The sequence below is a fragment of the Pseudomonas sp. MF6776 genome, from assembly GCF_016613125.1.
Lineage (GTDB): Bacteria > Pseudomonadota > Gammaproteobacteria > Pseudomonadales > Pseudomonadaceae > Aquipseudomonas > Aquipseudomonas iridis.
This window is the reverse complement of record NZ_JAENSQ010000009.1, coordinates 115,343-230,685: the sequence shown is the minus strand read 5'-3', so window position 1 is coordinate 230,685 and position 115,343 is coordinate 115,343. Positions and strand designations below refer to the sequence as shown.

Sequence of the window (115,343 nt, the reverse complement as noted above, 5' to 3'; positions counted from 1 at the left end):
CAAAAAGTCTGTACAGGTTATACGCCTGAATGCGGCGAAATTTAAACCCGTAAATGTCACTCGAATGTCACGCAAAGGCGCAGAACAGAGGGGCTAGCAACACCGCGAACTATGTGGGAGCTGGCTTGCCAGCGATGTGGCCGGTACTTTCATTATCTTCATTGACTGACACACCGCTATCGCTGGCAAGCCAGCTCCCACAGGGTTTTATGGTGTGCCCAATACTGAGGTGAGCCCAACTGGCCGTCGAAGTCCCCCTCGCTGTCCCGCAATGCCCTCAAGTCTCTGGCGTCGCTGTCTTAAGGTGTGATCACAACAATAAGTGGGGCCACCCTTGAGGATCGTTATGCGGGCAATCCCGATCACTTTGCTGCTGGCGTTGGCCACGATGCTGCACGGATGCGGCGACGATGCCAAACCGGCGGTCACTTCCAGCATCGCCAGCAGCGCTACCCCGTCTGACCCGGCACTGGCGCAGATCTACGCCAACAGTTGCCAACTCTGTCACGCCAACCCGGCCGCCAATGCGCCGCTCACTGGCGACCGCAAAGCCTGGGCGCCGCGCATCCAGCAGGGCGCCGACACGCTGCTCGATCACGCCATCAACGGCTACAACAGCATGCCACCGATGGGCCAGTGCGTTGAGTGTTCGCAAGAGCAGTTCCTGCAATTGATCGGCTTCATGGCCGACCAGCCTCTTCCAGAATAAGGGTGCGCGCATGACGATGGATCTGACACGGCGTCAGTTGTTGCAACGGGCGAGCATTGTTGGCGCATTCAGTGCGTTGGCGAGCAACCCGGCATTGGGCCAATTGATGCGCGCGCCACGGCTGATCCCTTGGCGCAACTGGTCGGGCGCGCAGAGCTGCCTGCCGGCGGCGCGTCTGGCGCCGAAAAATCTGGATGAGCTGACGGCAGTGATTCGTCAGGCTCAAGGCACGATTCGTCCGGTCGGCTCGGCGCATTCGTTCAGCGCCCTGGTGCCCACCGACGGCACGCTGTTGTCGTTGAGCTACTTCACCGGGCTGCTCGATCACGACCCGAAAAACCTGCAGGCCGAATTCGCCGCCGGCACACCGATGTCGCGCATGGGCATGCCCCTCAAGGACGTTGGCCAAGCGCTGCAAAACATGGCCGATATCGACTATCAGACCCTCGCCGGCGCGATTGCCACTTCGACCCACGGCACCGGCAAAAACTTCCAGTCCTACTCGGCCCACGTCTGCGGCATGCAGTTGGTGACGGCTAGCGGCGAGGTGCTGGACTGTGACAGTCAGCGCCATCCTGAGGTGTTCAATGCCGCCCGCGTATCCCTCGGTGCACTTGGTGTGGCAACAAAAATTCGCCTGCAGAACCGCCCGGCCTATCGCCTGCGCGAACGCCAGTGGATCGCTAAAACCGAAGAGCTGCTGGAAGACCTCGACACCAATACCCGCGAAAATCAGCACTGGGAAATGCTCGTGGTCACCCATTCCGACTACGCCTTGTCCATCGCCCTCAATGAAACGGACGACCCGGCCACGCCGCCGATCAGTCCCGAAGAGGAGGGCGGCAACGAATTCGTCACCCTGATTGAAAAGATTGACAAGTACGCCAGCGATTTTCCCGAGCTGCGCCGTACTATGCTCAACAGCCTGCGGCATCTGGCGAGTTTCGATGACCGGGTCGGCGACTCGTTCGACATCTATGCCAACGTGCGCACCGTGCGCTTCAACGAGATGGAGTACTCGGTGCCTGCCGAACACGGCCCGGCCTGCCTGCGCGAGATTCTCAAGCTGATACATGACAAGGACCTGCGCACCTGGTTTCCCATCGAGTATCGCTACGTCAAGGCCGACGACATCCCGCTGAGCATGTTCGAGGGGCGCGACAGCTGTTCGATCTCGGTGCACCAGCATTACCAGATGGACCATCACAATCTGTTCGCCGCCGTCGAGCCCATCTTCTGGAAATACAACGGCCGCCCGCACTGGGGCAAGTTGCACACGCTCAACGCGAAAAACCTGCAACCGCTGTACCCGCGCTGGCGTGAGTTTGCCGAGGTGCGCCAGGCGCTTGATCCGAGCGCGCGGTTTCTCAATGCGCATTTGTCGTCGATTCTGGGGGTGAGCTGATGGCGGTCAATCGACGTAACTTTGTGCTTGGCACGTTGGGGGTCGGGGCTTTATTGGTGGGCGTCGGCGCGTGGTTGCGGCCGGGGGATCGCGGTGAGCCCTATAGCGACTATTTCCGGGCGCTGAATAAAGAACTGAGGGAAAAGGGGCCGATGCGCCCGGTGCTACTGATCGATCTGGATCGTCTCGATCACAACATCGACGTGGTCATGCAATCGGTCAAACGTGGCGGCAAGCAGTTGCGATTGGTGGAGAAGTCTCTGCCATCGCCAGGGTTGCTCAGCTATATCGCGCAACGTGCCGGCACGCAAAAACTGATGTCGTTTCATCAGCCGTTTCTCAATCACGATGCGGTGACGTTTGCGCAGTCGGATATCTTGCTCGGCAAACCGTTGCCGGTGCGTTCGGCCGAGCTGTTTTATCAGATCCACAAAGGCCCGTTTGATCCTGCCAGGCAGTTGCAATGGCTGCTCGACAGCCCTGAGCGTTTGCAGCAGTACCTGGCGCTGGCGCAGGGTTTGGGCACGCGGATGCGCATCAACATCGAGCTGGATGTGGGCCTGCATCGCGGCGGGGTCAGTGACGTGAGCGTGCTGGGGCATATGCTCGCGTTGATCAGTGCCAACCCGCAGCACCTGCAGTTTTCCGGGTTCATGGGTTACGACCCGTTCGTGGGCATGGGTGTGCCGGGGATTCTGGGCTCGCCCGAGGAATTGTTTGCCAGGGTCATGGTGATTTATCAGCGCTGCGTTGATTTCACCCGCCAGCAATTTCCGGGGTTGTGGCATGACGGTTTGTGCCTGAACACCGCTGGCAGCCCGAGCTATCGCATCCATGAAAAGGAAACCCTGAGCACGGAAGTTTCAGTCGGTACGGCAATGCTCAAGCCGACGCACTATGATCTCCCGTCCCTGGTCGATCATGTACCGGCCACTTACATTGCCACGCCCGTGCTGAAAAGCACCGGAGCGGTCAACATCCCGGCGCTGGACGACAAGTCGAAACTGTTCTCGTGGTGGGACCAGAATCAGCGACAGACCTTTTTCATCTACGGCGGCAACTGGATGGCCGAGTTCGAATCGCCGCAGGGACTGCAAAGCAACAGTGTTTACGGCCGCAGTTCGAATCAGGAAATGGTCAACGGCTCGGATGCGGTGGGCCTGAAGATCGAGGATCAAGTCTTCCTGCGCCCGACCCAGACCGAAGCCGTCCTCCTGCAATTCGGTGATTTGCTGGCGGTGCGTGGCGGCAAGATTGTTGACAGCTGGGCGGTTTATACCTGACCCCAACCCACCGTAAATCCCTGTGGGAGCGAGCCTGCTCGCGAAAGCGTCCTGTCAGTCACCCTCTAGTTGACTGGCACACCGTATTCGCGAGCAGGCTCGCTCCCACAGGTTTAGTGTCGTCTGTTAAATCTCGAGCAATTCTGTAATGAAGCTTTTATGACAAAAGTTCGGTAGCCCATCGCCTGTCCGGTCATGCCTATGTAACGCGCTTGAGGGCCCCAACGGGGCGCTTTTCACAAGCCGAGGCGGGACGCCGGGAGTGAGGCAGTGGGGACTATGGAACGCTACTCGAAAGTGGGCATGCAGGAACTCGATCAACGCCTGTCGAAGATCGTCGAAGCCGCGCGCAAGAAGCCGGTTTCGGTGTATCGCTACGGCGCGCCGTGGGTCTGGATCGTCTCGCAGGATGACTGGCAGGGCGCCTTGAAAGAGGTGTCCAGCTACATTCCGCCGGGCCATTCACTGGTTTTGCTGCGCCCACAGATCGAGGACTTGCTCGATACCCACCGCGACGTTCTGCACGACCTCAATGCCGAACCCGGCATGCTCATTCCCGCGCAAACGGTCATGCACATCCTGCTCCTGCAACTGCTGTATTCGGTGCCCAGCGAACAGCAGCTCTATGAACAGCTGAGTTACAACCTGCTGTTCCGCTGGTTCGTGGGCCTGGGCCTGAACCAGAAAGTCTGGAGTTTCAACGTCCTCAGTCGCGACATCGCCACGCTGCTCAACAACCCGCGTGCGGTGCAACTCATCCAGAAAATCATCGGCGAAGTGTTCTGCGGCGCCTTGCTGCAAATGCCCGAGTTCTCCTTGAACTTCGCGCTGTTGCACACCTGGCTCGGCAAACATGCCGGCGCCTCGATAGCCAATAACTGATGCAACAGGGCGTTTGAACGCCGACACGTCAACGCGAATGTCAGGGGGTAGTGTGGAACAGATTTTCACGTCACGGCTGGTGCTGTGGGGCTGGCTGCTGGTGGCGGCGGGCGTGCAGCCGGCGTTGGCCGAAGAGGCTGGCGAAAGTGCAGCGGCGCAGCGTCTGGTCGACGTCAACGAATACTTCGTGCGCGGCAATACGGTGCTCGATGCAAGGGCGATTGAAGAGGCGGTGTACCCGTTTCTCGGCCCGCAAAAAGCTCTGGCCGACATCGAAGGCGCGCGTGATGCGTTGCAGAAGGCCTATCAGGAACGCGGTTATCAATCGGTGTTCGTCGAGTTGCCGGAGCAAGCGGTAGCGGACGGCATCGTCTATCTGCAAGTCAGCGAAACCAGGGTCGGACGGGTGCGGGTGGTTGGCGCCAAACATTATTCGCCGCTGGACATCCGCGACGACGTGCCGGCGCTGAAGGAAGGCGAGGTGCCGGACTTCGCCAAGGTCCAGGGCGAACTGGCGCAACTGAACAAGACCCCGGGCCGCCAGGTCATGCCGCTGGTTCGCGAAGGTCAGCGCCCCGGCACCATGGACGTTGATTTGCAGGTCGAAGACCAGAACCCCTGGACCGCCAGCGTGGGTCTGAACAATGACTACAGCGCCGACACGGAAAAACTGCGCACCGTCACCAGCCTCGGTTACAACAACCTTTGGCAGCTCGGGCACAGCGTCAACCTGACGTTCTTCACTGCACCGCAAGAGACCGACAACGCCAAGGTCTGGTCAGGTTCCTACACCGCGCCACTCACTGATCGCTGGAGTGTGCAGTTCTCCGGTTACCAGTCCGACAGCAACGTCGCCACCATCGGCGGCAGTAATGTGTTGGGCAAGGGTCATTCCTATGGTGTGTCGGCCATTTACACGCTGCCGTCCAGCGGCAACTGGTCGAATTCGCTGTCGGCCGGCATCGACTTCAAAGACTTCGACGAGCGCCTGACCCTGTCCGGCGAAAGTGACAAGGTGCCGCTGCAGTACGCGCCATTCACCTTCGCCTACAACGGCTATCGCTACACCGAAAAAAGCCAGCTTGGCCTCGGCCTGAGTCTGGTCGCGGCCACGCGCAGCGTCTTCGGCTACGGCAGCGATGACGAAGACTTCGACTACAAACGCTACCGCGCCAAGCCGAGTTTCGCTGTGCTCAAGGGCGACACCAGTTACACCTGGACCTTCGACAGCGACTGGCAGAGCGCGAGCAAAGCCGCGTTTCAACTCGCCTCGGGGCCACTGATTTCCAACGAACAGTTCTCCGCCGGCGGTGCGACTTCGGTGCGTGGCTATCTGGCCGCCGAACGCACTGCCGATGACGGCTACCTGCTGAGCCAGGAACTGCGCACGCCATCGCTGGCCAGGTTCGCCGGCACGTGGATGCAGGACTGGCGTTTCTACGCCTTCGCCGAAGGCGCGCAACTCTACCTGCGCGACGAACTGCCGGATCAGGACGCCAATTACGCCCTGGCCAGCGTTGGCCTCGGCACCCGCGCCAGCCTGAGCAAATGGCTGTCCGGCAGCCTCGACTGGGGCTATCCGCTACTCGAAGGGCCGAACACCTCGAAACAGGAATCGCGCCTGCACTTCAACCTTCAAGCCACTTTCTAAAGGAGCACGTTCATGCAGCGCCTCATTCTTTCGTTGTTGATCTGCCTGGGCTTCGTGCTCCCGGCCACGGCTCAGGCCTGGTGGCAGGACGACTGGCATTACCGCAAACAGATCGCCGTCGACACCACGCCGCAAGGTGCGGCAATCAATCAGCCAATTGGCCGCACCGCGCTGCTGGTGCGTCTGCACACCGGCAACTTCACCTTCGACGGGGTGAAAGAAGATGGATCGGACCTGCGCTTTGTCTCGGCCGATGACAAAACCGTGCTCAACCACCAGATCGAAAGCTTCGATGCGCTGATGGGCATGGCGCTGATCTGGGTCGATGTGCCGAATGTCGAGGGCGGCCAGCGTCAGGACATCTGGATGTACTACGGCAACCAGAAAGCTCCGGCGACCGGCAACGGCCAATTGACGTTTGACCCCAATTACACGGCGCTTTATCACTTCGACGGCGCCACCGGCACCCCGGCCAAAGACACCACCGCTTACGGCAACACCGCGCAGAGCGCGACCGGCGCGGCGATTGACGGCGTAGTGGGGCGAGCGTTGCAGTTCAGCGGCCAACCACTGTTGCTGCCGGCCAGCCCTTCGTTGCAACACAACGCTGGCAGCGCATTCACCTTCAGTGCCTGGCTGCGACTGGACCAGGCCACTGGCGAGCAATTGATTCTGGCCCGCCGTGAAGGCGCCAACAGCCTGTTGATTGGCGCCAACCAAGGCGTGCCGTTTGTGGAAATCGACGGCCAGCGCGCCGTCGCCACTCAGCCGCTGAATCCGGGCCAATGGCAACACGTTGCACTCACCGCTGAAGGCGCCAAAGTCACGCTGTTCATCAACGGTCGCGAAGGGGCGACATTGGCGTTGGCGATGCCGGCGTTCAACTCGGTCATGGCCGTGGGGGCGGATCTGCTAGAAGGTCCTTTCCAGCCGTTCGTGGGTGCGATCGATGAGCTGCGCCTGTCGAAAGTCGCGCGTCCGGCGCCGTTGTTGCTGGCCGACGCAACGTCGCAAGGTGCCGAGTCGAAACTGGTGGCTTACGGCGTCGATGAAGAGCAGTCCGGTTACGGTTTCGGCAGCCTTGGTTTTCTGCTCAACGCGGTGCCGGTGGACGCCTGGGTAATCATCGCCGTGCTGGTGCTGATGATGTTCCAGTCGTGGATCATCATGCTGCGCAAGAACCGCACTCTGGGACGTGTCAGCAAAGCCAACGAGGATTTCCGCGAGCAGTTCGCCAAGGTCGGCACGCGTCTTGAAATGTTCGCCGACGACACCCAGCTCGCCCAGCGCTTGCAGCATTCGTCGCTTTGGCGTTTGTATCTGGTGGCGGTGAAAGAGATTCGCACCCGCCGCGAGCAGGGCGCCGATACGTCTTCGGTTTCTGCCGCGACCATCGAAGCCATTCGCTGTTCGATGGACGGCGTGCGCACCCGCGAGAATCAAGCCCTCAGCTCAAAACTCTCGACCCTGTCCAACGCCATTGCCGGCGGCCCGTACATCGGTCTGCTCGGCACCGTGCTGGGGATCATGGTGGTGTTTCTCGGCACCGCGATGGCCGGTGACGTCAACATCAACGCCATCGCCCCGGGCATGGCCGCAGCCTTGCTCGCCACCGCCATGGGCCTGTTCGTCGCGATCCCGGCGCTGTTTGGCTACAACCGCCTGATCACCCGCAACAAGGAAGTCAGCGCCGACATGCGCGTGTTCGTCGACGAGTTCATCACCCGTCTGGCGGAGATGCATGGCGAGAGCCAGTTCAGTGAGTCGGCGCATCAGCGCGGCCATCACGCCAACACTTCCGTAATGGCCTGAGGAGCACTGACATGGCGTCCGTAAATGCCTCCCACGACGATGATGAAGATGCAGCGGTGGACAGCATCAACATCACTCCGCTGGTCGATGTGCTGATGGTGGTGCTGGTGATGTTCATCCTCACCGCCACCGCGCAGGTCTCCGGCATCCAGATCAACTTGCCCAAGGCCAGCGCTTCGGTGTCGCTGTCGGAGGCCAAGACCAAGGCGATTTCGGTCAACGATGGCGGCCAGGTGTTCCTCGATGCCTACCCGGTGACACTGGCCGAGCTGGAGGAACGCTTGCGCATCGAGAAGGCGCAGAACCCGGATTTTCCGGTGATTGTGCGCGGCGACGCGACGGTGCAGTACCAAAAGGTCATCGAGGTGCTGGATCTGTTGCGCCGGCTCGAACTGTCCCAGGTCGGTCTCGTGACCGGCAAACCGAGTCAGGGCTGAGACATGACCGCACAACTGCCCATCGAGCCGCTGCCCGTGAAAAAGTCGCCGCTGCGTTTTGTGAAGTGGGGCGCCGGGCTGCTGCTCGGCGCGCTCGCCGCGTATCTGCTGTGGCAGTGGGCCAACGACATGAGCGGTATCCGCCGCGAAGCGCCGAAGGTGCCGACGATCATTCCGTTGCCGCCACCACCGCCACCGCCGCCGGAGAAACCACCCGAACCAGAAACCCCGGTGGAAGAAAAACTCGTCGAGCCCGAGCCAACGCCTGAGCCCGAAGAGGTCAAGCCTGAAGAAGAGGCGCCGCCATCGCCGGCGGACGATCTGGCCAACCCGATGCAAATGGACGGCGATGCGCAGTCCGGCAACGACGCTTTCAACATCGGCGCCGGCAAGGGTGGCGGCATGGCGGGTGCCGGGGGCGGACGCCTGGGGACGGGCACGTACAGCCAGTTTCTGGCGTTCACGTTTCAGAAGCTGCTGCGCGAGAACCCAGACCTGCGCAACCTCGCGTTCACCTTGCAGGCTGATGTCTGGCTGAGCAGCGTCGGTGAAATCACCCGGGTCGAGCTGATCAAGTCCAGCGGTAATCCTGAAATAGACACCCAGGTTTTAGCGGCGCTGCGCAATGCGCCGCACTTAAGCGAACGGCCACCGGCCTCCATGACTTTGCCCGTGCGCCTGTCCCTGCAAGGGCGGCGCCCGGGTTAACCGAATCCTTACAGTTTTGCCAAAAGGAGTTGTGTGCAGATGATTTCCAACGTGAATCGATTGTCCCTGGCGGTCGGCATGGTCATCGCGACCCTGGTCGGTCAGGCCGTGGCAGCGCCTGCGCCCTCGGAGAACGCCACGATCAATCTGATCCGCTTGCTGGTCGAGCAGGGCATTCTGAAACAGGACAAGGCCGACGCGCTGATCGCTCAGGCGCAAAATGAAGCCGCACAAGCCAGGCAGGCTGCGGCCTCCACGGCGGTCGCAGCCGGGCCGGTTGCAGCGCCGGGCGACGTGCGTGTGCAATACGTGCCTGCGGCGGTGCGTGACCAGATTCGTGATCAGGTCAAAGCCGAAGTCATGGCCACCGCCAAACAGGAAAACTGGGCTACGCCCAACACTTTCCCGGAGTGGGCCTCGCGCATCAGCTTCGACGGCGACATTCGTCTTCGTGACGAATCGCGTTACTACTCAGGCAACAACAGCAACGAAATCGTCGACTTTGCCAAACTCAACAACAATGGCCCGTACGACGTGAACCCCAACAGCAGCACCAGCCTGCCGCCGTTGCTCAACACCCGCGAAGATCGCGAAAACCAGTTCCGCATCCGCGCACGCCTTGGCATGAAAGCGGTGATATCGCCGGAATGGACCGCGGGTATCCGCATTGGCACCGGCTCCGACAACAATCCGGTGTCGACCACGCAAAACCTCGGCGGCGGCTTCGCGAAAAAGGATATCTGGCTCGATCAGGGTTACCTGAACTGGAAGCCGACAGAAGAGCTGACCCTGACCGGTGGCCGCTTCGCCAACCCATTCATGTCCACCGACATGCTTTATTCAAACGACCTCAACTTCGATGGCGTGGCTGCGATTTTCGACCACAAGCTCAACCACGATTGGGGCGTGTTCGGTACCGTCGGTGCGTTCCCGGTGGATTACACCAACGACACCAGCAGCAGCAACGGTTTCGACAAGGAAGAGAGCGACAACAAATGGCTGTACGGCGCGCAGCTTGGCGCCAAGTGGGCGATCAACAGCAACAACCGTTTGAAGGGTGCGTTGGCTTACTACCGCTTCGACGATATCCAGGGCCAGCGTTCCAGCCCCTGCGAACCCTGGGCCGGCGCACCCGGTTGCGACAGCGACGGCAGCCGCGCGGCGTTCATGCAGAAGGGCAACAGCGTGTTCCTGCTACGTGACATCACGCCTGACCCGGCCAACCCGACGACCACGGCGCAACCGCAGTTTGTCGGCCTGGCCTCCGAGTTCAACCTGCTCGACTTGAACCTGGTGTGGGACGCCGATTTGCCGGCAGATTTCAAGTTGCGCAGCCAGGGCAACTACATCCACAACCTCAGTTATGACGAAGGCGACATGCGCAAGCGTTCGGCCGGACAGATCGTCAACAACCTCGACAGCAACGGCGAGATCGAAAGCGGCGCCAATGCCTGGATGGTGCAATTCACTCTCGGCAATGAACTGGACCTGAAAAAGCAGGGCGACTGGAACCTCTTCGCCGGCTACAAGTACATCCAGCCGGATGCCTTGCCGGACGGCTTCAACGATTCGTCATTCCACCTCGGTGGTACCAATGCCAAAGGGTATTTCCTCGGCGGCAACTACGGTCTGGCGAAGAACGTCTCGGCGACCGGTCGCTGGATGAGCACCGAGGCGGTGTATGGCGCGCCGTTCGACATCGACGTCTTGCAGCTTGAGATCAACACGCGCTTCTAAGGCGCCGGGAGAGGGTTATGCGTACGCGATTTTTGTGGCTGGGGCTTGGGATGTTGATCGCCACAGGTGCCAGTGCCGAAGGCATGGAAGAACGCTTGCGCACGCAATTGCGCAGCACCACCCAGCAACTCCAGGCCCTGCAAAGTCAGCAGGCCCAGGCCAGCGCCGCACAATTGGCGGCGCAGAACGAGGTGAAGGCCGCGCAGGCGCAAATCAAGCAATTGACCGCTGAACTGGCCAAGACCAAAAGCCTTGCCGACCAGTTAGTCGGGCAGCAGCAGAGCCTGCACAGCCAGGCGCAGGCGCAAGTGGCTGCCAGCAACGAGCAGACCGGCAAGTTCAAAAAGGCCTATGACGAGTTGCTTGTCATGGCCCGTGCCAAAGAAGCAGAACGGTCTAAGCTTCAAGCGCAATTGACTGAACGTGACACACAAGTGCAGCAATGTTCAGCCAAGAATCAGCAGATGTACGGCGTCGCCAAACAGATCCTCACGGCCTACGAAAACATCGATGTCGCCGAGGTGATGAAGATCCGCCAGCCCTTCGCGGGCAGCGCACGGGTCAAGTTCGAAGAACTGGCCCAAGGGTTTGGCGATGACCTCTACAAGACTCAATTCGACGCGCCGCAAGCCGCGCTCTCGCACTGATTAAAAAGCCTGATAAACAAGGAAGAAACAATGACTCAATTGATCAGCCACGTTTCCCCGCAATCGTTGACCGACGTCCTGCAAGCCGCCGGTTATCGCGTCAATCAGACTGAACAGAACGGCATCGTCCAGTTGCTCAGCGCCAGCCAGGGCATTGGTTACGCCGTGCGTTTCGGCAACCCTGCGGTGGAGCAGGGCAGTTACGTCGATTTCACGTTCAGTTGTGCGCTGCGCGTGCAGGGTGAGTTGCCGCAAGGTGTGGCCGAGCAGTGGAATGCCACCCGGCGCTTTGCGCGGTTGTCGTTGCAGGGCGAGTTTCTGGTGATGGAAATGGACGTGGTACTGGCCGCCGGCGTGAGCAACGACCACCTGCGTGGCAACCTCGAATTGTGGGATCGCCTGCTGCAGGAGTTCATCGTCTATCTGCGTGATTTCGCCCAGAGCGGTGCAACGGCTCAGACCGCCAAAATGGCCGTTGCAGAGCAAGAGGAAGTCGCGCTGTGAAAAAACCAGCCATGGTGATCGGCGCGGGAGCTGTAGCGCTGTTGGTGGTGGCCGTGGCGCTGGTGGTGCGATCGGGCAATGACCCGGTCGCCGCCCAGCAATCGTCGTCGGTGGCGGCGGTTGCTACGGGGCCGGCGGTGGCTCGGTTGGGCAGTCAGCAGGTCACACCGGCGGAATTGCAGGCGTTGCTGGCAACCGTTCCACCCGCGACCCGTGAGCAACTGCGCGGCAATCGCGAAGCGCTGGAGCGTTTGATCCGCGCACGCCTGGCCGAGAAAGCGGTGCTGGAACAGGCCGACGCGCAGGGTTGGGCGCAGCGTCCGGACGTCGCGCAACAGACCCGAGCGGCGACCGAGCAAATCGTCTTCCGCGATTATCTGCGTTCGGTCAGCGAGGTGCCGGCCGACTACCCGAGTACGGCCGAGCTGCAAAAGGCTTATGACGAAGGCAAGGCGAATTGGCAGACCCCGGCGTTGTATCGGGTCAGCCAGATTTTCCTCGGGGTGAATGATCCGCAGAACCTTGATGCGGTGCGCAAGCAGGCTGCGGAACTGAGCAAAAAGGCGCAGGCCACGCCGGGGGATTTTGCGGCGCTGGCGACCCAGTATTCGCAGGATCGCGTGACGGCCGAACGTGGCGGCGACACTGGTTTGCAACCATTGCAGCAACTGGTGCCGGAGGTGCGTGGCGCGGTGGCGCGGCTCAAGGTCGGCGCAGTGTCTGACCCTGTGCAAAGTGCGGCCGGTTTCCATGTGATCAAGCTCACCGAGCAGCAACCGGCGCGCACCGCGACGCTGGATGAACTGCGCGACCAGCTGACTCAGGCGTTGCGTGCCCAGCGCCAGGAGCAGATTGCCCAGGCTTATCTGGAGGGGATGCTCAACACCGCGACGCTGAGTATCGATGGTGCCGAACTCAAGAAAGTCCTTGAGGAAAAACAGTAATCCAGGTTCAACACTGAACTCTTGTGGGAGCTGGCAAGCCAGTTCCCACAGGGTTCTCCATCGGGTTCAGAATGTTTTCAAAGTGCTGGAAGCCATCAAACAACAAAGATCGACAGGGAGTCATCGATGTCATTCACCGAACCCGCAGGACGACAGGGCAGCGCCGAATTTCGCTGGGCGCAGGACGGCAGCGAACCCTGGCTGGCAAACGCCGCGAGCATCGACACCGACGTCGCTCAGTACTTTCTGGTCAGCGCCCGCTGCGGTTGCTTCATGCAGGCCGCGCGCAGCCTCAACGTGCGCTCGACCTTGCTGCGCAAACAATTGGCGCAGCTTGAGCAGGAACTCCAGCACACCTTGTTCAGTTTTCAGGCCAGTGTGCTGAGCCTGACCCGTGAAGGCCAGCAGTTGCAGGCAAAACTGACCGCCCTGGCCCACGAACGCAAACTGCCGGTGGTCGAGCAGCCGCTGATTCGCCTCGCCGTCGCCGAGTCGATCCTGCACGATATTCTCGGCCGCGACCTGATCGCGCTGTTGCGCCGCAACGCCAGTGTGCGCCTTGAGATCATCGCGCTCGACAGTGAACTGTCCTTGCGCGCGGTCAGCGCCGACGTCGTTCTGTGGCTTGCTCCCGGAGACTCACCCAGCCCCGGTCCGTCCTTCGCCACCCATCAACCGCAACGGCTGGCGTGTCTGGACTATCTGCCGCACATCGCCAAACGCTATTCGCGTGTCACTGCACGCCCGGACAGTCCCGACGACCTCGCTGATTTCATGTTGGTGCAATGGCAGCACGACCGTCAGTTCGACAGCTTTCGTCCGTGGAACGAGTTGGTGGAACAGCGTCTGGCCGGGGTAGTGCAGATGCAGTCCTACGAACTGATGCTAGAGATGATCCGTTGCAGCGCGTGCATCGGATTGCTGCCCATGTATATGAGTCGCTATGACCGTGGGCTGGTGGCGCTGCCGGGCTTATTTGAGCAGCCGATGCAACTGAATGCCTGGCTGGCCGTGAATGCCGACTCGCAGAATGTCAGCGAAGTGCAAACCCTGATCGAACTCATCCACCACACCTTCAATGAGCGCCAGGAATGGTTCCAGCCCTGAACCAAACCCCATGCATCCCCCATTCCCCCTGTGGGAGCTAGCAGGCTAGCTCCCACCGTTTGATATTCGCCAGACGCAATCGCACTGGTTTAGAGTGGCCAGCCACACATCGATCCAGGAAGGATCTGCCATGCCTGACCACGACCCCGCCATTCACCTCGAGCGTTTCAACGAATCCCACGTCGAGGGTGTCACCGCGCTGTACAACGATGCCGCCGTCGCCCGGCAGGTGTTGCAGATGCCGTTTCAGTCCGCCGAGGTGTGGCGCCAGCGGATACAAGCCGATAACGAGCGGGCGGTGAAACTGGTGGCGCTACATCAGGGTGTAGTGATCGGTCACTTGGGCCTGGTGCATTTTTCGCGGATTCGCCGCAGCCACGCCGGCAGCTTCGGCATGGGTGTCGCGACCGCGTGGCAAGGCAAGGGCGTTGGTTCGACGTTGTTGGCGGCAGCGCTGGATGTGGCCGACAACTGGATGAATCTGCACCGCGTCGAGCTGTCGGTGTACGCCGACAACGAGGCGGCCATCGGTCTCTACCGCAAGTTCGGTTTCGAGACCGAAGGCCTGTTCCGTGATTACGCGGTACGCGACGGGCAATGGGTCGACACCCTGAGCATGGCCCGCCTGCGCAATCGTCCGAAAACCTGACTCAGTCGCCCAGCGCGAACGCCACCGCCGACTGCGCATGCAGCTCGGTGGTGTCGAGCAGGGGCAGGGCGCTGTGTTCGGGTTTGATCAGCATGCCGATTTCCGTGCAGCCCAGAATGATTGCCTGGGCGCCGCGAGCGGTCAGGGATTCGATCACCTGCTGGTAGATCTTGCGCGACGCCTCGCTGATCACGCCGACGCAGAGTTCGTCGTAGATGATCCGGTGCACTTCTTTGCGCTCAGCGTCGTCCGGCACCACGACCGTCAAGCCTTGGGCGATCAAGCGCTGCTTGAGAAAGTCCTGCTCCATGGTGAACGCCGTGCCCAACAGCCCGACCGTACGCGCCTCGATCTTCAACGCCGCTTGCGCCGCGGGTTCGGCAATGTGCAAAAACGGAATGCTGATTGCCGCCTGAATCTGTTCGGCGACCTTGTGCATGGTGTTGGTACACAGCACCACACATTCGGCGCCGCCCGCTTCGAGCCTGCGTGCGGCGTCCACCAGGATCGCTGCCGCATCGTCCCAACGCCCGGCATGCTGGGCCTGTTCGACCGGGCCGAAGTCGACGCTGTACATCAGCATCTGAGCCGACCGCAGCGGGCCGAGCTGATCGCGGACTTGCTGATTGATGAGGCGATAGTATTCGGCGCTGGACTCCCAGCTCATGCCGCCGATCAGACCGATGGTGCGCATTCGATTTCCCCGGGCAGATGCCCAGACGAAAGGCCGGGCCGGAGCCGAGTGTCCATTTGTTCACCGGCGTGCGCCAGCGTAAATCAACTGTACCGATCATCCAGATGCAAAGTGTTTCGGTGGTCGCTTTCGAGGTTAAACGTACGCCGGTGCTTCGATCTGTCACTATCAGGTATTGCAGGCTCCTCAGAGGAATGTACCCATGAACGACGTACAACAACTGGGCGAAATGCTTCGTCACTATGCCGAGAGTGAGTCGCACAAGAAGCAACTGTTCGAAACGCAGTCGCAGGTATGGGCGACACGGATTACCGAATTGTTCGGGCAGATTCAGCAATGGCTTGAACCGGTGAAGGCACCGAGTTTGCTTGAGGTCAGCCGTGAGGCGTATGTCGCGTTCGGCCCGAGCACACCGGTCGAGACTTCAACCTTCAAGACCGAGAAACTGACCATTGTGATTGCCGGCAAACCGGTGGAGTTCGTGCCCGATGTGATGGGCAGTTCGGGACAGATTTCGTTGGCGGTGATGGGTTTGACAGCGGCGCGCTACGGCAGTATTTCGCTGGTGGGCCTGCCGGACGGGGAGTGGCAGTGGCGCAAGACCAACGGCCTGAAAGACCCGGATACCTTTGTGTTTGATGCAGACTTCCTGGCGTTGCAGTTGCAGAGCCTGATTCCTCGAGACCGCGGCTGAGCCCCCAAGGAAACACGCATTCCCCCTGCAGGAGCTGCCGCAGGTTGCGATCTTTTGATCTTTTTTTTAAACGCAAGATCAAAAGATCGCAGCCTGCGGCAGCTCCTACAGGAGGTTACATATCCAGGTTGACCCAACCCGGCTTCGCCACCTCCGGCGCCACCGCTTTCACGGCCTTGCCCGTCGCCAGCTCAACCCTTCGCGCCACCTCCGGGTCATCGGCAAACGGCACCATGCTCGCCTCATCCAGACTGTCTGCGGTTTCACGGCGCAAGCAGTACTCCACCGCCAGCCACAGAAACACCACGCCCAACCCATTCAAGAAAAATTCGAACATGACCCGGCTCCCTGCCTCAGGCGATCTGCGCTTCACGGTGTGCCAGTGCCACGTCCGCGACCCGCACGGTGCGCCAGATGTTGTAAGCCATCAGCAGCATCCCGGTCAGGAAGAACACCCCACCAGCAAAGCGCACGATGAACCCCGGATGGCTGGCCTGCAGCGCCTCGACAAATGAATAGGTCAGCGTGCCGTCCTCATTGATCGCCCGCCACATCAGGCCCTGGGTGATGCCGTTCACCCACATCGAAGCGATATAAAGCACCGTGCCGATGGTCGCCAGCCAGAAGTGCAGGTTGATCAGCGGCGTGCTGTACATCTGCTCGCGGCCAAACACTTTGGGCACCATGTGATACGTCGCTCCGAAGGTGATCATCGCCACCCAGCCGAGTGCCCCGGCGTGAACGTGGCCGATGGTCCAGTCGGTGTAATGGGAGAGGGCGTTGACGGTCTTGATCGCCATCATCGGACCTTCAAAGGTCGACATCCCGTAGAACGCCAGCGACAGCACCAGAAAGCGCAGGATCGGGTCGGTACGCAACTTATGCCAGGCGCCCGAGAGCGTCATCATCCCGTTGATCATCCCGCCCCAGCTCGGCGCCAGCAGGATCAGCGACATCGCCATGCCCAGCGACTGCGCCCAGTCCGGCAGCGCGGTGTAGTGCAAGTGGTGCGGGCCGGCCCAGATGTACAGGGTGATCAGCGCCCAGAAATGCACGATCGACAACCGGTACGAATACACCGGCCGATTGACCTGTTTAGGTACGAAGTAATACATCATCCCGAGGAAGCCTGTGGTCAGGAAGAAACCCACCGCATTGTGCCCGTACCACCACTGCACCATGGCATCGGTCGCGCCGGAATACACCGGATAGGATTTGAACCAGTCGACCGGAATCGCCAGGTGGTTGACCACGTGCAGCATGGCGATCACCACGATGAACGCGCCAAAGAACCAGTTGCCGACGTAGATGTGTTTGGTCTTGCGCTGCACCACAGTGGTGAAGAACACCACGGCATAGGCAACCCAGACCACGGCCATCCACACCGCACCGGAGAATTCGATCTCGGCGTATTCCTTGGTGGTGGTGTAGCCCAGCGGCAGGGTGATCAACATGATCACGATCACCGATTGCCAGCCCCAGAACGTGAACGCGGCGAGCTTGTCCGAATACAGCCGCACCTGACAGGTACGCTGCACAGCATAGTAACTGGCAGCGAATTGCGCGCTGCCGGCGAACCCGAAAATCACCAGGCTGGTGTGCAACGGTCGCAAGCGGCCGAAGGTGGTCCACGGCACGTCCAGATTCATCTCTGGCCATACCAGTTGCGAGGCGATCCATACCCCCATCGCCATGCCCACGACACCCCAGAAAACAGTCGCGATGACGAATTGGCGGACGACCTTGTAGTTATAAGCCTGTCCGATTGTTGCTGTGCTCATGGTCAGTTCATCCACGGTTGCAAAGTCTTGCCAGGCCACCCGGTCTGGCATGGGTTGCACTGTAGAAACCCCACCGGAAACAAAACAGGCTCAGGAATCTTTCATTTATGCGGATCAGATTGAAGTGCTGCCTGCGGCCATCTGACGCGCCCTGATACGGTTTTTATCCGTTCAGGTGAATCTGTAACGCGCTGCGCCGCTCCGTCATAGTGCTGTTACGAAAACTGGGGGAGTCGCTGCATGTATCAATACGACGATTACGACCGCGCACTGGTGTTCGAGCGCGTTGCGCAGTTTCGCGATCAGGTCGAACGCTTCATGGCCGGGGAATTGAGTGAAGAGGAGTTCCTGCCGCTGCGTCTGCAAAACGGTCTGTACCTGCAAAAGCACGCTTACATGCTGCGTGTGGCGATTCCCTACGGCACCCTCAGCGCCGCGCAAATGCGCACGCTGGCGAGCATCGCGGCTGACTATGATCGTGGTTACGGACACTTCACCACGCGGCAAAACATGCAGTTCAACTGGATCGAACTGGCTGAGGTACCGGATATTCTCGAACGCCTGGCGCAAGTCAACATGCATGCGATCCAGACCTCCGGCAACTGCGTGCGCAACATCACCACCGAAGCCTTCGCCGGGGTCGCGGCAGATGAGTTGATCGACCCGCGCCCCCTGGCGGAAATTCTCCGGCAATGGTCGACGATCAACCCGGAATTTCTCTTCCTGCCGCGCAAGTTCAAGATCGCCATCTGCTCGGCGAAGCAGGATCGCGCGGCGATCATGATGCACGACATCGGCCTGTATCTTTACCCTGGGCGCGATGGGCAAATGCTTTTGCGAGTGATCGTTGGAGGCGGGCTGGGACGCACGCCGATCCTCGGTTTGCAGATCCGTGACGGCTTGCCGTGGCAGCACTTGCTGTCCTACGTCGAGGCGGTGCTGCGGGTTTACAACCGCCATGGCCGGCGCGACAACAAGTACAAGGCGCGGATCAAGATTCTGGTCAAGGCACTGGGCATCGAAGCTTTCGCCAAAGAAGTCGAAGAAGAATGGCAGCACCTCAAGGACGGCCCGGCGCAGTTGACCGAGGCCGAATATCAGCGGGTTGCCAGTGCTTTCGTGCCACCGACGTATCACACGCTGCCCGACACCGATCTGGATCACGGCACGCGGCTGGCCGAAAACCCGGCGTTTGCCCGCTGGGTCGCGCGCAACGTGCAACCGCACAAAGTGGCGGGTTACACCAGCGTAGTCTTGTCGACCAAACCCGGTCAGGCCGCGCCGCCGGGGGACGTGACGCAGTTGCAGATGCTGGAGGTCGCCGATTGGGCGGAGCGCTTCGGTTTCGGCGAGATCCGCATCGCCCATGAGCAAAACATCGTCCTGCCCGATGTGCCGAAAGCCGATCTGTATGCGCTGTGGCAACTGGCGTGCGAGTTAAATCTGGGGACGGCCAACGTCGGCTTGCTGACTGACATCATTGCCTGCCCGGGCGGGGATTTCTGCGCACTGGCCAACGCCAAATCGATCCCGATCACCCAGGCGATTCAGGCGCGTTTCGACAATCTCGACTACCTGCACGATCTGGGTGACATCAGCCTGAACATCTCTGGCTGCATGAATGCCTGCGGCCATCACCACATCGGCAATATCGGCATCCTCGGCGTCGACAAGAACGGCAGCGAGTGGTACCAGATCACCCTCGGCGGCGCGCAGGGCAAGCACAGCGCGCTGGGCAAGGTCATCGGCCCGTCGTTCAGCGCAGCAGAGGTGCCGCAGGTGATTGAGCGGATCATCGGCACTTTTGTGCGTTATCGCGAGAGTGAGGAATTGTTTGTCGACACTTTGGCGCGGATCGGACTGGAGCCGTTCAAGGAGCGTGTGTATCCCAAAGCTCTGGAGGTGTCGGCATGAACAATCTGCTGCGGTTGCACGAGGGCGTGGCGCAAATAGTCACGGACGATCCGTGGACGCTGGTCCGCGATCCTGTGTTGGCTAGTGCTTCAGGATTGCTGATTCTGCCTTTGATTCATTGGCTGGAACGGCCTTCGACCCACGCCGTGTGGCTCGGCCCGGATGATGACGTCGAAAGCCTCGTGCCCTGGCTGGCGTCACTGCCACTGATTGCGCTGGACTTTCCGAGTTTTCGTGACGGTCGCGCCTACAGCCAGGCCTATCTGTTGCGCAGCCGTTTCGGCTGGACTGGAGAATTGCGCGCGATTGGCGACGTGTTGCGTGATCAGCTCAGCCATATGCGCCAGTGCGGGTTCGACAGTTTTGCCGTGCGAGAAGACAAATCGGCTGAGGATGCGCTGAAGGGGTTGGCAGGGATGAGCGTGCTGTATGGCCGCTCAGTCATCGAGCCGCGCCCGTTGTTTCGTAGACGCTAATGAATCAAAAGATCGCAGCCTTCGGCAGCTCCTGCATGGGAATGCAGCTCTTGTAGGAGCTGCCGAAGGCTACGATCTTTTGATCTTGGCCATACCGGGGAAACCCCTAGAACCCTGGCTCATTCGGGATTTTTCCTTGGGTCGATGGTGGCCTTTTGGTAGAGTCGCCGTCGCCAGCGGGTTTTCGGCTGGACGGTAGAATCGAAGAAGGGAGTCTGATCAGTGAGTCCGGGCAAGAAAATCCTGGGCCTCACCGCGTTGCTTTTGATGCTGACGCTGTGGGCCAGTTACTTTTATGTATTCAATCAAAACCGCGACGGCCAACTTGGCGGTGTCGGCGAAAGCACCGCGTGGTGTGGGACGCCACCGTCCACTGAAGCGGCGCTGCTGGGCAAGGATCAACTGACCTTGCGCGTCACCAATAACCTGCGTGGCGAGTTCATGCTCAGCGGTTCACTGGTGGTCTCCGAACGCACATTCAACCGCTACGATCTGGGCCGCAACGAACTGCGTCTGCGTCTGGAACCGTTGCAGTGGTCCTACGGCGCGACGCCGATCTTCCTTGAGCAGGTCAAGGTCCAGCCCCTGAGTCGCAACCTCTCAGCCACCAACAAAAGCGCATTTGCCGAACTTGAACCGCGTCCGATTGGCGTGCAGGGGCAGGTCACCGAATTCCCGTTCGACACCTACCGTTACGGCTACAAACCGGTGCTGTATTACGTCAAAGGCAGCGAGCGCATCGACCTGCGCTTCAAGAACATCACCACGCTGATGGAGATGTCCAACACCTTCACGCCGATCCAGAAGTACAACCGCGTCGACTACATCAACGAGAAAACCTCGCTGATCCGCGACGAAGACTACAAGGCCTACGGCCCGCACGAATGCGCATTCAGCGTTGAGCGCAAGGGCTCGTTCAAAGCCGTGGTGCTGTTGTTTCTGCTGGTGCTGTGTCTGCCGCTGTTGCTGGTGTTCTATCGCGAAGAGCCGGGGATCGACTTCCTCGCCACGCTGGTAGGTGTTGCGCTGGTGCGGGTGCTGCTGATCGGGCCGGTGGAGGATTTCCGGTTGTACAACATCGACTTCCTGTTTGGCGCTGCGATTTTGCTGGTGGGCACGGTGTCGTTGTACAAGGCGATGCGCGCCAATACCCGGCGAGAGATAGCGTTGCGCAGTGGTGAAACCTCTTCCTGGTGACGGGCTGAGATCAAAAGCCCCTCACCCTGACCCTCCCGAAACGTCGGACCGACCGGTGGGAGAGGGGACTGACCGAGTAGTGCGACGATCCACCCCGACTTGAAAGACCGAGTCGACTATGGATTCACAGAGCATTGTTCTCGTCGGTGAATCTCCTGAGCATCCCCCAATCGGTCCCCTCTCCCTCGGGAGAGGGCTAGGGTGAGGGGACAACAATCTCCAGCCGGTCACTTCAGCGCCGGGTCACCCATGTAAATCCTCTTCCAACCCCGCAACAGCACCTGCACCCTTGATGCCTCGCCGCTTTGCACCGCGAGAGCCGCGCATTGCGGTCCAACGGTTTGTACCTTGGACGATCCCTCCAGAATCACGCTTTTTTTGTGGTCTCAAATCGCAATTGCTGCGGTTTTAGCTATACCTGTAACTCCCCCTCAAGCAATACATCCAGGCCTTCTGACAGGAGTTACAGCATGAAGCTAGCAGTAATGATGGGCACGCTGTGCATCGCCACCCTCGGCGTGGTGGGCTGCTCAAGCAAAACCGTCGCTCCCGATGAATATTCGGGGTTTCTAAAGGACTACAGTCAGCTGAAGGAGGCCAAGTCACCGTCCGGCGCCGAGGTGATGCGCTGGATGGACCCGAAACTCGACGTCAACAAATTCACCAGCGTTTACGTCGAGCCGAGCCAGCTCTATCCCAAACCACAAGCGACCGCCAAGGTCCCGCAACAAACTCTCAACGGCATTACCAGCTACTACGATCAGGCGCTCAAGCGTGAGCTCGGCAAGTCGTTGCCACTCGCCACCGGCCCTGGTCCTGGGGTGATTGTGGTGCGTCCGGCGATTACTGCTGTGAGCAGCAAGACCAAAGGCCTGCAGGTTTATGAAGTGATCCCGATTGCACTGGTGGCGGCGGCAGTGAGCACTGCCACGGGGATCCGCGATCAGGAAACTACCCTGGCCACTGAAGCAGTATTCATGGATGGCGGCACCAACAAGGTTGTCGCTCAGGTTGTGCGTAAAGGGACTGGCAAACCGCTGGAGAACGACTCGCAAGTAATGCAGGCCAATGACGTCAAAGCCGTGATCGATGGCTGGGCTTCGGATCTGCATCAGTCCCTTCTCAAGCTGAAAGCTGAAGCTAAATAATCGCGCACCCTGTGGAGCTGCCTGCGGCAGCTCCTACAGTGGGCAGCATCACTGCCCGACAAACCACCGAAAATACCGAATCGCGCGATCTCCCTGCATCACCTCGCGAATATCCCGTCCCCACGCATCCCGATCACCCTCATGCGCAGAATCACAGCGAAATTGTTTACCGAGCAGTAAGTGACGCAGACGCACTGTAGATATTTACACCCTGTCAGGTTTGACAGTTGTCGAGATTAGGGGAGGGGCGTTTGATGCTTGTGTACCGCGCAGCATTATTGGCGTGCGCGCAAATGAGCGAAGAGAGGTGGGTATGGCTACGGGGGTTGTGAAGTTTTTTAATGCAACGAAGGGTTTTGGCTTTATTCAACCAGATGACGGCAGCAAAGATGTATTCGTTCATGTTTCCGCGGTTCAGCAGGCCGGACTGGATAGCCTCAGCGTGGGTCAGAAAGTTTCATATGAAATAACAGTTGATAATCGCAGTGGCAAACAGGCCGCTGAAAATATCCAGGCAATCTGACTAGTCAAATGTAGGAGCTGCCGAAGGCTGCGATCTTTTGACTCTGATTGTTTAAAACAAGATCAAAAGATCGCAGCCTGCGGCAGCTCCTACAGTAGGTCGCGCTCACGGAGGACTGCTCAGGCCTTTTTGACTTGCTCGCGAATCCGCTCTTCCTGCTCCCGCAGCTCAGGCGTGAACTCTGCACCGAAATCCTCTGCCGAGAAGATCTGCCGAATCTCGATTTCAGAGTCACAGCCCGGCATCGGGTTGGGGCAGCGTTTGACCCATTCGATAGCTTCCTCTTTCGACTTCACGTCCCAGATCCAGTACCCGGCCACCCGTTCTTTGGTTTCGATGACGGGGCCGTCGGTCACTGTGCGTTTGTCACCCAAGCCCCTGAGCTGCGAAACGCTGCGCCTACAGGGGTTACGAGTTGTATGCAGTTTTCATTTCAGAACATGACAATTTCAGCGCGGGCATAGGTTGTCGAACAATTTCGTGGTTAACTTCGGCCCCTGCGTGATTTTCTAAAACAACGTTCAGAAGGACTCAAGTCATGGCTCAAGTCACCCTCAAAGGCAACCCGGTTCAAGTCAACGGCCAGTTGCCACAAGCCGGTTCCAAGGCGCCAGCCTTTTCCCTGGTTGCCGGCAATCTGTCCGACGTCACCCTGAAAGACTTCGCCGGCAAGCGCAAAGTGCTGAACATTTTCCCAAGCGTCGACACCCCGACCTGCGCTACCTCCGTGCGCAAGTTCAACGCCCAGGCCAACGACATCAGCAACACCGTGGTGCTGTGCATCTCGGCTGACCTGCCATTCGCCCAGGCGCGTTTTTGCGGTGCCGAAGGTCTGGAAAACGTCCAGAACCTGTCGACCCTGCGTGGCGCCGAGTTTATCGAGAACTACGGTGTTGCCATCGCCGACGGCCCGCTGAAAGGCCTGACCGCCCGTGCCGTGGTAGTACTGGACGAGAACGACAACGTCCTGCACAGCGAACTGGTCAAGGAAATCGCTGAAGAGCCGAACTACGACGCTGCTCTGGCGGTACTGAAGTAAACTGCGCAACAGCGCTTTTACAATTGTTAACGGCCTGGCCCTGTCCAGGCCGTTTTCATTTGTGTATCAGTGTTTTGACTCACACCTTGAAACGTAAGTTGAAGGTAAATTGCCGGTAAAGCTGCTTTGCTTAATTCCCGTCAGTGCTTATCGTTCAGCCTCCCGTAGAAGAAGCCCACGCGCCCAATGGTTAATCACTCCATGCAATCGTCTCCCCGCAACTCCCGTCGCTGGCTGTTCAGCCTGCTTGTCTTGTTGGTTATCGCCGTACTGTGCTGGAAATTCTGGCCCGCCGGTTCAGCCGACAAGGAGGGCGGCGAGAAGGCTGCAGCCGGACATGCCGGGCGTTCCGGGATGATGCGGCCGGGCTTCGGCGGCGGCACCGGGCCAATTCCTGTGCGCGTGGCGCCGGCGGTTACGGGTGACTTTCCGCTGTATTACAAAGCGCTCGGTACCGTCACTGCGCTCAACACCATTAACGTGCGCAGTCGAGTGGGTGGCGAATTGGTGAAAATCCATTTCGAGGAAGGCCAGATGGTCAAGGCGGGCGATTTACTTGCCGAGATCGACCCGCGCTCCTACCAGAACGCCTTGCTTCAGGCGCAAGGCACTTTGATGCAGAATCAGGCGCAACTGAAAAACGCACAGGTTGATGTCGAGCGCTATCGCGGTCTGTTCAAGGAAGACAGCATTGCCAAACAGACGCTGGACACCGCCGAAGCGCTGGTCGGCCAGTATCTGGGCACGGTCAAGACCAACCAGGCGGCTGTCAACGACGCGAAACTCAATCTCGAATTTACTAAAATCCGCGCTCCAATTGCCGGTCGTGTCGGTCTGCGTCAAGTGGACGTCGGCAACCTCGTTGCGGCCAACGACACCACGTTTCTGGCGGTGATCACCCAGACTCAACCGATCAGCGTCGCCTTCACCCTGCCGGAAAACAACCTCGAAACCGTGCTCGCCCGCTACCGCAGCGGCGCCAAGCTGCCGGCTGAAGCGTGGGATCGCGGCGACACCAAACTGCAAGCCACCGGTGTGCTGCAAAGCCTCGACAACCAGATCGATGTGGCCACCGGCACCCTGAAATTCAAGGCTCGTTACGATAACCGTGATCAGTCGCTGTTCCCCAATCAGTTCGTCAACGTGCACCTGCTGGCCGACACCCTGAAAAACGTCGTGTTGGCACCGTCCGCTGCGATTCAGTTCGGCACCAACGGCACTTTCGTCTACGCGCTGGATGGCGACAAGAAAGTCACGATCCGTCAGTTGAAGATCGGCGCCAGTGACGGTGAAAACACCGTTATCACTGAAGGCCTGGCCGCTGGCGACCGCGTAGTGCTGGAAGGCACCGACCGCCTCAAGGAAGGCAGCGAAGTGGAGGTGGTCAACGACAGCAGTCAAGTGCCGACCACACCGACCGAACACCTGCAAGGCAAGTCCGCCGCCACCCCGACTGATGCCGCTGTTACTGACAAGGCCAAGAAGGGCGCATGAACATTTCGCGGCTGTTCATCCTTCGTCCGGTAGCCACCACCCTGAGCATGCTGGCCATTGTGCTGGCCGGCCTGATCGCTTATCGCCTGCTGCCAGTGTCGGCGCTGCCGCAAGTCGATTACCCGACCATCCGCGTCATGACCCTGTATCCCGGCGCCAGCCCGGACGTGATGACCAGCGCCGTCACCGCGCCGCTTGAACGTCAATTCGGGCAGATGCCGGGCCTGACACAAATGGCCTCGACCAGCTCCGGCGGCGCCTCGGTGCTGACCCTGCGTTTCAGCCTCGACATCAACATGGATGTCGCCGAGCAACAGGTGCAAGCGGCAATCAACGCTGCGACCAATCTGTTACCGACCGACTTGCCGGCGCCGCCGGTGTACAACAAGGTCAACCCGGCGGACACCCCGGTGCTGACCCTGGCCATCACCTCGAAAACCATGCTGCTGCCCAAACTCAATGACCTGGTCGATACGCGCATGGCGCAGAAAATCGCCCAGATCAGTGGCGTTGGCATGGTCAGCATCGCGGGCGGTCAGCGTCAGGCCGTGCGGATCAAGGTCAACCCGGAGGCGTTGGCCGCCAATGGTCTGAACCTGTCGGACGTGCGCACCTTGATCGGTGCCTCGAACGTCAACCAGCCGAAAGGCAACTTCGACGGCCCGACCCGGGTGTCGATGCTCGATGCCAATGACCAACTGACGTCGCCCGAGGACTACGCCAACCTGATCCTCGCCTACAAGAACGGCGCGCCGTTGCGGCTCAAGGATGTCGCGGAAATTGTCGACGGCGCCGAGAACGAGCGCCTGGCCGCGTGGGCCAACCTGAATCAGGCTGTGCTGCTGAACATTCAGCGTCAACCGGGCGCTAACGTCATCGAGGTGGTCGACCGGATCAAAGCCTTGCTGCCAAGCATCACCGACAATTTGCCGGCCGGCCTCGAAGTCACTGTTCTCACCGATCGCACCCAAACCATTCGCGCTTCGGTCACCGACGTGCAGCACGAACTGCTGATCGCCATCGCGTTGGTGGTCATGGTGACGTTCCTGTTTCTGCGCCGTTTCAGCGCGACGATCATTCCTTCGGTGGCTGTGCCACTGTCGCTGATCGGTACGTTCGGCGTGATGTATCTCGCCGGATTCTCGGTCAATAACCTGACTCTGATGGCGCTGACCATCGCCACCGGTTTCGTGGTCGACGATGCGATCGTGATGCTGGAAAACATCTCGCGCTTCATCGAGGAGGGCGACAGCCCGATGCAGGCCGCGCTAAAAGGCGCGAAGCAGATCGGCTTCACCCTGATTTCCCTGACCCTGTCGCTGATAGCCGTGCTGATCCCGCTGCTGTTCATGGCAGACGTGGTCGGGCGGCTGTTCCGCGAGTTCGCCATCACCCTGGCGGTGGCGATCCTGATTTCCCTCGTAGTCTCGCTGACCCTGACGCCAATGATGTGCGCGCGTCTGCTCAAGCGCGAACCCGAGGAGCATGAGCAGGGCCGGTTCTACCGGGCCAGCGGCGCGTGTATCGACTGGATGATCGCCGAGTACGGTCGGATGCTGCGCTGGGTGCTCAAGCATCAGCCGCTGACGTTGCTGGTCGCCATCGGCACTCTGGCATTGACTGTTTTCCTCTATATGGTCGTGCCGAAGGGCTTCTTCCCGGTGCAGGATACCGGGGTGATTCAAGGTATTTCCGAAGCGCCGCAGTCGATTTCCTTCGCTGCCATGGGTGAGCGTCAACAGGCATTGGCCAAGGTCATTCTTGAAGACCCGGCAGTACAGAGCCTGTCGTCTTACATTGGCGTCGATGGCGATAACGCCACGCTCAACAGCGGTCGGTTGTTGATCAATCTCAAACCACACAGCGAGCGTGATCTCACCGCCACCGAAATCATCGCGCGCCTGCAACCGCAACTGGACAAACTGGTCGGCATTCGTCTGTACATGCAACCGGTGCAGGACCTGACCATCGAAGACCGCGTCAGCCGCACCCAGTACCAGTTCAGCATGTCCTCGCCAGACTCCGAGCTGTTGAGCCAATGGAGCGGCAGATTGGTTCAGGCCCTGGCGCAACGTCCGGAACTGACCGACGTCGCCAGTGACTTGCAGGACAAGGGCTTGCAGGTTTATCTGGTGATCGACCGTGATGCGGCGTCGCGCCTCGGTGTGTCGGTGGCGAACATCACCGATGCGCTGTACGACGCCTTCGGTCAGCGGCAGATCTCGACCATTTACACTCAGGCCAGCCAGTACCGCGTGGTGTTGCAGGCGCAGGCCGGGGAAAGGATCGGGCCGCAGGCGCTGGATCAGATTCACGTCAAGACCACTGACGGCGCGCAGGTGCGCCTGTCGAGTCTGGCCCATGTCGAGGAGCGCCAGGCGCAACTGGCGATCACCCACATCGGCCAGTTCCCGGCGGTGATGATGTCGTTCAACCTCGCGCCGGGCGTAGCGCTGGGGCATGCGGTGGACGTCATCGAACAGGTGCAGAAAGACATCGGCATGCCGGTCGGCGTGCAGACCCAGTTCCAGGGCGCGGCCGAAGCGTTCCAGGCATCGCTGTCGAGCACCTTGCTGCTGATTCTGGCGGCGGTGGTGACCATGTATATCGTGCTCGGCGTGCTGTACGAGAGCTATATCCACCCGATCACCATTCTCTCGACTCTGCCGTCAGCGGCGGTCGGCGCGTTGCTGGCATTGCTGCTCAGTGGCAACGACCTGGGCATGATCGCGATCATCGGCATCATCCTGCTGATCGGCATCGTCAAGAAGAATGCGATCATGATGATCGACTTCGCCCTCGACGCGGAACGCAATCAGGGCATGGCGCCGCAGGAGGCCATCTATCAAGCGGCACTGCTGCGTTTCCGACCGATCCTGATGACCACGCTGGCGGCGCTGTTCGGCGCCGTGCCATTGATGCTCGCCACCGGTTCCGGGGCTGAGCTGCGCCAACCGCTGGGTCTGGTGATGGTGGGTGGTTTGTTGGTGAGTCAGGTGCTGACGCTGTTCACCACACCGGTGATCTACCTGTATTTCGACCGTCTGGGCCGACGTTTTGGCAAAACCAATGCCGACACCGAAGAGGTGGCGGTATGAAGGCAGCTGCGAGCTTCCAGCCTCAAGCTGCAAGATACCTGGCTTTTAGCTTGACGCTTGAAGCCTGGGGCTCGGCGCTATGAATCTTTCTGGTCCTTTCATCAAGCGCCCGGTGGCAACCATGCTCCTGAGCCTGGCGATCATGCTGCTGGGCGGTGTCAGCTTCGGCTTGCTGCCAGTGTCTCCGCTGCCGCAAATGGACTTCCCGGTCATCGTTGTGCAGGCGAGCCTGCCCGGTGCCAGTCCGGAAGTCATGGCGTCCACCGTGGCGACGCCGCTGGAGCGTTCGTTCGGCGCCATTGCCGGCGTCAATACCATGAGCAGCCGTTCGAGTCAGGGGTCGACCCGGGTCATTCTGCAATTCGATCTCGACCGCGACATCAACGGCGCAGCGCGGGAAGTGCAGGCCGCGATCAATGCTTCGCGCAATCTGTTGCCGAGCGGGATGCGCAGCATGCCGACCTATAAAAAGGTCAACCCGTCGCAGGCACCGATCATGGTGCTGTCGCTGACCTCGGATGTGCTCGAAAAGGGCCAGCTCTACGATCTGGCGTCAACGATCCTCTCGCAGAGCCTGTCGCAGGTGCAGGGTGTCGGTGAGGTGCAGATCGGCGGTAGCTCGCTCCCGGCGGTGCGCATCGAACTCGAACCGCAAGCACTCAACCAGTACGGTGTAGCGCTGGACGATGTGCGTAAAACCATCGCCGATGCCAACGTGCGCCGGCCGAAAGGTTCGGTCGAGGACGGTCAGCGGCTGTGGCAGATCCAGGCCAACGATCAGTTGGAGAAAGCCAAGGATTACGAATCGCTGATCATCCACTACGCCGATGGTGCCGCGCTGCGCCTGAAGGATGTGGCCAAGGTCAGTGACGGTGTCGAAGACCGTTACAACAGTGGTTTCTTCAACGATGACGCGGCAGTCCTGCTGGTGATCAACCGCCAGGCCGGCGCCAACATCATCGAGACGGTCAACGAGATCAAGGCACAGTTGCCGGCGCTGCAGGCGGTGTTGCCGGCCAGCGTCAAGCTGAATCTGGCGATGGACCGCTCGCCAGTAATCAAGGCAACCCTGCACGAAGCCGAGATGACCCTACTGATCGCCGTGGCGCTGGTGATCCTGGTGGTGTTCCTGTTTCTGGGCAACTTCCGCGCCTCGCTGATTCCGACTTTGGCGGTGCCGGTGTCGTTGGTCGGCACGTTTGCGGTGATGTACCTCTATGGCTTCTCGCTGAACAACCTGTCGCTGATGGCGCTGATACTCGCCACCGGGTTGGTGGTGGACGATGCCATCGTGGTGCTGGAAAACATTTCCCGGCACATCGACGAAGGCGTCAAACCGATGCAGGCGGCGTATCTGGGCGCCAAGGAAGTCGGCTTTACCTTGCTGTCGATGAACGTGTCGCTGGTCGCGGTGTTCCTGTCGATCCTGTTCATGGGCGGGATTGTCGAGAGCCTGTTCCGCGAGTTTTCCATCACTCTGGCCGCGGCCATTGTGGTCTCGCTGGTGGTGTCCCTGACGTTGACGCCGATGCTCTGTGCGCGGTGGCTCAAGCCGCATACGCCGGGGCAGGAAAACCGCCTGCAACGCTGGAGTCGCAGAACCAACGACTGGATGGTCGCCAGGTACGCCACCAGCCTCGACTGGGTGTTGCGCCACCGTCGCCTGACGTTGCTCAGTCTGTTTGTTACCGTTGGCGTCAACGTCGCGCTGTACGTGGTGGTGCCGAAAACCTTCATGCCGCAGCAGGACACGGGTCAGTTGATTGGTTTCGTGCGCGGCGACGACGGTCTGTCGTTCAGTGTCATGCAGCCGAAAATGGAGATCTTCCGCCGCGCCGTACTCAAGGATGAAGCGGTAGAAAGTGTCGCCGGGTTCATCGGTGGCAGCAACGGCACCAACAACGCCTTCATGCTGGTGCGTCTGAAACCGATCAAGGATCGCCAGTTGTCGGCGCAGAAGGTTATCGAGCGCCTGCGCAAGGAAATGCCCAAGGTGCCCGGTGCGCAATTGATGCTGATGGCGGATCAGGATCTGCAATTTGGCGGTGGCCGCGAGCAAACCTCGTCGCAATATAGCTACATCCTGCAAAGCGGCGATCTCGGTGAACTGCGTAAGTGGTATCCGAAAGTGGTCGCCGCGCTGCGAGCCTTGCCGGAGTTGACGGCGATCGACGCCCGCGAAGGCAAGGGCGCGCAACAGGTGACGTTGATCGTCGACCGCGACCAGGCCAAACGCCTTGGCGTGGACATGGACATGGTCACTTCGGTGTTGAACAACGCCTATAGCCAGCGCCAGATTTCGACGATCTACGACAGCCTCAACCAGTATCAAGTGGTCATGGAGGTCAATCCGAAATACGCCCAGGACCCGGTGACGCTCAAGCAAGTACAGGTGATCACCGCTGACGGTGCGCGGGTGCCGCTGTCGACTTTTGCTCACTATGAAAACAGCCTCGAAGACGATCGCGTCAGCCACGAAGGCCAGTTCGCTTCCGAAGATATTTCCTTCGACATGGCCGAAGGCGTGACCGTGGAGCAGGGTAGTGCTGCTATCGAGCGGGCGATTGCCAAGGTCGGCTTGCCGGAAGATGTCATCGCGAAAATGGCCGGCACCGCCGATGCCTTTGCCGCGACCCAGAAGAGCCAGCCGTTCATGATTCTTGGCGCGCTGCTGGCGGTGTATCTGGTGCTGGGCGTGCTCTATGAAAGCTACATCCATCCGCTGACGATTCTGTCGACGCTGCCCTCGGCCGGCGTGGGCGCGTTGCTGTCGATCTATGCGCTGGGTGGTGAGTTCAGCCTGATCTCGTTGCTCGGATTGTTCCTGTTGATCGGCGTGGTGAAGAAGAATGCGATCCTGATGATCGACCTCGCATTGCAACTGGAACGGCATCAGGGCATGACTCCGCTGGAGTCGATCCGCAGCGCCTGTTTGCAACGACTGCGACCTATCCTGATGACCACGCTGGCGGCGATCCTCGGCGCCTTGCCGTTGCTGCTCAGCCGCGCCGAAGGTGCCGAAATGCGCCAGCCATTGGGTCTGACCATCATCGGCGGGCTGATTTTCAGCCAGGTGCTGACGCTTTACACCACGCCTGTGGTTTACCTCTATCTCGACAAGCTGCGCCATCGCTTCAACAAATGGCGTGGCGTGCGTACTGATGCCGCTCTGGAAACTCCGCTATGACTGACCGTTCGCTTTTCAATCTGGCCACTGCTCGCGGCTCGCGCCTGTTGAGCCTGTCATTGTGTGTGGCAATGCTCAGTGCCTGCGCCGTCGGCCCGGACTACCAGCGCCCACAGACAGCGGAAATCGCCCAATACAAGGAAGCCGAAGGCTGGCGCCAGGCCAACCCGAGCGATTCGCTGGCCCGCGGCGCGTGGTGGGAGCTGTACGGCGATCAGCAACTCAACGGTCTGATCGAGAAACTCAACAATGCCAACCAGACGGTCGCGCAATCGGAAGCCCAATACCGTCAGGCCCAGGCCTTGGTGCGCAGTGCGCGTGGAGCGTTTTACCCCAGTGTCGACCTGAGCGTCGGCAAGACACGCTCCAGTCAGGGCACCGGCAGCAGCAGTTCAAGCCTGAGCAGTTCCTCCAGCGGTATTCGTGATACCTACAACGCGCAATTGGGCGTCAGTTGGGAAGCCGATATCTGGGGCAAGCTGCGCCGCGGGCTTCAAGCCGATGAGGCCAGTGCCCAGGCGAGCTTCGCCGATCTGGCGGCGATGCGTTTGAGCCAGCAGTCGGAGTTGGTGCAGAACTATCTGCAACTGCGGGTGGTCGATCAGCAGAAGCGTTTGCTCGAAGCCACGGTTGCGGCGTATGAGCGTTCGCTGAAGATGACTCAGAACCAATACCGCGCGGGCGTTTCCGGGCGTGACGCGGTAGCGCAGGCGCAGACGCAGCTGAAAAGTACCCAGGCTGATCTGGTCGATCTGATCTGGCAGCGGGCGCAGTTTGAAAACGCCATTGCCGTGCTGACCGGGCAAGCGCCGGCAAACTTCGACATCGCCGAAACCCAGACCATTCCGAACCTGCCGCAGGTGCCGTTGAACCTGCCTTCGCAACTGCTTGAGCGCCGCCCGGATATCGCCTCGGCCGAGCGCTCGGTGATTGCAGCCAACGCCAACATCGGCGTAGCCAAAGCCGCGTATTACCCGGATCTGTCGCTGAGTCTGAGCGGTGGCTACAGCAGCAGTACGTCAAACGACCTGATCAGTCTGCCGAACCGCTTCTGGTCGGTGGGGCCGAAACTGAACTTGCCGCTGTTCGACGGCGGCATACGTTCGGCAGAGGTCGACCGCACTGAAGCGGTGTACGACCAGACGGTGGCCAAATACCGGCAGACGGTGCTCGACGGTTTCCGCGAGGTGGAAAACTATCTGGTCCAACTCAAGGTGTATGAGGACGAAGCGGCGGTGCGCCAGGAAGCGCTGGATGCTGCCCGGGATTCGCTGCGCCTCACGGAAAACCAGTACAAGGCCGGGCTGATTGCCTATATCGACGTGGTGGTGGTGCAAGCCACGGCGCTGAGTAACGAGCGCAATGTGCTGAATATCCTGCAGAGCCGGCTGATTGCCAGTGTGCAACTGATTGCTGCGTTGGGCGGTGGATGGGATGGGGACCTGCCCGCCGAATGACTGTGTAGGAGCTGCGGCACGCTGCGATCTTTTGATCCTGTTTTTTACAATCAGTATCAAAAGATCGTTCATCGTGGCCCGAGCCTTTGACAGCTCCTACAGTCAGGGCAAATCCTCTGGAGGCCTTTGGCTTAAAGGCTTCTGATGGCCGGGCCAGAGCCCGGCAGGAGGATCAAACAAGCGTTTCATCGGGTTGATGGCAAAATGGTTACTTTGTCAGTGCGTTCTTCTGCGCAATCAGTACAATCGCCGCATTTGCCCGACCGAGAATGGACGCAAGCCGGTATGGGTAGCCTCGAGAATCCGCATGCTCATCGGTAGTTATTCCTCCACTCTGGTTTTCATCTCGCTGTGTGTCGCGATTCTCGCTTCGTACACCGCGCTCGACCTCACTGGCCGCATCACCACCGCCAAGGGCCGTGCCGTGCATTTCTGGACTGCCGGTGGTGGTTTCGCCATGGGCATTGGCGTCTGGTCGATGCACTTCATCGGCATGCTCGCCTTCAAGCTACCGATCGAACTTGGCTACGATATCGCCCTCACGGCGCTGTCGCTGCTGATCGCAGTGCTGTCCTGTGGTTTTGCCTTGTGGCTGGTGAGTCAGCCGAAACTGCCAATTCTGCAATTGGCGTTTGGCGCGCTGATCATGGGCGCCGGCATCAGTGCCATGCATTACACCGGCATGGCGGCGATGCGCATGACCCCGGGAATCGACTACGATCCGACGCTGTTCAGTGCATCCCTGTTGATCGCGGTCGGTGCTTCTGCGACGGCGCTGTGGATCGCTTTTCGCCTGCGCCAGCATTCGCCCTATGTCCGTTTGATTCGCGCTGGCGCTGCAGTGATCATGGGCATCGCCATTGTCGGCATGCATTACACGGGTATGGCCGCCGCGCAGTTTCCGGACGGCAGTTTCTGCGGCGCGACGATCGATGGTCTGAAAGGCAATGGCCTCGACAGTCTCGTGCTGATCACCACGCTGGCGGTGCTTTCGATTGCATTGCTGACCTCCATACTCGACGCGCGTCTTGAAGCGCGCACCGCCGATCTGGCGCACTCCTTGACCGTGGCTAACCGCGAGCTCACGCAACTGGCGCTGCACGATACCCTGACCGGTCTGCCCAATCGCATGCTGCTGGATGACCGCATCAATCAGGCTATGAAAAAGGTCAATGAGCAGGGTGGCTTCTTTGCACTGATGTTCATTGATCTGGACGGCTTCAAACCGGTCAATGACGCTTTCGGCCATCACATGGGGGATCAACTGTTGCGTGAAGTTGGCGTGCGTCTGCGCGAAGATTTGCGCAGCCTCGACACGCTGGCGCGGATTGGCGGCGATGAATTCGTCTTGCTGGTGCGCCTGACCGAGCCTGACGACGCTTTGGGCCTGGCAGCACGCCAGGTCGGGCTGATCGCGCAGCCATTTTACGTGGCTGAACATGACTTGCAGATTTCCGCCAGCATCGGCATCGCCCTGTACCCTGGCAATGGCGAGAGTGCTCAGGAATTGCTGATGAACGCCGACGCAGCGATGTACCACGCCAAGGGTGGTGGCAAAAACGGCTACAGTTTCTTCGACGTATCGATGAATACCAATGCGCGCAAACAGCTGCAATTGCTGCAGGATTTGCGCGCAGCGCTGGAGCATGACCAGTTCAGCCTGCATTACCAACCCAAATTCGACGCCGCCAACGGTCGACCGGTCGGCGCCGAAGCGCTGCTACGCTGGCAGCACCCGATCCACGGCATGCTGATGCCAGACAAATTCATCGATCTGGCGGAGAAAACCGGGGTCATCATCCCGATCGGCGAATGGGTGCTCAACGAAGCCTGCCGACAGATGCGCGAGTGGTACGTGCTCGGCTACACCGACTGGCGCATCGCGGTGAACCTGTCGGCGTTGCAGTTCTGCCACGCGGGGCTGGTGCGCAGCGTTGCCAAGGCGCTGGCGACCCACCAGTTGCCGGCCAACAGCCTGACACTGGAAATCACCGAAACCACGGCGATGAGCGACGCCGATGCGAGCATGACGGTGTTGCAGGAGTTGTCGGACATGGGCGTCGATTTGTCCATTGATGACTTTGGCACCGGCTACTCGAGCCTGATGTACCTCAAACGCCTGCCGGCTAACGAGTTGAAGATCGACCGTGGATTTGTCCGCGATCTGGAGCATGACAGCGACGACGCTGCAATCGTTTCGGCGATTGTCGCGTTGGGCCAGGCGCTGGGTTTGCGCATCGTTGCTGAAGGTGTTGAAACGGATTCGCAGCAGGATTTCCTGACGCAACTGGGTTGCGATTCTTTGCAGGGGTATCTGCTGGGGCATCCGCTGCCGGCGGATCAGTTCATGCGTGACATTGCCCGGGGCGAGAAGCTGGCGGTGATATGACCCCACCCCCGGGTTCTTTCGGGTAAGCCCGGGCGCAACGCAGCCCATGCAAAACCGGCCAATGGCGGTTATTCTTCCCCGCGACGGTTACGTGTGCATTTGGGGGAAAGGCCAGCATGGATAAAGTCATTGTGATCACCGGTGGCGGGCGCGGAATTGGCGCCGCCACGGCGTTGTTGGCTGCCGAACACGGCTATCGGATCTGCATCAACTACCAGTCAGACGAACAGGCCGCGCACAGCGTGCTGGAGCAAGTCCGTGCGCTGGGCGCACAAGCCATCGCGGTGCGCGCCGACGTCAGCATCGAAGACGAAGTGATCGCACTGTTTCACCGGGTCGACAACGAGCTGGGCCGAGTGACCGCGCTGGTGAACAACGCCGGCACCGTCGGGCAAAAGTCGCGTGTCGATGAGATATCCGAATTCCGCATCCTCAAAATCATGAAAACCAACGTCCTGGCGCCGATCCTCTGTGCCAAGCACGCCATCCTGCGCATGTCGCCCAAACACGGCGGGCAGGGCGGCAGCATCGTCAATGTCTCGTCTGTGGCGGCGCGCCTCGGTTCGCCGAATGAATACGTTGACTACGCGGCCTCCAAAGGCGCGCTCGATACCTTCACCATTGGTTTGTCCAAGGAAGTGGCGGGCGAGGGGATTCGGGTCAACGCGGTGCGTCCGGGTTACATCTACACCGATTTCCACGCGCTGAGCGGCGATCCGGATCGGGTCAGCAAGCTGGAATCGGCAATCCCGATGGCCCGTGGTGGGCGCCCGGATGAGGTGGCGGAGGCGATTATCTGGTTGCTGTCGGACAAGGCTTCGTATGCGACCGGGACGTTTGTTGATTTGGGTGGTGGGCGATAACCAGCAAGATCAAAAGATCGCAGCCTGCGGCAGCTCCTACAGAGGAATTTGTGTTCCCCTGTAGGAGCTGCCGCAGGCTGCGATCTTTTGTTTTGTCTGGTCTGGCCTCATCGCTGGCAAGCCAGCTCCCCCAGTGATTTGTGTTGAACACGCAATTTGTGAGCGACATCGAATCCTGTGGGAGCTGGCTTGCCAGCGATAAGGCCAGTGCCATCAACCTCAAACTTTCAGAACGACCGCACAATCCGCCCCAGCGTCTCCATCGCCTTCTCCGAGTCCTCGGTCCACGGGCTGCCGTAATTCAAGCGAATACAGTTCCTGAACCGCTGCGTCGGCGAGAAGATCGGCCCCGGCGCGATGCTGATGCCTTGCGCCAGCGCCATCTGAAACAACTTCAACGAATCCATCTGCGGTGGCAATTCCAGCCATAAAAAGTAGCCGCCCGCCGGCTGACTGACCCGCGTCTGCGCCGGGAAGTACCGGGCAATCGCCGCCAGCATCGCGCTCTGCTGTTCTTCCAGCGCATAGCGCAATTTACGCAGGTGCCGGTCGTAGCCACCGTGTTGCAGGTAGTCGGCAATCGCCGCTTGCGCCGGCATTGAGGCGCACAGCGAGGTCATCAGTTTCAGCCGTTCGATTTTCTGCGCGTAGCGCCCAGCCGCGACCCAGCCGATGCGATAGCCGGGGGCCAGGCTCTTGGCGAACGAACCGCAATGCATCACCAGCCCTTCGGTATCGAAAGCCTTGGCCGGTTTTGGCGCCTGTTGGCCGTAATAGAGTTCGGCGTAGACGTCGTCTTCGATCAGCGGCACCTGATGGCGGCGCAGCAGTTCGACCAGTTCCTGTTTCTTGGCCTCGGGCATGGTCGCGCCCATCGGATTCTGGAAGCTGGTCATGCACCAGCAGGCCTTGATTGGATGGCGTTCCAGCGTCTGCGCGAGCACGCCGAGGTCGATACCGTCGCGCGGGTGCACGGGGATTTCCACGGCTTTGAGTTTCAGTCGTTCCAGCACTTGCAGGCTGGCGTAGAACGCCGGGGCTTCGATGGCCACCAGATCGCCGGGTTCGGTGACCGCTTGCAGGCACAGGTTCAGGGCTTCGAGGGCGCCGTTGGTGATCAGCAGTTCCTCCATCGGCAGCATCAAGCCGCCGACCATGTAACGCAGGGCGATCTGTCGACGCAGTTGCGGGTTGCCCGGCGACATGTCGGTGACGACCATGCGCGGGTCCATCTCCCGTGCGGCGCTGGCCAGTGACCGCGACAGCCGTTGCAACGGGAACAGCGTCGGGCTGGGAAATGCCGAGCCGAATGGCACGGTGCTTGGGTCCTTGATCGACTCCAGTACCGAGAACACCAGTTCGCTGACATCGACTTCGGTGGAATCGTTGACGTGGCTGCTGATCACCGGCTCCGAGAACGGGCTCGGTGCATGGGTATTGACGAAGTAACCGGAGCGGGGCCGGGCGCGAATCAGACCACGACGTTCGAGCAGGTAATAGGCTTGGAACACCGTGGACGGGCTGACGCCGTAAGTCTGGCTGGCGTAGCGCACCGATGGCACGCGCTGGCCGGGGCCCAGGACGCCGGAGCGGATCAGTTCTGCGATGTCTTCGGCGAATTTTTCGTAGCGTTTCATCGAGGGCCTTGGTGCTTGTTGGCTGTGTGGGGTGCCAGGCAACTGCCCCTCACCCTAGCCCTCTCCCAGAGGGAGAGGGGACTGACCGTGTTGAATGTTGAAAGTACGCGCTTCTCTGAACCCATAATCGACTCGGTCGCCCAGGTCGATGCATAGCGAATGACACCTCGGTCGGCCCCCTCTACCTCTGGGAGAGGGCTGGGGGTGAGGGCAGAGATTCTAACGACTCAGCGATTCATCGGCGCGACAAACCTGCTTTTCGCCACGCTATAAACCTCTGGCTCATCGCTGTCGGCAATCTTGAAACTCAAGGTCTGCGAGCTGCTGCTCGGCCGCTCCGTGGTCATCGCCACCGACACCGGTACATCGACAATCTCACCCGGCGCCAGGCTCAGTTCGGTTTTGCCTTGCAACTGGAAGCCCTCACCGTCGACCAGGCTCAAACGGTAATCCTGGCGTTGCTGGGTCTTGTTGATGACTTTGAGGCTGTAGATGTTTTCGATCTGACCTTGACCGTTTTCGCGGAACAATCCGCGATCCTTGGTCACGTCCAGCGACACCATCGGCCGCTCCACCAAGGCCAATGCCAGTGCGCCGATCATCACCAGCAGCACCGCCACGTAACCGACCAGCCGTGGCCGCAGCAGATGTGTTTTGCCGCCCTGCAATTCGCGCTCCGAACTGTAGCGGATCAAGCCGCGCGGGTAGTTCATTTTGTCCATGATCGAATCACAGGCGTCGATGCACGCCGCGCAACCGATGCACTCCATCTGCAGACCATCACGAATGTCGATACCGGTCGGGCACACCTGCACGCACAACTGGCAGTCGATGCAATCGCCCAGCCCGGCCTCGAGCGGTTTTACATCACGTTTGCGCGGGCCACGGTTTTCGCCGCGGGCCACGTCGTAGGAAATAGCCAGGGTGTCCTTGTCGAACATCACACTCTGGAACCGCGCATACGGGCACATGTGCATGCACACGGCTTCGCGCAGCCAGCCGGCATTGATGTACGTCGCGGCGGTGAAAAACAGCACCCAGAACAGGCTGACCCCGCCGATTTGCAGGGTCAGCAGCTCTTCGGCCAGCGGCCGGATCGGCGTGAAGTAACCGACAAAGGTCAGGCCGGTGAGCACGCTGATCGCCAGCCACAGGGTGTGCTTGGCCGCGCGGCGCGCCAGTTTGTTCAAGCCCCAGGGCGCGGCTTGCAGTTTGATTCGTTGGTTGCGCTCGCCCTCGGTGATCTTCTCGCACCACATGAAGATCCACGTCCACGAACTCTGCGGGCAGGTGTAACCACACCAGACGCGCCCGGCGAACACGGTGATGGCGAAGAGGCCGAACGCGGCGATGATCAACAGGGCCGAGAGCAGGATGAAATCCTGTGGCCAGAAGGTCGCGCCGAAGATATGGAATTTGCTTTCCGCGAGGTCCCACAACACAGCCTGACGACCACCCCAGTTCAACCACACCGTGCCAAAGAACAGCAAAAACAGAAACCCCGCGCCGCTCATGCGCAGCGTGCGGAACAGGCCGGTGAAACTGCGGGTATGAATCTGGTTGTCGCTGGACTTGGCCGTCGCCTTCATTGGGCGTGCGGGCACCTTTTTTATATGAGGAGCTATGGTGGGGGTTGCTTCTACGGTTCGGACGGGGATTTGTTCGCTCATGGTCATTCGCTCATCAGCCTCCATCAGGCCGATGAACTATGAGCGTCGATCTGTTTGCATAACAGACTCAGCTAATTCAATAAAAACCGTATCAGATGAACTTTGATGCAGCGCCTGCGACAACTTGAAGCAGCCCGCAGGCCAAGGCGCAAACGCCTGAAGCAGACGTTTGCGCGAAGTGTTGACCAAGGTCAATCAAATCACCGAATCACTCGTATCGGCCTTCAAATGCTTACGCCCGTCCTTGACGCCTGCAACGGTCAAGGCGTCGGCCTCTACTTCGGTGATGTAGACGCGCCGCGCTTCGATTTCTACGAATGACATGGCTTTTTCGCTATCTGTCTTGACCTCAAGGGTGTCGCAGATGCGAATTTCCTCGCCATTTTCAACGGTGAAAAAACACACTTTTGAGTCGGGATTGGTTTCATCGATTCGAACGGTCATGAGGCGGTCCTTTTTTCACGGGTATCTGAAAGGTTAGGGCACAGGACTCGCAGATCGTTCTGCGCAACTGATTAATGGTCGCCGCTGTCCATCGCTTATATAGCCATAACAAGGACTGCACGATGAACGCGTGGTGGGAAGAGGTGCTGGAAACGCTGCAAGCGGAATTCGCCGACATCGGTGATGCGTCGCAACTGACGCGCATTACCGTGCGCCTGCTGGTGGCGGCGATCCTTGGCGGGATTCTCGGTTTCGAGCGCGAGCAAAAGGGCAAGGCTGCGGGCGTGCGAACGCACATGCTGGTGGCGCTGGGTGCGGCAATGTTTGTGCTGGTGCCGCAGACCTCGGGTGCAGAGTCCGACGCGATGAGCCGGGTGTTGCAGGGGGTGATTGCCGGGATCGGCTTCCTGTGCGCCGGCACCATTCTGAAAAATCAGGAGGGTGATGAAGGGCACGTCAAAGGCCTGACCACCGCTGCCGGGTTGTGGATGACGGCAGCAATCGGTGTCGCAGCCGGGTTGGGCAAGGAGGCGACCGCACTGTTCAGTACCCTGCTGACACTGGGGATTTTCAGCCTGATGCCGAGGATCGTGCGCATCTTCGACAAGGACGATCAGCCTTTTGACAAGGATGAGCAGAAGGATGATCGCTTGTAATCAATCGCTCCCACACTGTGCGTAGGAGCGATCATTTCGGTTTAGAGGATCACCGGCGGCATCGTTGTCGGAGGCTCTTCCTTGGGCGGTGGCGTGGTGCCTGGCGGCTCCTGCTCGGGGATCGGTTGCGGTTCGGTTTCAGGAATGGTCGGGTTGTCGATGTTCGGATCTGGCGTTTCCGCCGGGAACGGGTTGTTCATCAGGTAGACCTCCGTGTGGCACATGGCGTGAGAAGTGCTTAAGTGGATTGACCACCTCGCGACGAATTCGATCCGCCGGTTCAAACAGACAAATCGCTGTGAACTTTTCTCGGCCGCGGTCGCTCGGAACCTAAGTGAGTTCATTCCGGGGCAGGTGCTTTGTTGTGAAGACTGAACCGGCACAAGAGCGTCCTTGGGGCGTAAAGGAGAGATGCTCGATGACTGCTGAAAAACCCTCAGAGCTGAGCTATAACCCGCACATGCCGCTATCGCAGGCATTGCTGCTGCCTCGCATCGTTATCGAAGACACTATGCCAACTCTTGATGGCGGCCAGTTCGCCGTGAAGTCGATTGCCGGGCGCGACGTGATCGTTACCAGCAAGGTGTTTGCCGACGGTCACGACAAGCTCGCCGTGCGCATTCGCTGGCGCGAGGAAGGTCAGGAAACCTGGCAAAGCGAAGTCATGTCGGAGCTGGGCAACAACGGCTGGCGTGGCAGTTTCCGCCCGGAACACCAAGGGCGATTCTTGTATTGCGTCGAAGCGTGGATCGACCATTTCGCCAGTTTCCAGTACGAACTGGAAAAGAAACACAACGCCGCCGTCCCGGTTTCGCTGGAGCTGCAAGAAGGTCGCAGCATGGTGCAACACGCCGCCGAGCGCAGTGAAGGTCAGCTCAGCGAACAACTGGCCGCGCTGCACCATGAACTGTCCGGTCTGCTCGAAACCGAGCAGGTCGCGCTGTTTCTGCACTCGCGCAGTGCGCAACTGATGGCCCAGGCGGATCACCGCGCTTATCTCAGCGTCAGCGCTGAATTCCCCATGGATGTCGAGCGCGAACTGGCCGAGTTCGCCAGTTGGTATGAGTTGTTTCCGCGCTCTATCACCGACGATCCCAACCGTCACGGCACTTTCAATGACGTGCACTCGCGGTTGCCGATGATTCAGGACATGGGTTTCGACGTGCTGTACTTCACGCCGATCCACCCGATTGGCCGCGCCCACCGCAAGGGCCGCAATAATTCCCTGACCGCTGGGCCGGATGATCCCGGCAGCCCGTACGCCATCGGTAGCGAGGAGGGTGGCCACGAGGCGATTCACTCGCAGCTCGGCACGCGTGAGGATTTCCGTCGGCTGGTGGCTGCGGCTGCCGATCATGGTCTGGAAATCGCCCTCGATTTCGCGATCCAGTGTTCCCAGGATCACCCGTGGCTCAAACAGCATCCGGGCTGGTTCAACTGGCGGCCGGACGGCACCATCAAATATGCGGAAAACCCACCGAAGAAATATCAGGACATCGTCAACGTCGACTTTTATGCGCCGGACTCGATCCCGAGTCTGTGGGTCGAGCTGCGGGACATCGTCATTGGCTGGGTCGAGGAGGGCGTGAAGATCTTTCGCGTCGACAACCCGCACACCAAGCCGCTGCCGTTCTGGCAATGGCTGATTGCCGATGTGCGGGCGCTGCACCCGGAAGTGATCTTCCTCGCCGAAGCCTTCACCACGCCGGCGATGATGGCGCGCCTGGGCAAGGTTGGTTACACCCAGAGCTACACCTATTTCACCTGGCGCAACACCAAGGCCGAATTGGCCGCGTACTTCACCGAGCTGAACGAGTCGCCGTGGCGCGAATGCTATCGACCGAACTTCTTCGTCAATACGCCTGACATCAACCCGGCGTTCCTGCATGAATCCGGGCGCCCGGGCTTTCTGATTCGTGCGGCGCTGGCGACCATGGGGTCGGGTCTTTGGGGCATGTATTCGGGGTTTGAACTGTGCGAAGCGGCGCCGGTGCCGGGCAAGGAGGAATACCTCGATTCCGAGAAGTACGAAATCCGCGTCCGCGACTTCAATGCGCCGGGCAACATCATTGCCGAAATTGCCCAGCTCAACCGCATCCGCCGGCAAAACCCCGCGCTGCACACCCATCTGGGCTTGCAGGTCTACAACGCGTGGAACGACAACATTCTGTATTTCGGCAAACGCAGCGCCGATGGCAGCAATTTCATTCTGGTGGCGGTGAGCCTCGATCCGCATAACGTGCAGGAAGCGAATTTCGAGCTGCCGTTATGGGAAATGGGCCTGCCGGACGATGCAACCACGCACGGCGAAGACTTGATGAACGGGCACCGCTGGGACTGGCATGGCAAGTACCAGTTCATGCGCCTTGATCCGGCGTATCAGCCGTTCGGCATCTGGCGGATCAGTCATTCCTGAGCCCGACAACTATCAAATGTGGGAGCTGGCTCGCCAGCGATTGCGTTCTGGCAGCTTGCTTGTTTATCGCTGAACCACCGCTATCGCTGGCAAGCCAGCTCCCACAATGACCACCATTTTTTTCAGGACGCCGGTTGGCTTCCAGAATTGAACGCAGGAGTTTCAAATGGCGAAGAAACCCAAGGCAGCCACCTTTATCAAAGACCCGCTCTGGTACAAGGACGCGGTGATTTATCAGGTTCACGTCAAATCGTTTTTCGACTCTAACAACGACGGGATCGGCGACTTTCCCGGCCTGATCGCCAAACTCGATTACATTGCCGAACTCGGCGTCAACACCATCTGGTTGCTGCCGTTCTATCCCTCGCCACGTCGCGATGATGGCTACGACATCGCCGAATATCGCGGCGTGCACAGCGATTACGGCACCATGGCCGATGCCAAGCGTTTCATCGCCGAGGCGCATAAGCGCGGTTTGCGAGTGATCACCGAGCTGGTCATCAACCACACCTCCGACCAGCATCCGTGGTTCCAGCGTGCGCGCAAGGCCAAACCCGGTTCGGCGGCGCGAGACTTCTACGTGTGGTCGGACGACGACCAGAAATACGACGGCACGCGGATCATTTTCCTCGACACCGAAAAGTCCAACTGGACCTGGGACCCGGTCGCCGGCCAGTACTTCTGGCACCGTTTCTATTCGCACCAGCCGGACCTGAATTTCGACAACCCGCAAGTGATGAAAGCCGTGCTGTCGGTGATGCGCTACTGGCTGGACATGGGCATCGACGGTCTGCGTCTGGACGCGATTCCGTACCTGATCGAGCGCGATGGCACCAACAACGAAAACCTTCCGGAAACCCACGACGTCCTCAAACAGATCCGCGCCGAAATCGACGCCAACTACCCGGACCGCATGCTGCTCGCCGAGGCCAACCAATGGCCGGAAGACACTCAGCTGTATTTCGGTGACACCGACGCCGAAGGCCTGAATGGCGACGAATGCCACATGGCTTTCCACTTCCCGTTGATGCCGCGCATGTACATGGCGCTGGCCCAGGAAGATCGCTTTCCGATCACCGACATTCTGCGCCAGACCCCGGAAATCCCTGCCAACTGTCAGTGGGCGATTTTCCTGCGTAACCACGATGAACTGACGTTGGAAATGGTGACCGACAAGGAACGCGACTACCTGTGGAATTACTACGCGGCTGACCGTCGCGCACGGATCAACCTCGGTATTCGCCGACGTCTGGCGCCGTTGATGGAGCGCGACCGTCGTCGCGTCGAGTTGCTCAACAGCCTGCTGCTGTCGATGCCGGGCACGCCAACCCTGTATTACGGCGATGAAATCGGCATGGGCGACAACATCTACCTAGGTGACCGTGACGGTGTGCGCACGCCGATGCAGTGGTCGATCGACCGTAACGGCGGCTTCTCCCGCGCCGATCCGGCCAGCCTGGTGCTGCCACCGATCATGGACCCGCAATACGGTTATCTGTCCGTCAACGTCGAAACCCAGGCCGGCGACCCGCACTCGCTGCTGAACTGGACGCGGCGCATGCTCGCTGTGCGCAAACAGTCCAAGGCGTTCGGGCGCGGCACGTTGAAAATGCTTTCGCCGAGCAACCGCCGGATTCTGGCCTACACCCGCGAATTCACCGATGCCGACGGCAAACACGAGATCATTCTTTGCGTGGCCAACGTGTCGCGCAGTGCTCAGGCGGCGGAACTCGACCTGTCTGCCTACACCGGGATGGTGCCGGTGGAAATGCTCGGCGGTAATGCTTTTCCGCCGATTGGCCAGTTGAATTTCCTCCTGACCCTGGCGCCGTACGGTTTCTACTGGTTCGCCCTGGCGACCGAAAACCAGATGCCGAGCTGGCACGTGGAACCGGTACAGAGCCTGCCGGACTTCACCACGCTCGTGCTGAAAAAACGCATGGAAGAGCTGCTCGAAGCACCATCCCGGACGACGCTGGAGCAGAGCATTCTGCCGAGCTGGCTGCAAAACCGTCGCTGGTTCGCCGGCAAGGATGCGGCCATCGAGAAGGTCAATCTGGCTTACGGCGTGCGGTTTGGCGATGCGCAGCAACCCGTGTTGCTCAGCGAAATCGAAGTCACCAGTGGTGGCCAGACCAGCCGTTATCAGCTGCCGTTCGGCTTTATCGCCGAAGATTACGTCGGGCCACCGTTGCCGCAGCAATTGGCACTGGCCCGCGTGCGTCGGGTTCGTCAGGTAGGTTTGATCACTGACGCCTTCAGCCTTGAAGGGTTTGTCCATGCGGTGCTGCAAGGCATGCAGAACAACACCGTGCTGGAATCGACCGATGGCGAAATCCGTTTCGCACCGACGGCACATCTGGAAACACTCAACCTGGGTGCTGACTCTGAAGTACGTTATCTGTCGGCCGAGCAATCCAACAGTTCCGTGGTGATCGGCAACAGCCTGGTGCTTAAGCTGATCCGTAAAGTAGCGTCTGGCGTACATCCGGAACTGGAGATGAGCGCTTACCTGACCGCTGCCGGATTTGCCAATATCTCGCCGCTGCTGGGATCGGTGATCCGTCGTGACGCCAAGGGCGAAGATAACCTGCTGATGATCGCCCAAGGTTATTTGAGCAATCAGGGCGATGCGTGGGAATGGACGCAGAACAACCTCGAACGGGCGTTGCGCGATGAATTGGCCGACTCCATGTCCGAGCAGGATCAGCACTACAACGCTTTGGGCGAGTTGAAGGATTTTGCCGGTATGCTCGGCCAGCGCCTCGGTGAGATGCACCAGCTGCTGGCTGCGCCGACCGACAACGCCGATTTTGCGCCACAGGTGAGTTCGGCCAAGGATATGCAAGCGACCGGCAAGGACGTCGTGGCGCAGGTCGAGCATGCGCTGAAACTCTTGAAGCAACATCAGGGGCAACTCAGTGCTGCGGATCAGAAACTGGTCGCACGGCTGCTCGACGAGAAGAAAACCATCCTTGCCCATGTGCAGGATCTGGCGAAAAAAGCCGTCGGTGGTTTGCGTATTCGTGTCCACGGGGACTTGCACCTGGGCCAGGTGCTGGTGATCAAGGGCGATGCTTATCTGATCGATTTCGAGGGTGAGCCCGCGCGACCACTGAGCGAACGCCGTGGCAAGCACAGTCCTTACAAGGATGTCAGCGGAGTGCTGCGTTCTTTCGACTACGCCGCAGCGATGACCATCAACGTGCACAACGTCGATCACAGCTCGGAATCCGAAGACGCTCGCCGTCGGGTGGCGCAACGGTATCTGCTCGAGGCGCGTGCAGCATTTGTCGAGGCATATCGCCAAGCGACAGCTAGTCTTGATCATGCCTGGCAGGATCCTGAAGGTGCCGACGCCGCGCTTGCGCTGTTCGGTCTGGAGAAGGCGGCCTATGAAGTGGCCTATGAAGCCGAAAATCGCCCCACGTGGCTGCCCGTGCCGTTGCACGGTTTGTATGGGTTATTGACGGGGCTTAAACCCTTTTCCGATCTTGGTGGAGAGTAGTCATGAGTTTCTCGAACAAGGAACAGGGTCACGCTAAAGAAGCGTTACTGCCGTCGGCGAAAGACATCGACGCGCTGGTACGTGCGGAACACCCGGATCCATTTTCCATTCTTGGCCCGCACGGCGATGGCGCTGGCGGGCAGTTCATTCGAGCCTATCTACCCGGTGCGCTAAGCGTTGCCGTGCTGGCCAAGGACAGCGATGAAGAACTCGGCGCGCTGGAGCAAACCGAGACGCCAGGGCTGTTTGTTGGCCACTTCAACGTGGAGCGGCACTATCGCTTGCGCACCCGTTGGGCCGGTGGTGAGCAGGTTGCCGAGGATCCTTACAGCTTCGGGCAGTTGCTTGGCGAAATGGATTTGTATCTGTTCGCCGAAGGCAATCACCGTGACCTCAGTGCCTGCCTCGGCGCACAACTGAAAACGGTTGATGGCGTCGACGGTGTACGTTTCGCAGTGTGGGCGCCGAATGCGCGGCGGGTCTCGGTGGTCGGTGATTTCAACGTCTGGGACGGTCGCCGCCACCCAATGCGCCTGCGCCATCCTTCCGGGGTCTGGGAATTGTTTATCCCGCGCCTGCAAGCGGGGGAGCTGTACAAATACGAGATACTGGGTGCTCACGGGATTCTGCCGCTCAAGGCTGACCCGATGGCGCTGGCCACCAGCCTGCCGCCGGACACCGCGTCGAAAGTCGCCGCGCCATTGCAGGTCAATTGGCAGGATCAGGACTGGATGAACAGCCGCCGCGAGCGGCAGAAACATGCGGCGCCGCTGTCAATCTACGAGCTGCATGCTGGGTCGTGGCAATGCGAGCTGGATGATCTCGGTGAAGTGGCGCGCCAGTACAGCTGGCCGGAACTGGCTGAACGGCTGATTCCGTACGTCAAGGAACTGGGTTTCACCCACATAGAACTGATGCCGATCATGGAGCATCCATTCGGTGGCTCGTGGGGCTATCAACTGCTCTCGCAGTTCGCCCCGAGCGCGCGTTATGGCACCCCGGAACAGTTCGGCGAATTCGTCGATGCCTGCCACCGCGCCGAGATCGGGGTGATCCTCGATTGGGTGCCGGCGCACTTTCCAACCGATACCCACGGTCTGGCCCAGTTCGACGGCACGGCGCTGTACGAATACGCCAATCCGCTGGAAGGTTTCCATCAGGATTGGGACACGCTGATCTACAACCTCGGGCGCACCGAAGTACATGGCTACATGCTTGCCTCGGCGCTGCATTGGTTGAAGCATTTTCACATCGACGGTCTGCGCGTCGATGCAGTGGCCTCGATGCTTTATCGCGACTATTCGCGCAAGGCTGGCGAATGGGTGCCGAACCGCCATGGCGGACGTGAAAACCTGGAAGCAATCGACTTCCTGCGCCACTTGAACGATGTTGTTGAGCTCGAAGCTCCGGGTGCCTTGGTGATCGCCGAGGAGTCCACCGCGTGGCCGGGCGTCAGCCAGAGTACACAGCAGGGCGGCCTGGGCTTTGCCTATAAATGGAACATGGGCTGGATGCACGATTCGCTGCATTACATTCAGCAGGATCCGGTCTACCGCGCCCATCATCACAACGAGCTGAGTTTTGGTCTGGTTTACGCATGGTCCGAGCGCTTCATCCTGCCGATTTCCCATGATGAAGTGGTGCACGGCAAGCATTCGCTGATCGACAAGATGCCCGGCGACCGCTGGCAGAAGTTCGCCAACCTGCGCGCCTACCTGAGTTTCATGTGGACCCATCCGGGCAAGAAGCTGCTGTTCATGGGTTGCGAGTTTGGTCAGTGGCGCGAGTGGAATCATGATCAACAGCTCGACTGGTATCTGCTGCAGTATTCCGAGCACAAAGGCGTGCAGAAACTCATCGGCGACCTCAATCGCTTGTATCGCGAAGTGCCGGCGCTGCACGATCAGGATGACGCGCCGCAGGGTTTTCAGTGGCTGATCGGTGACGATGCGATCAACAGCGTTTATGCCTGGTTGCGTTGGAGCAAGGACGGCGAGCCCGTTTTGGTAGTAGCCAACTTCACGCCGGTGCCGCGTCAGGCGTATCGGGTTGGCGTGCCGTTTGCGGGGCGCTGGACCGAGCTGCTCAACAGCGACGCCGACACCTACGCCGGTTCCAACTATGGCAACGGCGGCGGGGCGTTTACCGAAGAAGTGCCGAGCCACGGCCAGGCGATGTCACTGGAGCTGAACCTGCCGCCGCTGGCGGTGTTGATCTTGCGACCGCAGGGCTAGCCAGGCGCCGCATAACCTGTGGGAGCGGGCTTGCCCGCGATGAGGGCGTGACATTCAACATCACTGTTGCATGATCCAGCGCTATCGCTGGCAAGCCAGCTCCCACAGGGATCTACGGTGGTCCGAAGATCACCAACGCATCCGCACACCCAAACTGCCTATCAGCCCATTCAAATCATTGTCATCGACGTCACTGCTGTAATCGGCGCTGACATACAGGCTGACCACGGGTGTCACCCGCGCCACCAGTCCCAGTCCCAATTCCACAGTTGATGACTTGCGACTACTGCTGATCTTGTCGACCTGGTCCAGGGTCACCGTGCTGCCGGTATACACCGTGTGCCACAGGTTGGTCCGCACATAGGGTTCGACCGGCAAACCGTTCAAGTCATAACTGCCTTTCAACCGTGCGCCGACGCGACCGCTCCATGAGGTCAGGTCGCTTGACGACGCATTGCCCGAGCCTGCTGACGGTGTGTCGAGGGTGATGCGTTGATTGATCAGTTGCGCCTGCGGTTCGACCACCCAGTTTTCGCTCAAGCCAATCGGGTAGCCGCCCTCGACCGAGAAGGTGATCGCGCTGCCTTCGGTGGCTTGCCGCGCACCTTGTTGATTGCGGCTGAAACCACTGACTCGCCCACCGCTGGCCGAGAGGTCGACGTGCCAGCCTTGCGCCCCCGTCAGGCTGTAATAGGCGCCGAGGCTCTGGCCCTCCAGATTCAGGGTGGCGGTGGACGGGTCGGCGAGGGCACGACTGGTGAGCGGACCGTTGCCGTTGGCTTGAATCTGGTTGACGCCGCCAATCAAACCGATGGTCTGGGTGGCGCCGCTGCCGCTTTGCAGTGTCAGGATTGCAGGACCTTTTGAATGGCCACCGCCGGGTACTGCGAAACCTGATGACAGCACGTCGATTTGCGCCTGGCGGGAGCTTTGGCCGTAGAACCGCTCCCAGGCTCCGGGCGCGAGGTCTTCGGTGATCAGACGGGAGTCTTGCAAGTCAGGGCGCTGGCTGAAGCGTTGCGGCTCCGGGGTGATCACCGTCGCGGGCAAGGTCATCACCGGGACGTTCTCTCGATACCAAGGGGACGTTTCATCCGCCGCAGAACCGGCCTGCGCCTCCATGGATGAGCACAGCAAGATAGAACTCGACACTGTGCAAAAAGTGATTTTGATCTCGTGTGGGGTGATTGACGTTTTCATGGAGGTCTACCTTGCGGGCGCATGCGGCATCTCGATGTGGCGCCTCTCCTACCCCGAACGAGGGGCGACCGAATGGAGCGAGGCAAACCGTGGGCGCTCGATTTCGCGAGAGTCCGAAGGCTTGCCCCGGTTAGGATTCCGGGGGTAGTAAGGTAGAGATAAGAAGAGTGAAGGGCGGGCGTCAAGAAATTGAACGATGAGCGGTAGTGGCAAATTGTCCGACGCAAGCGTTTGTTTTTCTGCACATAACTAAGTGGTTGTTTGCATGGAAAAACGTAACGAAAGCGCCGGCCCAGAGCATTTTCTTACCGACGGAAGGTTCACCAGCTAATGCGGATCCCGATGTTTCCCGACATGCCGCGCAAGTCATTGCTGTCAATATTGCGGCTGTAATCGGTGCTGGCGTAGACACTCACTGCGCGGTCGAGGGTCAGCACCACACCGAGCCCTACATCCGCTGTTGAGGATTTTTGCTCGGTGCTGATCACATCACTGTCGTCGAAAGTCACCGAATCGGTGCCGGAGAACGTATGCCACAGGTTGGCACGCAGATACGGCTCCAGCGGCATACCGCTGACCTGATAGCGACCCTTGAGTCGCGTGCCGAGGCGACTGGTCCAGGCGTCGTCGGAGTCGAACGACACCCGGGAAATACCATCGTCCTGGCTGTCGAGGGAGATTTTCTGGTGGATGACTTGCACCTGCGGCTCGACTACCCAGGTGTCGTTGAGCGCAAAGGGATAACCGGCTTCCGCCGAGAGCGTCAGCGCATGTCCGCGGTTGTCTAGTTCGACACCGCGGTCGGAATGACTGTCGCCGTCGAAGCGGGTGCCCATCACCACCGTGTCGATGTACCAGCCATACGGATCAGTCAGCGTCCAGTACAAGCCATAACTGTCGCCTTCAAGTTTGACCTTGCCGGCGCTGTTGTCCTGAAAACCTTCGTTGAAGCCGTCGACATCACCTTGCAAGCGGCTATGGCCAACGAAGAAACCGAGACGTTGGGTCTGGCCACCCGAGGTCAGCGAACTGTACAGGTCGTTGCCAACCTGAAAACCATTGAGTGAGCCGTCCAGGCGCGGCGTGACGGTGCCGGCCCAGGTCTGATCGAGGTTTTTGCCATAAACCCGACCCCAACCTGCACCGAAGGCGCCGGTCTCGCTGAGCAAGCGCTGATCGCCCTGACGATCATGGAATGTGCCCAGTGCGTTGAGCGTCAACTGCGCCGCAGCGGGTGGCAGCACCGACCAGGTCGGGACTTCCGGACGATAGAGAGGAATCGGCTCGGCGCCCGGCACAGCCGCCGGCAGGACAGGCAGTACCGCCAGTGCCGGGTTAGGCGCAGGTTCGCCGGGTTCGCCAGTTGAGCTGGCAATAGGCGTGATGGCCGCCGCGACGGGGGTGGCCACTACCGGAACCAGAATCGGCGGCAACGCTGGATCGGGATTCGGCACGCTGATCACCTGCGGCGCAACCACGGCTGAGCGCAAGTACCAACTGTTCTGCGTACCGGCAGTCACGCCGCCCTTGAACAAGTAGTAATCGTAGGCGCCGGCAGACACCGGGCCACTGAGGGTGAACGCGTTATCGGTACTGACCGTGCTGCCCTGCGCCTGCACCAGTTGGATGCCGTTGGCCTGGGTCAGTGCGCCGAGTCCGCCGACGTTGCTGACGCTGATCACCGTGGCACCGCCGAGGCTGCCGTCGTTGACCACCAGTTTGTCACTCGGCGAATCATCGCCAGCCACCACACTTTGCAACAGTAACTGACCGCTGTTGCCGACATAGTTGCCCTGAACCGTGAGCGTGTCGTCGGTGCGGCTGGTGTTGCGGGTGAGGTCAATGGTGCCAGCGTTATTGAACGTCACTGCTTGCCCGGCCACTGCGGGAGCGACAGCCCCTTGCGTCGCGAGCACAACGCTGCTCGCATCGACATTGAGCACGCCACTGCCGGTTCCGGCGTCGCCCAGTACCAGGCTGCTCGAGCCCAGATCCAGTTGCGAACGGTTACTCAGGTTGACGGTTTCCCAGTTGATAAACCGCGCGGGCAGGGCTGTGCGCGTATTGTCGAAAGTCAGCACATCGGTACCGACACCGCCATTGACGCTGGGAGTCAGCGCGAGAATGCTGTCGTCAAGGTTGCGCAATGTGGCGCTGTCATTGCCGACGTCCATAAGGATTGCCGAGCGGATAATGCCACCGCCGTCCCACAGCAAGGTGTCATTGCCAGTACTGGCGCGGATCTCGCCGCCGATTTCGCCACCGGTCACGGTGATGCTGTCGTTGCCGCCGCTGACACTGACATTGCCCCCAACGCGCCCGCCGGAGACGATGATGGTGTCGGTGTCAAAACCAGTCACCAGGTTGCCGATAATCTGCCCGCCGGACAGATCGAAAATATTTTTGTCGAGCTTCATGTCGACCCGGCCGATGCTGCCGCCGGTCATGCGCGCGACATCGCCGTCCTCGAAAGCACCGACGATGGTACCGCCGGTCATCAGGAGGGTGTCGCGACCGTCGCCCTGAGCCAAAGAGCCTATCGAACCGCCGGACATCACGAAATCATCAATGCCATTGCCTTGGCTGACGGCGCCGGTGATGACGCCGGAGTGTATGTCGACGCGGTCGGCACCATCGCCGAAGGTCACGCTGCCGTTGATCCGGCCTGTGCCATTGGTGGGGAGAGTCAGGCTGTTGTTGCCCGCAAGGTCGGTCAGTGAACCGCTGGTGCCGCTGTCACAGGTGAAGGTGTCGTTACCGGCGCCGGGCGTCAACACGCAGGCGGACCAGGCCGGCGGGCTGACGAGCAGCAGGAAGGAGGCGGGCAGCAGTAAAGTCTGTGGCAAAGCCTTCAAAGAATTTATAGATCGCATGTTGGCAATTTCCATGGAGGAACCAGTGGGTATTAATCCTTGGATGGGTGCCTGATCTAAAAAACCTCTGAACTGCTGATGAACTACGTGAGATCTGAACCCTAACGTTATGAAAGTGCTGTCCTTGGCCTTTACAGGTGTAGAAGGTTTTCCCGGCGTCGGACAGCATGTCTGACGAACGGTCCTGCACAATGTAATGCTACAGATGTACTTCAACCGCCAGCGGCAGGTGATCCGACAGGTGCGTCCAGGGCTTGTTGCCAAGGATTTGAGGGTCATGACTGCTGGCGTTACGCAGGTAGATCCGGTCCAGACGCAACAAAGGAAACCGTGCCGGATACGTCTTGGCCGGGCGACCGTGGTGGCGCTCAAAGGCTTCGTGCAGATAATCACGACGGGCGAGGGCGGCGTTGCCGTGCAACTGCCAATCGTTGAAGTCGCCAGCGATAATCACCGGTGCGTCGTCCGGAAGGGATTCGAGCAACTGGCAGAGCAGTTGCAACTGCAATTGACGATGGCTTTCGAGCAGACTCAAGTGCACGCAGATCGCGTGCACTTCAGCGTGCCCCGGCACATCCAGCACACAGTGCAAGAGGCCACGGCGTTCGGGGCCGGTGATCGAGACGTCGAGGTTGCGGTATTCGCGGATCGGGTATTTCGACAGCAACGCATTGCCGTGATGGCCGTCGGGATAGACCGCGTTGCGCCCGTAGGCGAAATCGCTCCACATGCTGTCGGCGAGAAATTCGTATTGCGACGTTTGCGGCCATTCGTTGTAGCGGTTCGAATGCCGCTCGTGTTCACCCACCACTTCCTGCAAAAACACCAGATCGGCCGAAGTGCTGCGTACCGCTTCACGCAATTCCGGCAGGATGAAACGCCGGTTGAACGCGGTAAAACCCTTGTGGGTATTGACCGTCAGCACCCGCAGACGATGAATGGCGGGTGCGTCGACGAGGTGAGGCTGGGGATCGCTGGACACGGTTACTCCTCTGAATCCTGAGTGCCTGTTCATGCGACTGATGGGTGGGGGCGGCAGTTCCGTCGGAATGCGCACACCCACCGGTGGAGTTGCCCCATTCTGTTGCGAGGGGGATGTGCCGAGGGTTAGCCCGGCAATTCCAGATTATCCAGCACGCGATTCACCGCCAACTCTTCCAGCATGATCAGTTGCGCAATCCCCAACAGCGTCCGGCGCTGTGACGCTGGCACCCGCACTTTTATCGGCCTTCCCTTTTCCACAGCCATCGTGCAGCAGTATCCCCGCCGTACCCGGGGAAGGTGCGGGCGTCGGGTGACGGAACTCCGGATTGGTGGCGAAGAGGGGGGGGGCAGGGCGGTTTATGTGTGTCGTAGCGGACGTAATCCGCTACGACAGCTCGCTCATTTGAATTTCCAGGAGTGGGTATTCAAATCCTTATAGCCACGAGACATCCCATAAGTTGTCGTCTTGAAAATTGCAGATGTATATGCGCTGGCCGTCCTTGCTGAAGGCTACTGCGGAAGGCTTGCGGCCAGCAGGGATGGGGCGAGCATCCAGTGTGTTGGTATCGAATATCGTGGCTTCGTTATTATTTTCAGGCCCGAGACCACACAAGTGTTTTCCATCTGGTGTGATTGCTAACTTTGTTATTTTTAACTTGGTTGGTATGCGGCGTGTAACCTTATTTGTGCGGGTGCTGATTTCGATTAATTCATTTGAATAGTTCCTTGCAACATATAAGAATTCCCAGTCAGGGCTTGCGACCATGTCTGAAGAGTGGTCTCCCGTGTCAATAACGTCAATAAGTCTCAAAGTGCTGGTATCAATTACGCCAACTCCTCCTTTCGTAGCACCTATGTCATTTCGGCTTGTAACATAAACTAGACTGCCTTCTGGATTTATAAGGGTTTTACCCAGGTTATATCCCAAGTCTATCGTTCGGATAGTCTGGCCGTCGGCAATATTAATTACTTCCAGTTTTCCAGGGGGGCTGTCGCTGTGAGTGATTGCGCAATAGAATCGGGTGTTGTCAGGGCTTAAAGACAATGATATAGGGACGTGCTTGCGAGTGTAGGTCCGTACGAGTGTCAAGTCAGTTGTATCGTACTCGGCGATGAAGTTTGTCGCACAAACGTAGATTCGCCTGCCGTCTGGGGAGAGTACTGCACTAATGACATAGCCCGGGACCACAGATTTCGTTATTGTCTGTGTCGCGAGATTGATCAGGTTCAGCGATCTATTGCCTGTATAATATGGATCTCCATAACAGCCTACATGGGCGAATGTTCCATCGGGACTGACCGTGATGTACTGTGGATCTTGAATGTGTGTGATTTTCAGTTTGTCTTCCACGGTGAACGTCCGGACTGCCGACTCTGCGCCCGAGCCGTACAAGGCCTTGGCTTTGAAACTGTGCGCGGCCACGCTAAGTTCGTTAACGGCCAGTTCCCAGACGCCGGTGGTCGCATGAACTACGGGCTGCCCCTTGGGCGTGGCGCCGTCGAACACTTCAACCTTCTGGCCTTTGGCCGCAGTGCCAGTCAGGGTGACGGAGGTTTCGACGGTAGTGGCACCCTCGGGAATTTCATCCCCGCTCGGCGAGCCTTTGACGGACGTAATTTGCGGCTTCACATCCTCCACAGCCTTGATGGTATAGGTGCGCACCGGGAACGTTACCGCTTTGCTTTTATCGGAACTGCGATCAATGCGTGTTTTTGCGCCGGGGACCAGCGTGGAGAGGTCCAGTTCGGGGATGCCGAGTTCCTTTAAGGTCGGGGGGCTGTTTTCGGGCAGGTCGTTGGCGGACATGGGTGAGGTACTCCGGTCGGTTAGGGACCGGAGTCATTACGCGCTGAATGGGAGGATTGCGCACCTGTCAGATCTGACAGGTGCCGACGAATGGTCATTCGCGCGCGAGTGATAAGTCAGACGAAAACAATCTCATACGGCAATCGCATCCGCTCAAGAATCACCGGTGGCAGCATCGGTGCGATGCCGAGTGCCGGTTCGCCCTTGAGCTGGCTGGCATAAGCGTGGGTGGCGTGGCTTTTGCGGGCGACAGTCCAGGTGTCGAGGCGTAGTTTTCTCGCTCGCTGCCAGGGGATCAATTATCGTGCAGCAGTATCCCCGCCGTACCCGGGGAAGGTGCGGGCGTCGGGTGACGGAACTCCGGATTGGTGGCGAAGAGGGGGGGCGTGCAGGGCGGTTTATGTGTGTCGTAGCGGACGTAATCCGCTACGACAGCTCGCTCATTTGAATTTCCAGGAGTGGGTATTCAAATCCTTATAGCCACGAGACATCCCATAAGTTGTCGTCTTGATAATTGCAGATGTATACGCGCTGGCCGTCCTTGCTGAAGGCTACTGCGGAAGGCTTGCGGCCAGCAGGGATGGGGCGAGCATCCAGTGTGTTGGTATCGAATATCGTGGCTTCGTTATTATTTTCACGCCCGAGACCACACAAGTGTTTTCCATCTGGTGTGATTGCTAACTTTGTTATTTTTAACTTGGTTGGTATGCGGCGTGTAACCTTGTTTGTGCGGGTGCTGATTTCGATTAATTCATTGTAATACTCCCTTGTAACATATAAGAATTCCCAGTCAGGGCTTGCGACCATGTCTGAAGAGTTGTCTCCCGTGTCTATAACGTCAATAAGTCTCAAAGTGCTGGTATCAATTACGCCAACTCCTCCTTGCGTAGCACCTATGTCATTTTGGCTTATAACATAAACTAGACTGCCTTCGGGGTTTATAAGGGTTTTACCCAAGTTATATCCCACGTCTATTGTTTGGATAGTCTGGCCGTCGGCAATATTAATTACTTCCAGTTTTCCAGGGGGTTCACCGCTGATGTGATCGGTTGCGCAATAGAATCGGGTGTTGTCAGGGCTTAAAGACAATGATTTAGCGTGATGCCTGCGAGTGTAGGTCCGTTCGAGTGTCAAGTCAGTTGCATCATACCCGACGATATTGCCCGCACAAACGTAGACTCGCCTGCCGTCTGGGGAGAGTACTGCACTAATGTGATAGCCAAAGTAGTCCGGGACCACAGATTTCGTTATTGTCTGTGTCGCGAGATTGATCAGGTCCAGCGATCTATCACCTGTACGAAATGGCCATTCATAACAGCATACATAGGCGAATGTTCCATCGGGACTGACCGTCATGTACTGTGGATCTTGAATGTGTGTGATTTTCAGTTTGTCTGCCACGGTGAACGTCCGGATTGCCGACTCTGTGCCCGAGCCGTACAAGGCCTTGGCTTTGAAACTGTGCGCGGCCACGCTAAGTTCGTTAACGGCCAGTTCCCAGACGCCGGTGGTCGCATGAACTACGGGCTGCCCCTTGGACGTCGTGCCGTCGAACACTTCAACTTTCTGGCCCTTGGCCGCAGTGCCAGTCAGTGTGACGGCGGTTTCTACGGTAGTGCCACCCTCGGGAATTTCATCCCCGCTCGGCGAGCCTTTGACGGATGTAATTTGCGGCTTCACATCCTCCACAGCCTTGATGGTATAGGTGCGCACCGGGAACGTTACCGCTTTGCTTTTATCGGAACTGCGATCAATGCGTGTTTTTGCGTCGGGGACCAGCGTGGAGAGGTCCAGTTAGGGGATGTCGAGTTCCTTTAAGGTCGGGTTGCTGTTTTCGGGCAGGTCGTTGGCGGACATGGGTGAGGTACTCCGGTCGGTTAGGGACCGGAGTCATTACGCGCTGAATGGGAGGATTGCGCACCTGTCAGATCTGACAGGTGCCGACGAATGGTCATTCGCGCGCGAGTGATAAGTCAGACGAAAACAATCTCATACGGCAATCGCATCCGCTCAAGAATCACCGGTGGCAGCATCGGTGCGATGCCGAGTGCCGGTTCGCCCTTGAGCTGGCTGGCATAAGCGTGGGTGGCGTGGCTTTTGCGGGCGACCGTCCAGGTGTCGAGGCGCAGTTTTCTAGCTCGCTGCCAGGGGATCAATTGCTGGTCGCGCTCTGGCCAATGCCATGCCCAGACGGGTACGTCGTGGAAGGTCGCCCCGGCCAGTTCTGCGGCTTCGGCGGCGGCGCGACCGACTGCCTCATGGTCATTGTTGCCGTCGCCGCGCCAAGTGCTGAACACCACGTCGCCGTGCCGCAGGTAACGGCCGATGAACTCGGTCAACTGGCTGTGCTGATCGCTCAGGGCGTTGTCGGTGAAGCCACCGCGCACCCATTTCAGGCTGTGCATCGGCAAGCCGAGGCGGCGCAGGGCTTCGACGCTTTCCTGCGGGCGGAATACACTCAGGCGTTTTTCCGACCATTGTTGCGAACCGGGATGGCTGGCGCTGCCATCGGTGATCGAGAGCAATTGCAGTGGATGGCCCAGGCTTGAAAGTAATTGCAGCAGGCCGCCGCAGGTCACGACTTCGTCGCCGGGATGCGGCGCAATGATCACCGCGCGTGCGCCAGTGGGTACCAGGCTGCGGGTGTTGATGACGGGGATGTTGTCGAGTTGCGCCGCGCTATTCCAGATTTGCGCCGACGAAGGACCTTCAGTTAGCGATAACGGTTTCATGGGTGTGACGTCCTTGTTTGTCTCGCCCTCGATCGCGCTCACCGTCATGAAATCCGACGTGGTCGACCCCTGAAGGCTGGTTGATTGCCTGGCAGCGCTCCGAATCCTGGATTGCCGCGCACAGGAGTATTGCCCATGAATTCAGATTCGTCGCGTCACAGATCAATCTGATCCGGTTTTTTTGCGTCCAACTGTGCCAGATGACGCAGATAGTCGCCAAAGCCGCCGCGGGCCCGACTGTCCAGGCGAGCGCTGGTGTGAACCTGCGGGCGATGACTCCAGGCGATATTGGCGCCGACCAGTTCCAGCTCCCGGACCAGTTGCACATCTTCGTCGCACGCCAGCGGTTTAAAGCCTCCGGCCCATCGATAGGCGTCAGCACTGATGCCCAGATTGGCGCCGTGGATATGCCGATGACCATCGCAGGCCCGATAGTTTCGGTGATAGTGGATTTGCGCCGCTTCATCGAACGACTCATGCCAGCGCTCAACGGTGACCGTGCCGCACACCGCGTCCGCGCCCAGCCCGAGTTGAGCCACCAGCCAGTCATCGGCGACCCGGCTGTCAGCATCCGAGCAGGAGATCCAGCGCGCGCCGCGCTCCAGTAACAGTTGGGCTCCGGCGGCGCGGGCCTGGCCGACGTTGCGGGCCTCGATGTGCAGACTCTGCACTGGATAGCGGCTGACGATTTGCGCCGAGCGATCAGTGCAGCTGTCGAGCACCACCAGCACTTCGACTCGCTCACCAGCGAGCAAACCGTGCTGGCTGGCGCGTATGGCCGCACTCAGGCATTCGTCGAGCAGGTCTTCTTCGTTGTGCGCCGGGATCAGAATGCCAATCATCGCAAGCCCTCCAATGCCGCCACCGAGCGCGGTTCGCGGCTCCACACCTCGAGAATGAAGTCCGACTCCTGGTGCAGCGCCACACGCGGCAGCCGCAATTGTTCGTGAATCAGATCGTGAACCTGCCGTGCGTTCAGCGGGCAGCCTTCAATGGGCGGGCGCCAGTGACAGGCCAGCAATTGCCCGTCGGCCGTCAGTGAATCGCTGATCCGACGGATCACCTCTGTCAGATCACTGCCATCGAGGTAGTAGCCGATTTCGCTAAATACAATCAGGTCGAATTTTTCCTCCGGCCAGTCGCCGGGCAAGCGGCTCTGGCGGACTTCGGCGTGATCAAACAAGCCCAATCGGGTTTTCGCCAGTTTCACCGCAGCACTCGCCGTGTCACAGCACAACAGTCGGTCACAACGGCTGGCCAGTTCTGCGCTCAACTCGCCATTGGCACAGCCCGGTTCGAAAATCGCCCGATAGTGCGCTCGAGGCAACGCCGCGAGGGTAATCGCGCGTTTGCGCTGTTCGTACCAGCGTTCGCGGAAAGCCCAAGGGTCATCGTTATCTGCGAACAGGCCTTCGAAATATCGATCCTCGACGCTCATAAAAACACCACTTCGAAGGGTTGGAGTAGACGCTCGAGAATATGCGGCGCCAGGACCGGGGCGAGTGCGGCGGCGGGATCACCTTCCAGTTGACTGGCAAAGGCGTGCACTGCGTGGCGTTTGCGTGCGACTTGTTCAGGCGTCAGCAGAATCTTGCGTGCTCGTTGCCACGGCACGACCGCGTCTTCGGGGGTTGCCCAGTGCCACGTCCACACGGGCAGTTCGTGGCAGCTTGCCCCGACCCTGCGCGCAGCGTCGGCACTGGCGCGGCCGACGGCTTCGTGGTCGCAATGGCCGTCTTCACGCCAAGTGGTAAACACCACATCGCTGGGACGTAGATAGCGCTCGATAAAGTCGCTCAATGCAGACTCCTGAGCGGCCACCTGGGTGTCGGCGAAACCACCGCGCAGCCATTTCAGTTGATGCATCTGCATGCCGAGCCGGCGCAAGGCTTCGGCGGACTCTTGCGGACGAATCACGCTTAAACGCTCCACCGGCCAGCGCTCCGAGCCGGGGTGACTGGCGCAGCCGTCGGTGACCGAGATCAGTTGCACTGGACGGTCGGCGGCGGCGAGCAGTTGCAACATGCCGCCGCAGCCCAGCACTTCATCGTCCGGGTGCGGTGCAATGATCACCGCCCGGGCGCCCGCAGGCACAAGCTTGAGAATATCGATGCTGTCCAGTTCCGCCAGATGCCGCGAGTTCTGCCATTGCTGCAGGGACGTGCCGTGACCCACGATCGGATTGTCTTTCTGCGCGGCGTTCATAGCGACCAGGCCTCGGCAGATTGCGCGGCAACTATTTGGCCGAGGGCGGCGAGGTCGCGTTCGGCGTGGCTTTGTCGCAGGAACACGGGCAAGTCGGCGATGAGGCGGGCGAAATGCCGATCCTTGCAATACGGTCCGGCGCCCAGCGCGCGGCCAGCTTCGCGAATCACCTGCTCAGCCGACTGTTCGACCACGGCGCGGGCGCGACGGGCCAGGAGTTCGGCGTTCTCTTCCGGATGCGCATCGATGTGCAAGGCGCTGAAACGCAACACATCAGCGGCCGCCTGCAACGCCGTATCGACTGCGCCGAGGTGGGCGAGGGCGTGGGGTTCCTGTCGTTGCGTGCACTGTTGGCGCAACACTTCGGCAATCTGCCGTGCCGCGCCATACCAGCAGGCGGCGATGCCGATCCCGCCCTGCCAAAACCCCGGACGTTGCAGGTAGTCGCCAGGATTACCAATGGCCTGGGCTTCGGCGCCGTCGAACAACACTTCGACGCTACCGGTAGCGCCCATGCCAACCGCTTGCCAGCCCTGATCGGTGACGGTCACGCCCGGTTGATCGAGTGCGACCGCAACCAGTTGCTGTTGATCATCGGCGTCCCACGCAGTAAGCAGCGCATGGCTGAGAACGGCGGCGCCAGAACACCAGGCCTTGCGTCCATGCAACGTGACCAAGTGCCCGGCGGGTCTCACTTGCACCCGCGCCTGCGGCGGTTCTGCCGCCCACATGCCCCACGTGCTGCCTGGCGTTGGCGAACCGCCCAGTTGCTCAATGATAGCCAGCGCGTCGGTGTGGCCTTCATAGAGTTTGCACAGCCCCAGATCGTGGCCGCTGACATTGGCCAGATGCTGCCACCGCTGCAGCGTGTGACCGCTGCCCGGCAGCGGCAAGCGGTCGAGCCCTGCCTCGACCATCGCCCGCAAGCAACCACCCAGCGCTAAGGTATCGCTGTAGTCTGGGGGGCGGCGGGCGAGGTAGTTTTGCAAGTCCATATCAATCTTCTTCATCACGTTGCAGTTCAAACAGCAGCAGCGAACGCCCGGTGACCGAGTACTCGTGGCCGAAGTCGAATCGTTCCTGACCACGGATCGACGGCTGATTGGTGTCGATCATGCACGTCCAGAAACTGCCCTCAGGCACTTCCGGCAAGGTGAAGTTGACGACGTCGTGGTGGGCGTTGACCACCAGCAGCAGGGTCGCATCGGCGCCCTTGCGGCGGATGCCGGTTTCCTGCGCGCGGCCATCGAGCAGCATGCCCAGACAACGGTTATTGGCGTCGTGCCAATGTTCGGTGGTCATCTCGGTGGCATCGGGTGCCAGCCAGGTCACGTCCTTGACGCCGATGTCTTCGTTGTATTCGCCAACCAGGAAACGGCCACGGCGCAGGATCGGGTAAGCAAGGCGCAACTTGATCAGGCGTTTGACGAATTTCAGCAGGGCTTTGCCGTCCTCGCTCAGGTCCCAATTGACCCAGCCGATTTCACTGTCCTGGCAATATGCGTTGTTGTTGCCGTCTTGAGTCCGCGCGAATTCGTCACCGGCGACGATCATCGGGGTGCCTTGGGACAGCAGCAGGGTGGCGAAGAAGTTGCGCATCTGCCGATGGCGCAGGGCATTGATCTCGGGATCGTCGGTCGGGCCTTCGACGCCATGGTTCCACGACAGGTTGTTGTTGCTGCCGTCCTGATTGTTCTCGTCGTTGGCCTCGTTGTGCTTGTCGTTGTACGACACCAGATCATTGAGGGTGAAGCCGTCGTGGGCGGTGATGAAGTTCACCGACGAATACGGCCGCCGTCCACGCTGGTTGAACATCTCGCCGGATGCGGTCATGCGGGCGGCGAAGTCGGCTACCTGGCCGTCGTCACCTTTCCAGAACGCACGCACGGTGTCGCGGAACTTGTCGTTCCACTCGACCCAGCCCGGCGGGAAGTTACCGACCTGATAACCACCGGGGCCGCAGTCCCAAGGCTCGGCGATCATTTTCACCTGACGCAGCACGGGGTCCTGACGGCAGGCCACGAGGAAGCTGTGACGCTCGTCAAACCCGTCGTGATAGCGACCGAGAATGGTCGCCAGGTCGAAGCGGAAACCGTCGACATGCATCTCACTGGCCCAGTAACGCAGCGAGTCGGTGACCATTTGCAGCACGCAAGGGTGACTCAGGTCCAGGGTGTTGCCGGTGCCGGAATCGTTGATGTAATAGCGTTTGTCATCCGGCATCAGGCGGTAGTACGACGCGTTGTCGATACCGCGCATCGACAGGGTCGGGCCTTGCTCGTTGCCCTCGGCGGTGTGGTTGTAGACCACATCGAGGATGACTTCGAGGTTGGCTTCGTGCAGGTGAGCGACCATCTCCTTGAACTCGGCGATCTTGCCGCTGGCCAGATAACGCGGGTCAGGGGCGAAGAACGCGATGCTGTTGTAACCCCAGTAATTGGTCATGCCCTTGTGCAGCAGATGCTGGTCGTTGACGAAAGCGTGGATCGGCAGCAACTCCACCGACGACACCCCGACGCTGCGAATGTGCTTGAGCACATCGTCATTCATCAAACCGGCGAAGGTGCCGCGCACATTTTCCGGCACCGATGGGTGCCGCATGCTGATGCCGCGCACATGGGTCTCATAGATGATGGTTTTGTCCCACGGCACGCTGACGCGCTGATCGTTGCCCCAGGTGTGCGCCGGATCGATGACCTTGCACTTGGGTACAAATGGCGCACTGTCGCGTTCGTCGAAACTGAGGTCGGCGTCAGGGTGGCCGATGGTGTAGCCGAACAGCGCTTCCGACCATTTGAGTTCGCCAACCAATTGTTTGGCGTAGGGGTCGATCAGCAGTTTGTTGTGGTTGAAGCGGTGGCCGTTGGCGGGGTCATACGCGCCATAAACGCGGTAGCCGTAAATCATCCCCGGGTGCGCGTCGGGCAGGTAACCGTGATAGATCTCGTCGGTGTATTCCGGGAGTTCGATGCGTTCGAGTTCGACTTCGCCGGCATCATCGAAGATGCACAGTTCAACCTTGGTGGCGTTGGCGGAGAACAGGGCAAAGTTCACCCCCAAGCCATCCCAGGTCGCGCCGAGCGGGAAGGGCAGACCCTCACGAATTCTCGATGGCTCGGCGTGTGTGGCGGGCTCGGCTTTATTTGGACGGGTCATGATTGCTCCTGCAAAATTCGGGTAGTTCGTTTTACACAAGCCCCTGTGGGAGCGAGCCTGCTCGCGAAGGCGGTAGGTCAGCTAACAGCGATGTCGGATGTACCGACGTCTTCGCGAGCAGGCTCGCTCCCACAGGTGTTTGTGTGCTTTTTTCAGGGCGAGTGAGCCCTCGGTGGCGAGCACGCTCGCCACACGGTCGTTCAGTTCAATACTCGGAAGAGCGTCAGTTCGCCGGGGGCTTGCGTGCGGCTCGCGGTTTTTTCTCGGCGGCTTTTTCGCCCGGCGGGATCACCGAGGCAGCGCTTGCAGGCTTGGCCTTGGACGCCGCTTTAGGTTTTGCCGCTGCGGTTTTGCTGTCTACTGTCTTGGTGGTTGCAGACTTGCCAGCGGTTTTACTGCCGGCAGCCTTGGGCGATTTTTTCGGCGCCAGTGCTTCGGCCTCGGCCAGTTTGCGCGCCATCTCCCAGTGACGTTCTTCCTGGCCTTGCGGCTGACCTTCAGATTCCCAGATCTGATAGGCGAACTCGCGAATGCGTTTATCGTCGGTACTCATCGCAATACTCCTGAACTGAACTCACGCTTAGGTTAAGTGTTGGATATAGAGATTGACCGGGACATCCCCCAGCGCGTCGCTGACTTTCAACTCCCTGTTTTTTGTGACTGCGCGGGTTGCAAAAAGTCCCTTCAGGTTTGTGTCAGAGGCGGCGAACGGTAAAACCACTCGCGTATCGCCCCAGCGCAGCGCATCGACCTGCGGTACAGCACTGTTTTCCAGCAAGCTCGCGCAGCGAATCGGCACGATGACGATAGCTTGCAGCCCTGCATGTTCGCGGACAAAGGCGAGCACGTTGTGCGCCTGGCTGCCCAGCACCTCCAGGGCCTGATACGAGCCGCGGCGGAACAACTCGGCATGCTCGACGCGCAGGTTCAGCACCTGGGCAATCAAGGCCTGCTTGATGCGCCCGTCACGCCAATCGTGCAGCAACTCCCCGACCGGTAACGCCGCTTGCAGGGCGTGCTCGCGAGCGGCGTAATCCACCGGCCGACGATTGTCCGGATCGACCAGGCTGAAGTCCCAGAACTCGTTGCCCTGATACAAATCCGGCACTCCCGGTACGGTCATGCGCAGCAAAGTCTGCGCCAAACCGTTGAGCGCGCCGGCGGCGGCGATGCTGTTGACGGTCTTGTGCAGGGCCGCGCGCAGCAGTTCGCCTTCTTCGCCGGTGAGCAGTTTTTCGGTGAACGACTGCGCGGCGTTTTCATAGGCTTCATTGGGAGCGCTCCAACTGCTTTGCAGCTTGGCTTCGCGCAACGCTTTCTGCTGCCATTGCCAGATGCGTTTGGCGTAGTCAGCCAATCCGGCCTGATCGCCATCGTGCAGATCCAGCGGCCAACTGCCGAGCAGGGCTTGATAGAGAATCAGCTCATCGCCGGTCGACGGCATTTGATCGTCACTGCGCACCGGGCGGGCGAGGGCGCGCCACAGTTCGATCTGTTCGGCGTACCAGTGGCTGCGCTCGCTGAGAACAGCGAGGCGCGCGCGGGTGTCTTCGCCGCGTTTGTGATCGTGGGTGGCGGTGGCCAGCAGGTTGTCGGGGAACTGCTCCAGACGCTGCTGATTGATCTCGTGGAAATCGCTGACCGGTGCGCTGAACTGTTCGGTGTTGTAGCCGACGTCATTGCGCGACAACAACACGGCCGAACGATACAGCGCCGTGTCTTCCACGGCTTTGGCGGCTGCCGGTGAAGTCAGTTGCTGGAAGCGTACGCAAGCGTGCTTGAGGATCTTGCGTGAACGCCCGCGCGGCTTCTGCCGCCACGGCGTGCCACCGAGCCAGGCCGCGACGCAGTCGAGCACCGGCCAGTCGCCTTCGCCGAGGGTCTGCCGCGCACCGTCCATGGCCTGCTGGAAAAACACCTCATCCTGAGCGGAGCGGCCCATCGCGCTGATGTAGGTGCGATAGACCGGGAAGTGCACGATCAACGCCTGCAAGACCCGGCGGATCGAGCCGAGGGTCAGGTCGCGGGTCATCAAGTCATCGCGGGCCACTTGCAGTAACGCCTGCGCGACACTTTCGCAATCGCTGGCCAGCGAGCCGTTGAGGATCTGCTGACGCGCCAGTTGCGCCTCTTCGATGAACGCGGCAGGGCGTTCGGTGCGGCGTTGCCACAAGTCGCCCAGCACGTGCTCACCGTCGGGATCGTGTTGCAGCAGCGACAGTTGATTCATGAACTCGTAACCGGTGGTGCCATCCACCGCCCAGTCGCGGCGCGGGGTTTCGCCGGCACCGAGGATCTTCTCGATGTAGATCGGCAGATGCCGCCCCGGCGCGAGCAGATCGACACGGCGGCGCAGTTTGCGGCAATAACCACGCGGGTCGGCGAGGCCGTCGATATGGTCGATGCGCAGGCCATCCACCAAACCTTCGGCGATCAACTGGAAGATTTTGCCGTGAGTCGCTTCGAAGACCGCCGGACGCTCGACGCGCAAGCCGCCCAGTTCGTTGATGTCGAAGAAGCGCCGCCAGTTGATGTCATCCGCCGCCGTGCGCCAACTGGCCAGGCGATAACTCTGGCGTTCCAACAACTGATGCAGCTTTTGGAAACCTTCTTCGGTGGTGGAGTCGTAATGCGCCATATTGCTGTGAATGGCTGCGAGAATCTGCGGCTCGCTTTCCAATTGCCGAAGCTCTTCTTTCAGAGGAATGGCCAGCGAATGAGCATCGGTCTGGTAGCTGAGCGAGCTGAAACGGTCGGCCAGGGATTTCAGCGCTTCTTCGGATTTGAGCAGCTCGCCGTAATCGTTCGGGCAGATCGGGAAATGATGGTCATAGTGCTCGACATAAAAGCCGCCGGTTTGCGCATTGAACTGCAGCTTGAGCGTGCCCTCTTGCAGCGCGACACCGTAATCACTGCCCAGAAACGGCAACAGCAACTGGCCTTCCATCAAAGGGTCCGGCGAGTGCCACTGAATGTCGAAGAATTCGCCGTAAGGGCTCAGACGGCCCCACTCCAGCAAGTCCAGCCACCACGGATTGTCGTTGCCGCCGACCGCCATGTGGTTGGAGACGATGTCGAGGATCAGCCCCATGCCGTGTTCGCGCAGGGTACTGACCAAGCGGCGCAGCGCAGGCTCGCCACCTAGTTCCGGATTGACTTGTGTCGGGTCGACCACGTCATAGCCGTGCATCGAACCGGCGCGCGCGGCGAGCAGTGGCGAGGCATAAATGTGGCTGATGCCGAGGCGCGCAAAGTACGGCACCAGTGGCACGGCTTGTTCGAGGGTGAAGCCTTTATGAAATTGCAGTCGCAGGGTGGCGCGCAACGGTTGTATGTTCGCTTGGCTCATTGGTCACGCTCGGCAGCTTGCAGGCGCGCACACGCCAAGAGTTCCAGACGCCGTGCGGCATCCGCACCGTCAAGCAATGCTTCGCTGTTGCCGGGCAATCGCCGCGACCAGTTCGGGTGCGTGTCAATGGTGCCCGGCAGATTGGCTTGCTCGTCGATGCCCAGCGCATCCTCTAGCGGCAGCAGCACCAGCGGGGCGCGGGTATGGCCCAGGTAACGCACGGCGTCGTCGACGATTTGATCGGCTTCGTGGGATTCTTCGCGAAAATTCTGCGGGTCCTGACTCAAGGCACCGCGCAAGCCTTCACGCTCACGCTGGCGGTAGCGACGCCATTCGATTTCGCCATTGGCATCGACAAAACCCAAGCGGGCGTTCCAGTCGATATCGCGGCCATGCCACCAGCCGTTGAGCGTCGGCAGGTCGTGCGTGCTGGTAGTCGCCAGTGCGTTGTCCGGCCAGTCGAGAATCGGTTTGAAATGGGTGTTGTTCTGTTCGAACAACAGCACGCGCATGCCAAGTATGGAGCGGGCGATGAGTTTTTCCTGCAGGCCGTCGGGCACGGTACCGAGGTCTTCACCGAGGACGATGGCTTGATGGCGGTGCGACTCAAGGGTGAGCAGACGCAGCAAATCATCCACCGGGTAATACAGGTACGCACCGTCGGCCGGCGCCGATCCATTGGGAATCACCCACAACCGCTGCAGGCCCATGACATGGTCGATGCGCAGGCCGCCGGCATGGGCGAAGTTGGCACGGAGCATTTCGATGAATGCACGAAAGCCATTGCGAATCAGACCTTCGGGAGAAAATGCGGAAATCCCCCAACCCTGACCGGAACGATTGAGGATGTCGGGCGGCGCGCCAACTGTCAGCGAGGCGAGCAGCTCATCCTGAAAACTCCAGGCCTGACTGCCACCGCCATCGGCACCGACCGCCAGGTCGGCGATCAGGCCAATACCCATGCCTGCACTGCGCGCAGCGGTTTGGGCGCGTTCCAGGCAGCGGTGGATCAGCCATTGGCAAAAGGCGAAGTAGCCGATGCGCTCGGCATACTCTTCGGCGAATGCTCCGAGGGCAGCGCCACGCGGGTCGTGCCAGTGCTCGGGCCATTCGCGCCAGTCAAGGCTCTCGCCACGGGCGGCGCGCATTTCCTGAATGGCTTCAAAGCGGCAGTGGTTTTCCAGCGCATCGCCACCGGCGTGACGGAAACTGGCGAAGTCGGGGTGCAACGGATGATCGCCAGCGACAAAGCCTTCATACAAGGCTTGCAGCAGTTTTTGTTTGGCGTCGGCGGCGGCTGGCCAATCGACCAGTTTCAGGTCTTCGAGTTGCGCGAACTGCGCCGCCAGGCCTGCGCTGTCGATAGCATCGCGCAGGGCGCGTTCGCCGAGAATCGTGCCGGGCGCGGCATACAGGGAATTCAGAAACAAGCGACTGGACGGCGAATAAGGGCTGTATCGCCCGGTGTCGGCGCTGAACATCGCGTGCATCGGGCTGATCGCCAATGCATCGGCACCGCGCTCGCCGGCGACCCTGGCCAGTTCTTCCAGGGCCTGAGTATCACCGAAACCGCCGTCGCCAGCCCGACGCAGGCCATATAATTGCACGCTCAGACCCCAGGCGCGGGGGAGCGGGTTGTCGACCGCATCGCCGACACTGAAGCAGCGTTCCGGCGCCACGGCCAGCGTGAAGTACTGATCGTCAATGTGCACTTGCTGATAGCCGACCGGGACCACGCCAGGCAGCATGGCTTCGGAATCGAGTTTCAGGTTCATCCGCGAACCGTCTTCAAGGTGGATTTCACACGGCGTTTCGGGTTTGAAAAAGCGTGCCAGATCAACGCTGACGCCCACGTCACTGGTCAGCAGCGGGGGCAGATGGCGGTCTTGCTGGACTTTTTGCAATTCAAGCAGGCTGGCATCGATTTCCAGCGCCGTGCTGGCGGGGTGGCCGAGGCCGATCAGAACATTGCGCAGCACCGCCGGGGCGACTTTTTGTGGCCGCCCGTTGGCGTCAATCCAGTCGACGGCAAGGCCGGCTCGGCTGGCAAGAATTTCCAGTTGCGCATCGCTCATAGGCGCTCTCCATTCAGAGGTTGCAAGGGGGTTGCGGCCGTGAGGCTGACGAGCGCGCAATACGGTGGCAGCAGGCCTTCATCCGACACTTCGACGGCGGGCGGCTTTTGAAACAGCCACACCGCGCCGGTACGTGGAGGGTTGACCACTGCGGTATCGCTGAGGTTCAGGTCGATTCGCAGCTCACTGCCATCGCCCAAACGCCAACGCGCACTGACGGCCGCATAACCCAGCATTTGCGCGCCAAGGGCCTGTGTGCCACTGAGGTGCGGAATGATGTGCTGATGGCGCAATTGCAGAAGTTGCCGGTACAGCGCGAGGGTTTCCTGCTGTTGCGCGGTGCCGCCGTCTATCAGCTGTGGCTGCGAGGCGTGGAAGGTTTGCTCGGCATTGGGATCGGGAATCTGCTCGCGTTTATGCGGATCGGCGAAGGCGCTGAACGCGGCGAATTCATTGCGCCGGCCCTCGCGCACCAGCTCCGCCAGTTCGCCATGATGGCTGGTGAAAAACAGGAACGGCTGTTCGGCGGCGAACTCGTCGCCCATGAACATCAGCGGAATCATCGGCGACAACAGCAGCAACACGGTAGCGGCTTGCAAGGCTCGAGGGTCGGCCAGTTGGTGCAGGCGTTCTCCAAAGGCACGGTTGCCGATCTGGTCATGGTTCTGCAAGAAAAGCACGAAAGCGGTCGAAGGAAGATGTTCGCTCGGTTCACCCCGAGGCTCGCCATGGCGGGTGATGTGGCCCTGAAACACGAAGCCCTGGCTCAGGCAGCGCACAAGTTGCTCGGTCGGTTGCAGCGCGTAATCGGCGTAATACGCATCGGTCTCGCCGGTCAGCAGCACGTGCAGGGCGTTATGCCCATCATCGTTCCACTGCGCGTCGTAGTCCTCTTCGAGCAGGCTCGACTGGTTGAATTCGTTCTCCACGGTCAGCCAGACGTGCCGGGAAGGATCGACCTGCTGGCGGATGCGTCGCGCCAGTTCGCGCAGGAATTGCGGGTCTTCAATGGCATGCACCGCGTCCAGGCGTAACCCGTCGAAGCGGTATTCCAGCAGCCACATCAAAGCGTTTTCGATAAAAAAATCACGGATTTCCAGGCGGCGGAAGTCGATCCCGGCGCCCCACGGCGTGTGCTTGTCCTCGCGGAAAAAGCCTTTGGCATAGCGGTTGAGATAATTGCCGTCGGGGCCGAAGTGGTTGTAGACCACGTCGAGAATCACCGCCAGACCATGGCCGTGGGCGGTATCGATCAGGTGTTTGAGCTGTTCGGGCGTGCCGTAGGACGCTTGCGGTGCGTAGTGCAAGACGCCGTCGTAGCCCCAATTGCGATCGCCGGGATACTGCGCAATCGGCATCAGTTCGATAGCAGTAATGCCCATTTCGGCCAGTCGCGCAAGATGCGTTTCAACCGCCGCAAAGCCGCCGAGCGCGCCAACGTGCAGTTCGTAAATCACCGCCTCGTGCCACGGGCGACCGTGCCAGGCGAGATGTTGCCATTGATAGGCGAGAGGGTCGACCACCACACTGTGGCGATCGATGTCACCGTCCTGAGCCCTGGAGGCCGGGTCGGGCACCTCCAGTTCGCCATCAATGTTGTAACGGTAGCGAGTGCCCGCCGGACAGCGGGTCTTGACCACAAACCAGCCGTCTGCCTGAGGCAGCATCGGCAGCGACTCTCCATTGTCCAGTTCTACACTGACGTAAAACGCGTCAGGTGCCCACAGCGCAAATTGTGTGTGTTCGGCGTCCAGCTTGATCGCGCCGTGGGGCCAGTTCTCTTGGGTCCGTAACGGCATCGTTAAAAAACTCCCTGCTTATTTGTGGTGAGCCTTACCCAGTGCCTTGGCGACCAGTTTTTCGTAAAGTTCAGCGTACGGTTCGACCGCTTTGCACCAGTTGAACGGCGCAGCCATGGCGCGGCAACGCATGGCGTTGAGCAGTTCAGGGAAAGCGAAAACCTTGAACGCGCGGCTCAGCGCTTCGCGATAGCTTTCAGGCGTGGATTCGTCGAAGAGGAACCCGGTCATGCCATTTTCAATGGTGTCGGCCAGACCCCCGGTATTGCGCGCTACGGGCAGCGAACCAAAGCGTTGCGCATACATCTGGCTCAGGCCACAAGGCTCATAACGCGAAGGCATCAACAGGAAGTCGCTGCCGGCAAACATGCGGCGTGCGTCAGTTTCGTTGAAGCCGATGCGCACACCGATCTGGCCGGGGAAGCGCAACGCCAGTTCACGCATGGCCTGTTCTTCTTCCGGCTCGCCACGTCCGATGATTGCGATCTGCCCACCGTTCTGCACGATGTACTCGGAGACAGCCTCGGTCAGGTCCAGGCCTTTCTGATAAACAAGGCGCGACACCACAGCGAACAGCGGGCCAGTGGAATCTTTCAGGCCAAACAATTGGCGAACGTGCGCGGCGTTGACCGCTTTGCCTTCCCAGTCGCCGATGGCAAACGGCGCGAACAGGTGCGGGTCGGTTGCGGCATCCCAGCTTTCATCGATGCCGTTGGGAATGCCACTGAGCAAACCTTGCTGGGTTTTGGCGGCGAGAAAACCGTCGAGACCGCAGCCGAAATCCGGGGTAGTGATTTCCTGCGCGTAGGTCGCGCTGACCGTGGTGATGTGGCTCGAATAAGCCATGCCGGCCTTGAGGAACGACATCTTGCCGTAGAACTCCATGCCTTCCTGTTGCAGGGCATGGTTCGGGATGCCGAGTTCAGGGCACGAGCCCAGGCTGGTCACGCCTTGATAAGCCAGGTTGTGGATGGTGAACAGGGTTGGCGTACGCTGACCGCGCCAGTGCATGTAAGCAGGCGCCAGGCCAGCGGGCCAATCATGGGCGTGCACCAGGTCCGGGCACCAGTGAATTTGTGCGAGGTTGGCGGCGATATCGGCAGCGGCCAGGCCCAGACGTGCGAAGCGAATGTGGTTGTCCGGCCAGTCGCGGCCGTTGTTGGCGCCGTAGGGCGAGCCTTCACGCTCGTAGAGTTCAGGGCAGATCAACACGTAGATCACCAGCCCGTCGGGCATATCCATGCGTCCGATCTTGCACGGCGGCAGCGCTGCATGGCCGCCGAGTTCGCCGATGATGTGGATAGGGTTCTCGCTGTGCATCACCTGCGGGTAACCGGGGATTAACACCCGGACGTCGTGCAGATGCGCCATGGCGCGGGGCAGGGCGGCGGACACGTCACCCAGGCCGCCGGTCTTCACCAGATCGGCGATTTCCGAGGTCACGAACAATACTTTTTTCTTGTTGGGATTCTGACTGGCTACCGGTGTCAGTGTTTTGCTGCTCGGGACGTTGATCGACCGGCTGCCGGGAATGCTGACGGTGCTCGCTTCGCCTATCGACTGCTGAGCACGTTCTCCCTGAATGTCCAATGCCGCACTGATCATATGAATCTCCCGTGTTTTTGATCTGATTCTTGTCTCAAACAAACGATGTTCATGGCCAAATCCTGTGGCCGGGCGCAAACGCACCGCGCAGTGGGGAGCAAACGCTACCCAACACGCGCAAAGCAGAATGGGTGGAGAGGCCATTGCAAGGATTGCACCACTCGCTTCAGCCCTACCTTTGAGATGACCCGCCGGGCTCCGCAAAAGTTTCGACTTTTTTTCGAGTTTGTGACCGACAGTTTTTACCCCGCGAAAATGAGTCTAGGCCAGATCCTAGAGCGGGCCAGAGCAAATGGGTAAATTGTTCGACAATCGGTTACGTGGTGTTGCGAGGGTAGGGATGTGGAGGGAAACGCACCGACGAAGGGCAGGTTTTTTTGCCTGAAAGGGTCAAAACGGTGACCGGACGGTCACGTTTTCGTGCTAGCTAGGAAGGTAGGCGCACTGTTGTGGTGCGGGGAGTTTGTTGATAAGCCGATCACCTTGCCCTATGTAGGAGCCGCCGAAGGCTGCGATCTTTTGATCCTTGTTTCCGGGTTCAAAATCAAAAGATCGCAGCCTGCGGCAGCTCCTACAGGGGATCTCAGTTGAGCAGACGTATTGAGTCGCCCGCCGTCCAAGCCTGAATACCCTCGATCATTTGCGAAAAGAATTGCTGATAATTCTGCCGACTCACATACCCCACATGCGGGGTCGCCAGCACATTGTCGAGTGTGCGAAACGGGTGCAGCGCTGGCAGCGGTTCCTGATCGAACACATCCAGCGCCGCGCCGCCGAGCTGTTGTTTCTGCAAGGCCTTGATCAGCGCTGCTTCATCGACAATCGGGCCGCGGGCGGTGTTCACCAACAGAGCAGTCGACTTCATCCAGGCCAATGCCTGCGCATTGACCAGCCCACGACTGCGGTCGCTGAGCACCAGATGCACGGAAAGCACGTCCGCCTGCTCAAACAATTGTTGCTTGCTGACATAGGTCACGCCGGCTTGTTGCGCGCGCTCGGCCGTGAGGTTTTCGCTCCAGACGATAACGCGCATGCCAAATACCTGCCCGAACTGCGCCACCCGTTGCCCGATGCTGCCCAAGCCGAGGATGCCCAGCGTCTTGCCATGCAAATCGCCGCCAAGGCCTTGTTGCCACACGCCTGCGCGCAATGCGTTGGCTTCATTGAGCAGGTTGCGCGTGGCGGCCATGATCAATGCCCAGGTCAGTTCCGGCGCGGCGTGTTTGTAGCTGTCGGTGCCGCAGATCCTGATGCCCAGCGCCGCTGCGGCTTGCATGTCCAGCGCTGCGTTGCGCATACCGCCGGTCACCAACAACTTGAGATTGGGCAAACGCTTGAGCAGGTCTTCGTCAAAACGCGTGCGTTCGCGCATCACGCAGATCACTGAGTACTTGCCCAGACGTTTGGCCAGCGTGGCATTGTCCGCCGGGTAATCATGCTCGAACGTCACCTCACCGATGCCATCGAGCACCGACCAGTCGACCACGTCCCGCGCCACGTCCTGCCAGTCATCGATCACCGCAATCTGCACCGCCATCAGCCTTACCTCATCAATCAACGGGATTGGTTTTGTTCAGCCAGCCGAGCAGGGCCTGGTGAAACTTCGCCGGCTCTTCCATCTGCGGCGCGTGGCCCATGCCGGGGAATTCAACCAGAGTCGACTGCGGGATCAGTTTGGCGACCTGTTTACCAAGCACCTCATAGTGACCGATTTTCGCTTTCACCTCAGGTGGCGCGAGGTCCTTGCCGATGGCCGTGGTGTCGGAGGTGCCGATCAGCAACAGTGTCGGCATCTTCAAGTCCTTGAACTCGTAGTACACCGGCTGGGTGAAAATCATGTCGTAGATCAGCGCCGAGTTCCACGCCACCTGGGTCTTGCCCGGGCCTTTGCTCAGGCCGGCGAGCATGTCGACCCAGCGGTCGAATTCAGGTTTCCAGCGGCCATCGTAGTAAGTCGTGCGCTCGTAGTCACGAATGCCTTGGGCGGTAACTTTCAATTCCCGTTGGTACCACTGATCCACCGTTCGATACGGCACGCCGAGGGCTTTCCAGTCTTCCAGACCAATCGGGTTGACCAGTGCCAATTGGTCCACCTGCTCCGGGAACAGCAGCGCGTAACGCGTGGCGAGCATGCCGCCAGTGGAATGGCCAAGCAGGGTGGCTTTCTGAATGCCCAGCGCTTTGAGCAATTGCTGGGTATTGGTTGCCAGTTGCTGGAAGCTGTATTGATAGTTGTCCGGTTTGCTGGAGGTGCAGAAGCCGATCTGATCTGGCGCGATCACCCGGTAACCGGCCTCGCTCAGGGCCTGTATCGAACTGTCCCAGGTGGCTGCGCAAAAATTCTTGCCGTGCATCAGCACCACGGTGCGACCGTTGGCCTTGCCGAGGGCGGCGACATCCATGTAACCCATCTGCAGGGTTTTGCCCTGAGACTGGAAATCGAAGTGTTTAAGCGTGTAGGGGTATTCGAAGCCTTGCAGCTGTGGCCCATACGCCGGACCTTCGGCGGGTGCTGTCGTTTGCGTGGCGCCATGGGCAAACAGCGGCAGGGCGGCAGTCAGGAACAGGCCGGGCAGCCAACGGGATAACGTGACAGACATAAGGGCTAACTCCATTGAAATCGGCCGATGCTGGAACGGCGGGATTAGGGCGACGTTAAACACAGGCAATGTGCGGCGATGATGGTTCAACCGATCCAGCCCAGCGTCAGCATGGCCAGCACGCCATACCGCGCGCCTTTGGCGAGGGTGACGATCAACAGGAAGCGCCCGAGCGGCTCGCGCATCACCCCGGCAACCAACGTCAGCGGATCGCCAATAATCGGCAACCAACTGAGCAGCAGTGACCAATGGCCGTATCTTTCATAGTGCTTGCGTGCGGTTTCCATGTGTCTGGCGCTGACCGGAAACCAGCGCCGATCCTGAAATCGCTCAAGGCTGCAACCCAGCCACCAGTTGACCAGCGAGCCGAGCACATTGCCCACCGTCGCCACCGCCAACAATCCCCAGAGCCAGTAACGGTCGCTGACGATCAACCCGACCAGCAGGGCTTCGGATTGCAATGGCAGCAACGTCGCGGCGCCGAAGGCGGCAAAGAACAGTCCTGTGTAAGCCGCGCCCATCAACGAGCCGGGTAGTCCGCCACTACGACGTCAGCGCCGTCCTTTTTCAGACCAATCACTTGATAAGCATCGCTCATACCGTCCATTTCCATGCCCGGCGAGCCGATCGGCATGCCCGGTGCGGCAACACCCAGCAGATCGTCACGCTTGCTCAGGGCCAGCACTTGCTCCGCCGGGACATGGCCTTCGACAAATTTGCCGTTGATGATTGCGGTGTGGCATGAGGCAAGCCGTGGCGGCACGCCGTGTTGTTGCTTGAAGCTGCTCATGTCGGTTTCAACGTGATCTTCGACTTTGAAACCGTTGGCTTCTAGGTGGCTGATCCATTTTTTGCAGCAGCCGCAATTAGCGTCGCGATGGACTTCGATGGGAATCAGGTCGACAGCCTGGGCCAGGGAGGAGATGAACAGGGCGCTCAGGGCGACCAGACGCAGGTGGGTTCGCATGACGGACTCTCGACTCGGGTGGCGGTCAAAAAGAACGTATTTTGACCGGTTTTTCCTGCCAGGCATCAACTCAGTGTTTCAAGTTGCTACAAGGCAGGCTGGCAGGATAATCGTAGATCAACCCTGACAGCCCCATGAGCGAGAGATGACAAATCCGTAAGGTTGCACGCGATCGTGGGTAGGAGCTGCCGCAGGCTGCTATCTTTTGATCTTTTAAAAGCAACATCAAAAGATCGCAGCCTGCGGCAGCTCCTACATGAGATTGAGGTGAATCAACTGACCTTGAAGCGCCCCATGATCGCACTCACGCGGCTGTTGGCTTCAAGCAACTGGCGGGTGTTGAGTTCACTGGCCTGGCCGCTTTGAACCAGTTCATCAACCATGTGGCGAATCTGCACCATGCTGCGGTTGATCTCTTCGGTCACCGCACTTTGCTGCTCGGCGGCGGTGGCGATTTGCGTGCTGAGGCTGTTGATATGGCTGACGGAACCGGCCATTTCATCCAGCCCCGAGTTGACCCGTGCCGTGGCGTCGGCCGCCGACTGGCAACTGGCTTGAGTGTTTTCCATGGCGCTGACCGACGAACTGACCCCTTGGGTCAGGCGCTTCAACATCTCGTTGATTTCCGAAGTGCTGGCCTGGGTCCGGGCGGCGAGGGCGCGTACTTCATCGGCCACCACGGCGAAGCCGCGACCCTGTTCACCGGCGCGTGCCGCTTCGATGGCGGCGTTGAGGGCCAGGAGGTTGGTCTGACCGGCAATCGCGCCGATCACCCCGAGAATCTCGGTGATGCGTTGAGCGTCCTGTTGCATGTTTTCGACTTTATGGGTGGCACTGGCCACTTCATCGATCAGCGCAACCACGCTGTTAGTCGCCTCGCCCACCACCACCCGCGAACGGTCGGCGTTTTCGTTGGCGCGCTGGGTGAACGCCGCGGTTTCAGCAGCGTTCTGCGCCACGCTTTCGGCGGTCGAACTCATCTCGGTGATGGCGGTGACGGTCTGATCGGTTTCCGAAGCGTGACGCAGCAGAATCTGGCTGGTATGCGTCGAGGTACGTTGCAGGTTGTCGAGGCTCGACGCCATGGCGCCGGTGGCCTGGGTGACTTCACCGATCATGTTTTGCAGATAGGCAATAAAGGTATTGACCGAATGACCGATGGCGCCGAGTTCGTCCTCGGCGCGGATGGTGATGCGTCGAGTCAGGTCGGCATCGCCGCTGGACAGCAGGTCGATGTTGGCTTTCAGCGCTTTCATGCGCGAAACCAGCTGACGGATGGCGTAGATCTGCAACAGCACTAACAGAATCACCAGCGGAATCTGCAACAGGCTCAGGGTGCTGAGCACATCGTCACGCTGAGCGGTGAGCATTTTGGTCGGCAGAGCAGTGGCGAGGAACCACGGCGTGCCCTCGATCGGGCGCATGAAGAAGGTGCTGGCTTCACCGTTGTTGTCGAATTCGACGCGCTGCGCCTGATCGCGGCTTTGCAGGCCCGCCTTGACCTGGCTGGCGAAGGTCGAGCTGGCAGCCAGTTCGCTGATGTTCTTCAGCACGATCGGTCCGCTGATGCGCGAACTGTTGCTGATGATTTTTCCATCGGCCTCGACGATGAGCATTTCGGCGTTGAGGTCTTTTTCCTTGCGGGCCACCAGGTCGTTGAAGAAACCCAGGGTGACGTCGATGGTCGACACGCCCCAGGCATTGCCGTTTTTCTGGATGGCCATGGCGCAGTTGGTGCGCGGCTCGGCGCTGGCGTCGTCCTTGTAGGCCGCCGCCCATGCGCACTGGCCGCGCGGGGTGGCCATGCCGCCCTTGTACCAGGTCTGGTCGTAGTAGTTGGGCGCCGCATCACTGTTCCAGAACGTGTTGACAGCCAGTTTGCCCGAGGCATCGCGATGCCAGAAGGTGCTGAACTTGTTGCGTCCGGCTTCACGCTGGCCGGGTAGCGGCCAGATACCACCGCCAAACACTTTCAGTTCGCCGTATTGATCCACCAGGCCCGGCAATACCGTGTCGATGGCCGCGCTGTCGAGCAGCGGGATGGTCTGGGTGATGCTGCGTTGTTGCGCCTGAACCTTGTTCAACTCGCCCTGAATCTGCTCCGCGACTTCGGCAATGCGGTTGAGCACCACTTGTTCTTCGGTATGACGCAGTTTGGGCGCTACCAGTTGGCTGATACCGACCACGGTCAGCACTGACAACAGCAGCATGAACAGAACCAGAAACAGCGTGTAGCGAGCCTGAATAGTGCGGAATGCGGGCATGGAAACCGGTCCTTGAGCTGCGATTCTTATTAGGGGCGGGAGGCATAAACAGTGCGGGTATCACTAGGTATCGTCGTTGCCGTCAGAAGCTTTAGGTACCGGCGTGCTAAAAAGCGGAAGGCCGATGACTGGTCGGTATCGAACCTGATACACAGGAATTAACCAGCCATGGCACCGGAGTGAATTTCTACCGGTCGCGGCGTGATGAAGGGCTTGAAAGCCAGCATCCACGGAGGTCTGCTGATTTGTATCGAGAATGTACGAGAATTGTAAGTGAGTGCACAAAAAGGGTTGGTGCCATCAGTGAGCCGGTGGATACTCCCCAGCATTCGAGTGCTTCAACAAGGATATTTCATGTTCATTTCACAGGGAGTTTTCTCATGACGATTGGCATTGTCGGCGGCTGGGAAAGCAAGGCTGGCGTCATGGTGCGTAATACTGGCGCGAAGAAACAGGTGGCACAGAGCGTCAAGGTGCAGCAGATGCTGACCATGGTCGGTAACGATCCCAACGCTTTGAATACAGCCGAGATGGACAAGCAAGGCCTGCGCAAAAACATCAAGGGCTTTGACCCCGCGAACGTCTCGGTAAAACAGATGGGTAACCTGGCGGCGATGCTGCGTAGCCGAGGGCTGATCTCCGAAATCACGTCTTTCACCTTGCTGAATGCTGGTGACAAGTTCGATCGTTTCGGCGTGACCAAGGACATTGATGTCAAATTCAACGCATTGGAGTATTTCGCGACTCAGCTTGATGCGATCCAGAACAATGGTCTCAATGGCAATGCGTACGGCAAAAATCTGATCCCCGAATTCAAGAAAGCGATTTACGTCCTGCAAAACCTGAAAACCTATGGGGAAGGCAACGCGCCGCTTCCCAATAAAGACGGCATCAAAGCCAGGGCTTGAGCCGCCAGACAATGACCCACTCAAGGTGAGCGGGTCAGTTAGCAAGATCGCGGTACGCTCAAGTCACAGCGCTACTTTGTTCAGGTGAGGCACGACTTGCTGTTGTGCCTGATCGTGTAACTGCTGCATCTGCGGGCAGTGCAACTCAAGTTTTCCCCGCCGGTAACCCCGGTGAAACAGCGCCAGCCATCCTCCCTCCTTACCCTCGACGGGTGCCAGCCCGGTAAAGACAAATCCGATTGCAGCCAGTCTGTTCAGGTCGCAGGTAAATTGCGGTGACAATCCGAGCCGGATCGACACCAGCCATTGCTGCGGCAATCCCCTTAGCTGCTCGAGCAGATCGGGCCGCAGGGCTTTGAGCAGGATGTCGTAACGATTGGTGTGTTGTTCCAGCTGAATCGCGGGGCCACGCCAGTAAAATCGTTGCTCTTGCGTGCCGAATACATCACATAAATGTTCCATGAAACTGCGGTAAGCAGACGGCCAGCTCTGCCGTGGCAACGGGCGTTGATACCCGTCGATGATGCGACATCCCACGACAATCGATTCCGGCGTTGAGCTACCAAACGGCGAGGGCACGTAGTCCGGCAACAGCCCGGTGTTATGAAAACCGAGGTTGGCGGCCATGCGTTGCGTGTACGGGTGGTGAGTGACCTGTTTGATGGACACGTCGTGGCAACCCATTGCTTGCGCGTGGGTCAGCAGTTGCTGGCTCAGACGTGTGGCAATATTTTGTCCCCGGGCATCAGGATGGACGGCGCTCAATGCCAATTCGGCCGTGCAGGCGCCTGTGTCGCGAAACAGGGTGGCGTGTCCGCGTATCTGCCCGTCGACCACGGCGACCAGCGAGTACCAGCGCTCGTGGGCGTGGTTCTGGTTGATCATCTGCGGCAGGTAAACGTGCGGTTGCACATAAAGATCGCCATATACCTCGCGGAACAACCGGCTGACCGCCGTGGCATCGCTGGCGCGATAATTACGCAGAATCAGCGGTTCCATCCGGACCCTCCTGATCCTTGTGTCCATAACGACGCAAGTCCAGCACGCGCAGGCATTTGCCCGAACGGGGATGTCGTGGCAGATCCTCATGCGTGCAGCACTGGATGTGCAGTTCCAGCAAATGATCCGCCCGTAATTGCGTGATCAACGGATAAAGCTCAAGCATTGCGGTTTCCAGTTGCCGATTGACGTCGGCGCGGTCGGGAGACTGTGCAGTTGGCACCCATTTGAGCGTCAGCACGTCCTTGAGCGCGACCTGTTCAATCACCAGTTGCCAGTCGTCACAGGCAGCGTCGCGGCGTATCAGTTCGGCGATTTCCTGGGGGACCAGCGACAAAATGCCCACTCGGACCCGATGGCTGCTGGCGCTGCGCCCCTTGATCGCGAATTTTCGCTGCGCAGTGCCGAGCGGTTCTCGCCAACAGGCGCGGTCGCCTACCGGGTATCGAATCAGCGGCATCAAGCGCCGGTGGGGGCTGGTCAGAACGAGCAAACCCACTTCATCGCAAGACTCGATCACCTTTCCGGTGTATTCGTCGATGATCTCCAGGATGGCGTGATTTTCATGCATTCGATGCTCGCCCTCGGCGCAGTCGCGCTGACTGCTGCCGATGAAACCGGCGTCGACGCTGGCGTAGCCGATGGAGGCGATGCGCGCGTTGGGAAACGCCAGGTTGAGAATCTGGCGCTGTGAATCAAACAGACTTTCGCCGCCGTAGAGCAGCGTGTCGACAACCGGCAAGGTTTGCTTGCGACGCTCAAGCCAGGCGGCAAAGGTCAACAGATGTGCCGGCAAGCCTGCAAGCACGTTGATCCGATGCTGCTGGATGGATTGCGCCAATACCTGAGAATCGATGTCGCCGGTGAACGGAAACTCAGTGATGTCCACACGCACATGTGCCAATGAATCGTGGATGAACAGGAAGCTGGCATACAGGTCGCCAGCAAAAAACAGATTGGCCACCCGGTCTCCCGGGTTGAATTGCACACTGAGGGCGCTGCCGAAATCGCCGACCAGGCGCCGCCATTCATCCCGGTTGTAAACAGAGAGTTTCCCGGCACTGGTGGAACCGCCGGTTCTGAATACCAGTGCCCCCTGCGCTGAGTCGGTCAATACCGGCCACAGGTCGAGGGTTTCGCTGTGACGCCAGAATTCGTCGGGATCAATGATCGGTAGCTCGGTGAGCAACGCGACTTGTCCAGGGACTTCGGCAAAGTGTTCGCGGTAATAGGGCGAGTGCTGACGAGCGAAGTTGATCAATTCGCCCACTGAGTCAGTGATGTTCACAAGGTTGACCTTTTTTATAGTTTTCTGGCTTGACTCACGGGAAGTGTCAGTTGCGCGAATCAATCATTAACGGCGTCTTGCCGCTGTGCTTGTTTCGGGCGAAGTCTTTGATGGCACAGACTTCAACTTCGAGATTCAGCAACCCGCTGTGAATAATCGTTGCCAGGGTCGGGTAACTCGACAGTCGGGCCTGCACGTCAACAGTTTCGAGTTCGCTGCGCAAACGCATGCGCTCGATACCGTCGGGTGCATGATCCAGCAGCACTTGAAACGGCACTTGCAGATGCACCGCCAGTTCGCTCAATGAAATGAAGTCGGTGCCGATGCGGATCAATTTGCCGTGGCGTTGCAGCAGTTCGAAGCGTGGAGAGGCCAGTCCGCAAGCACAGGCACCGGATACCCAGCGGCCAGTGTCGCCGACGTCATAGCGCTGAACGTTTTGCGCCTCCCGGGCGATGGAGGTGAACAACAGGCGGCCGACTTGATTGCCGACCACAGGCTCATCGGCGTCGAGCGCGACAATTTCCAGATGTTGGGTGTCGTTCATCAGATGAAAAATGCCATCTCCCGTAGCCTGGCAGGCATGACCGAGAGGGCCGGCGTCGACACTTCCGTAAATCGCCGAGCGGATGCTGGTCACACCGCACCGGCGCAAAAGAGCACGACTCGGTTCACTGAGATGTTCGCCGCCGAGAAACACCTTGGTGATACCGCCGTAGGCTTGCAAGCGCTCCCGTTCGTTGAGGAACAAGCGGTGCAGAGTGCTTGGCATACCCATCAGCACCGTCACGCGCTGACTGATGATCAACTCGGCGATGTCGCGGTAATCGTCATCGGCCGGGGCGCCCATCGGCAGGTGGGGGATGTCCAGCAACTCAAGCACTTTGGCGAAACTCAGGAAACCGCCGTACAACCCGCCGCAGAAGAACAGGTTCATTACCCGATCCCGCGCCGGATCCAGGCCCGCAGCAAACAAACCGTCCGCTGTTGCGCGCATCTGTCGATGGAAATCACCATAGCTATACCCAGACAGCACAGGCGTCCCGCTACTGCCACCGGAGCGGAAATACAACTGCGCCGCCGCGTTGAACGGCTGGCCCTTGAAACGCTCCTTGTCCATGATCGGCTGCCCGCAAAGTGTTACGGGTACAGGCGCGGGATCAAGGGTGGCGTGGTTTGGCAACAGGCCGGCGGCGACGCTGACCGACACACGTCGACTAAGCCGTTGCAACGCGTAGACGCCATCATGGGGCTCACCGTCATAGCCATCGTGAATGCCGGCCACTGGCGCGATGCGCGTCACACCGGCACGGATCAGCATCCGTGCCAACTCGCCAATCTGTGCTTCGCCGCACAGCAGCGCGCAACTTTGCAGGACGTTGCGCCATGGCAGCAGGGTGTCGGTGATCAGCGACCGCGGTACCGGATGCAAAAGCACGCTGCGAAACAGCGGGGAGGGGGCGAGTTGACGCTCATGCGCCCAGATCACCCGCCAGCCCGGCGCGCTCCAGACATGGCCGGTTTGTTCCGCGAAGCTCTGCGCCAAGCGAGCCATGTGCGTGTGCGTGGTGATCTGCGCGCCTTCCTGTGGCGTTGGCAGCAGCGCCGGCCAATTCTCGGCGCGGCGTTCGAAGGCTGACGCCAGGCGCTCACCGATCTCGCGTAATACGATCGGGTCGTCACTGTCCACCAGCAGCCATTGCGGGCTGGAGCAGGCCTGCTGATCCAGTCGACAGACTTCATCGGCGACAGCATCGAGGTTCTGCGCTGTGGCGGCTTCGGTCGTCAGATAGACGAAACTGATGCGATGTCCCCAGTCGATCCACCGGCAACCGGACGGGAGCTGCTTGCGAATGGCTTGTAAGGCGGGCTCACCGCCCCACGCCGCAACGCCATTGGCGCGTTTACACAGTTGCCCGATCTGCCCCGTGCCCACTGGCAATACCGCCACGTAACCAGCGATTTGGCCACTCGAATCGCATTGCAACAAGGCGTGCAGTAACCGTGCGGTCAGGCCTTGATCGCTGCTGCTGGGTCGTAACCAGTTGACGTTGCCTGCCAACAGACTTTCCAGTACCGCGCAGAACGCCAGCAACGGCGCGTTGCCCGGCGTGATGTGCACCACCAGCCCGAGTGGGCTCCAGCATTCGAAGTGCGATTGTCGATAGTCGATGCGGCGCAATGAGCCCGGTTGGGCGCCCAGTTCGCGTTGCACTTTGATCTGCAATGCCTCGGCCGTGCAGAACTCGATCAGGGCCTGTCGATGTTCGAGATCGAGCGCGAGCTCTTGATTGTCGCCGCTCAGTTGCTCAGCAAAGCAGGTCGCTGCGCTGATCACCGTGCTGCTTTGCAGCGGCGTGCTCAGATGATCCGCAAGATCGGCCTGAAGGCATTCAAGCGCAGCGTCAAGGTCGCAGGCGTCGCGTAATTGTCCGTCGATCAAGTACATATCAGTAACTCCCCAGCAGGTCGGCCGCTGCCATCGCGCAACTTCTGCCTGCGGTAGTGCCTGCGCGGCCGTGCAGTTCAAACCAATCGCTGCTCAGCCCGCAGCCGCAACTCTGGCCAGGGTGCAACGTCGCCAGATCGCTCATCACCACCGCGTGTGCGGGACTGGACGAGATATAGGGCGAGACGAATCCCAGCAGGCCTCGCTGGCCATAGGGTTGAATAGAAAAATCAGCTGGATGGCGCACGTACACCTTCGAATAGACCGGGACATGAAAACGGTGATGGGCGCATTCGATGTAAGGCACGGCATGCTCGACGGCACCGTAACCATCTCGACAACGCGAGGTTTCAATGCCCAGTTGGCGGTGGATGCAGGCATATAGCTGTTGCCTGGGAATCTCATGTGCGGCCTGGGTTTTCCAGCCACCGCCGAAAAATGCCAGGGAACCGGCCGGCAGTTTCAGATCTGGCATGCCGAGGGCCTGCATCTGTTGCAAGGTCTGCCAGAGAAACGCCGGGAAGCCGAGGATGCGTACCGGCAGACCTTCTTCGGCAAACGCCTGCAAGGCCTGGATGACGCCAAACACATCAAACCGATGACCGTTACCGGTGCTGCGCAAGGCATAGACCACAAGGTTGGCGGGGGCGAAGCGGCACAGAAACTGATCGGTGAACGAGGTGCCAAGCGTGATCAGCCCTTGCGGCTCGTAACTCAGCAGCAAGTAGTTGCAGGGCGTGTCCGGGGTGTCCCAACCGTAATGGCGGAAGATCTGCGCGACCATGAATTGCGCCGCGCCAAGGCTGCGCTCGTCGTAGCGCATGCGGCTGCGCTGACCGCTGGTGCCGGAAGACGTCAGTTCCAGGGCATTGGCGCCGGTGCTGCTGAGCAGCAGCCGTTGCTTGAAAAAATTGGCGAAGATCGGTGGCAAGCGCGACCAGTCATCAAGCGTGTCCAGGTCATGCGCACCGAGCCCGTGGGCGTTCAACCAATGTTCGTAGCCCGGTGTGTGCTGGCAATGAAAACGGCTGATCTCGGCCATGGCCCGTTCGAACAGGCCCGTGGGCACGGAATGCGGGCAATAAGGATGGGGCAACGCGCATAACGCATCGCTCGCGGGTAAATGGATCATCGATGTTCCCTTATTCAGGTGCGGCGAACGCGGTTTTGGCGTCTTGTAGAAACCAGAGCAACAGCGGCAGGCACATCAAGCCTCCGAGCGCGGCCCACAGGGCGAAAAACTCAAGCCGGGTTCCGCCGCCAATGGCCGCAATAATTGAGCCGTCGATGCCCATCGCGGCAATCGAAATCATGCCGACCATGGCCGAGACCAGGCCTTTGCTGTCATCCGAACAAAACAGCGCCAGCCGATACAACGCCGCGTTGCTGATGCCCAATCCAACGGCGTAAAGCGCCAGGCTGGCGACTGTCGCTGTCAGTCCCAGACCCTGCATCGCGCAGCCGATCAGCGCCAGCAGGCCCAGGCAGAACGGCCAAAGCCCCAGTTGAATCAGGCGTGATAACGAGTGCGTCACCAGCAGACGGTTGAGAATCAGATTGCCGACGATGACGGCAGAGAAAATCGGAATTTGCCACAGGCCATACGTCAGCGGCGTCAGGCCCAAGCCCTGGATCAGCAGCAACGGCGCCAGACCGATCCAGGCAATCAGTGGCAGGCTCATCAGCCCCAGGGCCAGGCTCGCGCCGAGGAACCGCGGGTTACCGAGCAGGGCAAGGTAGCGCTGGCGGATCTGACGCATGGAAAAGGCCACGCGGGCTTGCTGCTGCCCATCGCGGCGGATAACCCCCACGGTCTCTGGCATGCAGGCGTAAAGCCCCAGCCAGACCAGCACCGCAGCAATGCCGAGTGCCAAAAACAGTTCGCGCCATGTCAGCCATTCCAGCATTACGCTGCCGAGCATGGGGCCGAGCAACGGCGATAGCAGCGCAATGTTGCCGAGCAGGGCCATCAGGCGCACGGCATCCGCTTCGCAGAACACTTCCTGTAGGGCCGGATAGCTGACGGCCACGACAAACCCCAGCCCCATGCCCTGTATCAGGCGCAGCGCATTGAACGCTTCAATGCTGCGGGTAGCGAAAGCGGCGGCACAGGCAGCAGCGAATGCGGCGCAGCCGATCAATAGCAGTCGGCGCCGCCCCCAATGATCAGACATTGGGCCCAGCAGCCATTGCAGGCAGACGCCGCCCAACAGATAAAGATTGAAGGCATTGGGAACATGGCGAACATCGGCCTGGAACTCTTCAGTGACGCTCAACATCGCTGGCATGATCAAGTCACTGGCCATATAGGTCAGGAGTTCAAAAGCGCTAAGCGCCAGACAGAATCCCACCACTTGGCGTGGCCCGATTCTTATCAATGTTCTCTGCATAAACATCCTTGTCAGGTAAGGAGGAGGTTGCAGAGCCTAGGTCCAGACATTGGCGTGACCTACTGGTTAGCTGAAACATTAAATTTCGAATCTTTGCAGGATATGAAACGGACCCAAAACGCCAGTAAAACAAGACGTTACCGGACAGTCATCCATGGTCAAAAAAAATGCCCGCGAATGGGGCGGGCATTGTTTTTCAGTTAATTCAGTGTGTATTTTTCATGCCCGGCATCTGACACTGGCGAGCAGGCGGGGTGAAATATCCTGTTAACGATGTTGGTCGTCGCCGGGGCTTCCCCGGCGCAAGGATGATGGTCGTCTTGAAGCCGTGATGAAGCCAAAAGCCTCTATCGGCTGTAACATGAGGCCCCGTTTGCAGCGGCGCCTACCCGTATGACGGCAAGTGCATGGCATGCAAGTGGATACATTCCAAAGTTTCAGGAAGCCGCAATGACCCAGAAGCAACGTTTGATTTATTCGATTCTGATCGCCGTCTCCGTACTGGCGATCATGCTCGGCCTGTCCTGGCTGCAAAACACCGGGAAGATCGATGAAAAGACCTTCCAGTACGTCGCCATCGGTGTGGCAGTGATCGTCGTGGTGATCAACGGCGTAATGCGCCGCAAGGTCAAACCCTGACGGCGATCGCAGTACGTTTCACTCGGTGTCGAGGACTGCAGCAGCCTGCGGATGCAGGCTGTAGCTCTTGTCCGCGTTGAAGGTGATCACACCTTCGGCGCTCAGGCGCTTGAGGACTTCGCGCACACTGAGGAAGGACAGCGGAATATCCAGATCCAGCAATTGGCTATGGACGCCGCGAACGCCCAGGCGACGGTCGTTTTGTGCCGCGACCAGCAGGGCGTCGATGACCTTCAGGCGAATCAGGCTGGTGCGCAGACCGAAGCTTTTGAGCAACAGCCGGATGCGTTCATTGCCGTGACGCTCGATGCGTTGTCCGAAATCGCTCGCGTGGGGGCTCATGGATGCTCCTTGTGGCGCCTGGCTACCGTCCGTTGGTAGTTGCGGGTTGTACATGCAATTACTCCTTTTCAGAGCCCGATCGGGAAAGGTTTTTTTGCGCTCTCTAAACAAGACGTTTCAGCTCGCCAAATCATGAAAGAAAAAATGTAGAAAATTTGTCGGGATTTCGTCTTCTGCGCGTAATCACTGCGCAAAACTGCCGCGCACCGCGCTAAATTTTTTTCGTCGACGTTCGTTTTCAGGACAGGCTCATTGCGCGTGGACGCGTGGGTGTTACTACAGCGGATCCGTTGCCCGTCACATGTTTCGCGCGGCAAGGCAGATCCGCTCTTCGGCATTTCGATCAGGAGCGAGCGTGATTATTTCCAGGCAGTTAACCGGACTGGCCGTTGCCGGTATGCTTTTCGGGCTGAGCCTTTCGGCCCATGCATTCAGCCCCTCCATTGATACCAGCGCCGAGATCCGCCGTACCGGTTTCGGCGTGCCGCATATCCGCGCACAAGACGAGCGTAGCCTGGGTTTCGGCATCGGTTACGCCTATGCGCAGGACAACCTGTGCCTGCTGGCCAACGAAATCGTCACGGTCAATGGCCAGCGGTCGCGTTATTTCGGCCCGGATCAGTTCACCGTCGAGGAGCGTGAAAACCGTGTCAGCGATGTCTTTTTCAATTGGCTTAATACGCCGCAAGCGGTCAGCACCTTCTGGCAGGCGCAAACTGCACAGGTGCGTGATCTGGTCCAGGGTTATGCTGCGGGCTACAACCGCTATCTCGCCGAACGCCGTCAGCAGGGCCTGCCGCAACAATGTCAGGGCGAATGGGTTCGCGATATTGCCCCGCAAGATCTGGTCAAGCTGACCCGTCGTCTGTTGGTCGAGGGCGGGGTTGGACAATTCGCCGAAGCCCTTGCCGGTGCCACGCCGCCACAGGCCACGGCCCGGATCGCCAACGATACGCACGCCTACCAAATGGCAGATGTCCGTCAGCAGCGCTTTGCGCTTGATCGTGGCAGCAATGCCGTGGCGGTGGGGGGCGAGCGGTCGTTCAACGGTCGCGGCATGCTGCTGGCCAACCCGCACTTTCCCTGGGTTGGCGGTATGCGTTTCTATCAAATGCACCTGACCATTCCCGGCAAACTTGACGTCATGGGTGCCGCGTTACCGGGCCTGCCGATGATCAACATCGGTTTCAACCAGCATCTGGCCTGGACCCATACGGTCGATTCCTCCAAACACTTCACTCTGTATCGCCTGCAACTCGATCCGAAAGACCCGACGCGCTATCTGCTCGATGGCCAATCATTGCCGATGAGCAAGCAGACGGTGACCGTGCAGGTCAAACAGGCGGACGGGCAAGTGTTGCCGGTGGCACGTGACATCTACAGCTCGAAGTTCGGCCCGATTGTGCAGTGGCCGGGCAAGCTCGATTGGGACAATCAGTTCGCCTACAGCCTGCGTGATGCCAACCTCGACAACGATCGCGTGCTCAAGCAGTGGTATGCGATGAATCAGGCTTCCACGCTTGAGGATTTGCAGGATTCGGTGCACAAGATTCAGGGTATTCCCTGGGTCAATACGCTCGCCGCAGATGACAAGGGGCAGACGCTGTACATGAACCTGTCGGTGGTGCCGAACGTCAGCGGCGAAAAACTTGCAAAGTGCAGTGACCCGCGAATCGGCACCCAGATGATCGTGCTCGACGGCTCAAACAGCGCCTGCGCCTGGGACGTCGACCCGCAAGCCGCGCAGAAGGGCATTTTTGCTGCCAGCCAATTGCCGCAACTGCTGCGCAAGGACTTTGTCCAGCACTCCAACGATTCCGCATGGCTGGCCAACCCGGCGCAACCGCTCACCGGTTTCTCGCCGCTGATCAGTCAGGATGGCCAACCGCTGGGCTTGCGTTCACGCTTTGCCCTCGATCGTCTGGCGAGCCTGAACAAAAAAGGCGCGTTGGGGATCAAGGATCTGCAGCAGATGGTGATGGACGATCAAGTGTATCTGGCGACCCAAGTGGTGCCGGATCTGCTGAAGTTCTGCGCCGCTGACCTTGGCGCCGATGCGCAAGCACTGAAACCGGTGTGTGCCAGCCTGAAAGCGTGGGACGGGCGGGCTAATCTGGATTCGGGCCTGGGCCTGGTGCATTTCCAGAACATCATGCAAGCCCTGCAGAAGTCGGTGGACATCTGGCGTGTCGCCTTCGATCCGCAAGACGCGCAACACACGCCGCGTGGTCTGGCGGTCGAGCAGTCAGCGGTGGCCAAGGCGCTTCGCGAAGCGATGCTGGCGTCGGTCGATACGGTGGCCAAAATGGGCCTGAAACCGCAAACCCGTTGGGGCGACATTCAGGTGGTCAGCAGCGGCGGGCGGCAGACGCCGATCCATGGCGGGCCGGGTACGCTGGGGATCTACAACGCGATCCAGAGCGTGCCACGCGAGGATGGCAAGCTTGAGGTGGTCAGTGGCACCAGTTATCTGCAAGTCGTGACGTTCGATGAAAAAGGCCCGAACGCGCAGGGGCTTTTGGCCTTCTCGCTGTCCAGCGATCCAGCATCGAAATACTCGCGCGATCAGACTGAGGCATTCTCGAAGAAACAGTGGAGTGTGCTGCCGTTTACCGAACAGCAGATCCAGGCTGACCCGCAGTATCAGGTGCAGACCATTCACGGGACGTTGGACAAGACGGGGAAGGTCGCCGCACAGTAAACACGGTGTTACTGGAAAAAAAACTGAAGGCCGCATCCCGCAAGGGGCGCGGCCTTCAGCTTTTTGGCGGCTGTTGCGGCATCGGGTTGATCACCGGGTTGCCTTCCTTGTTGCGCGTCAGGTAAACGGGCAAGACCTTGGGCAGGGAGTTGGCGAGGTTGTTCAGCTCTTTGATGTTGTAGATACCGCCCACCCGAATCGCTCCGGTGCTGTTGTCGGCGAGCATCAACGGTTTTTCCAGGTAGCGGTTGATCAGCGGCAGGGCTTCACTGAGCGGCAGATTGTCCAGCACCAGTTTGCCGCTGCGCCAGGCCAGCGAAGCATCGTCAGGGTAGGTCTGGCTGATCTGCGGCATGTAGTCGCCCGGTTTGTAACGCGCTTGCATGGACGGCTCGAGACGCAAGCCATCGCCCGGCAATTGACGATTACTGCTGACCAGCACCGAACCTGCGATCAGGTTTACCCGCACTTGATCCTCGTACATCCAGACATTGAACCGCGTGCCGGTCACCCGGATTCTGCCTTCGCCTGCCCGCACGACAAACGGGTGCGACGTGTCGTGACTGACGGTAAAGAATGCCTCGCCTTTTTTCAGCGTGACGCGGCGTTCGTCCTTGTAGTTGCTGAAGGTCAGGTCAGTGTTGAGGTTCAGTTCGAGTTGGCTGCCGTCACTCAGCGTCACCTGACGCACATTGTCAGTGGCAGCAAAATGCTCATAACTGTTGGGCAGCCAGCCCAGATGCCAACCGGTGTAAGCCGTCAGCGGCAACGCCAGTGCGCAGACCCCGGCCGCTATCGCGTAGCGGCGCCATGGGCGGGCAGGCTGAGTAACCGGCACGACCAATGCTGTCTCCGGGCGCGGCAGGTGTCCGGCAACGTCCCAGATTTCCAGCATGGCTTCGTACTCGAATGCATGCAGAGGATGTGCATCGTGCCATTGCTGGAATGCGCGACGCTCGTCTTCCGTGCAGTCGGCGGCGTGCAAACGCATGCACCAATGCGCGGCGGCATCGGTGATCGCATCGTATTCGGCTTCCGAGAGAGTGTCTTGGGTCATTGACTCATCCTGATTTCGCACATTCTAACCTTGACGGGAAGTTGCCGAGAACATAAGTCATGGCATTTACCCATCAATGTGGAACTTATTTTTCGCTCAGGCGCCCAAAAAACAGGACGCCAATGACCACTATCCACAAATGGAGTGAAAAAATGATCAAGAAGACCTTTGCTGCACTGATTGCCACTGCAAGCCTGCTCAGCGCCGGTGCTGCGCTGGCAGACAAGCCAGGCGCAGGCTGGATCACCATCGAAAAAGCCATCGATACCGCGAAGACCAAGGCCGGTTATGTCGAGATCTACAAGATCGAGGCCGATAACGATGGCTATTGGGAAGGGGAAGGGCACAAGTCTGACGGTGTCGTCTATGAGTTCCGCATCGATGGCGCATCGGGCAACATTCTGCGCGATCAGAAAGACTGATCCCGATCGTCTGAGCCAGGGCGCAGGTTTCGACCTGCGCCTTTTTTTATGTTTTTTTTCAGGGCGCCGGCACCGGGTCCAGTTGCCGGCCCATCTCGCAGATCAACAGGGCGAGCGAGTCGGCATTGTGCAAAATGATATCGATCCGCGCATCCGCTGAGATCCGGTTGTAAAAAGCGTTGCGCGCCTCATCCATGTTCGGGCTGCTGGTCAGCCTGAGTATTTCTTTGCCGATGTGTTTGCCATCGGGGATCTTGTCCAGATCGACAAACACGCCGCGCTGATTGCTTTCGCGCGCAAACAGCGCCTGACGAGGCGTTTGCAGGGACAGTGCAGTGTTTCGAAATTCTTCCAGCGAATCCCTCAGGTCTCGCCCGAAGACCGTGATGGTGTTGATCAGATCGGGAAACGGTCGCCGCGCTTCCAGTAAGGCGAAGTCTTCGGTGCCGGAGTATTGATGGGAAAATTCGTGGATCAGGGTGGCGGCCTGGGCGTGGCCTTCGATGTTGAAGGGCTCACTCAGATGCTCTTGGTAGTAGGCAAGGTTCGGGTCGAAGAAATGCTCGGTGAAATGCACCATTTTGCGCTCGTCCTTGATCAGTACAAACGCACTGACGGAGGACTTGTAGATATTGGAGCCCACCACAAACCGCTCGGTGTTCATCAGGTCATCGCTGGGGTCTACCAGCGCTTCACAGATCGGCACGATCGCCTTGTGCACCTTGCCTAACAGGTTTTTATCGACCGCAGTCACCCCGAAAAAAACCTTGAGAAAGCCATCCAGCCGGCTGCCGGGAACGTTGGCTTTGAGTTGGGCCAGATTGTGCAAACTGTTGAAAGCGTAAAAACGGGCTATGTCGATGGCCTGCTGGATCTGCCGTGCTTTATACGGATGAAGGCGCTGAATCTCCTTCATGCCAATCGCTTCAATGTTCAGCAACGCCCTGCGGTTGGCTTCAATATCATCCGCGCGCGACAGGATCGACATGACTTTGCCGTAATGCGCGGCGTTCTGATCAGGCGCCAGCAACAGGCGCGAGCCGCTCTGGACCAGGCTCGGACCGGGTGCCAGATCGCTGACCATCTGCCAGACGGGCCCTGGTTGTTCTACACGGTTTACCTTGCCAGCGATCGGCGCATAGGTGCGCTTGCTGAGCAGATCCTCGTAGAGGCCGGTTTGTGGGACATGCCGCAGATCCTGCAGCGCGACATCCGTGGCTTCGAAGGGCTGCAACTCGGTGCGCAGCGGCGAGGTGGTTCTGATTTGCGACCAGCTCGGTGCAGCCTGCGCGGTGGGCGGTGCAGGGACGTCGGTGACGGGCGCGGTGCCTTCCAGCTTGAGACGCCCCAGCGAGATCATTTGCGCCGCCCCTGAAATAAAGCTTTTCAGGGCTTGCGGCCAGTGATGATCCTGCAAGCCTTCGGCGGAGTGCTTGAAGTCTTTGTAGGCCTGCCAGAGAAAAGTGAGGTAGGACACTTTACCCGGTAGCAGGCTCGCGCTCAGGCTGATACCTCGGTTGAACAGCGCTTTGGCCGTGTCCCAGTCAGCCTGGGCGTCGCGTTGCAATTGGCAGCTCAGCAATTGCGGCAGCAGTTTGAGGTTGTCAGTGAAAAACCTGTGCAGCACGTTGCCGTTGATGGGCGTGCTGGACAGGGTGAACTCACTGGTCGTGCCAGCGCTCGATTGTAAAAGCGTAGCGAAGATCGACTGTTGTGCCTGGGGCAAACGGCGAATCAGCAGGTCCTGGAACCTTCCCGGTGTGTTGATGGCGGCGATGACGCTCGCCGAATCCGCGAACTCGCGCAACACCTCTTCGCCATACGGCGAATACAGGACCAATGGGCCGGTGTGGCCGCCACCCGGACCGATCAGGTACATCCCCAAGGTTTCGACAGCGACTGCGCCTGCGGTCTTGAACAATGACAGCGGAGAAACAATCGCGTGGGCGCCTTCGACGGTTTTGCGGGCGAGGCCATCCGGCATGTCGAGCACCTGGCAGAGGTGATCGAACGCGCTGGCGGACAGCTGTTGCTGCATCTTCAGACCTTGCGCATGTTGCAGCAATTGCCAGGGCAACTGGCGATAAAAGCGCTGTCTGCGCGCCGTGGCTTGCGCATGGCCCGGTGACAACGCGGCGGTGATCTTCGCCGTGAATGTCGTGGGTATGTCCAGCGACAACAGCAATTGCCTGACAGCGCTTTGATCCAGGCCGGCCGGTAGACGCCGAGTGGTTTTCGAGGCGACCTTGAACCCGGTGCCCTGGCCGATGTTGAAATGATTCAACGCAAATTCCGTCAGCGGGCGCGCAGGGCCGGCCAATGCCAGGTTGGGGGTGATCTCGATGTTCTGCGGGTCGAGCGCGCTACCCGGGAAACGGCTGTCGAGCAACGACTGCAAGCGCTGGCTGACGTACTCGGGCAGTGAAGGCAGGCCGCTGAGGTAATCCTGCTGGTCAACCACGCTGTGGCGCCATTGCTCCAGCAGTTCGAGATAAAGCTGTTGCTCCTGCACCGGCGCCATGCCCATCCAGGCCGGCAGCGATTGTTGCTGGCGGATGGCGTTGGCCAGGTAGACGCTGCGCTCCAAATTGGTGTCAATCGGGGTTTTCACCACAACGTCAAAGGCAGCCTTGAGTTTCGACGCCGTCTTGATGCGCTGGCGAAGCTGATTGCAACGCGCAAGGAAATGCTCGATGCCGGACTGCACACGTTCCAGCAGCACGTTGTCCTCGATCAACCGCAAGGCACCCAGCGTGTACTCGTTGTGAAACCGACGTTGCTGGGGCAGCAGGTTTTCCAGCAGGGTCAGGCGATCAAGCTTGTCCTTGAGCCGATGTTCCAGGGCGAGGCGGGCGGCACCGATGCTGGCAAAGACTTCCAGGCCCTGCGCGGGTGTCCACAAAACGGCGCGACCGGAGTACAGGTCATCCAGGCCGCCACGCTCGGTCAGTAAAAAGCAGTGGGCCAAGGCCAACGCCTGCGACACCCCGGCGCTCCTGAGGGTGATTGACCAGGCATCGGGCCGGAAACCATTGAGCGAGCGACGATCATCGCGACTGGGCTGAGCGTTGTTGAACACGGTGTCGACAATCGCTTGCTCCGGCGCCTTGAGCGAACCACTCATAACGCGTAGCTGCGCCTCATGGGTCACGCCGCTGACCAACACGTTGCTGAGCCTGCCTTTGAGAGTGTCGAGGTACCGGCGCTGTTCAGCTTCGGTCGCCGTCGGCTGCCCTCTGAACGTGCCGGTCAGCACGATGTTTTCCAGATCACAGGTGTCGGCAATCCTCATCGCCTTGTGCGCCAGCACTTCGGAAGGTTGTTGCACGCCGGTCAATACCGGCCGTGTCGACCAACGCTCGCCGGCGTCGAGAGTCAACAGCCGTTCATGCAGCATGGCGCGGATATCCAGGGCCTTGTCGAACAATGAATGAATGTCGACGCCGCCATCGCTTTGGCGGAACACTTGCAAGGCGTAGGCGATGTTCTGCCGTTGCTTGGTGATGATCGCCTCGCACAGCACTTTGAAGGGCTCGCCGCCGAGGCTTTCTCCCGTCACGTTCGGGCGATTGAAACCAATGAACCGATTACGCTCCTGCATGCTCAGCAAGCCGTAGAATTCATCCTGATGACCGCGTGCGCCGAACTTGCTCAACACGGTGTCTCGCAGGTCAGGGTAGTCCTTGAGCACCTGCAAACCGTGCGTGGGCGTGTACAGACAGGCATCAATGTGGCTGATCATCAGCGAACCGGCCAACTCGACATACTCGGGTTGGTACTCCCAGATCCGCACGTTTTCGATAGTCGGGCGACCGGCCGGTAATGCGTCGGGCTGGATCATCTGATGCAGGACGGCGAACTTGTCAGCGCTGAGGATGGCGCCTTCGCGTTTGATCATCAGGTCCGCGCGGGCCTGCTCTTGCAGCACGGCACTGAAGAACGTGTTACGCGGCGAGCCTGTTTCGGCGGGCGCCTGCCAGTAGTGTTGCAATTGTTGAAAGAGCAACACCTGCAGCTTGCCCGCGACCGCATCAAGCGCCTCTTCCCATACGGCCTGGTCGCGATCGAACGGGGCACGCCCGGGATGGGAAAACTCATGCATCTGGTCAGTTGGCCAACCCTGATTGCGGTAGACCATCAACACTGCGTCACTCAGGCTGATGGAGTCGTGCCAGTGCCTGACGGACTGCGTTGGCGATACGGCGTTAGCGCTGCCCAGCGCGGCATCGAGGTAGAAGTTGACTCGGGTCAGCGCCTGATTGATGTGAGGCAAACGGATGTTCAACAAGCCGTTGAGGAGCGTTTCCAGCATCGATGTCAGCGAGGGCAGGCGTTTCAACTCGTCGAGCGTGGCCTGGGCATTGCGTTGCTGGCTCGCGAGAATCTGCGCCTTCTGCTGATCGAAAATGTCGCCTTCGATGGTTTCGAACGTCAGCGTGCGTTGCCGCTGTTCGACAATGTCCCTGCGTTGGCCGAGCGCGATGAAGGCCAGAAGCAGGTCATCTTCTTCGGCGTCCTTCAGACGTTTTTCGAGCTGTTTTTTCAGCGTGGCCAGGCTTTCGTATTTCTTGATGCCGTCATAGGGCGTGTACAGGATCGCGCCCTTGTCATCAGGCGTTTCGCTGAGAATGAAACAGCCTGCCAACGTCACTGAGGGCGCCGTGCCCGCGTGAATGTGAATGCTTTGCGCGAGCATCGGCGGGGTTTGCCGGCTGCGCAGTGCCTGGGTGGCGAGTTTTACATGGCCCAGCCAGGTGAAATCCTTGGCATTGAGGTTGTGCGTTTTACCCAGTTGCCTCCACAGCGCAGGAAAATTCAGGGTTTCGGGAAACAGCAGCGGGGATGCCGGCTCAGTCATCATCAGGTCTCGAAATGGCGCGTGCGGCGCGAAGAGTGAAATCCGAGACTAGGGGCGATGAAGGCGGCGCAGGTGGTAGATAGTTATCGCACGGCCAGATGCTGGTGCTTTGGACGGCAGGCGTCGAAGGGTTGACAGGGTACTGTTGTGGCGTGGTTAATCGGTGCGCAAGTTGTCCGTACGCTGGTGTTCCCTCCAATAACTATTCTGGAGCTTCAGATGTCTGCGCCAAACGATTGTGCAATACCTGCCGCCGCTTCCTCGATCACCGTTGAGGCGCTGACCCGGTTGCTTGAAAGCGTGTTTCTGCGCAATGGCACCAGTGCCGAAGTAGCGCGGGTGCTGGCTGCCAACTGCGCCAATGCCGAGCGTGATGGTGCTCATAGCCACGGCGTGTTCCGCATTCCCGGCTATGTTTCGACCCTGAACAGTGGCTGGGTCAACGGCCAGGCAGTGCCCCAGGTTGAAGACGTCGCCTCGGGTTTTGTTCGGGTCGATGCCGGTAATGGCTTTGCCCAGCCTGCACTGGCGGCTGCACGAGCGCTGCTGGTGGAGAAGGCGCGTCACGCCGGAATCGCCGTGTTGGCCATTCGCAACTCTCACCATTTCGCCGCGCTGTGGCCGGATGTCGAGCCTTTCGCCGAGGAAGGGCTGGTGGCATTGAGCGTGGTCAACAGCATGACTTGCGTGGTGCCGCACGGCGCTGACCGGCCATTGTTCGGCACCAATCCGATTGCATTTGCTGCCCCACGCGCCGGCGCCGCACCCATCGTTTTCGACCTGGCTACCAGTGCCATCGCCCATGGCGACGTGCAGATCGCCGCGCGCAAAGGTGAAAAACTGCCGCCGGGGATGGGCGTCGACAGCCTCGGCCAGCCGACTCAGGACCCCAAGGCGATTCTGGAAGGCGGGGCATTGTTGCCATTTGGCGGGCACAAGGGCTCGGCGCTATCGATGATGGTCGAATTGCTCGCGGCGGCGCTTACGGGAGGGAATTTTTCTTTCGAGTTCGACTGGTCCAACCATCCAGGGGCGAAAACACCGTGGACCGGCCAGCTGTTGATCGTCATCGACCCAAGCAAGGCGGCGGGGCAAAGCTTTGCCGAACGCAGCGAAGAACTGGTGCGTCAGATGCATGGGGCAGGGCTCAAGCGCTTGCCGGGGGACCGTCGGCATTTGCAGAGGGCGAGGTCACTGGCGCAGGGGATTGTGCTGGATGAGGCGACTTTGCTGCAGCTCAGAACGCTGGCTGGATACTGAGGTGTGGTGAGGGGACGAGTCCCCTCACCACAGGAGATTGCTTAGCGACGACCGAGCAGCAGACCCACCACCAGGCCAAAGCCGGCCGAGATGGCCACGGTTTGCCAAGGGTGGCCGCCGATGTAGCTTTCGGTGGCTTCGACCGCAGGTTTGGTGCGATCACGCACGCTGGATACCGAGTCCAGCGCCTGCTGCAGCTTCACCGAGATTTGTCCGCGCAGGGTCTCCGCTTCTTCACCTACCATCGAGGCACTGCTCTTGAGTAGTTTTTCGGACTCTTCGATCAGCGCCTGAAGGTCGCTGAAGGCTTGATCCTTGATTTGATCCTGGGCGGCTTGCACGGCGGATTTGCGGGCCATTGGGTGACTCCTTGCAGTTGAATGGACAGTGATCAATGGAGTGTGACGCTGGGGGAAAAGTTGCACTGAATTTAGTCCGGAATCAAAAACCTGCGCGGGAGATTTCCGTCGAGCGTGTAAGATGTCGGCATTTTACGCCGCAGGATAAATCCCCATGAGTTTCAATCTGGCCGACAAACCCCTCGCAGAGCGCGCCGCGCTGGAAGACGAGAAATCCCGTCTGTTCGACCTCTGGCAAAGTAATCTGGGCAAGGCCAAAGGCGAAGCCGCACGGTTGTTCGGCGAGCGGGCCAAGCGCAAAGGCAAATGGGCCGAGTGGGTCCGTGCGGAACTGGACGGCATGTCACCGCCGGAGTTCGCCAACATGGTGCGCAGTGAGGTCAACCGCTTGATGGCGGCGAAGTAACGCCGCTTCAGTCGCGCTTGAAACACGCAACAATGGCTTCGCGGACTTTCACCACCACAGGGTCGAGCTGGGTACTGGTGCGCCAGCCCAGCTCGATCGGGTAACGCGGCAAGGCCAGCGGGCAGGGCAACAGCGCCAGGCCGCTGAGGGCGGCGATGCTCGCGGCGGCATGCGCCGGGATCGTCGCCACCGCCTGACTGCCCTTGAGCAGAAAAGGCAGCGCGGCAAAATGCGTGGTCGACGCACACACTCGTCGACTCAGGCCTGATGCCGCCAGCCCTTCATCGGTGATGCCGATAAAACCACCCGACGACACCAGAAGATGCTCGCGGGCAACAAACTCCTGCAGATCGATTTGTTGCTGGCCGGGCGCAAGGCTCACCGGGTCCACCAGGCACGCATAACCCCCTTCGCCCAACACCTGACGGCTGAGCAAGCGTTCGGCAAATCCGCCAGCAGTGATCGCCAAGTCGATGCTGCGTTCCATCAGCGCGCGGGCGACGATCTGGCTGTGGGTCTGGCGGAAGATCAGCCGCAGTTTCGGTGCACTGCGAGCGATTTCCTCGATCAAGCGACGGCCGTAAGCAATTTCAAAATCGTCCGAAAGGCCAACAGTGACCGAACGACCGTCGTAGTGATTGGCCGTCGGATCAACCATCGCCAGACTTTGCCTGCATTTGTTCAGCGCCTCGCTGACCACCGGTTTCAGTTGATTGGCCTTGAGCGTCGGCGCCAATCCGCGGCCGGTGCGCACAAACAACTGATCGCCGTAAACCTCACGCAGACGCCGCAATGCCGCGCTGACTGCCGATTGCGTCACGCCCAGACGCAACGCTGCGCGGCTGGCACTGGATTCTTCATGCAGGGCTTCGAAGACTTTCAACAGGTTGAGGTCGACCGTGGCGATATTCATTTGGCTCATATCATTCAGCAGCGAACGGGGCTTTATTCATGATCCCGTGACGCCGGAGAATCAGCAACACTTGAATCGGATGGAGTGACCGCGATGCCAAAATCAATCGTTGCTGCGCTGCAAATCGGCGCATTACCCGGTGGCAAAGACGCTACCCTGGCGCACATTCTCAGTTGGGAGGCGGCCATCATTGAATCAGGGGCGGCGTTGGTGGTGATGCCGGAAGCCTTGCTCGGTGGCTATCCGAAAGGTGAGGGCTTTGGCACGCAACTGGGTTATCGATTGCCAGAAGGTCGTGAAGCGTATGCGCGTTATTTTGCCAATGCCATTGATATGCCGGGTGCGGAGACCGACGCGTTGGCGGCTTTGGCGGCGCGCACCGGGGCCAATCTGGTGATCGGCGTGATCGAGCGCTCGGGCAGCACGTTGTATTGCACGGCGCTGTATTTCGATCCGCAGTCCGGACTTGTCGCCAAACACCGCAAACTGATGCCCACCGGTACCGAGCGGCTGATTTGGGGCAAAGGCGACGGCTCGACGCTGCCGGTGCTCGACAGCCAGGTCGGCAAACTCGGCGCGGTGGTGTGCTGGGAGAACATGATGCCTTTGCTGCGCACGGCGATGTACGCCAAGGGTATTGAGGTCTGGTGCGCACCGACCGTGGATGAGCGCGAGATGTGGCAGGTGAGCATGCGCCACATCGCTCATGAGGGGCGCTGTTTTGTGGTCAGCGCCTGTCAGGTGCAGGCGTCGCCGAATGAGCTGGGTTTAGAGATCGCCAATTGGCCGCAGGATCGTCCATTGATTGCCGGTGGCAGCGTGATCGTCGGGCCGATGGGTGATGTGCTGGCGGGGCCGTTACGCGGCGAGGCAGGGCTGCTGACGGCTGAAATCGATACAGATGACCTGATCCGGGCGCGCTATGACTTCGACGTCGTCGGCCATTATGCGCGGCCGGATGTGTTTGAGTTGAGCGTTGATGAGCGCGCCAAACCGGGCGTGCGGTTCAACACATAACCCTTGTGGCAAAGCCTGGCCTGGGTCGTATCTGGATCCCCACAGGACAACAACCGGGATCCGGGATTGCGCCGGCCTGGCAAGGTCAGTGGGTTGATCAGCGAGGCTAACGCATTTTTACCAGGTCGCGGCGCTGGCCTTGGGCAGGCTGAGCTTGCCGCTGTCGACAAAACGCATGGTGCCGAACAGTCCGCCGGCGAGTTTTCCGCGCAGCACGTAGGGCAGGTTGTCGAGGGTTTGCGTCTGGCTCAGGCCGAGGGTCTGGCGCAACACCGAGAACGCGGAAACGCTGACCGGGACGCTGACCACGGTTTCGGAAAACCGCGCGATGGTCCCGCTCTGGTCGCTGACGCCCGAGGCCAGCGCATGGCCGTTGACCTCCAGATCGAGGGCGATGCCGTTGTAATCGATAGCGGTTTCGTTGGGGTTCTGTACGCGCAGTTTGATCGCGAAACGCACTTCCAGATCCTGACTGGTCAGCGGTTCGATCCCGACCACGTTGATGTTGACCGGGTCACGATTGGGAAACAGCGCGCAGGCACTGAGCGACAGCAAAAGTAGCGACAGGATCAAAGCGTGCAAGCGGCGCATAAACAGTCTCTCAACAAAAAAGGGCTGAGCCGCTACCGGATCAGCCCTTTTTTATTCAGAGCGCAGCGTTAGCGGTTCAACTGTGCGACAGCCGCAGGCGAGGCAGGTTCACCCTTGGCCGGGACATCCGGGTTTTCCATGACTTGCAGGATAGAGGCTTCCGGATCGAAGTCGTCCTCCTCAAGTTCGATGAATTCTTCCGGCAGGAAGATGTTCAGCACGATAGCGCACAACGCGCCCACGGTGATCGGCGATTCAAAGATGTTGCGCAGCGCCTGGGGCAGTTCGCGCAGGACTTCCGGCACGGCGGCGATGCCCAGGCCCATGCCCAGGGAAATGGCCACGATCAGCATGTTGCGCCGGTGCAGGCCAGCCTCGGCGAGGATCTTGATCCCGGCCACGGCCACGGTGCCGAACATCACCAGTTCGGCGCCGCCGAGCACGGGTTTGGGCATCAGTTGCAACACCGCACCAATCATCGGGAACAGCCCCAGCAAAACCAGCAGGCCGGCAATGAAGAAGGCGACGTAACGGCTGGCAACGCCAGTGAGCTGAATCACGCCGTTGTTCTGCGCGAAGGTCACCATCGGCATGCTGTTGAACACCGCTGCCATTGCCGAGTTGAGACCATCGGCGAGCAAACCGGACTTGATCCGGCGGATGTACAACGGGCCTTTGACCGGTTGCCGGGAAATCATCGAGTTGGCAGTCAGGTCACCGGCAGCCTCCAGCGGCGAGACGAGGAAAATCACTGCGATGGGTACAAACGCTACCCAGTCGAAATTGAAGCCGTACTTGAACGGCACCGGCACGCTGACCACTGGCACGTCGGGCAAATTGGCAAAGTCGACGGCGCCCATCAACCACGCAACGACGTAGCCGAGGGTCAGGCCGATAACTATCGCGCCCAGACGCAGGAACGGCACGTCGACTCGGTTCAGCACAACAATGGTGCCGAGCACCAGCGCCGCCAGAAACAAATGGCTGGCGCCGCCCAAGTCCGCCGCGCCGAAACCGCCGGCGATGTCGGTCATTGCCACTTTGATCAGCGACAGGCCCATCAGCGTGATGATCGTGCCAGTGACCACCGGGGTAATCAGCATGCGCAATTTGCCGATGAACTGGCTCAGCGCTACTTCAATGAACGCGGCGAAAAAGCACACGCCGAAGATTGTCGAGAGGATTTCATCGGTGCCGCCACCGCGGGCCTTGACCATAAACCCGGCACTGAGAATCACGCTGATAAAGGAAAAACTTGTTCCTTGCAGGCACAGCAAACCAGAGCCTACCGGGCCGAAACGCTTGGCCTGAACGAACGTGCCCAGGCCCGAGACGAACAGCGCCATGCTGATCAGGTAAGGGATTTCGCTTTGCAGACCGAGGGCGCCGCCCATGATCAGGGTCGGGGTGATGATGCCGACGAAACTCGCCAACACGTGTTGCAACGCTGCAAACACAGTGGCGGTCAGGTGCGGGCGGTCGTTGAGGCCGTAGATCAGATCGTTGTTGCGCAGGGCTTTTTCGGAGGCGGTCATGATGATTTGCGCGCCGTGAGGCGGGGCCGGGTCAGAAAATGGAGGCGCAGGATGCCGGAAGAGGGCGGCGAGGGCAACGCAATAAAACTGCCTGAAAGGTCAGGTTTTATTGGGTGTAGAAGGATTTCACAGGCAACTTCGAACGATCGCAGACTTCGGTGGCGCCTACAGGGGATTGGTTCAGCAGCTGTCGAAGCATGCGATCTTTCAGGTAAACGCCGCCAGCAAATCCTCTTCAAACGCCTTCTGCGCATCCCCCGGTACCTGCGCCCGATGCCGGGCCAGATGGAACGCCACGTCAAAACTCAACTCACCCTCACGCAGCGGACGCAACAGGCCGCTATTCTGCCAGCCAGCCGCGTAGTGATCCGGCAGATAACCCACATGTTTGCCGGAAAGGATAAACGCCAGCGTGCCTTCAACCTGCTCCGATCGCGCCGAACAGCGCTTGCCTTGAAACGGCTCTTCAAAGCGTAAAAAACGGTACGGATGATCAACCCGGTCACACGCCTCGATCGCCGCATCACTGGGCGCATCATCGCTGAACAATGGATGCCCGACCGCGCAATACAAATGCTGGGTCTCACTGAACAAATGGCGGTAGTCGAACGCACTTTGCACCTGCGAGAAATAGCCTATCGCCAGATCCAGCCGTTGTTGCAGCAGCAGTCGTTCCATCTCGCCGGGCATTGCGCTGATCAATTCGATGCGCACTGATTCATCGCGTTCTCGAAAGCGCCGGATCGCTTCGGCGACCCGTTGCAGCACCGATTGGTCGACTGCTTCGGAGATGCCCAAACGCACTTCGCCGATCAAACGCCCGGCGACCCCGTTGGATTGGTGGCGAAAGGTCTCAATCGATTCAAACAGGCTGCGGACGGCGATCAACAGCTGCTCACCTTTGGGCGTCACGCTGAAACCGCCCTTGCCCCGGCTGCACAGGCGATAACCGAGACGGGTTTCCAGCTTCGCCATCTGCTGACTGATGCTCGACTGGCTAAGGCCCAGTTCGCCTTGCGCCGCGCTAAACCCGCCGCATTCAACCACCCGCACAAACAGGCGCAACAACTGCAAATCGACATCATGAAGCTGCCCGAGCATCACATTACTCCGGGATAAAGTCAGGTTAATAAACTTGGTATTTTGCCAATGTATCCGAGCGCGCATCCTGCCACCACTTCCTCCGGTCAGGTGTTCGTCATGGCTCAAGTGTTCAAGCTGTGTTTCCCCGCGCTGTTGTTGTCCGTGGTCATCAACGCTCACGCCGAGGACAAAACCCTCAACCTCTATAGCTGGGCCGATTACGTGCCGCCGAAGACCTTGCAGCGCTTCGAGCAGGCAACAGGCATCCATGTGCGCTACGACACGTTCGATACGTCCGAGGTGCTGGAAACCAAACTGCTCACGGGCGGCAGCGGCTACGACGTGGTGGTGCCATCCTCCAGCGTGCTGGCCCGTGGACTGGCGGCCGGCGCACTGAAAGAGATTCCCCACGACGGGCTGATGGGGTACGCCAATCTCGATGCCGATCTGCTGGAGAAACTTGCCGCCGTCGACCCCGGCAATCGCTATGGCGTGCCTTACACCTGGGGCACGCTCGGGCTGGGGATGAACGTCGAAGCGGTCAAACAACGCCTGCCTGACGTGCCGTTGAACAGCCTCGATCTGCTGTTCAAACCAGAATACGCCAGCAAGCTGAAGGACTGCGGGATCGCGATTCTCGATTCGCCGCAGGAGGTCATCGGCCTGGCGCTGCATTACCTCGGCAAAGATCCGTACAGCACCGACAAGCAGGATCTGGCCGCCGCCGAGGCGTTGTTGCACACACTTCAGCCGTCGGTGCTGTACGTCGCCACCGGTCGACAGATCAGCGATCTGGCCAACGGCACAGTGTGTCTGGCCCTGACCTACAACGGCGACGCGAGCATGGCCGCCGATCAGGCGCGCAAGGCTGACAAACCGTTTGAGGTCGCTTACCGCATTCCCAAGGAAGGCACGCTGATCTGGCAGGACAACCTAGCGATCCCCAAGGATGCGCCGCACCCCGAAGCGGCCCGGGCGTTCATCGAGTTCATGTTGCGCCCCGATTCGGTCGCCGAGCTGACCAATACGCTGTTTTTCGCCACCGCCAACCAGGCCGCGACGCCGCTGGTGGATGAAGCGGTGCGCAACGACCCCGACATTTATCCGCCGAGCGCCGTGCGCGAACGGCTTTATGCCGACCGCAGCATGAGTCTCAAGGAAATGCGTCAGCGCACGCGTCTGTGGACCTCTTTCCGTAGCCACCAATAACAAAAGGAGTACACCGATGGACGTGCCAAACCTCAATGACCAAGCCATGACGCGCGACAGCCTTTACGGCACTTGCGCCGAAAGCACTTACGCCGGGATCACCAGTTTCATGCGTCGACGCTACAGCCGCGACCTGCGTGGCGTCGACGTGGCGGTCAGCGGCGTGCCGTTCGACACCGCCACCAGCAACCGCCCGGGCGCTCGATTCGGACCACGCGGGATTCGCGCGGCGTCCAGCGGCATTGCCTGGGAACGTCACTGGCCGTGGGCGTTTGACCCGTTCGATCATCTGGCGGTGGTCGACTTCGGCGACTGCGATTTCGACTACGGCGCGCCGCACAGCATCCCGGAAGGCATCGAGGCCCACGCCGAACATATCCTCAATGCCGGCAGCGCGATGTTGACCTTCGGTGGCGATCACTTCATCAGCTACCCACTGCTCAAGGCCCATGCGCGCAAGCACGGCAAACTGTCGTTGATCCACTTCGACGCACACAGCGACACCTGGCCGGACGAGGACGGCAAGCGTGTCGATCACGGCACCATGTTCTGGCATGCGGCGCGCGAAGGTCTGGTGGATCCGGCGCGTTCGGTGCAGATCGGTTTGCGCACCACCAATGACGATCATCAGGGCTTCCAGGTGCTCGACGCCCGGCAGGTGCATCGGCGCGGCTGTGAGGCGATTGTTGAAGCGATTCGCGCGCGGGTCGGCGATAACCCGGTGTACCTGACGTTCGATATCGACTGCCTCGATCCCGCCTTCGCCCCCGGCACCGGGACGCCGGTTTGCGGCGGCTTGAGCACGGTGCAGGCGCTGGAAATCCTCGGCGGCTTGCGCGGGATCAATCTGGTCGGCATGGACGTGGTGGAAGTGGCGCCGGCTTATGACCATGCGGAAGTCACTTCACTTGCAGCGGCGACATTGGCCATGGAAATGCTCTGCCTGTATGCCGCGAGGCACAAAGTCGACCTCTGAAACGCGACACAAAATCCTGTGGGAGCCAGCGTTTCTCTCGGCAGCCCATAGGGTTTGGTTTGAGGTGGGCGGGGTTGAGTCGAATCGGGCTGGAAAAAACGTCGGCAAAAAGCCCACATTTTTTCGGGGGACACCATGGCATACTGCCGCGCATGACTTTCGACTCTCCGCTAAGCGCCTGGCAGCATGCCATCGAGCACAAGGGTTTCATCCAGGATGAAGCTCAGGAACACGCCGTATGGGCGCTGCAAAAATGCCACGAAGCCTTGCACGCCGGCGCCCGCTCGGTCAGCGGCGTGTACTTGTGGGGCCCCGTCGGGCGCGGCAAGACGTGGCTGATGGATCAGTTCTATCAAAGCTTGCGAGTGCCGGCGCGGCGGCAACACTTCCATCATTTCATGGGCTGGGTGCACCAGCGTTCGTTCCAGTTGACTGGCATCGCCGATCCGCTGCGTGCGCTGGCCAAGGAGTTGGCGAGCGAAGTGCGGGTGCTGTGCTTCGACGAACTGTTTGTCAACGACATAGGCGATGCGATCATTCTCGGGCGCCTGTTCCAGGTCATGTTCGACGAAGGCGTGGTAGTGGTCTGCACCTCCAACCTGCCGCCGGATGATTTGTACGCCGATGGCTTCAATCGCGATCGCTTTGTCCCGGCAATCGCGGCGATCAAGGCGCATATGCAAGTGGTTCCGGTGAATGGCGCCGAGGATCATCGCCTGCATCCGGGCGCGCTCCACCAGCGCTACTTTGTCGCCAATGCCGGAAGCAGCAGTGCGCTGGGCGAGGTCTTTGACGCGTTGACGGCCGGGCAATCGGCCAGCGCTGAACCGGTAACGGTCGGCCATCGCGTGCTCAACGTGGTGCAGGCCAGTCCGACTGTGCTCTGGTGTCGTTACGCCGACCTGTGCGAGCAACCGTTCGCCGCCATGGATTTCATCGCGCTGTGCGACAACTACCGGGCTATTCTGTTGAGCGAGGTGCCGAACCTCAGCGCACAGAAGCGCGAAGGACGCATCGCTCGCGGCACCGAAGACGGCAGCGCGCAAGTGGTGGCGGGGGATCGTGAGTTGCCACAGTTATCGGTGCACGACGATGGCGTGCGGCGTTTTATTGCCTTGGTCGACGAGTGCTACGACCGCAAGGTGCCGCTGTACATCGAGGCACACGTGGCGATGGAGACGCTCTACACCGAGGGCTATCTGCAGTTCCCGTTCCGCCGCACCCTCAGTCGCTTGCAGGAAATGCAATTGCAGCGCTTTGCCGAGGCTTGAAAGAAGAGGGCGCCCACATGAACCAGCCGCTGTCCCATCATCTATTGACCATGGCGTATCAAAACGCCTGGGCCAATCACCGACTGGCCAAGGCCTGGACGCAACTCGACGACAGCGACCTGTCGGCCCCTCGGGTGAGTTTTTTTCCGAGCCTGCGGCTGACCCTCAACCATATCCTCACCTGTGACTGGTTCTACGTGGATGCGCTGGAGCGCGAACTGCGCGGGGACGAACCGCATCCTGACTGCTACGTGTTTTTCAACGCCGCCGAACCCTTTACCGACCCACTTCCATTGCGTGAGGAACAGGCCCGTGTCGATCGTCGGCTGATCGCTTATTGCGAACAACTGCGCGATGCCGATCTGGGCCGGCTCGTCACTATCGCCCGCGAGATACCGCAGCACGACAGCCGCTTGCGCATGCTTTCACACCTGTTTGAGCATCAGATTCATCATCGTGGGCAGGTGCACGGGATGCTCAGCGACACCGCCGTGAAACCGCCACAACTCGACGAGTTTTTCTGTGTGGGTGAGGCGCGATTGCGCGCCGGGGATTTTGCTGAGCTGGGCTGGACCGAGGAGCTGATCTGGGGTCGTTGAGCGACCTTGTGATCTTTTGCTTTCCCTGCGGGTTGTCGGCCGCACCGCGCTCGCGCTAAGGTCTTGCTGTGCCTTTCAGCAAGCACTTTGCGCGCTGGGGCTTTTGTGTTCGGGGATGGAAATGGATTCCGCAGAAATTCTTGTGCTTCAGGCCAGTTACACCAATCCAGTGCATGCCGAGGCCATTGGCGTTGTGCTCAATCACTATGCAGAAAATCCCATGGGCGGCGAGCAGCCGATCGACCCTGAGTTGCTGCGACGACTGCCCGAAGAGCTGGCGCGCCGGCCGCACGCCTTCAGTGTGCTGGCATTTGTCGGCGGTGAACCGGCAGGGTTGGTGAACTGCTTTGAGGGGTTTTCCACGTTCGCATGCAAACCCTTGGTCAACGTCCACGATGTGGCGGTGATGAGCAAGTTTCGCGGTTTGGGGTTGAGCCAGAAAATGCTCCGCAAGGTCGAGGAAATCTCCCGTCAGCGCGGCTGCTGCAAGATCACTCTCGAAGTACTGGAAGGCAACGCCGTGGCGCAGAACGCCTACAGCAAGTTCGGTTTTGCGCCCGGCATGTTCAACCCTGATCACGGGCGCATGCTGTTCTGGATCAAGGATCTTCAGGCATAAAAAAAGGCGCCCGAAAAGGGCGCCTAACTGTCTTCCCCCAGGCCGGAGCGCAGCCGTGGGAGGTTCATCGGTTGCTCTGTAAAAACTCAGTCGCGGTAGGACTCGGTCACTTGCGCCGTCTGATCGGCGGGAACCCGAATCTCTTTCGCGTTGGCGTCGTTCGCCTGTTCGCTTTGCGCGTGATGGACCGGGAAATTGTCGAAGTAATGACGCATGCGTTCGGCGCCACCTTCAGCGAAAGCGCTGGCGGAACCAAGGGCGAGTAGCCCGGCAAGCATTGCGGTGGTGATTTTCATGGTGCCTCCTACTGAACAAGTCGGAGCCGTTCGTCCATGAAGCAGATCTCGGAGGCAATTGTGTGCGGAGCGAATTAACTCGGGGTTAACACCCTTTGACGGCGTGCCATACCTGTAGCGAGGACGCTTGTTCCTGCACTACAGGTGATGGGTGCATAAAAGAAAGTCAGAGCTTCCAGTCCAGGCTCACCGTCACTGTGCGCGGATCGCCCCAATACACGCCGTTGTAGAAACCGACGTTTTCGTAGTACTTCTTGTCGAAGAGGTTATCGACGTTCAGCGAGGCCGAGAGGTTTTTGTCGATCGCGTAGCGCGACATCAGCTTGACCACGGTGTAGGCGCCCTGGTGAATTTTGGCATTTTCGGTGATGAATTCGCCCTCGGCATCGCGGCCGATCGGGCGATTCGAATCTCTGAAAATACGGCTCTGCCAATTCACTGCACCGCCGACAGTCAACGCCTGCCATTCACCCGGCAAACGATACGCCGTGGAAACCCGCAGCATGTTCAGCGGTTGGTTTTCATTGGTGCGTTGTTGCTCACCGTTGGCCGAATGGGTGTAGGTGTAGCCGGCGGTCATGTTCCAGCCGTTGAGAATTTCGCCGGAGACCTCGGCTTCGAAACCATTGACCTTGTTGCCTTTACCGCCTGACTTGTAGAACTTTTCGCGGGTGACCGGATCTGGCGGCACCGAATTGTCGACCTCGGCAACGTTGTCCTGCTTGCTCCAGAACAGCGCCGTGGCCACGTTGAGCCGCTCTTCCAGCAAACTGCCTTTGAGGCCCAGTTCATAGTTGCTGCCGACGACCGGATCGAGATACTTGCGGCTGGTGTCGCGGTTGCTCTGCGGTTTGAAAATATCGGTGTAGCTGACGTAAGCGGTGTATTCCGGCGTCAGGTCGTAGAGCAGGCCGGCATAGGGTGTCCAGACGTCATTTTGTTGCTGGCGAGTTGTTTCAACGCGGGTCAATCGCAGGCTTTTGTCATACGAGTAGTCGGCATTTTGCCCTTCCCAACTGCCGTAGCGGCTGCCGATCACGGCGTGCAACTGATCGGTCAGGCTCAGGCGCGTGGCGATATAGCCCGCCTTCTGTCGCGTGTTGCCCCTGGAGCTGGTGAGGCCTGTGACGGTGTCGGGGAACTTGGCGATATCGCCCATGTATTTCCAGTCGCGGATGCTGCCGTAACCGGCGGCACGCGGTCCGTTGACGGTCTTCGGGGAGTAGGAGCGGTGTTCTGCTTCGCCATAGCCGAACATCATTTCGTGCTCACGACCGAGCAATGAATAGGGGCCGGAGAGATTGAAGTCATAGACGTCCATTTTCTGCGTGCCGACCATGTGCGAAGAGTAAGCAACCATGCCACTGCGGTCTGCGTCGGGGAAACCTTCGCCGCCATAGTAGACCTTGCCGTCGATATCGCTTTGGCGATGGGTGTAGGCCGCCTTCAGGTGCCAGCCTCCAGCCAGTGCCTGATCAACGGTGGCGAAGGCGGTTTTATCCTTGAGCGGCCACGAACTCCAGGAAGTCGCCATATTGGTCGAGCGACCCAGTCCGGCCTTGCCGCCATCGGCGTTCCAGTAAGGTACGGTGCCCCAGGCCGAACCTTGCACCTGCTTGTCCTGATAGTCATAACCCACGGCGAGCACCGTGGAATCGGTCAGGTCGGCCTCAAGAATTCCGTAGCCGACTTCCCGTTGCAGCGCGTACTTGTCGCGAAACGACTGGCTGTCGCGATAAGCCAGCACCGTACGCCCGCGCAAACGGCCATCGAAGGCCAGCGGGCCACCGACATCGACGTAACTGTAGTAATCGTCGTAGCTGCCACCGCTGACCCCGGCCAACGCCTGAAGCTGGGCCGTCGGCCGTTTACGCACCATGTTGATGGTCGCCGACGGATCGCCCGCACCCGTTGTCAGGCCAGTGGCACCGCGCACGACTTCTATGCGGTCGTAGATGATGGTGTCGGCGTCGGACTTCATGCGGTCGAACGTGTTGAGCATCCCGTCGATCTGGAAGTTGTTGATCGAATAACCCCGGGAGGAATAGCTGACCCGATCCGAGTCAAGGTGCTGGACCACCACGCCAGTGGTCTGGCTCATGGCTTCGGACAATGTACCGAGTTTGAAATCATCCATCTGCTGGCGGGTGACCACGGACACCGACTGTGGCGTTTGCTTGATCGACAGGTTCATCCGCGTAGCGGTGCTCATGGCGCCGGTGGTGTAAGCGTGGGTGTTTTCGGTGCTGCTGCCCAGGCCTTGCGCGGAGATGTTGGTCGATGCCAGTTCCAGCGCCGGAGCGGTGGGCTCCGGTGGTTTTTCGGCTTCGGAATCAGCCAGCAGATCGGTGCTCAGGGCGGCTCCGCAGAGGCCCAGGGTAAGGGTCATGGAACGGGTGATGGGCGCGAACATCGCAGCCGACTCCTTGTCTTCGAGGGGAAAAAATCCGTTTGTTCAAAGACGAAGCGCGAAACTGCGATTTAGTATCAAACGCGAAATACTTTCATTTGAAAATGTTGCAGGCATGAAAAAGGGGCCGGTTTCGGCCCCTCTGCGATGTCACTGTTGTACGACTTTCGACTCTGCGCCCGCGACGGGCTTGGGCTTCATCAGGCTGAAATCGATCAGCGCCCGTTGTTCACGCTGATACGGATCGCCGATCAGCAGTGGACGAACCTTGAAGCTGTCGCTGACCACGCTTTTGCTGCGGTCCAGTTCGTCGAAGCTCAAACCGGCCAGGTCTGCCCACGTGTGGATCAGATGCGAGCTGCTGTACGGTCGCTGCAAGTCACCGGCCAGATTCCAGTCATGGTTTTCGCGCCATTTCGGCGAGGCCCAGGCCATGAACGGAATGGTGTACATCGGCGCGGTCGGTTTGTTTTCGTTGCGGCCCAGGGTGCTGTGGCCTACCGAGTCGAACACGTCTTCGCCGTGGTCCGAGAGATACAGCAGGAAGCCATTCGGATCGGATTTGGCGTAATCCTTGATCAGGCTCGACACGACAAAGTCGTTGTACAGCACGGCGTTGTCATAGCTGTTGTAGGTCGGTACCTGATCGTCACGCACACCCGGCGGAACACCGTTGCGATCCTTGAACTTGTCGAAGGTCGGCGGATAACGGTATTGGTAGCTCATGTGGGTGCCGAGCAAATGTACGACGATCAACTTGCGCGGCGCCGCATCGGCCAGCGCCTTGTTGAACGGCTCGATCACGTCGCCGTCGTACTGGGCAGCGTTCTGGTTGCGGTTGTTGTTGAGGTACACCTGCTCGTCGGCCTGTTCTGAGAAGGTCGTGAGCATGGTGTTGCGCTTGGTCATGGTCTGCTGGTTGGTGATCCAGAAGGTCTTGTAACCCGCCTGTTTCATCATGCTGACCAACGATGGCGTAGACAGGTAGAGGTCCGGGTTTTCTTCGTCAGCGAAAGTCAGTACCTGCTGCAACGCCTCGATGGTGTAAGGGCGAGGGGTCACGACGTTGTCGAAAATCGCCAGTTGATCCTTGAGTTTGTCCAGTTCCGGCGTGGTGTTGCGCGGGTAGCCGTACAGGCTCATGCGCTGACGGTTGGTCGACTCGCCGATTACCAGCACAAGCGTTGACGGCTGATCGGCGCCGGCAGCCTTGAGGTTATGCAGCGGCGGGATCTTGCTGGCGCTGTCCAGCATGCCCTGCATGTCTTCCAGGGTGTCGAGATAACGGTGATAAGCCACTGCCATTTGCCATGGCACCGCCGGCTCGATACGGGTTTCGAATTTCTCGAAGCCTTGAGCGAAGGTCCCCATGCGTAGCGTTTGCTTGACGAGCGGATAACCGACGACTGCGATCACGATAGCCGCGGCAGCGACCATTGCGCGGCCACGGGGCATGTACACCGGGCGCAAGCGAGTCCACAGGAACCAGGCGAATGCGGTATGCGCCAGGAACGCCGCCACCATCCACCAGGCAAAGTACTGAGTCATGTACTCGCCGGCTTCAGACACGTTCGACTCGAACATGATGAAGATGACGCTCTGGGAGAATTCCTGCTGATAAATGAAGAAGTAACCCAGGCTGGCCATCGAACAGGCCCACAGCACCACGCCGATCAGGCCGGCGAGCAGTTTTGTGCGTTTGGGGAACAACAGCATCGGTGCCAGCCAGATCGCGCTCATCACGAACGCTTGGCGAAACCCCGTGAAGCCGGAGGTACCGGTTATCTGAATCAGCAGTTGGGTTATGCCGGAGAAGTACCAGAAGAATACAAACAGCCAGAGAACACCGGCCCAATCGAAACCTGCCGCAGTCGTTTTGCTGCGTTTGAACAATGCCATTCGGCGCTCCAGCTCACTCGTTACAACTACCGCCGGAACATCCATGAAACCGACGAACGGACGCCGCACGCGCAGGTACGGCCAGAATGCGGCGCAGTATCACGAAGGGAATGTGAAAGTTTTGTTAATGGGCGCGCTTGTCTGTGCTTAAACGGCCATGGGTACATCGTGACGGGAACAGCGTCGGCTGCTCCCGAAAACAGCGGGGAAGATCAGGCGTGCGGGTGACGATGGACAACCGGCAACGGTTTGGACTGAGCGCCATGGGTCAACGCGCGCAGTTGCGCCAACTCCTGCTTCAATTGGTCGCGCTCGTCTTTCAACTGACGCAATTCATCGCGACGAATCGTGACGTACAGGGTTTGTGCCGGCATTGCTGTGTGTACTGTGCCCATTGCTCACCTCGCAAATGGTATGTCTCAACTGTAAATAGCCCCCGTTTTGAGGTGCTGACTTACTATCGGCATCAATTTTGTTTTCTTTTGCCACTGAATGGAACTTTTTTATTTTTCATGGTCGGTGTGTCTTCGACAGGTTTGAGGGCGTTATCAGTCTAGATCGGGCACAATGCCCGGAAACTTCATCCCGGTGCTCTGGACTAACCTCCATTAGTCGCGTTGGGCTATACCTTTTGACACACATTATTTGTAGTAAGGAGCATCAGCACATGCAACTCGGGATTATTGGACTGGGCCGTATGGGCGGCAATATTGCGCGGCGTCTGATGCTCAACGGTCACACCACCGTTGTTTTCGACCGCAATACCGCTTTCATCGATAACCTGGTCGCCGAGGGCTCCACGGGCGTTGCTGATTTGCCGGCACTGGTTGCAGGCCTGGCCAAACCACGGGCCGTGTGGGTCATGCTGCCGGCCGGCGCGCCGACCGAAGACACCATCGAAACGCTGAGCAACCTGCTGGAAGCTGGCGACACCATTATCGACGGTGGCAACACCAACTATAAGGATGACATCCGCCGCGCCAGAACCCTGGCCGAGAAGGGCCTGCACTACATCGACGTCGGCACCTCCGGTGGCGTCTGGGGCCTGGAACGCGGTTACTGCATGATGATCGGCGGCGATGCCGAGACCGTAAAACGTCTCGACCCGCTGTTTGCCGCATTGGCGCCGGGCATGGGCGATATTCCGCGCACCAAGGACCGCAAGTCCGATGACCCGCGTGCCGAGCACGGCTACATCCACGCCGGTCCCGCCGGTGCCGGGCATTTTGTGAAGATGATTCACAACGGCATCGAGTACGGAATGATGGCGGCCTTCGCCGAAGGTTTCGACATCCTCAAGACCAAATCCAGCGAGCGTCTGCCGGAAGATCAGCGTTTTGATCTCAACGTGGCTGACATCGCTGAAGTCTGGCGCCGTGGCAGCGTGGTGTCGTCCTGGTTGCTCGACCTGACTGCCGACGCCTTGGCCAGCGACCCGAAACTCGACGGTTTCTCCGGCTCGGTGGCAGACAGTGGCGAAGGTCAATGGACCATCGAAGCCGCCATGGAACAAGCGGTGCCGGTGCCGGTGCTGTCGAACTCGCTGTTCTCGCGCTACCGCTCACGCGGTCAGGGCACTTTTGGCGACAAGATTCTTTCGGCCCAGCGCTTCGGCTTCGGCGGCCACGTAGAGACTGCGAAAAAATGACCCATACGATCCGCAGAAAATCCAAGGCAGAACCCGCACCACCGACCACGCTGTTCCTGTTCGGTGCCCACGGTGACCTGGTCAAGCGCTTGCTCATGCCCGCGCTGTACAACCTGAGTCGCGACGGCCTGCTTGATGAGGGTCTGCGGATCGTCGGCGTTGATCACAACGCCATTACCGATGAAGCCTTCGCGCAAAAACTCGAAGACTTCATCCGCACCGAAGTGGCGGCGAAGGTTGGCAAGGGCGATCAGATGCTTGATCCGGCCTTGTGGGCCAAGCTCGCCAAAGGTATCAGCTACGTCCAGGGCGACTTCCTGGACGACAGCACTTATTCCGCGCTGGCGGCGAAAATCGCCGACAGCGGCACCGGCAATGCGGTGTTCTATCTGGCCACCGCGCCACGTTTCTTCAGCGAAGTGGTGCGCCGTCTCGGCAGCGCCGGTTTGCTCGAGGAAACCCCTGAAGCGTTCAGAAGGGTGGTGATCGAGAAGCCGTTCGGCTCCGATCTGCAAACTGCCGAAGCACTGAATGCCTGTTTGCTCAAGGTGATGTCCGAGAAGCAGATCTATCGGATCGACCATTACCT

At 59.6% G+C, this 115,343-nt stretch carries 90 protein-coding genes and 3 pseudogenes (1 of these 93 cut by a window edge); 45 read left to right on the top strand and 48 right to left on the bottom strand.

Going from position 1 to position 115,343, the window contains the following annotated elements; translation table 11 throughout:
• Positions 1-346: 346 nt before the first annotated feature.
• The 14 genes from JJD74_RS13360 to JJD74_RS13295 all read left to right on the top strand — a co-directional run bounded on the left by JJD74_RS13360 (position 347) and on the right by JJD74_RS13295 (position 14,475).
• Positions 347-709 carry a c-type cytochrome gene (locus JJD74_RS13360; protein ID WP_200614518.1) on the top strand — a complete coding sequence of 121 codons (363 nt, stop codon included), beginning with the start codon at positions 347-349 and terminating at the stop codon, positions 707-709.
• Between the two features lie 76 nt (positions 710-785).
• Positions 786-2,114 (top strand): D-arabinono-1,4-lactone oxidase, encoded by a 1,329-nt coding sequence (locus JJD74_RS13355; protein WP_200614551.1) that lies wholly within the window; start codon positions 786-788, stop codon positions 2,112-2,114.
• Between the two features lie 74 nt (positions 2,115-2,188).
• Positions 2,189-3,397: a DSD1 family PLP-dependent enzyme gene (locus tag JJD74_RS13350; protein WP_200614548.1), complete on the top strand. Its 1,209-nt coding sequence runs from the start codon at positions 2,189-2,191 to the stop codon at positions 3,395-3,397.
• 270 nt (positions 3,398-3,667) lie between these two features.
• Positions 3,668-4,279 (top strand): transposase, encoded by a 612-nt coding sequence (locus tag JJD74_RS13345; RefSeq protein WP_196304147.1) that lies wholly within the window; start codon positions 3,668-3,670, stop codon positions 4,277-4,279.
• Between the two features lie 52 nt (positions 4,280-4,331).
• Positions 4,332-5,930 (top strand): ShlB/FhaC/HecB family hemolysin secretion/activation protein, encoded by a 1,599-nt coding sequence (locus JJD74_RS13340; protein ID WP_200614516.1) that lies wholly within the window; start codon positions 4,332-4,334, stop codon positions 5,928-5,930.
• Positions 5,931-5,942: 12 nt separating this feature from the next.
• Positions 5,943-7,742, top strand: a complete 1,800-nt coding sequence (locus JJD74_RS13335) for a DUF2341 domain-containing protein (protein WP_042558970.1) — start codon at positions 5,943-5,945, stop codon at positions 7,740-7,742.
• Between the two features lie 11 nt (positions 7,743-7,753).
• On the top strand, positions 7,754-8,179 hold the full coding sequence (locus tag JJD74_RS13330) for an ExbD/TolR family protein (RefSeq protein ID WP_115147927.1): 426 nt from the start codon (positions 7,754-7,756) through the stop codon (positions 8,177-8,179).
• Between the two features lie 3 nt (positions 8,180-8,182).
• A complete protein-coding gene (locus JJD74_RS13325) occupies positions 8,183-8,887 on the top strand; it encodes an energy transducer TonB family protein (RefSeq protein ID WP_042558971.1) in 705 nt (234 codons plus the stop codon).
• A gap of 39 nt (positions 8,888-8,926) precedes the next feature.
• On the top strand, positions 8,927-10,624 hold the full coding sequence (locus JJD74_RS13320; protein ID WP_200614514.1) for a putative porin: 1,698 nt from the start codon (positions 8,927-8,929) through the stop codon (positions 10,622-10,624).
• Between the two features lie 17 nt (positions 10,625-10,641).
• On the top strand, positions 10,642-11,271 hold the full coding sequence (locus JJD74_RS13315; RefSeq protein ID WP_047300889.1) for a hypothetical protein: 630 nt from the start codon (positions 10,642-10,644) through the stop codon (positions 11,269-11,271).
• Between the two features lie 30 nt (positions 11,272-11,301).
• A complete protein-coding gene (locus tag JJD74_RS13310) occupies positions 11,302-11,775 on the top strand; it encodes a YbjN domain-containing protein (protein WP_200614512.1) in 474 nt (157 codons plus the stop codon).
• Positions 11,772-12,719 (top strand): peptidylprolyl isomerase, encoded by a 948-nt coding sequence (locus JJD74_RS13305; protein WP_200614509.1) that lies wholly within the window; start codon positions 11,772-11,774, stop codon positions 12,717-12,719. Before JJD74_RS13310 ends, JJD74_RS13305 begins: the two co-directional genes overlap by 4 nt.
• Before the next feature lie 126 nt (positions 12,720-12,845).
• Entirely contained in the window at positions 12,846-13,826 is a 981-nt protein-coding gene (locus tag JJD74_RS13300; protein WP_200614506.1) for a LysR family transcriptional regulator, read from the top strand.
• Positions 13,827-13,956: 130 nt separating this feature from the next.
• The gene (locus JJD74_RS13295; protein WP_200614504.1) at positions 13,957-14,475 is read left to right on the top strand and encodes a GNAT family N-acetyltransferase; all 519 of its coding nucleotides are present in this window, start codon (positions 13,957-13,959) and stop codon (positions 14,473-14,475) included.
• 1 nt (position 14,476) lies between these two features.
• Here the strand turns inward: JJD74_RS13295 and JJD74_RS13290 are convergent, their stop codons facing one another.
• A complete protein-coding gene (locus JJD74_RS13290; protein WP_200614503.1) occupies positions 14,477-15,169 on the bottom strand; it encodes an aspartate/glutamate racemase family protein in 693 nt (230 codons plus the stop codon).
• A 202-nt stretch (positions 15,170-15,371) separates the two neighbouring features.
• Between JJD74_RS13290 and JJD74_RS13285 the strand changes: the two genes are divergently transcribed.
• Positions 15,372-15,863 (top strand): hypothetical protein, encoded by a 492-nt coding sequence (locus tag JJD74_RS13285; RefSeq protein WP_200614500.1) that lies wholly within the window; start codon positions 15,372-15,374, stop codon positions 15,861-15,863.
• A gap of 115 nt (positions 15,864-15,978) precedes the next feature.
• Here the strand turns inward: JJD74_RS13285 and JJD74_RS13280 are convergent, their stop codons facing one another.
• Both JJD74_RS13280 and ccoN read right to left on the bottom strand, forming a co-directional pair.
• Positions 15,979-16,200, bottom strand: a complete 222-nt coding sequence (locus JJD74_RS13280) for a hypothetical protein (RefSeq protein WP_042558980.1) — start codon at positions 16,198-16,200, stop codon at positions 15,979-15,981.
• Between the two features lie 16 nt (positions 16,201-16,216).
• Positions 16,217-17,644, bottom strand: a complete 1,428-nt coding sequence (gene ccoN / locus JJD74_RS13275) for a cytochrome-c oxidase, cbb3-type subunit I (protein ID WP_115147994.1) — start codon at positions 17,642-17,644, stop codon at positions 16,217-16,219.
• A gap of 240 nt (positions 17,645-17,884) precedes the next feature.
• Here ccoN and JJD74_RS13270 point away from each other — a divergent pair, with 240 nt between their 5' ends.
• The 5 genes from JJD74_RS13270 (at position 17,885) to JJD74_RS13250 (ending at position 22,902) form a co-directional block, all read left to right on the top strand.
• Complete coding sequence (locus JJD74_RS13270) at positions 17,885-19,558, top strand: nitrite/sulfite reductase (RefSeq protein WP_200614498.1); 1,674 nt, start codon at positions 17,885-17,887, stop codon at positions 19,556-19,558.
• Positions 19,555-20,034 (top strand): DUF934 domain-containing protein, encoded by a 480-nt coding sequence (locus JJD74_RS13265; RefSeq protein WP_200614495.1) that lies wholly within the window; start codon positions 19,555-19,557, stop codon positions 20,032-20,034. Before JJD74_RS13270 ends, JJD74_RS13265 begins: the two co-directional genes overlap by 4 nt.
• Before the next feature lie 222 nt (positions 20,035-20,256).
• Complete coding sequence (locus JJD74_RS13260; protein WP_042558983.1) at positions 20,257-21,231, top strand: hypothetical protein; 975 nt, start codon at positions 20,257-20,259, stop codon at positions 21,229-21,231.
• Between the two features lie 470 nt (positions 21,232-21,701).
• Positions 21,702-22,379: a DUF3313 domain-containing protein gene (locus JJD74_RS13255; RefSeq protein WP_200614492.1), complete on the top strand. Its 678-nt coding sequence runs from the start codon at positions 21,702-21,704 to the stop codon at positions 22,377-22,379.
• 313 nt (positions 22,380-22,692) lie between these two features.
• Entirely contained in the window at positions 22,693-22,902 is a 210-nt protein-coding gene (locus tag JJD74_RS13250; protein WP_200614489.1) for a cold-shock protein, read from the top strand.
• Positions 22,903-23,021: 119 nt separating this feature from the next.
• Here the strand turns inward: JJD74_RS13250 and JJD74_RS13245 are convergent.
• A pseudogene (locus JJD74_RS13245) lies at positions 23,022-23,276 on the bottom strand (YciI family protein); the annotation flags it as partial.
• Between the two features lie 164 nt (positions 23,277-23,440).
• On the opposite strand from JJD74_RS13245, the gene tpx reads away from it, so the two are divergent.
• The 7 genes from tpx (at position 23,441) to JJD74_RS13210 (ending at position 36,429) form a co-directional block, all read left to right on the top strand.
• A complete protein-coding gene (tpx, locus tag JJD74_RS13240) occupies positions 23,441-23,941 on the top strand; it encodes a thiol peroxidase (protein WP_034155955.1) in 501 nt (166 codons plus the stop codon).
• 186 nt (positions 23,942-24,127) lie between these two features.
• A complete protein-coding gene (locus JJD74_RS13235) occupies positions 24,128-25,435 on the top strand; it encodes an MdtA/MuxA family multidrug efflux RND transporter periplasmic adaptor subunit (protein ID WP_200614487.1) in 1,308 nt (435 codons plus the stop codon).
• Positions 25,432-28,533 carry an MdtB/MuxB family multidrug efflux RND transporter permease subunit gene (locus tag JJD74_RS13230; protein WP_042558986.1) on the top strand — a complete coding sequence of 1,034 codons (3,102 nt, stop codon included), beginning with the start codon at positions 25,432-25,434 and terminating at the stop codon, positions 28,531-28,533. The genes JJD74_RS13235 and JJD74_RS13230 overlap by 4 nt, the downstream gene beginning before the upstream one ends.
• A 79-nt stretch (positions 28,534-28,612) precedes the next feature.
• Positions 28,613-31,720, top strand: coding sequence for an efflux RND transporter permease subunit (locus JJD74_RS13225; RefSeq protein WP_115147915.1), 3,108 nt, complete (start codon positions 28,613-28,615; stop codon positions 31,718-31,720).
• Entirely contained in the window at positions 31,717-33,177 is a 1,461-nt protein-coding gene (locus JJD74_RS13220; RefSeq protein ID WP_200614485.1) for an efflux transporter outer membrane subunit, read from the top strand. The genes JJD74_RS13225 and JJD74_RS13220 overlap by 4 nt, the downstream gene beginning before the upstream one ends.
• Before the next feature lie 307 nt (positions 33,178-33,484).
• Positions 33,485-35,566, top strand: a complete 2,082-nt coding sequence (locus tag JJD74_RS13215; protein WP_200614483.1) for a putative bifunctional diguanylate cyclase/phosphodiesterase — start codon at positions 33,485-33,487, stop codon at positions 35,564-35,566.
• Positions 35,567-35,682: 116 nt separating this feature from the next.
• A complete protein-coding gene (locus JJD74_RS13210) occupies positions 35,683-36,429 on the top strand; it encodes an SDR family oxidoreductase (protein ID WP_200614481.1) in 747 nt (248 codons plus the stop codon).
• Positions 36,430-36,656: 227 nt separating this feature from the next.
• On the opposite strand, the gene mapR is transcribed toward JJD74_RS13210, so the two are convergent.
• The 3 genes from mapR to JJD74_RS13195 form a co-directional block, all read right to left on the bottom strand.
• Positions 36,657-38,066, bottom strand: a complete 1,410-nt coding sequence (gene mapR / locus JJD74_RS13205) for a GntR family transcriptional regulator MpaR (protein WP_042558991.1) — start codon at positions 38,064-38,066, stop codon at positions 36,657-36,659.
• A 227-nt stretch (positions 38,067-38,293) separates the two neighbouring features.
• Positions 38,294-39,736 carry a cytochrome c oxidase accessory protein CcoG gene (gene ccoG, locus JJD74_RS13200; RefSeq protein ID WP_047300934.1) on the bottom strand — a complete coding sequence of 481 codons (1,443 nt, stop codon included), beginning with the start codon at positions 39,734-39,736 and terminating at the stop codon, positions 38,294-38,296.
• 195 nt (positions 39,737-39,931) lie between these two features.
• Complete coding sequence (locus JJD74_RS13195; RefSeq protein WP_200614478.1) at positions 39,932-40,180, bottom strand: DUF3203 family protein; 249 nt, start codon at positions 40,178-40,180, stop codon at positions 39,932-39,934.
• Positions 40,181-40,302: 122 nt separating this feature from the next.
• Here JJD74_RS13195 and JJD74_RS13190 point away from each other — a divergent pair, with 122 nt between their 5' ends.
• The gene (locus JJD74_RS13190; RefSeq protein WP_042558993.1) at positions 40,303-40,836 is read left to right on the top strand and encodes an MgtC/SapB family protein; all 534 of its coding nucleotides are present in this window, start codon (positions 40,303-40,305) and stop codon (positions 40,834-40,836) included.
• Between the two features lie 41 nt (positions 40,837-40,877).
• Here JJD74_RS13190 and JJD74_RS13185 read toward each other — a convergent pair whose 3' ends face one another.
• Positions 40,878-41,036 carry a hypothetical protein gene (locus JJD74_RS13185; RefSeq protein ID WP_164488111.1) on the bottom strand — a complete coding sequence of 53 codons (159 nt, stop codon included), beginning with the start codon at positions 41,034-41,036 and terminating at the stop codon, positions 40,878-40,880.
• 218 nt (positions 41,037-41,254) lie between these two features.
• Between JJD74_RS13185 and JJD74_RS13180 the strand changes: the two genes are divergently transcribed.
• From JJD74_RS13180 to glgB, 3 genes are all read left to right on the top strand, one after another.
• Positions 41,255-43,252: an alpha-1,4-glucan--maltose-1-phosphate maltosyltransferase gene (locus tag JJD74_RS13180; RefSeq protein ID WP_200614476.1), complete on the top strand. Its 1,998-nt coding sequence runs from the start codon at positions 41,255-41,257 to the stop codon at positions 43,250-43,252.
• Between the two features lie 166 nt (positions 43,253-43,418).
• Entirely contained in the window at positions 43,419-46,760 is a 3,342-nt protein-coding gene (gene treS / locus JJD74_RS13175) for a maltose alpha-D-glucosyltransferase (protein ID WP_200614473.1), read from the top strand.
• A gap of 2 nt (positions 46,761-46,762) precedes the next feature.
• Positions 46,763-48,994, top strand: a complete 2,232-nt coding sequence (gene glgB / locus JJD74_RS13170) for a 1,4-alpha-glucan branching protein GlgB (protein WP_115147910.1) — start codon at positions 46,763-46,765, stop codon at positions 48,992-48,994.
• A gap of 129 nt (positions 48,995-49,123) precedes the next feature.
• On the opposite strand, the gene JJD74_RS13165 is transcribed toward glgB, so the two are convergent.
• From JJD74_RS13165 to JJD74_RS13060, 23 genes and pseudogenes are all read right to left on the bottom strand, one after another.
• Positions 49,124-50,194, bottom strand: coding sequence for an autotransporter domain-containing protein (locus JJD74_RS13165; protein ID WP_200614464.1), 1,071 nt, complete (start codon positions 50,192-50,194; stop codon positions 49,124-49,126).
• A 320-nt stretch (positions 50,195-50,514) separates the two neighbouring features.
• Positions 50,515-53,067 carry an autotransporter family protein gene (locus JJD74_RS13160; RefSeq protein WP_200614462.1) on the bottom strand — a complete coding sequence of 851 codons (2,553 nt, stop codon included), beginning with the start codon at positions 53,065-53,067 and terminating at the stop codon, positions 50,515-50,517.
• 199 nt (positions 53,068-53,266) lie between these two features.
• Complete coding sequence (locus JJD74_RS13155; protein ID WP_042558998.1) at positions 53,267-54,049, bottom strand: endonuclease/exonuclease/phosphatase family protein; 783 nt, start codon at positions 54,047-54,049, stop codon at positions 53,267-53,269.
• 125 nt (positions 54,050-54,174) lie between these two features.
• Positions 54,175-54,279, bottom strand: a pseudogene (locus JJD74_RS31450) (DUF6124 family protein); the annotation flags it as partial.
• A gap of 205 nt (positions 54,280-54,484) precedes the next feature.
• Positions 54,485-55,858 (bottom strand): YncE family protein, encoded by a 1,374-nt coding sequence (locus tag JJD74_RS13150; RefSeq protein WP_200614459.1) that lies wholly within the window; start codon positions 55,856-55,858, stop codon positions 54,485-54,487.
• A gap of 116 nt (positions 55,859-55,974) precedes the next feature.
• Positions 55,975-56,157, bottom strand: a pseudogene (locus JJD74_RS13145) (PIG-L family deacetylase); the annotation flags it as partial.
• A gap of 175 nt (positions 56,158-56,332) precedes the next feature.
• Complete coding sequence (locus tag JJD74_RS13140) at positions 56,333-57,571, bottom strand: YncE family protein (RefSeq protein ID WP_200614457.1); 1,239 nt, start codon at positions 57,569-57,571, stop codon at positions 56,333-56,335.
• A 260-nt stretch (positions 57,572-57,831) separates the two neighbouring features.
• Entirely contained in the window at positions 57,832-58,590 is a 759-nt protein-coding gene (locus tag JJD74_RS13135) for a PIG-L deacetylase family protein (protein ID WP_200614454.1), read from the bottom strand.
• Positions 58,591-58,745: 155 nt separating this feature from the next.
• A complete protein-coding gene (locus JJD74_RS13130; RefSeq protein ID WP_042559002.1) occupies positions 58,746-59,432 on the bottom strand; it encodes a glycosyltransferase in 687 nt (228 codons plus the stop codon).
• Positions 59,429-60,028, bottom strand: coding sequence for an SAM-dependent methyltransferase (locus JJD74_RS13125; protein WP_200614451.1), 600 nt, complete (start codon positions 60,026-60,028; stop codon positions 59,429-59,431). Before JJD74_RS13125 ends, JJD74_RS13130 begins: the two co-directional genes overlap by 4 nt.
• Positions 60,025-60,795: a PIG-L deacetylase family protein gene (locus JJD74_RS13120; protein ID WP_200614450.1), complete on the bottom strand. Its 771-nt coding sequence runs from the start codon at positions 60,793-60,795 to the stop codon at positions 60,025-60,027. The genes JJD74_RS13125 and JJD74_RS13120 overlap by 4 nt, the downstream gene beginning before the upstream one ends.
• Positions 60,792-61,790, bottom strand: a complete 999-nt coding sequence (locus tag JJD74_RS13115) for an acyl-CoA dehydrogenase family protein (protein ID WP_200614448.1) — start codon at positions 61,788-61,790, stop codon at positions 60,792-60,794. The genes JJD74_RS13120 and JJD74_RS13115 overlap by 4 nt, the downstream gene beginning before the upstream one ends.
• Position 61,791: 1 nt before the next feature.
• Complete coding sequence (gene glgX / locus JJD74_RS13110; RefSeq protein ID WP_042559006.1) at positions 61,792-63,951, bottom strand: glycogen debranching protein GlgX; 2,160 nt, start codon at positions 63,949-63,951, stop codon at positions 61,792-61,794.
• A gap of 223 nt (positions 63,952-64,174) precedes the next feature.
• Positions 64,175-64,504, bottom strand: coding sequence for a DUF2934 domain-containing protein (locus JJD74_RS13105; RefSeq protein ID WP_200614446.1), 330 nt, complete (start codon positions 64,502-64,504; stop codon positions 64,175-64,177).
• A gap of 27 nt (positions 64,505-64,531) precedes the next feature.
• Positions 64,532-67,300: a malto-oligosyltrehalose synthase gene (locus JJD74_RS13100; RefSeq protein ID WP_200614444.1), complete on the bottom strand. Its 2,769-nt coding sequence runs from the start codon at positions 67,298-67,300 to the stop codon at positions 64,532-64,534.
• Positions 67,297-69,375: a 4-alpha-glucanotransferase gene (malQ, locus tag JJD74_RS13095; RefSeq protein WP_200614441.1), complete on the bottom strand. Its 2,079-nt coding sequence runs from the start codon at positions 69,373-69,375 to the stop codon at positions 67,297-67,299. Before malQ ends, JJD74_RS13100 begins: the two co-directional genes overlap by 4 nt.
• On the bottom strand, positions 69,372-71,174 hold the full coding sequence (treZ, locus tag JJD74_RS13090; protein WP_115148060.1) for a malto-oligosyltrehalose trehalohydrolase: 1,803 nt from the start codon (positions 71,172-71,174) through the stop codon (positions 69,372-69,374). Before treZ ends, malQ begins: the two co-directional genes overlap by 4 nt.
• Positions 71,175-71,192: 18 nt before the next feature.
• Complete coding sequence (gene glgA / locus JJD74_RS13085; RefSeq protein WP_042559011.1) at positions 71,193-72,779, bottom strand: glycogen synthase GlgA; 1,587 nt, start codon at positions 72,777-72,779, stop codon at positions 71,193-71,195.
• Between the two features lie 583 nt (positions 72,780-73,362).
• Entirely contained in the window at positions 73,363-74,316 is a 954-nt protein-coding gene (locus JJD74_RS13080; RefSeq protein ID WP_200614439.1) for a D-2-hydroxyacid dehydrogenase family protein, read from the bottom strand.
• 13 nt (positions 74,317-74,329) lie between these two features.
• Positions 74,330-75,379, bottom strand: a complete 1,050-nt coding sequence (locus tag JJD74_RS13075) for an alpha/beta fold hydrolase (protein WP_047300959.1) — start codon at positions 75,377-75,379, stop codon at positions 74,330-74,332.
• A gap of 86 nt (positions 75,380-75,465) precedes the next feature.
• Positions 75,466-75,900, bottom strand: coding sequence for a YqaA family protein (locus JJD74_RS13070; protein ID WP_200614436.1), 435 nt, complete (start codon positions 75,898-75,900; stop codon positions 75,466-75,468).
• Positions 75,900-76,346, bottom strand: a complete 447-nt coding sequence (locus tag JJD74_RS13065) for a DUF411 domain-containing protein (protein ID WP_200614434.1) — start codon at positions 76,344-76,346, stop codon at positions 75,900-75,902. The genes JJD74_RS13070 and JJD74_RS13065 overlap by 1 nt, the downstream gene beginning before the upstream one ends.
• Before the next feature lie 272 nt (positions 76,347-76,618).
• On the bottom strand, positions 76,619-78,610 hold the full coding sequence (locus JJD74_RS13060; RefSeq protein ID WP_115148059.1) for a methyl-accepting chemotaxis protein: 1,992 nt from the start codon (positions 78,608-78,610) through the stop codon (positions 76,619-76,621).
• Between the two features lie 380 nt (positions 78,611-78,990).
• On the opposite strand from JJD74_RS13060, the gene JJD74_RS13055 reads away from it, so the two are divergent.
• Entirely contained in the window at positions 78,991-79,518 is a 528-nt protein-coding gene (locus JJD74_RS13055) for a hypothetical protein (RefSeq protein WP_042559018.1), read from the top strand.
• Between the two features lie 63 nt (positions 79,519-79,581).
• On the opposite strand, the gene JJD74_RS13050 is transcribed toward JJD74_RS13055, so the two are convergent.
• Genes JJD74_RS13050 through JJD74_RS13030 form a run of 5 tightly spaced genes read right to left on the bottom strand, consistent with a single transcriptional unit; the run spans position 79,582 to position 86,644 of the window.
• Positions 79,582-80,517, bottom strand: coding sequence for a GNAT family N-acetyltransferase (locus JJD74_RS13050; RefSeq protein WP_200614431.1), 936 nt, complete (start codon positions 80,515-80,517; stop codon positions 79,582-79,584).
• Positions 80,495-81,805, bottom strand: coding sequence for a phenylacetate--CoA ligase family protein (locus JJD74_RS13045; protein ID WP_200614429.1), 1,311 nt, complete (start codon positions 81,803-81,805; stop codon positions 80,495-80,497). The genes JJD74_RS13050 and JJD74_RS13045 overlap by 23 nt, the downstream gene beginning before the upstream one ends.
• A 46-nt stretch (positions 81,806-81,851) precedes the next feature.
• Positions 81,852-84,254: an acyl-CoA reductase gene (locus JJD74_RS13040; RefSeq protein WP_200614427.1), complete on the bottom strand. Its 2,403-nt coding sequence runs from the start codon at positions 84,252-84,254 to the stop codon at positions 81,852-81,854.
• Position 84,255: 1 nt separating this feature from the next.
• Positions 84,256-85,386: a LuxE/PaaK family acyltransferase gene (locus JJD74_RS13035; protein ID WP_200614424.1), complete on the bottom strand. Its 1,131-nt coding sequence runs from the start codon at positions 85,384-85,386 to the stop codon at positions 84,256-84,258.
• Positions 85,387-85,396: 10 nt separating this feature from the next.
• Positions 85,397-86,644, bottom strand: coding sequence for an MFS transporter (locus JJD74_RS13030; RefSeq protein WP_200614422.1), 1,248 nt, complete (start codon positions 86,642-86,644; stop codon positions 85,397-85,399).
• Between the two features lie 450 nt (positions 86,645-87,094).
• On the opposite strand from JJD74_RS13030, the gene JJD74_RS13025 reads away from it, so the two are divergent.
• Complete coding sequence (locus tag JJD74_RS13025; protein WP_200614420.1) at positions 87,095-87,283, top strand: hypothetical protein; 189 nt, start codon at positions 87,095-87,097, stop codon at positions 87,281-87,283.
• 18 nt (positions 87,284-87,301) lie between these two features.
• Here JJD74_RS13025 and JJD74_RS13020 read toward each other — a convergent pair whose 3' ends face one another.
• Positions 87,302-87,679: a fe2+ zn2+ uptake regulation protein gene (locus tag JJD74_RS13020; RefSeq protein ID WP_047300975.1), complete on the bottom strand. Its 378-nt coding sequence runs from the start codon at positions 87,677-87,679 to the stop codon at positions 87,302-87,304.
• Between the two features lie 301 nt (positions 87,680-87,980).
• On the opposite strand from JJD74_RS13020, the gene pvdQ reads away from it, so the two are divergent.
• Positions 87,981-90,326, top strand: coding sequence for a bifunctional acylase PvdQ (gene pvdQ / locus JJD74_RS13015; RefSeq protein WP_200614417.1), 2,346 nt, complete (start codon positions 87,981-87,983; stop codon positions 90,324-90,326).
• Positions 90,327-90,381: 55 nt separating this feature from the next.
• Here pvdQ and JJD74_RS13010 read toward each other — a convergent pair whose 3' ends face one another.
• Positions 90,382-91,383 carry a FecR family protein gene (locus tag JJD74_RS13010; protein WP_200614414.1) on the bottom strand — a complete coding sequence of 334 codons (1,002 nt, stop codon included), beginning with the start codon at positions 91,381-91,383 and terminating at the stop codon, positions 90,382-90,384.
• Between the two features lie 152 nt (positions 91,384-91,535).
• Between JJD74_RS13010 and JJD74_RS13005 the strand changes: the two genes are divergently transcribed.
• A complete protein-coding gene (locus tag JJD74_RS13005; protein WP_200614412.1) occupies positions 91,536-91,805 on the top strand; it encodes a PepSY domain-containing protein in 270 nt (89 codons plus the stop codon).
• Positions 91,806-91,863: 58 nt separating this feature from the next.
• Here JJD74_RS13005 and JJD74_RS13000 read toward each other — a convergent pair whose 3' ends face one another.
• Complete coding sequence (locus JJD74_RS13000; RefSeq protein WP_200614409.1) at positions 91,864-96,663, bottom strand: dermonecrotic toxin domain-containing protein; 4,800 nt, start codon at positions 96,661-96,663, stop codon at positions 91,864-91,866.
• Positions 96,664-96,882: 219 nt separating this feature from the next.
• Between JJD74_RS13000 and JJD74_RS12995 the strand changes: the two genes are divergently transcribed.
• On the top strand, positions 96,883-97,923 hold the full coding sequence (locus JJD74_RS12995) for an Ldh family oxidoreductase (protein ID WP_200614407.1): 1,041 nt from the start codon (positions 96,883-96,885) through the stop codon (positions 97,921-97,923).
• 41 nt (positions 97,924-97,964) lie between these two features.
• Here JJD74_RS12995 and JJD74_RS12990 read toward each other — a convergent pair whose 3' ends face one another.
• Positions 97,965-98,282 (bottom strand): DUF883 family protein, encoded by a 318-nt coding sequence (locus JJD74_RS12990; RefSeq protein WP_047300978.1) that lies wholly within the window; start codon positions 98,280-98,282, stop codon positions 97,965-97,967.
• Between the two features lie 154 nt (positions 98,283-98,436).
• Here JJD74_RS12990 and JJD74_RS12985 point away from each other — a divergent pair, with 154 nt between their 5' ends.
• Positions 98,437-98,688 (top strand): hypothetical protein, encoded by a 252-nt coding sequence (locus tag JJD74_RS12985; protein ID WP_042559031.1) that lies wholly within the window; start codon positions 98,437-98,439, stop codon positions 98,686-98,688.
• A 7-nt stretch (positions 98,689-98,695) separates the two neighbouring features.
• Here the strand turns inward: JJD74_RS12985 and JJD74_RS12980 are convergent, their stop codons facing one another.
• Positions 98,696-99,610, bottom strand: a complete 915-nt coding sequence (locus JJD74_RS12980) for a LysR family transcriptional regulator (RefSeq protein WP_200614404.1) — start codon at positions 99,608-99,610, stop codon at positions 98,696-98,698.
• 84 nt (positions 99,611-99,694) lie between these two features.
• Here JJD74_RS12980 and JJD74_RS12975 point away from each other — a divergent pair, with 84 nt between their 5' ends.
• On the top strand, positions 99,695-100,618 hold the full coding sequence (locus tag JJD74_RS12975; RefSeq protein WP_200614402.1) for a carbon-nitrogen hydrolase family protein: 924 nt from the start codon (positions 99,695-99,697) through the stop codon (positions 100,616-100,618).
• Positions 100,619-100,735: 117 nt separating this feature from the next.
• Here the strand turns inward: JJD74_RS12975 and JJD74_RS12970 are convergent, their stop codons facing one another.
• From JJD74_RS12970 to JJD74_RS12960, 3 genes are all read right to left on the bottom strand, one after another.
• A complete protein-coding gene (locus JJD74_RS12970) occupies positions 100,736-101,209 on the bottom strand; it encodes an LEA type 2 family protein (RefSeq protein ID WP_047300982.1) in 474 nt (157 codons plus the stop codon).
• A gap of 68 nt (positions 101,210-101,277) precedes the next feature.
• Positions 101,278-102,744, bottom strand: coding sequence for a nucleobase:cation symporter-2 family protein (locus JJD74_RS12965; RefSeq protein ID WP_042559035.1), 1,467 nt, complete (start codon positions 102,742-102,744; stop codon positions 101,278-101,280).
• A 207-nt stretch (positions 102,745-102,951) separates the two neighbouring features.
• Complete coding sequence (locus JJD74_RS12960; RefSeq protein ID WP_200614399.1) at positions 102,952-103,845, bottom strand: LysR family transcriptional regulator; 894 nt, start codon at positions 103,843-103,845, stop codon at positions 102,952-102,954.
• Between the two features lie 99 nt (positions 103,846-103,944).
• On the opposite strand from JJD74_RS12960, the gene JJD74_RS12955 reads away from it, so the two are divergent.
• From JJD74_RS12955 to JJD74_RS12935, 5 genes are all read left to right on the top strand, one after another.
• Positions 103,945-105,036, top strand: a complete 1,092-nt coding sequence (locus JJD74_RS12955) for a polyamine ABC transporter substrate-binding protein (protein WP_200614397.1) — start codon at positions 103,945-103,947, stop codon at positions 105,034-105,036.
• Positions 105,037-105,052: 16 nt separating this feature from the next.
• Positions 105,053-106,012: an agmatinase gene (gene speB / locus JJD74_RS12950; RefSeq protein WP_200614395.1), complete on the top strand. Its 960-nt coding sequence runs from the start codon at positions 105,053-105,055 to the stop codon at positions 106,010-106,012.
• A gap of 152 nt (positions 106,013-106,164) precedes the next feature.
• Positions 106,165-107,283 (top strand): cell division protein ZapE, encoded by a 1,119-nt coding sequence (zapE, locus tag JJD74_RS12945; RefSeq protein ID WP_200614392.1) that lies wholly within the window; start codon positions 106,165-106,167, stop codon positions 107,281-107,283.
• A 17-nt stretch (positions 107,284-107,300) separates the two neighbouring features.
• Complete coding sequence (locus JJD74_RS12940) at positions 107,301-107,882, top strand: DinB family protein (protein WP_200614389.1); 582 nt, start codon at positions 107,301-107,303, stop codon at positions 107,880-107,882.
• Between the two features lie 121 nt (positions 107,883-108,003).
• Positions 108,004-108,501, top strand: a complete 498-nt coding sequence (locus JJD74_RS12935; RefSeq protein ID WP_200614387.1) for a GNAT family N-acetyltransferase — start codon at positions 108,004-108,006, stop codon at positions 108,499-108,501.
• Positions 108,502-108,587: 86 nt separating this feature from the next.
• Here the strand turns inward: JJD74_RS12935 and JJD74_RS12930 are convergent, their stop codons facing one another.
• From JJD74_RS12930 to JJD74_RS12915, 4 genes are all read right to left on the bottom strand, one after another.
• Complete coding sequence (locus tag JJD74_RS12930) at positions 108,588-108,797, bottom strand: hypothetical protein (protein ID WP_047300989.1); 210 nt, start codon at positions 108,795-108,797, stop codon at positions 108,588-108,590.
• Positions 108,798-108,963: 166 nt separating this feature from the next.
• Positions 108,964-111,210 carry a TonB-dependent siderophore receptor gene (locus JJD74_RS12925; protein WP_200614385.1) on the bottom strand — a complete coding sequence of 749 codons (2,247 nt, stop codon included), beginning with the start codon at positions 111,208-111,210 and terminating at the stop codon, positions 108,964-108,966.
• Between the two features lie 147 nt (positions 111,211-111,357).
• Positions 111,358-113,106 carry a phosphoethanolamine transferase CptA gene (locus JJD74_RS12920; RefSeq protein WP_047300992.1) on the bottom strand — a complete coding sequence of 583 codons (1,749 nt, stop codon included), beginning with the start codon at positions 113,104-113,106 and terminating at the stop codon, positions 111,358-111,360.
• 212 nt (positions 113,107-113,318) lie between these two features.
• The gene (locus tag JJD74_RS12915) at positions 113,319-113,501 is read right to left on the bottom strand and encodes a DUF6026 family protein (protein WP_115148043.1); all 183 of its coding nucleotides are present in this window, start codon (positions 113,499-113,501) and stop codon (positions 113,319-113,321) included.
• Between the two features lie 272 nt (positions 113,502-113,773).
• Here JJD74_RS12915 and gnd point away from each other — a divergent pair, with 272 nt between their 5' ends.
• Entirely contained in the window at positions 113,774-114,754 is a 981-nt protein-coding gene (gnd, locus tag JJD74_RS12910) for a phosphogluconate dehydrogenase (NAD(+)-dependent, decarboxylating) (RefSeq protein WP_042559043.1), read from the top strand.
• Positions 114,751-115,343 carry the 5' end (the start) of a glucose-6-phosphate dehydrogenase gene (gene zwf / locus JJD74_RS12905; RefSeq protein ID WP_042559044.1) on the top strand. The gene runs 931 nt beyond the window's last position, so the window shows 593 of its 1,524 coding nt (coding positions 1-593); the start codon lies at positions 114,751-114,753; the stop codon falls past the right edge of the window. Before gnd ends, zwf begins: the two co-directional genes overlap by 4 nt.

What these genes read in the sequence shown, in the direction of transcription:
- JJD74_RS13360 (WP_200614518.1), top strand. Translation starts at nt 347, where the DNA reads ATGCGGGCAATCCCGATCACTTTGCTGCTGGCGTTGGCCACGATGCTG.
- JJD74_RS13335 (WP_042558970.1), top strand. Translation starts at nt 5,943, where the DNA reads ATGCAGCGCCTCATTCTTTCGTTGTTGATCTGCCTGGGCTTCGTGCTC.
- JJD74_RS13330 (WP_115147927.1), top strand. Translation starts at nt 7,754, where the DNA reads ATGGCGTCCGTAAATGCCTCCCACGACGATGATGAAGATGCAGCGGTG.
- JJD74_RS13325 (WP_042558971.1), top strand. Translation starts at nt 8,183, where the DNA reads ATGACCGCACAACTGCCCATCGAGCCGCTGCCCGTGAAAAAGTCGCCG.
- JJD74_RS13320 (WP_200614514.1), top strand. Translation starts at nt 8,927, where the DNA reads ATGATTTCCAACGTGAATCGATTGTCCCTGGCGGTCGGCATGGTCATC.
- JJD74_RS13315 (WP_047300889.1), top strand. Translation starts at nt 10,642, where the DNA reads ATGCGTACGCGATTTTTGTGGCTGGGGCTTGGGATGTTGATCGCCACA.
- JJD74_RS13310 (WP_200614512.1), top strand. Translation starts at nt 11,302, where the DNA reads ATGACTCAATTGATCAGCCACGTTTCCCCGCAATCGTTGACCGACGTC.
- JJD74_RS13300 (WP_200614506.1), top strand. Translation starts at nt 12,846, where the DNA reads ATGTCATTCACCGAACCCGCAGGACGACAGGGCAGCGCCGAATTTCGC.
- JJD74_RS13295 (WP_200614504.1), top strand. Translation starts at nt 13,957, where the DNA reads ATGCCTGACCACGACCCCGCCATTCACCTCGAGCGTTTCAACGAATCC.
- JJD74_RS13290 (WP_200614503.1), bottom strand. Translation starts at nt 15,169, where the DNA reads ATGCGCACCATCGGTCTGATCGGCGGCATGAGCTGGGAGTCCAGCGCC.
- JJD74_RS13285 (WP_200614500.1), top strand. Translation starts at nt 15,372, where the DNA reads ATGAACGACGTACAACAACTGGGCGAAATGCTTCGTCACTATGCCGAG.
- JJD74_RS13280 (WP_042558980.1), bottom strand. Translation starts at nt 16,200, where the DNA reads ATGTTCGAATTTTTCTTGAATGGGTTGGGCGTGGTGTTTCTGTGGCTG.
- ccoN (WP_115147994.1), bottom strand. Translation starts at nt 17,644, where the DNA reads ATGAGCACAGCAACAATCGGACAGGCTTATAACTACAAGGTCGTCCGC.
- JJD74_RS13270 (WP_200614498.1), top strand. Translation starts at nt 17,885, where the DNA reads ATGTATCAATACGACGATTACGACCGCGCACTGGTGTTCGAGCGCGTT.
- JJD74_RS13265 (WP_200614495.1), top strand. Translation starts at nt 19,555, where the DNA reads ATGAACAATCTGCTGCGGTTGCACGAGGGCGTGGCGCAAATAGTCACG.
- JJD74_RS13255 (WP_200614492.1), top strand. Translation starts at nt 21,702, where the DNA reads ATGAAGCTAGCAGTAATGATGGGCACGCTGTGCATCGCCACCCTCGGC.
- JJD74_RS13250 (WP_200614489.1), top strand. Translation starts at nt 22,693, where the DNA reads ATGGCTACGGGGGTTGTGAAGTTTTTTAATGCAACGAAGGGTTTTGGC.
- tpx (WP_034155955.1), top strand. Translation starts at nt 23,441, where the DNA reads ATGGCTCAAGTCACCCTCAAAGGCAACCCGGTTCAAGTCAACGGCCAG.
- JJD74_RS13235 (WP_200614487.1), top strand. Translation starts at nt 24,128, where the DNA reads ATGGTTAATCACTCCATGCAATCGTCTCCCCGCAACTCCCGTCGCTGG.
- JJD74_RS13230 (WP_042558986.1), top strand. Translation starts at nt 25,432, where the DNA reads ATGAACATTTCGCGGCTGTTCATCCTTCGTCCGGTAGCCACCACCCTG.
- JJD74_RS13225 (WP_115147915.1), top strand. Translation starts at nt 28,613, where the DNA reads ATGAATCTTTCTGGTCCTTTCATCAAGCGCCCGGTGGCAACCATGCTC.
- JJD74_RS13220 (WP_200614485.1), top strand. Translation starts at nt 31,717, where the DNA reads ATGACTGACCGTTCGCTTTTCAATCTGGCCACTGCTCGCGGCTCGCGC.
- JJD74_RS13215 (WP_200614483.1), top strand. Translation starts at nt 33,485, where the DNA reads ATGCTCATCGGTAGTTATTCCTCCACTCTGGTTTTCATCTCGCTGTGT.
- JJD74_RS13210 (WP_200614481.1), top strand. Translation starts at nt 35,683, where the DNA reads ATGGATAAAGTCATTGTGATCACCGGTGGCGGGCGCGGAATTGGCGCC.
- mapR (WP_042558991.1), bottom strand. Translation starts at nt 38,066, where the DNA reads ATGAAACGCTACGAAAAATTCGCCGAAGACATCGCAGAACTGATCCGC.
- ccoG (WP_047300934.1), bottom strand. Translation starts at nt 39,736, where the DNA reads ATGAGCGAACAAATCCCCGTCCGAACCGTAGAAGCAACCCCCACCATA.
- JJD74_RS13195 (WP_200614478.1), bottom strand. Translation starts at nt 40,180, where the DNA reads ATGACCGTTCGAATCGATGAAACCAATCCCGACTCAAAAGTGTGTTTT.
- JJD74_RS13190 (WP_042558993.1), top strand. Translation starts at nt 40,303, where the DNA reads ATGAACGCGTGGTGGGAAGAGGTGCTGGAAACGCTGCAAGCGGAATTC.
- JJD74_RS13185 (WP_164488111.1), bottom strand. Translation starts at nt 41,036, where the DNA reads ATGAACAACCCGTTCCCGGCGGAAACGCCAGATCCGAACATCGACAAC.
- JJD74_RS13180 (WP_200614476.1), top strand. Translation starts at nt 41,255, where the DNA reads ATGACTGCTGAAAAACCCTCAGAGCTGAGCTATAACCCGCACATGCCG.
- treS (WP_200614473.1), top strand. Translation starts at nt 43,419, where the DNA reads ATGGCGAAGAAACCCAAGGCAGCCACCTTTATCAAAGACCCGCTCTGG.
- glgB (WP_115147910.1), top strand. Translation starts at nt 46,763, where the DNA reads ATGAGTTTCTCGAACAAGGAACAGGGTCACGCTAAAGAAGCGTTACTG.
- JJD74_RS13165 (WP_200614464.1), bottom strand. Translation starts at nt 50,194, where the DNA reads ATGAAAACGTCAATCACCCCACACGAGATCAAAATCACTTTTTGCACA.
- JJD74_RS13160 (WP_200614462.1), bottom strand. Translation starts at nt 53,067, where the DNA reads ATGCGATCTATAAATTCTTTGAAGGCTTTGCCACAGACTTTACTGCTG.
- JJD74_RS13150 (WP_200614459.1), bottom strand. Translation starts at nt 55,858, where the DNA reads ATGTCCGCCAACGACCTGCCCGAAAACAGCCCCCCGACCTTAAAGGAA.
- JJD74_RS13135 (WP_200614454.1), bottom strand. Translation starts at nt 58,590, where the DNA reads ATGAAACCGTTATCGCTAACTGAAGGTCCTTCGTCGGCGCAAATCTGG.
- JJD74_RS13130 (WP_042559002.1), bottom strand. Translation starts at nt 59,432, where the DNA reads ATGATTGGCATTCTGATCCCGGCGCACAACGAAGAAGACCTGCTCGAC.
- JJD74_RS13125 (WP_200614451.1), bottom strand. Translation starts at nt 60,028, where the DNA reads ATGAGCGTCGAGGATCGATATTTCGAAGGCCTGTTCGCAGATAACGAT.
- JJD74_RS13120 (WP_200614450.1), bottom strand. Translation starts at nt 60,795, where the DNA reads ATGAACGCCGCGCAGAAAGACAATCCGATCGTGGGTCACGGCACGTCC.
- JJD74_RS13115 (WP_200614448.1), bottom strand. Translation starts at nt 61,790, where the DNA reads ATGGACTTGCAAAACTACCTCGCCCGCCGCCCCCCAGACTACAGCGAT.
- glgX (WP_042559006.1), bottom strand. Translation starts at nt 63,951, where the DNA reads ATGACCCGTCCAAATAAAGCCGAGCCCGCCACACACGCCGAGCCATCG.
- JJD74_RS13105 (WP_200614446.1), bottom strand. Translation starts at nt 64,504, where the DNA reads ATGAGTACCGACGATAAACGCATTCGCGAGTTCGCCTATCAGATCTGG.
- JJD74_RS13100 (WP_200614444.1), bottom strand. Translation starts at nt 67,300, where the DNA reads ATGAGCCAAGCGAACATACAACCGTTGCGCGCCACCCTGCGACTGCAA.
- malQ (WP_200614441.1), bottom strand. Translation starts at nt 69,375, where the DNA reads ATGAGCGATGCGCAACTGGAAATTCTTGCCAGCCGAGCCGGCCTTGCC.
- treZ (WP_115148060.1), bottom strand. Translation starts at nt 71,174, where the DNA reads ATGCCGTTACGGACCCAAGAGAACTGGCCCCACGGCGCGATCAAGCTG.
- glgA (WP_042559011.1), bottom strand. Translation starts at nt 72,779, where the DNA reads ATGATCAGTGCGGCATTGGACATTCAGGGAGAACGTGCTCAGCAGTCG.
- JJD74_RS13080 (WP_200614439.1), bottom strand. Translation starts at nt 74,316, where the DNA reads ATGGCGGTGCAGATTGCGGTGATCGATGACTGGCAGGACGTGGCGCGG.
- JJD74_RS13075 (WP_047300959.1), bottom strand. Translation starts at nt 75,379, where the DNA reads ATGTCTGTCACGTTATCCCGTTGGCTGCCCGGCCTGTTCCTGACTGCC.
- JJD74_RS13070 (WP_200614436.1), bottom strand. Translation starts at nt 75,900, where the DNA reads ATGGGCGCGGCTTACACAGGACTGTTCTTTGCCGCCTTCGGCGCCGCG.
- JJD74_RS13065 (WP_200614434.1), bottom strand. Translation starts at nt 76,346, where the DNA reads ATGCGAACCCACCTGCGTCTGGTCGCCCTGAGCGCCCTGTTCATCTCC.
- JJD74_RS13060 (WP_115148059.1), bottom strand. Translation starts at nt 78,610, where the DNA reads ATGCCCGCATTCCGCACTATTCAGGCTCGCTACACGCTGTTTCTGGTT.
- JJD74_RS13055 (WP_042559018.1), top strand. Translation starts at nt 78,991, where the DNA reads ATGACGATTGGCATTGTCGGCGGCTGGGAAAGCAAGGCTGGCGTCATG.
- JJD74_RS13050 (WP_200614431.1), bottom strand. Translation starts at nt 80,517, where the DNA reads ATGGAACCGCTGATTCTGCGTAATTATCGCGCCAGCGATGCCACGGCG.
- JJD74_RS13040 (WP_200614427.1), bottom strand. Translation starts at nt 84,254, where the DNA reads ATGTACTTGATCGACGGACAATTACGCGACGCCTGCGACCTTGACGCT.
- JJD74_RS13035 (WP_200614424.1), bottom strand. Translation starts at nt 85,386, where the DNA reads ATGATCCATTTACCCGCGAGCGATGCGTTATGCGCGTTGCCCCATCCT.
- JJD74_RS13030 (WP_200614422.1), bottom strand. Translation starts at nt 86,644, where the DNA reads ATGCAGAGAACATTGATAAGAATCGGGCCACGCCAAGTGGTGGGATTC.
- JJD74_RS13025 (WP_200614420.1), top strand. Translation starts at nt 87,095, where the DNA reads ATGACCCAGAAGCAACGTTTGATTTATTCGATTCTGATCGCCGTCTCC.
- JJD74_RS13020 (WP_047300975.1), bottom strand. Translation starts at nt 87,679, where the DNA reads ATGTACAACCCGCAACTACCAACGGACGGTAGCCAGGCGCCACAAGGA.
- JJD74_RS13010 (WP_200614414.1), bottom strand. Translation starts at nt 91,383, where the DNA reads ATGACCCAAGACACTCTCTCGGAAGCCGAATACGATGCGATCACCGAT.
- JJD74_RS13005 (WP_200614412.1), top strand. Translation starts at nt 91,536, where the DNA reads ATGATCAAGAAGACCTTTGCTGCACTGATTGCCACTGCAAGCCTGCTC.
- JJD74_RS13000 (WP_200614409.1), bottom strand. Translation starts at nt 96,663, where the DNA reads ATGACTGAGCCGGCATCCCCGCTGCTGTTTCCCGAAACCCTGAATTTT.
- JJD74_RS12995 (WP_200614407.1), top strand. Translation starts at nt 96,883, where the DNA reads ATGTCTGCGCCAAACGATTGTGCAATACCTGCCGCCGCTTCCTCGATC.
- JJD74_RS12990 (WP_047300978.1), bottom strand. Translation starts at nt 98,282, where the DNA reads ATGGCCCGCAAATCCGCCGTGCAAGCCGCCCAGGATCAAATCAAGGAT.
- JJD74_RS12985 (WP_042559031.1), top strand. Translation starts at nt 98,437, where the DNA reads ATGAGTTTCAATCTGGCCGACAAACCCCTCGCAGAGCGCGCCGCGCTG.
- JJD74_RS12980 (WP_200614404.1), bottom strand. Translation starts at nt 99,610, where the DNA reads ATGAGCCAAATGAATATCGCCACGGTCGACCTCAACCTGTTGAAAGTC.
- JJD74_RS12975 (WP_200614402.1), top strand. Translation starts at nt 99,695, where the DNA reads ATGCCAAAATCAATCGTTGCTGCGCTGCAAATCGGCGCATTACCCGGT.
- JJD74_RS12970 (WP_047300982.1), bottom strand. Translation starts at nt 101,209, where the DNA reads ATGCGCCGCTTGCACGCTTTGATCCTGTCGCTACTTTTGCTGTCGCTC.
- JJD74_RS12965 (WP_042559035.1), bottom strand. Translation starts at nt 102,744, where the DNA reads ATGACCGCCTCCGAAAAAGCCCTGCGCAACAACGATCTGATCTACGGC.
- JJD74_RS12960 (WP_200614399.1), bottom strand. Translation starts at nt 103,845, where the DNA reads ATGCTCGGGCAGCTTCATGATGTCGATTTGCAGTTGTTGCGCCTGTTT.
- JJD74_RS12955 (WP_200614397.1), top strand. Translation starts at nt 103,945, where the DNA reads ATGGCTCAAGTGTTCAAGCTGTGTTTCCCCGCGCTGTTGTTGTCCGTG.
- speB (WP_200614395.1), top strand. Translation starts at nt 105,053, where the DNA reads ATGGACGTGCCAAACCTCAATGACCAAGCCATGACGCGCGACAGCCTT.
- zapE (WP_200614392.1), top strand. Translation starts at nt 106,165, where the DNA reads ATGACTTTCGACTCTCCGCTAAGCGCCTGGCAGCATGCCATCGAGCAC.
- JJD74_RS12940 (WP_200614389.1), top strand. Translation starts at nt 107,301, where the DNA reads ATGAACCAGCCGCTGTCCCATCATCTATTGACCATGGCGTATCAAAAC.
- JJD74_RS12935 (WP_200614387.1), top strand. Translation starts at nt 108,004, where the DNA reads ATGGATTCCGCAGAAATTCTTGTGCTTCAGGCCAGTTACACCAATCCA.
- JJD74_RS12930 (WP_047300989.1), bottom strand. Translation starts at nt 108,797, where the DNA reads ATGAAAATCACCACCGCAATGCTTGCCGGGCTACTCGCCCTTGGTTCC.
- JJD74_RS12925 (WP_200614385.1), bottom strand. Translation starts at nt 111,210, where the DNA reads ATGTTCGCGCCCATCACCCGTTCCATGACCCTTACCCTGGGCCTCTGC.
- JJD74_RS12920 (WP_047300992.1), bottom strand. Translation starts at nt 113,106, where the DNA reads ATGGCATTGTTCAAACGCAGCAAAACGACTGCGGCAGGTTTCGATTGG.
- JJD74_RS12915 (WP_115148043.1), bottom strand. Translation starts at nt 113,501, where the DNA reads ATGGGCACAGTACACACAGCAATGCCGGCACAAACCCTGTACGTCACG.
- gnd (WP_042559043.1), top strand. Translation starts at nt 113,774, where the DNA reads ATGCAACTCGGGATTATTGGACTGGGCCGTATGGGCGGCAATATTGCG.